The organism is Pseudarthrobacter sp. 10T415, assembly GCF_056394175.1.
In genome coordinates this window covers 224564-339906 of sequence record NZ_JBFTHJ010000003.1, presented here as the reverse complement: position 1 = coordinate 339906, position 115343 = coordinate 224564, and the positions used below count along the sequence as shown (strand labels likewise).

96 protein-coding genes (2 of these 96 running past the window's edge) are annotated in these 115343 nt (G+C 64.4%); 33 read left to right on the top strand and 63 right to left on the bottom strand.

Annotated features, from left to right (window positions below):
- Together AC1DBN_RS07190 and AC1DBN_RS07185 are read right to left on the bottom strand one after the other, a co-directional pair.
- On the bottom strand, window positions 1–560 hold the beginning of the coding sequence (locus AC1DBN_RS07190; RefSeq protein WP_477722894.1) for an MFS transporter. 658 nt of this gene lie to the left of the window's left edge; 560 of the gene's 1218 nt are visible here — the first part of the coding sequence; the start codon lies at window positions 558–560; its stop codon lies off the left edge, out of view.
- 65 nt (window positions 561–625) lie between these two features.
- Window positions 626–1051, bottom strand: coding sequence for a hypothetical protein (locus tag AC1DBN_RS07185; protein ID WP_314214182.1), 426 nt, complete (start codon window positions 1049–1051; stop codon window positions 626–628).
- A gap of 184 nt (window positions 1052–1235) precedes the next feature.
- On the opposite strand from AC1DBN_RS07185, the gene AC1DBN_RS07180 reads away from it, so the two are divergent.
- Together AC1DBN_RS07180 and AC1DBN_RS07175 are read left to right on the top strand one after the other, a co-directional pair.
- A complete protein-coding gene (locus AC1DBN_RS07180; protein WP_091722332.1) occupies window positions 1236–1601 on the top strand; it encodes a hypothetical protein in 366 nt (121 codons plus the stop codon).
- 154 nt (window positions 1602–1755) lie between these two features.
- Window positions 1756–2079 carry a hypothetical protein gene (locus AC1DBN_RS07175; RefSeq protein ID WP_314214185.1) on the top strand — a complete coding sequence of 108 codons (324 nt, stop codon included), beginning with the start codon at window positions 1756–1758 and terminating at the stop codon, window positions 2077–2079.
- A gap of 147 nt (window positions 2080–2226) precedes the next feature.
- Here AC1DBN_RS07175 and AC1DBN_RS07170 read toward each other — a convergent pair whose 3' ends face one another.
- The 6 genes from AC1DBN_RS07170 to aztB form a co-directional block, all read right to left on the bottom strand.
- Window positions 2227–3996, bottom strand: coding sequence for an EAL domain-containing protein (locus tag AC1DBN_RS07170; protein WP_477722893.1), 1770 nt, complete (start codon window positions 3994–3996; stop codon window positions 2227–2229).
- Window positions 3993–4823: an alpha/beta fold hydrolase gene (locus tag AC1DBN_RS07165; protein WP_477722892.1), complete on the bottom strand. Its 831-nt coding sequence runs from the start codon at window positions 4821–4823 to the stop codon at window positions 3993–3995. Before AC1DBN_RS07165 ends, AC1DBN_RS07170 begins: the two co-directional genes overlap by 4 nt.
- Window positions 4824–4973: 150 nt before the next feature.
- Window positions 4974–6185 (bottom strand): zinc metallochaperone AztD, encoded by a 1212-nt coding sequence (aztD, locus tag AC1DBN_RS07160; protein WP_091722344.1) that lies wholly within the window; start codon window positions 6183–6185, stop codon window positions 4974–4976.
- Between the two features lie 68 nt (window positions 6186–6253).
- On the bottom strand, window positions 6254–7219 hold the full coding sequence (gene aztC / locus AC1DBN_RS07155) for a zinc ABC transporter substrate-binding protein AztC (RefSeq protein WP_231994320.1): 966 nt from the start codon (window positions 7217–7219) through the stop codon (window positions 6254–6256).
- A gap of 8 nt (window positions 7220–7227) precedes the next feature.
- A complete protein-coding gene (locus AC1DBN_RS07150; RefSeq protein WP_091722349.1) occupies window positions 7228–8445 on the bottom strand; it encodes a hypothetical protein in 1218 nt (405 codons plus the stop codon).
- Window positions 8423–9340 (bottom strand): zinc ABC transporter permease AztB, encoded by a 918-nt coding sequence (gene aztB / locus AC1DBN_RS07145; protein WP_091722352.1) that lies wholly within the window; start codon window positions 9338–9340, stop codon window positions 8423–8425. Before aztB ends, AC1DBN_RS07150 begins: the two co-directional genes overlap by 23 nt.
- Window positions 9341–9387: 47 nt before the next feature.
- On the opposite strand from aztB, the gene aztA reads away from it, so the two are divergent.
- The 3 genes from aztA (at window position 9388) to AC1DBN_RS07130 (ending at window position 13334) form a co-directional block, all read left to right on the top strand.
- Window positions 9388–10020: a zinc ABC transporter ATP-binding protein AztA gene (gene aztA, locus AC1DBN_RS07140; RefSeq protein ID WP_091722355.1), complete on the top strand. Its 633-nt coding sequence runs from the start codon at window positions 9388–9390 to the stop codon at window positions 10018–10020.
- A gap of 173 nt (window positions 10021–10193) precedes the next feature.
- Window positions 10194–10817 carry a hypothetical protein gene (locus tag AC1DBN_RS07135; protein ID WP_091722358.1) on the top strand — a complete coding sequence of 208 codons (624 nt, stop codon included), beginning with the start codon at window positions 10194–10196 and terminating at the stop codon, window positions 10815–10817.
- A gap of 75 nt (window positions 10818–10892) precedes the next feature.
- Complete coding sequence (locus AC1DBN_RS07130) at window positions 10893–13334, top strand: Ig-like domain-containing protein (protein ID WP_477722891.1); 2442 nt, start codon at window positions 10893–10895, stop codon at window positions 13332–13334.
- A 13-nt stretch (window positions 13335–13347) separates the two neighbouring features.
- On the opposite strand, the gene AC1DBN_RS07125 is transcribed toward AC1DBN_RS07130, so the two are convergent.
- Complete coding sequence (locus AC1DBN_RS07125) at window positions 13348–13752, bottom strand: Hpt domain-containing protein (RefSeq protein WP_314214196.1); 405 nt, start codon at window positions 13750–13752, stop codon at window positions 13348–13350.
- 234 nt (window positions 13753–13986) lie between these two features.
- On the opposite strand from AC1DBN_RS07125, the gene AC1DBN_RS07120 reads away from it, so the two are divergent.
- A complete protein-coding gene (locus AC1DBN_RS07120) occupies window positions 13987–15972 on the top strand; it encodes a hypothetical protein (protein ID WP_091722366.1) in 1986 nt (661 codons plus the stop codon).
- A gap of 108 nt (window positions 15973–16080) precedes the next feature.
- Here the strand turns inward: AC1DBN_RS07120 and lepB are convergent, their stop codons facing one another.
- From lepB to AC1DBN_RS07105, 3 genes are all read right to left on the bottom strand, one after another.
- Complete coding sequence (gene lepB / locus AC1DBN_RS07115) at window positions 16081–16641, bottom strand: signal peptidase I (RefSeq protein WP_231994322.1); 561 nt, start codon at window positions 16639–16641, stop codon at window positions 16081–16083.
- Window positions 16638–18248, bottom strand: coding sequence for a multicopper oxidase family protein (locus AC1DBN_RS07110; protein ID WP_091722372.1), 1611 nt, complete (start codon window positions 18246–18248; stop codon window positions 16638–16640). The genes lepB and AC1DBN_RS07110 overlap by 4 nt, the downstream gene beginning before the upstream one ends.
- A gap of 114 nt (window positions 18249–18362) precedes the next feature.
- Window positions 18363–18875: a hypothetical protein gene (locus tag AC1DBN_RS07105; protein ID WP_091722375.1), complete on the bottom strand. Its 513-nt coding sequence runs from the start codon at window positions 18873–18875 to the stop codon at window positions 18363–18365.
- A gap of 189 nt (window positions 18876–19064) precedes the next feature.
- Between AC1DBN_RS07105 and AC1DBN_RS07100 the strand changes: the two genes are divergently transcribed.
- Window positions 19065–21347: a fibronectin type III domain-containing protein gene (locus tag AC1DBN_RS07100; RefSeq protein ID WP_091722377.1), complete on the top strand. Its 2283-nt coding sequence runs from the start codon at window positions 19065–19067 to the stop codon at window positions 21345–21347.
- A 158-nt stretch (window positions 21348–21505) separates the two neighbouring features.
- Here AC1DBN_RS07100 and AC1DBN_RS07095 read toward each other — a convergent pair whose 3' ends face one another.
- Together AC1DBN_RS07095 and AC1DBN_RS07090 are read right to left on the bottom strand one after the other, a co-directional pair.
- A complete protein-coding gene (locus tag AC1DBN_RS07095) occupies window positions 21506–22912 on the bottom strand; it encodes a sensor histidine kinase (protein ID WP_091722379.1) in 1407 nt (468 codons plus the stop codon).
- A 16-nt stretch (window positions 22913–22928) separates the two neighbouring features.
- The gene (locus AC1DBN_RS07090; RefSeq protein ID WP_231994323.1) at window positions 22929–24269 is read right to left on the bottom strand and encodes a BTAD domain-containing putative transcriptional regulator; all 1341 of its coding nucleotides are present in this window, start codon (window positions 24267–24269) and stop codon (window positions 22929–22931) included.
- Window positions 24270–24660: 391 nt separating this feature from the next.
- On the opposite strand from AC1DBN_RS07090, the gene AC1DBN_RS07085 reads away from it, so the two are divergent.
- The 4 genes from AC1DBN_RS07085 to AC1DBN_RS07070 all read left to right on the top strand — a co-directional run bounded on the left by AC1DBN_RS07085 (window position 24661) and on the right by AC1DBN_RS07070 (window position 32862).
- Complete coding sequence (locus AC1DBN_RS07085; RefSeq protein WP_477722890.1) at window positions 24661–26214, top strand: sensor histidine kinase; 1554 nt, start codon at window positions 24661–24663, stop codon at window positions 26212–26214.
- Window positions 26199–26897 carry a response regulator transcription factor gene (locus tag AC1DBN_RS07080; RefSeq protein ID WP_426763876.1) on the top strand — a complete coding sequence of 233 codons (699 nt, stop codon included), beginning with the start codon at window positions 26199–26201 and terminating at the stop codon, window positions 26895–26897. The genes AC1DBN_RS07085 and AC1DBN_RS07080 overlap by 16 nt, the downstream gene beginning before the upstream one ends.
- A gap of 112 nt (window positions 26898–27009) precedes the next feature.
- Window positions 27010–27534, top strand: a complete 525-nt coding sequence (locus AC1DBN_RS07075; protein ID WP_477722889.1) for a hypothetical protein — start codon at window positions 27010–27012, stop codon at window positions 27532–27534.
- Between the two features lie 102 nt (window positions 27535–27636).
- Window positions 27637–32862 carry a peroxidase family protein gene (locus tag AC1DBN_RS07070; RefSeq protein ID WP_477722888.1) on the top strand — a complete coding sequence of 1742 codons (5226 nt, stop codon included), beginning with the start codon at window positions 27637–27639 and terminating at the stop codon, window positions 32860–32862.
- 8 nt (window positions 32863–32870) lie between these two features.
- Here the strand turns inward: AC1DBN_RS07070 and AC1DBN_RS07065 are convergent, their stop codons facing one another.
- From AC1DBN_RS07065 to AC1DBN_RS07055, 3 genes are all read right to left on the bottom strand, one after another.
- Window positions 32871–34241: an MFS transporter gene (locus AC1DBN_RS07065; RefSeq protein ID WP_091722392.1), complete on the bottom strand. Its 1371-nt coding sequence runs from the start codon at window positions 34239–34241 to the stop codon at window positions 32871–32873.
- A 78-nt stretch (window positions 34242–34319) separates the two neighbouring features.
- Window positions 34320–35510, bottom strand: a complete 1191-nt coding sequence (locus AC1DBN_RS07060; protein ID WP_477722887.1) for a type II toxin-antitoxin system HipA family toxin — start codon at window positions 35508–35510, stop codon at window positions 34320–34322.
- Window positions 35503–35706 (bottom strand): helix-turn-helix transcriptional regulator, encoded by a 204-nt coding sequence (locus AC1DBN_RS07055; protein WP_314214233.1) that lies wholly within the window; start codon window positions 35704–35706, stop codon window positions 35503–35505. Before AC1DBN_RS07055 ends, AC1DBN_RS07060 begins: the two co-directional genes overlap by 8 nt.
- Window positions 35707–35890: 184 nt before the next feature.
- On the opposite strand from AC1DBN_RS07055, the gene AC1DBN_RS07050 reads away from it, so the two are divergent.
- Entirely contained in the window at window positions 35891–36637 is a 747-nt protein-coding gene (locus AC1DBN_RS07050; RefSeq protein ID WP_477722886.1) for an SDR family oxidoreductase, read from the top strand.
- A gap of 6 nt (window positions 36638–36643) precedes the next feature.
- Here the strand turns inward: AC1DBN_RS07050 and AC1DBN_RS07045 are convergent, their stop codons facing one another.
- Both AC1DBN_RS07045 and AC1DBN_RS07040 read right to left on the bottom strand, forming a co-directional pair.
- Window positions 36644–37366: a hypothetical protein gene (locus AC1DBN_RS07045; RefSeq protein WP_477722885.1), complete on the bottom strand. Its 723-nt coding sequence runs from the start codon at window positions 37364–37366 to the stop codon at window positions 36644–36646.
- A gap of 112 nt (window positions 37367–37478) precedes the next feature.
- Window positions 37479–38747 carry a glycoside hydrolase family 26 protein gene (locus AC1DBN_RS07040; protein WP_477722884.1) on the bottom strand — a complete coding sequence of 423 codons (1269 nt, stop codon included), beginning with the start codon at window positions 38745–38747 and terminating at the stop codon, window positions 37479–37481.
- 236 nt (window positions 38748–38983) lie between these two features.
- On the opposite strand from AC1DBN_RS07040, the gene AC1DBN_RS07035 reads away from it, so the two are divergent.
- A complete protein-coding gene (locus tag AC1DBN_RS07035) occupies window positions 38984–39712 on the top strand; it encodes an ANTAR domain-containing protein (RefSeq protein WP_477722883.1) in 729 nt (242 codons plus the stop codon).
- 344 nt (window positions 39713–40056) lie between these two features.
- Here AC1DBN_RS07035 and AC1DBN_RS07030 read toward each other — a convergent pair whose 3' ends face one another.
- Complete coding sequence (locus AC1DBN_RS07030) at window positions 40057–40194, bottom strand: hypothetical protein (RefSeq protein WP_157672498.1); 138 nt, start codon at window positions 40192–40194, stop codon at window positions 40057–40059.
- 179 nt (window positions 40195–40373) lie between these two features.
- Between AC1DBN_RS07030 and AC1DBN_RS07025 the strand changes: the two genes are divergently transcribed.
- Window positions 40374–42050: a sensor histidine kinase gene (locus AC1DBN_RS07025; RefSeq protein WP_231994325.1), complete on the top strand. Its 1677-nt coding sequence runs from the start codon at window positions 40374–40376 to the stop codon at window positions 42048–42050.
- 79 nt (window positions 42051–42129) lie between these two features.
- Here AC1DBN_RS07025 and AC1DBN_RS07020 read toward each other — a convergent pair whose 3' ends face one another.
- The 4 genes from AC1DBN_RS07020 to AC1DBN_RS07005 all read right to left on the bottom strand — a co-directional run bounded on the left by AC1DBN_RS07020 (window position 42130) and on the right by AC1DBN_RS07005 (window position 47287).
- Window positions 42130–42675 carry a YceI family protein gene (locus tag AC1DBN_RS07020; RefSeq protein ID WP_091722411.1) on the bottom strand — a complete coding sequence of 182 codons (546 nt, stop codon included), beginning with the start codon at window positions 42673–42675 and terminating at the stop codon, window positions 42130–42132.
- A 127-nt stretch (window positions 42676–42802) separates the two neighbouring features.
- Entirely contained in the window at window positions 42803–44038 is a 1236-nt protein-coding gene (locus AC1DBN_RS07015) for an acyltransferase family protein (RefSeq protein ID WP_269457135.1), read from the bottom strand.
- A gap of 64 nt (window positions 44039–44102) precedes the next feature.
- Window positions 44103–46928 carry a S8 family peptidase gene (locus tag AC1DBN_RS07010; protein ID WP_091722415.1) on the bottom strand — a complete coding sequence of 942 codons (2826 nt, stop codon included), beginning with the start codon at window positions 46926–46928 and terminating at the stop codon, window positions 44103–44105.
- A 158-nt stretch (window positions 46929–47086) separates the two neighbouring features.
- The gene (locus AC1DBN_RS07005) at window positions 47087–47287 is read right to left on the bottom strand and encodes a three-helix bundle dimerization domain-containing protein (RefSeq protein ID WP_091724094.1); all 201 of its coding nucleotides are present in this window, start codon (window positions 47285–47287) and stop codon (window positions 47087–47089) included.
- A 121-nt stretch (window positions 47288–47408) separates the two neighbouring features.
- Here AC1DBN_RS07005 and AC1DBN_RS07000 point away from each other — a divergent pair, with 121 nt between their 5' ends.
- Entirely contained in the window at window positions 47409–48650 is a 1242-nt protein-coding gene (locus AC1DBN_RS07000) for an amidohydrolase (RefSeq protein WP_477722882.1), read from the top strand.
- A gap of 342 nt (window positions 48651–48992) precedes the next feature.
- On the opposite strand, the gene AC1DBN_RS06995 is transcribed toward AC1DBN_RS07000, so the two are convergent.
- The 4 genes from AC1DBN_RS06995 to AC1DBN_RS06980 all read right to left on the bottom strand — a co-directional run bounded on the left by AC1DBN_RS06995 (window position 48993) and on the right by AC1DBN_RS06980 (window position 52104).
- Window positions 48993–49847: an SGNH/GDSL hydrolase family protein gene (locus AC1DBN_RS06995; protein WP_477722881.1), complete on the bottom strand. Its 855-nt coding sequence runs from the start codon at window positions 49845–49847 to the stop codon at window positions 48993–48995.
- 133 nt (window positions 49848–49980) lie between these two features.
- The gene (locus tag AC1DBN_RS06990; RefSeq protein WP_314214251.1) at window positions 49981–50721 is read right to left on the bottom strand and encodes a hypothetical protein; all 741 of its coding nucleotides are present in this window, start codon (window positions 50719–50721) and stop codon (window positions 49981–49983) included.
- Window positions 50718–51707, bottom strand: coding sequence for an ABC transporter ATP-binding protein (locus AC1DBN_RS06985; protein ID WP_477722880.1), 990 nt, complete (start codon window positions 51705–51707; stop codon window positions 50718–50720). Before AC1DBN_RS06985 ends, AC1DBN_RS06990 begins: the two co-directional genes overlap by 4 nt.
- Window positions 51708–51729: 22 nt before the next feature.
- Window positions 51730–52104, bottom strand: coding sequence for a GntR family transcriptional regulator (locus tag AC1DBN_RS06980; RefSeq protein WP_091722428.1), 375 nt, complete (start codon window positions 52102–52104; stop codon window positions 51730–51732).
- 193 nt (window positions 52105–52297) lie between these two features.
- Between AC1DBN_RS06980 and AC1DBN_RS06975 the strand changes: the two genes are divergently transcribed.
- Entirely contained in the window at window positions 52298–52582 is a 285-nt protein-coding gene (locus tag AC1DBN_RS06975; protein ID WP_091722430.1) for a hypothetical protein, read from the top strand.
- A gap of 83 nt (window positions 52583–52665) precedes the next feature.
- Here AC1DBN_RS06975 and AC1DBN_RS06970 read toward each other — a convergent pair whose 3' ends face one another.
- The 10 genes from AC1DBN_RS06970 to AC1DBN_RS06925 all read right to left on the bottom strand — a co-directional run bounded on the left by AC1DBN_RS06970 (window position 52666) and on the right by AC1DBN_RS06925 (window position 64480).
- Entirely contained in the window at window positions 52666–53598 is a 933-nt protein-coding gene (locus tag AC1DBN_RS06970) for a lipid kinase (protein ID WP_477722879.1), read from the bottom strand.
- Window positions 53599–53802: 204 nt separating this feature from the next.
- The gene (locus tag AC1DBN_RS06965; RefSeq protein WP_477722878.1) at window positions 53803–54618 is read right to left on the bottom strand and encodes an MBL fold metallo-hydrolase; all 816 of its coding nucleotides are present in this window, start codon (window positions 54616–54618) and stop codon (window positions 53803–53805) included.
- Between the two features lie 404 nt (window positions 54619–55022).
- Window positions 55023–56567, bottom strand: a complete 1545-nt coding sequence (locus tag AC1DBN_RS06960; RefSeq protein ID WP_477722877.1) for a dihydrolipoamide acetyltransferase family protein — start codon at window positions 56565–56567, stop codon at window positions 55023–55025.
- 5 nt (window positions 56568–56572) lie between these two features.
- Window positions 56573–57694, bottom strand: coding sequence for an alpha-ketoacid dehydrogenase subunit beta (locus tag AC1DBN_RS06955; protein ID WP_477722876.1), 1122 nt, complete (start codon window positions 57692–57694; stop codon window positions 56573–56575).
- A complete protein-coding gene (locus AC1DBN_RS06950; RefSeq protein ID WP_477722875.1) occupies window positions 57691–58920 on the bottom strand; it encodes a thiamine pyrophosphate-dependent dehydrogenase E1 component subunit alpha in 1230 nt (409 codons plus the stop codon). Before AC1DBN_RS06950 ends, AC1DBN_RS06955 begins: the two co-directional genes overlap by 4 nt.
- Before the next feature lie 190 nt (window positions 58921–59110).
- Entirely contained in the window at window positions 59111–60895 is a 1785-nt protein-coding gene (locus AC1DBN_RS06945) for a DUF2334 domain-containing protein (RefSeq protein WP_477722874.1), read from the bottom strand.
- 64 nt (window positions 60896–60959) lie between these two features.
- Window positions 60960–62150 (bottom strand): non-hydrolyzing UDP-N-acetylglucosamine 2-epimerase, encoded by a 1191-nt coding sequence (gene wecB / locus AC1DBN_RS06940; RefSeq protein WP_477722873.1) that lies wholly within the window; start codon window positions 62148–62150, stop codon window positions 60960–60962.
- Window positions 62151–62201: 51 nt separating this feature from the next.
- Window positions 62202–62849, bottom strand: coding sequence for a calcium-binding protein (locus AC1DBN_RS06935; RefSeq protein WP_477722872.1), 648 nt, complete (start codon window positions 62847–62849; stop codon window positions 62202–62204).
- The gene (locus AC1DBN_RS06930; protein WP_477722871.1) at window positions 62846–64183 is read right to left on the bottom strand and encodes a glycosyltransferase family 2 protein; all 1338 of its coding nucleotides are present in this window, start codon (window positions 64181–64183) and stop codon (window positions 62846–62848) included. The genes AC1DBN_RS06935 and AC1DBN_RS06930 overlap by 4 nt, the downstream gene beginning before the upstream one ends.
- A gap of 12 nt (window positions 64184–64195) precedes the next feature.
- A complete protein-coding gene (locus AC1DBN_RS06925; RefSeq protein ID WP_477722870.1) occupies window positions 64196–64480 on the bottom strand; it encodes a hypothetical protein in 285 nt (94 codons plus the stop codon).
- A 1096-nt stretch (window positions 64481–65576) separates the two neighbouring features.
- Here AC1DBN_RS06925 and AC1DBN_RS06920 point away from each other — a divergent pair.
- Complete coding sequence (locus AC1DBN_RS06920) at window positions 65577–66296, top strand: AfsR/SARP family transcriptional regulator (RefSeq protein WP_477722869.1); 720 nt, start codon at window positions 65577–65579, stop codon at window positions 66294–66296.
- Between the two features lie 95 nt (window positions 66297–66391).
- On the opposite strand, the gene AC1DBN_RS06915 is transcribed toward AC1DBN_RS06920, so the two are convergent.
- Together AC1DBN_RS06915 and galU (AC1DBN_RS06910) are read right to left on the bottom strand one after the other, a co-directional pair.
- Complete coding sequence (locus AC1DBN_RS06915) at window positions 66392–67216, bottom strand: response regulator transcription factor (protein ID WP_477722868.1); 825 nt, start codon at window positions 67214–67216, stop codon at window positions 66392–66394.
- A gap of 174 nt (window positions 67217–67390) precedes the next feature.
- Window positions 67391–68281 carry a UTP--glucose-1-phosphate uridylyltransferase GalU gene (gene galU, locus AC1DBN_RS06910; protein ID WP_477722867.1) on the bottom strand — a complete coding sequence of 297 codons (891 nt, stop codon included), beginning with the start codon at window positions 68279–68281 and terminating at the stop codon, window positions 67391–67393.
- Window positions 68282–69204: 923 nt separating this feature from the next.
- On the opposite strand from galU (AC1DBN_RS06910), the gene AC1DBN_RS06905 reads away from it, so the two are divergent.
- From AC1DBN_RS06905 to galE, 4 genes are all read left to right on the top strand, one after another.
- Entirely contained in the window at window positions 69205–70620 is a 1416-nt protein-coding gene (locus AC1DBN_RS06905; protein ID WP_477722866.1) for a hypothetical protein, read from the top strand.
- Window positions 70621–70702: 82 nt separating this feature from the next.
- Window positions 70703–72394: a GT4 family glycosyltransferase PelF gene (gene pelF, locus AC1DBN_RS06900; protein WP_477722865.1), complete on the top strand. Its 1692-nt coding sequence runs from the start codon at window positions 70703–70705 to the stop codon at window positions 72392–72394.
- The gene (locus tag AC1DBN_RS06895) at window positions 72391–73473 is read left to right on the top strand and encodes a putative glycoside hydrolase (protein WP_477722864.1); all 1083 of its coding nucleotides are present in this window, start codon (window positions 72391–72393) and stop codon (window positions 73471–73473) included. Before pelF ends, AC1DBN_RS06895 begins: the two co-directional genes overlap by 4 nt.
- Entirely contained in the window at window positions 73469–74497 is a 1029-nt protein-coding gene (gene galE, locus AC1DBN_RS06890) for a UDP-glucose 4-epimerase GalE (protein ID WP_477722926.1), read from the top strand. Before AC1DBN_RS06895 ends, galE begins: the two co-directional genes overlap by 5 nt.
- 40 nt (window positions 74498–74537) lie before the next feature.
- Here the strand turns inward: galE and AC1DBN_RS06885 are convergent, their stop codons facing one another.
- Window positions 74538–75758, bottom strand: coding sequence for a DUF4832 domain-containing protein (locus AC1DBN_RS06885; protein ID WP_477722863.1), 1221 nt, complete (start codon window positions 75756–75758; stop codon window positions 74538–74540).
- Between the two features lie 453 nt (window positions 75759–76211).
- Here AC1DBN_RS06885 and AC1DBN_RS06880 point away from each other — a divergent pair, with 453 nt between their 5' ends.
- The 6 genes from AC1DBN_RS06880 (at window position 76212) to AC1DBN_RS06855 (ending at window position 81884) form a co-directional block, all read left to right on the top strand.
- Window positions 76212–76679, top strand: a complete 468-nt coding sequence (locus tag AC1DBN_RS06880) for an Hpt domain-containing protein (RefSeq protein WP_477722862.1) — start codon at window positions 76212–76214, stop codon at window positions 76677–76679.
- A 160-nt stretch (window positions 76680–76839) separates the two neighbouring features.
- Window positions 76840–77304 (top strand): Lrp/AsnC family transcriptional regulator, encoded by a 465-nt coding sequence (locus AC1DBN_RS06875; RefSeq protein WP_091722458.1) that lies wholly within the window; start codon window positions 76840–76842, stop codon window positions 77302–77304.
- 290 nt (window positions 77305–77594) lie between these two features.
- Entirely contained in the window at window positions 77595–78050 is a 456-nt protein-coding gene (locus AC1DBN_RS06870) for a hypothetical protein (protein ID WP_477722861.1), read from the top strand.
- 78 nt (window positions 78051–78128) lie between these two features.
- Window positions 78129–79265: a COG1470 family protein gene (locus tag AC1DBN_RS06865; protein ID WP_477722860.1), complete on the top strand. Its 1137-nt coding sequence runs from the start codon at window positions 78129–78131 to the stop codon at window positions 79263–79265.
- A gap of 1 nt (window position 79266) precedes the next feature.
- On the top strand, window positions 79267–79752 hold the full coding sequence (locus tag AC1DBN_RS06860; RefSeq protein WP_477722859.1) for a hypothetical protein: 486 nt from the start codon (window positions 79267–79269) through the stop codon (window positions 79750–79752).
- The gene (locus tag AC1DBN_RS06855; protein WP_477722858.1) at window positions 79749–81884 is read left to right on the top strand and encodes a beta strand repeat-containing protein; all 2136 of its coding nucleotides are present in this window, start codon (window positions 79749–79751) and stop codon (window positions 81882–81884) included. Before AC1DBN_RS06860 ends, AC1DBN_RS06855 begins: the two co-directional genes overlap by 4 nt.
- 163 nt (window positions 81885–82047) lie before the next feature.
- Here AC1DBN_RS06855 and AC1DBN_RS06850 read toward each other — a convergent pair whose 3' ends face one another.
- From AC1DBN_RS06850 to AC1DBN_RS06795, 12 genes are all read right to left on the bottom strand, one after another.
- Window positions 82048–84504 carry a zinc metalloprotease gene (locus AC1DBN_RS06850; protein WP_477722857.1) on the bottom strand — a complete coding sequence of 819 codons (2457 nt, stop codon included), beginning with the start codon at window positions 84502–84504 and terminating at the stop codon, window positions 82048–82050.
- Between the two features lie 6 nt (window positions 84505–84510).
- A complete protein-coding gene (locus AC1DBN_RS06845; RefSeq protein WP_477722856.1) occupies window positions 84511–85194 on the bottom strand; it encodes a peptidoglycan-binding protein in 684 nt (227 codons plus the stop codon).
- Between the two features lie 710 nt (window positions 85195–85904).
- Window positions 85905–86960: a transposase gene (locus AC1DBN_RS06840; RefSeq protein WP_477722855.1), complete on the bottom strand. Its 1056-nt coding sequence runs from the start codon at window positions 86958–86960 to the stop codon at window positions 85905–85907.
- 1055 nt (window positions 86961–88015) lie between these two features.
- Window positions 88016–88972, bottom strand: coding sequence for a MinD/ParA family ATP-binding protein (locus AC1DBN_RS06835; RefSeq protein WP_477722854.1), 957 nt, complete (start codon window positions 88970–88972; stop codon window positions 88016–88018).
- A 1565-nt stretch (window positions 88973–90537) separates the two neighbouring features.
- Window positions 90538–91686, bottom strand: coding sequence for an acyltransferase family protein (locus tag AC1DBN_RS06830; protein ID WP_477722853.1), 1149 nt, complete (start codon window positions 91684–91686; stop codon window positions 90538–90540).
- Between the two features lie 207 nt (window positions 91687–91893).
- Complete coding sequence (locus tag AC1DBN_RS06825) at window positions 91894–92817, bottom strand: acyltransferase family protein (RefSeq protein ID WP_477722852.1); 924 nt, start codon at window positions 92815–92817, stop codon at window positions 91894–91896.
- A gap of 155 nt (window positions 92818–92972) precedes the next feature.
- The gene (locus tag AC1DBN_RS06820; RefSeq protein ID WP_477722851.1) at window positions 92973–94139 is read right to left on the bottom strand and encodes a glycosyltransferase family 4 protein; all 1167 of its coding nucleotides are present in this window, start codon (window positions 94137–94139) and stop codon (window positions 92973–92975) included.
- A 70-nt stretch (window positions 94140–94209) separates the two neighbouring features.
- The gene (locus AC1DBN_RS06815; RefSeq protein ID WP_477722925.1) at window positions 94210–94911 is read right to left on the bottom strand and encodes a glycosyltransferase; all 702 of its coding nucleotides are present in this window, start codon (window positions 94909–94911) and stop codon (window positions 94210–94212) included.
- Window positions 94912–95365: 454 nt separating this feature from the next.
- Complete coding sequence (locus AC1DBN_RS06810) at window positions 95366–96280, bottom strand: hypothetical protein (RefSeq protein WP_477722850.1); 915 nt, start codon at window positions 96278–96280, stop codon at window positions 95366–95368.
- A 448-nt stretch (window positions 96281–96728) separates the two neighbouring features.
- On the bottom strand, window positions 96729–97364 hold the full coding sequence (locus tag AC1DBN_RS06805; protein WP_477722849.1) for an acyltransferase: 636 nt from the start codon (window positions 97362–97364) through the stop codon (window positions 96729–96731).
- A 65-nt stretch (window positions 97365–97429) separates the two neighbouring features.
- Complete coding sequence (locus tag AC1DBN_RS06800; RefSeq protein WP_477722848.1) at window positions 97430–98599, bottom strand: MATE family efflux transporter; 1170 nt, start codon at window positions 98597–98599, stop codon at window positions 97430–97432.
- Between the two features lie 80 nt (window positions 98600–98679).
- Complete coding sequence (locus AC1DBN_RS06795) at window positions 98680–99663, bottom strand: glycosyltransferase (RefSeq protein ID WP_477722847.1); 984 nt, start codon at window positions 99661–99663, stop codon at window positions 98680–98682.
- Window positions 99664–100052: 389 nt separating this feature from the next.
- On the opposite strand from AC1DBN_RS06795, the gene AC1DBN_RS06790 reads away from it, so the two are divergent.
- From AC1DBN_RS06790 to AC1DBN_RS06770, 5 genes are all read left to right on the top strand, one after another.
- Window positions 100053–101513, top strand: a complete 1461-nt coding sequence (locus AC1DBN_RS06790; RefSeq protein ID WP_477722924.1) for a tyrosine-protein kinase domain-containing protein — start codon at window positions 100053–100055, stop codon at window positions 101511–101513.
- A gap of 92 nt (window positions 101514–101605) precedes the next feature.
- Window positions 101606–103042: a sugar transferase gene (locus tag AC1DBN_RS06785; protein WP_477722846.1), complete on the top strand. Its 1437-nt coding sequence runs from the start codon at window positions 101606–101608 to the stop codon at window positions 103040–103042.
- 53 nt (window positions 103043–103095) lie between these two features.
- Window positions 103096–104940 (top strand): DUF4012 domain-containing protein, encoded by a 1845-nt coding sequence (locus AC1DBN_RS06780; protein ID WP_477722845.1) that lies wholly within the window; start codon window positions 103096–103098, stop codon window positions 104938–104940.
- Window positions 104941–105109: 169 nt separating this feature from the next.
- Window positions 105110–105703, top strand: a complete 594-nt coding sequence (locus AC1DBN_RS06775) for an LPXTG cell wall anchor domain-containing protein (protein ID WP_477722844.1) — start codon at window positions 105110–105112, stop codon at window positions 105701–105703.
- 215 nt (window positions 105704–105918) lie between these two features.
- Complete coding sequence (locus tag AC1DBN_RS06770; RefSeq protein ID WP_477722843.1) at window positions 105919–106326, top strand: VanZ family protein; 408 nt, start codon at window positions 105919–105921, stop codon at window positions 106324–106326.
- Between the two features lie 9 nt (window positions 106327–106335).
- On the opposite strand, the gene galU (AC1DBN_RS06765) is transcribed toward AC1DBN_RS06770, so the two are convergent.
- Both galU (AC1DBN_RS06765) and AC1DBN_RS06760 read right to left on the bottom strand, forming a co-directional pair.
- Entirely contained in the window at window positions 106336–107226 is an 891-nt protein-coding gene (galU, locus tag AC1DBN_RS06765; protein ID WP_477722923.1) for a UTP--glucose-1-phosphate uridylyltransferase GalU, read from the bottom strand.
- A 446-nt stretch (window positions 107227–107672) separates the two neighbouring features.
- Window positions 107673–108086 carry an Hpt domain-containing protein gene (locus AC1DBN_RS06760; RefSeq protein WP_477722842.1) on the bottom strand — a complete coding sequence of 138 codons (414 nt, stop codon included), beginning with the start codon at window positions 108084–108086 and terminating at the stop codon, window positions 107673–107675.
- Window positions 108087–108304: 218 nt separating this feature from the next.
- On the opposite strand from AC1DBN_RS06760, the gene AC1DBN_RS06755 reads away from it, so the two are divergent.
- Complete coding sequence (locus AC1DBN_RS06755) at window positions 108305–109546, top strand: glycoside hydrolase family 26 protein (protein ID WP_477722841.1); 1242 nt, start codon at window positions 108305–108307, stop codon at window positions 109544–109546.
- Window positions 109547–109611: 65 nt separating this feature from the next.
- Here AC1DBN_RS06755 and AC1DBN_RS06750 read toward each other — a convergent pair whose 3' ends face one another.
- The 8 genes from AC1DBN_RS06750 to paaA all read right to left on the bottom strand — a co-directional run.
- On the bottom strand, window positions 109612–109761 hold the full coding sequence (locus AC1DBN_RS06750) for an LPXTG cell wall anchor domain-containing protein (RefSeq protein WP_477722840.1): 150 nt from the start codon (window positions 109759–109761) through the stop codon (window positions 109612–109614).
- Window positions 109762–109775: 14 nt separating this feature from the next.
- Window positions 109776–110996, bottom strand: a complete 1221-nt coding sequence (locus AC1DBN_RS06745) for a glycosyltransferase family 2 protein (RefSeq protein ID WP_477722839.1) — start codon at window positions 110994–110996, stop codon at window positions 109776–109778.
- A gap of 234 nt (window positions 110997–111230) precedes the next feature.
- Complete coding sequence (locus tag AC1DBN_RS06740) at window positions 111231–112013, bottom strand: enoyl-CoA hydratase/isomerase family protein (protein WP_477722838.1); 783 nt, start codon at window positions 112011–112013, stop codon at window positions 111231–111233.
- A 29-nt stretch (window positions 112014–112042) separates the two neighbouring features.
- Window positions 112043–113281: a 1,2-phenylacetyl-CoA epoxidase subunit PaaE gene (gene paaE / locus AC1DBN_RS06735; RefSeq protein WP_477722837.1), complete on the bottom strand. Its 1239-nt coding sequence runs from the start codon at window positions 113279–113281 to the stop codon at window positions 112043–112045.
- A 9-nt stretch (window positions 113282–113290) separates the two neighbouring features.
- Window positions 113291–113812, bottom strand: coding sequence for a 1,2-phenylacetyl-CoA epoxidase subunit PaaD (gene paaD / locus AC1DBN_RS06730; protein ID WP_477722922.1), 522 nt, complete (start codon window positions 113810–113812; stop codon window positions 113291–113293).
- A 2-nt stretch (window positions 113813–113814) separates the two neighbouring features.
- Window positions 113815–114750 (bottom strand): 1,2-phenylacetyl-CoA epoxidase subunit PaaC, encoded by a 936-nt coding sequence (gene paaC, locus AC1DBN_RS06725; RefSeq protein ID WP_477722836.1) that lies wholly within the window; start codon window positions 114748–114750, stop codon window positions 113815–113817.
- Window positions 114747–115127, bottom strand: a complete 381-nt coding sequence (gene paaB / locus AC1DBN_RS06720) for a 1,2-phenylacetyl-CoA epoxidase subunit PaaB (protein ID WP_477722835.1) — start codon at window positions 115125–115127, stop codon at window positions 114747–114749. Before paaB ends, paaC begins: the two co-directional genes overlap by 4 nt.
- Window positions 115124–115343 carry the final stretch of a 1,2-phenylacetyl-CoA epoxidase subunit PaaA gene (gene paaA / locus AC1DBN_RS06715; protein ID WP_477722834.1) on the bottom strand. Its footprint extends 800 nt past the window's final position, so the window shows 220 of its 1020 coding nt (coding positions 801–1020); its start codon lies off the right edge, out of view; it ends in the stop codon at window positions 115124–115126. Before paaA ends, paaB begins: the two co-directional genes overlap by 4 nt.

The following is a 115343-nucleotide window of genomic DNA, read 5'->3' as shown; positions in this document are numbered from 1 at the left end:
AGCGCGGCCGCCGCCATGGCCACCACACCCACCCAGTAGGCGCCGTTGATGCCGCCAAACTGCATCACCCCAGCACCCAGGAACGGCCCGATGAACACGCCGATCCTGTTTACTCCGCCCAGCGTGGACAGCGCGCGGGCCCGGAATTCCACCGGCACCGCCTCGGTGAGGTACTTCTGCCGTGCCAGGCCAAAGACGCTTCCGGACATCCCGACGACGGTCATGGCCACGGCGAGCAGCACCAGGCCGTTGGGGGCAAGGGAGGACAACCCGGCAGCGGCGAGAGCCAGGCCGGCGGCGACGGACGCGCCCACGATGGACCAGCGCTCACCGAACTTCAGCGTGACGAGCGAGGCCGGCAGGTTGAAGAACCAGGATCCGAGTCCCATCAGGGTGACAATGAGGGCCGCCACGGCGACTGTGGCGCCCAGGTCGCGGGCGGTCAGGGCCACCACGGGAAGGATGGCCCCCTGCCCCAGGCCAAACAGCAGGGTGGGTCCAAAGGCGGCCACCGCAATGCTGCGCAGGTTGAAGGGCTGGGAGCCACCGGGGGAAGTCATCAGATTTATCCTAGGGCTGCACCCTCCTTCACCCGGGCGCGCAACGTCGCCCCGCGCAACAGAAGCTACTGCCGGGTCCGCGGTGCCAGCCCTGCCAGTGCCCGGATCAAGGCCACCACCTCCACCACGGCACCGATAACCGAGCCCACCATTCCCAGCGCAAGGAACACCCGCACCACCACGGGCCACCCGGACCAGCCATCGCCGAAGTCGAACGGGAAAACATCCCAGAGCCGGAGCAGTGCCGCCATTCCGAAGCCGAGTGCCACCAGGTTTCCGAGGGCCTGCAGGCCCCTCGACCGGACCACCACGAAGGCCAGGTTCACGATGATGCCGGCAATGAGGGCGGCATTGAGGGCGTCGAGGACGCGCGTCATGTCCGGAGCCAGGAACGGGACCGTGCTCCAGCCTGGCCACACATTGATGGCCCACAGCAGGACAGCATTGACGAGGACGGAGCCAACGCCGCCGCTGCGGCTGGTCGAAGCCATGCCATCAGCGTCGCGCCGGGCCGCCCTGGCCCGGAAGTGCCGAAAGTCCCGCGGGGCCGGGTGCCCGCAGCGCTGACCCGCCTTAGCCAGGCAATAAATTCGGGGGTCACAAACGCCCTGCGGAGGAGTAGATTTCGCCTTAGGGGTGCTGTTCCGTGCCCCTAGCCAAGGGGAGGTCAATGCAATGGGTGAAGTGTGGATCCGCACGCTCGGCAACGGGCTGGTCCGGGCAGACAGAGTCACGGAAATTTCCTCCACCCGCGGATCCCTCCACGAGGACCAGGGATATTCGTTGAAGGTCATCGTGGACGCCAAGGGCCATGTGCTCATTGACGATGCGGATCTGCAGGGCTCCCTTGGTGACCGGCTGGAGTATGCCAGGCACATGGAGGACGCCCTGCTGCTTGCCATGGATGAGGCCCGCGAAAACGATGCGTCAGTTGTGGTGTCCTTCGAGCCCGAGCGTCAGCGCTGGTCAGCGGCTCCCGTGGCGGTGCTGACAGGTAGGCTTCCGGACCTGGCCGGCAGGGTTCCCGAAGCAGTGGGCTGACCAGCAGTCACAGGATCAGCATCAACCCGGCCGGTAATAAATTCGTCAAAGTGTTGCGTGGATCACATTCAACCCCTACTCTGTATGAGGCTGATGAAAACGGCCACGCAAAAAGCTGCAGCGTCGCAGCCAATGCCGGGGAAGGCTTTACATCTTGAACTCTAAGCTCCACATTGTTGTCCGTGTTGATCTCGACCACGCACGTGCGAAGGTGACTGCAAAGGGGCATATCACCGTCCACAGCGTCAACGCCCTTTACGTAGTAGCTAAACGGGCCAACTCCTTGAAGGAAGGGCTGGACCTGGAACTGGATATCTCGCAGGCCTTCGTGGATGAAGCCGCACTGGAGATGCTCCGGACCGCGTCGGAAACCCGACATCTGCCCACCAGGATCGATCCGCTCCAGGCACCCTGCACCATCAGTGTCCTGGCACCGCGCCGCAAGGTTCCCGCCGCCGCCACCCGCCTGGCCGCATAGCGAAGACCCTGGCACCACAGAGCCCACGATTCGGGCCCGCGTGCCAGCCATTCCTGAAAGTTCCGCCCCTCGCCCTGTCCCCTTGCCGCTGAACCCACACATACGGGTGGCGGCTCCGGACGGGGCGACGTGCGTTAAGGGCCGTACTCAGGTGTGCGATGCCAGCCATTCCCTGAGCCGCGGCTCAGGAAGCGGACGGGCGAAAAGGTAACCCTGGGCAAGGTCGCAGCCCATGTCCTGCAGCGTCTGCGCCTGGCCGGAGGTTTCCACCCCTTCGGCCACGGCCCGGATCCCCACGGCGTGTGCCAGGTCGATGCAGCTGCCCACGATCGCGGCGTCCCCGGTGTCCAGTCCCAGCCCCATGATGAAGGACCGGTCAATCTTCAGTTCGTTGATGGGGAATTTCTTCAGGTAGGTGAGGCTTGAGTAGCCCGTGCCAAAGTCGTCGACGGCGAGCCCCACGCCCAGGTCCTTGAGGGCGGTCAGTGATTCGACGGCCGCGCCGGGATCGGACATCAGGGCCGTTTCGGTGATTTCGAGCAGCAGCAGCGCCGGGTCCATGTTGCGCCGCTCCAGCGCGCTTTCCACCATGTCCACCAGGCCGGGATCGTTGAGTTGCCGGGCGGAAAGGTTGACGGCGAATTCCAGTCCGGCACCGTGGTGGTCATCCCGGCGCAGGCTTTCGGCCAGTTTCAGGGTCTCGTCCAGCACCCACGCACCCAGCGGACGCACCAGCCCGGATTCCTCGGCCATGGCAATGAATTCCGCCGGCGGGAGCAGTCCACGGGTGGGATGCTGCCAGCGCACCAGGGCCTCCACACCGCTGGCCCGCCCCGTATGCAGGTCAATCCGGGGCTGGTAGTGGACACGCAGGGCGCCTTCGCCGATCCCCCGGCGCAGTTCGCCGAGGGCACGGAGCCGGTCCACTGCCGGGTCCGATGGTGCGGGCCGGTGCAGTTCCCAGCGGTTCCGGCCGCGTTCCTTGGCCCGGTACATGGCGATGTCCGCACGGCGGATGAGGTCTTCAACGGTGTCGTCCCCGCCCCGGGCAACCGCGATGCCGATGCTGGCCGAGGTGACGATTTCGATGCCCTCGAGATGGATCGGTGCCGCGAGCACGTCCAGCAGCCGGGCGGCCAGGGCGGCCGCTTCCTCTGTCCCGGCCACCGCGTCCAGCACCACGAACTCATCCCCGGACAGCCGCCCCACCGCACCGGGCGCCTGGACAGCTGCGGCCAGCCGTCCCGCGACGGACACCAGCAGGTTGTCCCCGGCGCCGTGGCCCAGGCTGTCGTTGACTGCCTTGAAGTGGTCCAGGTCGATAAAGAGGGCCGCCAGTGGATTCCCCTCACCCATGCTGTCCGTTGCTGCCCCGACAGCCGGCACTGCGCCAAACCGGGCCTTCAGGCCGGCCCGGTTTGGCAGGCCTGTCAGGGCGTCGTGCAGGGCCAGCCGCTGCAGTTCCTGCTCCGCGAGGGCACGCCTGGTATCCGATTCCTCGGCGGCGCGCAGGGCGGAGACCAGTTCCTTCTCGTACAGCCTGCGCTCGTGGGCGCTGAAGATGATCACGCGGACGCTGTCCGGTTCCTGCCCCGTCGCCGCGAACCGCGAAGCCGAGAGCAGCGCCGGGCGCCGGACGCCGTCGGAGCCGATGATGTCCACGGCAATCTCGGACACCGAGCCCGTGATGCCCAACTGCGGAATGCAGTGGGTGGCGTAGAGGATCTGGTCCCCCACCGGCATCAGCGATTGCAGCTTCGTTCCGAACAGCTTCGCCCGGCTGTAACCGGTCCACCGCACGAAGGTGTCGTTGACCGCAGCGATGTGGCCGGCGTCGTCCGTGATGAGGTAGCCGCACGGAGCCTGGTGGAAGAGCGTCTCGAAGTTGGCCACGGGCTGGCCGGCGGTGTCCGTCACGGGCGTGGATGGAGGTAATGCAGGATGGCTGCGGCTGTGGCTTCGGGAGCGCTCACATGGGGGCAGTGGCCGGTTGCGGTCAGCTGGACCAGGGAGCTGTGGCCGAGCTGCTGGTGGACGTAGGAACCCACCGCTGCCGGTGCCAGCAGGTCATCGGTGCATTGCAGGATCAGGCTGTCGCACTGGACCTGCGGCAGGACGTGGCGGGTGTCGGAGAGGAAGGTGACCCGGGCAAAGTGCCGGGCGATGGAAGGGTTGGTCCGGCAGATGCTGCTGCGGAGCTCCTCCGCGTACTCCGGGGTGCCGGCGTTGCCCATGGCCATCGGCGCCAGCGCCTCCGCCCAGGCGAAGTAATTACTGTCCAGGGAATCCAGCAGCCCTTCGATGTCCTCGTGCGAGAACCCGCCCACGTAGCCGTCGTCGGCGTCGTCCGTATATCTGGGCGACGGGGCCACCAGGATCAGCCTGGCAAAACGCTCCGGTTCGCGGGCCGCCGCGATCAGGGCGATCATGGCGCTGACGCTGTGGCCCACCAGGATCACGTCGTCCAGGTCCAGTGCCTCACAGATTTCCAGGACGTCGGTGGCGTAGCCGTCCAGGGTTCCGTACTTTTCCCGGTCGTACGCCTCCAGGTCGGAGTGGCCGGCGCCCACGTGGTCGAAGAGCACCACCCGGTAGTCGGCGGCGAAGTAGGGCACCAGCCGCCGCCACATGTCCTGGTTGCAGCCGTAGCCGTGGGCGAACATCATCACCGGCCCGTCCGCGCGGCCCAGCACGGTGACGTTGTTGCGATTGGCAACGGTCTCTGCGGTGAGTTCTCCGAGCATGATCCGGCCCCTAGGTAGTCAGCAGGGTGGCTTCTTCCTCAGATAGTAGTAGCGGCAGGCCTGAAACCAACCACAAATTTCGCGCAAGAGCCCTGGGAGCCGCGGACGCACCAGCCCGCGGCTCCCAGGACACAGCCATCGGACAAGCGCCTAGCCGGTAACCCCGGTCAGCTCGTTGGACACTGCCTCCAGCGTACCGGTGCCGGTAATCTTTCCCGTTTCGATGTCGACGGCGTGGATGGTCTTCGACGCCGGATCGGTCACGTAGGCGGTGTGCCCGTTGACGAACAGGGTGGGCCGGGGCTGCTGCCAGTCCAGCGGTTCCTCCCACGGCGCGGTCACCGGGAAGACGTTTTTGACAGCCGCTGTTGCGGGGTCGATGACGTGGAGGGCGCCGTCGGTGCCGAGCACCAGGGCTTCGCCGTGCGGTCCGCGGCCCAGGGAACGGAAGCTGTAGCTGGTGCCCAGGTCCACGAAAGCCAGGGATTTCGTTTCGGTGTTGATCAGGGAGACGGTCTCCGGCCGTTCCAGTTCGGCGTCCTTGTCCTGTTTGTAGTCGCCCAGGGTCACCGGGGATTCGTCCGAGCCGGCCTGGTTGCCGATCCGGCCGTATTCAGTGGGGCTCGCCAGCTTGGTGATGGCACCGTCGGCGTAGATCAGGACGCCGGTCTGGCATCCGATGACCACTGCCTCTCCGGCCGCCGTGGCCTCACCGTGGACGCCCGGGCAGTCCTCGTTCCTGGCTATTTCCTTGCCGTCGGCGTCCGTCACCACAATGCCGGGCCGTTCCTTGTCGTTCCCCAGGGTGAGGACCAGCTCGCCGTTGGCAAGTTCGACGGCGACACCATGGTGGGCTTCTTCGGTGCGGTGGGTTTCCACCCGGGGCTGTCCGGCGGCCAGGTCCGCAGAGTTGAAGACGGTCACCTCGCCGGTGCCGTCGCTGAAGAGGATGGTCTTTCCATGGTGGCGGACCACGTGGCCGGGCTTGGTGGTGGGGAAGACGATGTCCGTCATGGCCGGGTCCTGGGCGTAGTGCCTGCCGCCGTCGGTCCACGCCCCGGTGTCCAGGACCTCGAATCCCTTGGCGGTGGAGATGACCACATGGCGGCCGTCGCCGGCGGGGTTGATGCGGTTGAATCCCTCCATGGGAAAGTCGGCCAGCACCTTGAAGGTCTCCGGGTCGAGGACCTGGATGCCGCCGTCGTAGGTGGTGACAAGGCGCGGAGCTGCGGAGTCCACGGTGGCGGCCTGGGTTGGTGCAGGGCTGGCGGGGCTTGAGGCGGCAGTGCCGCAGCCGGACAGCAGCAGGCCGGCGGCGGCCAGCACTGTCATCAGGCGGACGGGTGCGGTGCGGTGATACATGGGTGGTTCCTTCTGTATGGGTGGGGAGCTCCGGGAGCGGAGCCCAGGGTCTGTCTGGTGGCGACGGGTCAGGCCAGGGCCCGGGTGATGCGCTCGGCGTTTGCGCGCATCATGCCCAGGTAGGTGCCGGCGTCGGACCCTTCAGGGCCCAAGGATTCGGTGAAGAGCGGGACCACGGTGATGTCTTCGCCGGCCTCGGCGGCCAGCACCTCGGCCAGCCGGGCGGGTTGCGACGAGTCGGCGAAGACGGCCCGCACCCCGGCGGACCGGATCTTGCCGGTGAGGTCGGCCAGGTCCGTGGGGCTGGGTGAGGCGAGCGTCGTGCCGCTTGGGATCACGGCACCCACCACCTCGAAACCGAACCGGTCGGCCAGGTAGCCGAACACGTGGTGGTTGGTGATGAGCTTGCGCCGGCCGGGATCGATGCCGGCGAATCCGGCCTCCATGGCTGCCTCCAGTTCCTGCAGTTGTCCCTTGTATTTGGTGGTCTGCGAGCGCACGGCACCGGCGTCAGCGCCTGCCACGTGCTCACTGACTGCCGCGGCGATGGCATCCGCGGCCCTGGCCACGCGGGAGGGGTCGGTCCAGAAGTGCGGGTCCGGAGCGCCCCGTCCGGACTGGGTGAAGGAGAGGGGCCCGACGGCGTCAAGCACCGGCAACGCCGGCACACCTTCGGCCTCGGCTGCTTTCACATGGTTGAGGACGTTCTCTTCGAGGCCGCCGCCGTTGTGGATGATGAGGGCCGCGTTTTCGATGCCGGCCGCCTGCCGTGCGGAGATGCCGAAGGAGTGCGGGTCCGCGTTGGCAGCCATGAGGACCACCACCTCGGCCTGCTCCCCCACCACGTTGCGGGTGATGTCGCCCAGGATGTTGGTGGTGACCACCACCGTGGGGCGGTCCGCGGCGGCGGCCGAACATCCGCCCAGCGCAAGCCCCAGGCCGAGGCCCAGCACCAGCAGGGCGCCCAGCCGGGCCGGCCAGCCTGCTTTCCGGGCAGGGTTCCGGCCTGCAGCCGGGGCGTGCCGCGTGCCCATGCCCCGCCTCACAGCCCGGTCTCCAGCACGATGTCCGCGGCAGGAACGTCGAAGCTCCGTGCCACCCGCAGCCCGTCCGCGTAGTCGATCTCGTGCACAGCGGAGCGGGCGGGGTCGCTCACATAGGCCCGGGAAGTGTCCACCAGGATCCGCGGAGCAGCGCCTCCCGGGACGGCAGGCGCAAGCAGCGGAACCTGCGCATCAACGGCACCGGTGGCCGGGTTCAGGGTCAGCAGTGATCCATCGGCGGCAACAGCCAGTACCCGGCGTCCGTCGCCCACCGCGGAAGCGGCAACCACCGGAGCCGGCGCGGGCAGGAACGTCCACTTCCGTTTGGCGGCATCGAGGTGCCACACCCCGGCATCGCCGGCCGGCCCGGCCAGTTCGTTGGACCCGGGGCGGTGGTCCAGGTGCGTGGCCGGCGGACGGCCCGCCCCGCCGTCGGGATACAGAATCTTCTCCGCGCTGAAGGTGCCCCCGTCCCCGCTGACCAGCAGCGCCCCGTCCGAGCACCCAAACACGATGCCCGCCCGGGTGGCAGCGTGCCCGGCCAGGCCCTGGCAATCCTGCCGGCCGAGCACCACCAAACCGCCGGCGTCGCGCACTTCAACCCCGTCCGCGGCACCGGAACCGGCGGCCAAGGACGCAACGAAGTGGCCCTCGTAAGGCACCACCACGCCGGTGTGCGGCGAGGTGGTGATCCGGGCCGACTCCGCCAGGTTGCCGGCGTCGAGATCCTTGTGGCGGTACACGGACGCGTACCCGCCGGACTCCGAAAACACCGCAATGGAGGTGCCGTCACCGGCCACTGCGCCCGCGTCCGGAACCTGAAGCGGGCCCACGGACCCTGGCTCGGCGCTGTAGTAATGCTTGTGCTCGCCGTGGTCAACGGTCCAGGCGCCGGTATCGAAGACCTCCACCCCCGCTCCCGTGGCCATCAGGGCGTACCGGCCGTCGCGGTAGGCGGCGGTGACGGGACCGCCAACGCCGGCGTCGGACGTGTCACCGGTGAGGAGCGAAAGCAGCTGCCCCTCCCCTGTGGCTGCGTTGACGGTGAGCAGGCCGGTCTGCGGTTCCGAATTCTCCTGCGCACCGGCAATAAAGCCGTGCGGTTCAGCGGTTTCCGGCGCGGATGCCGTGTCCGGGCCCGGTTCGGCGCAGGCGGACAGCAGCAGGGGCAAACCGAACAGGAGGGCGGCGGTTCTAGGCGTAGTGGTGCGGGGCACGGGTTTCCTTTTCCGGGAGTGGGGCTGGGGAGGGGACGACGACGACGGCGGCGGCGGCCAGCGCGCCAGGGCGCGGCTTGGTGCCGCGGGTGGCGGAGTGGCAGAGGGCGGAGGCGAAGTAGGACAGGGCGGCGACCAGGGCGATGGTGGCCCCGGCGGCAGTGGACGCGTACCAGGAGATCCACAGCCCGGCCACCACGCTGAAGACGCCAATGACGGCACCGAGTGCCATGACCGCCCTTATGGACCGGGCCCACACGAGCGCCGCCGCGGGAGGGGCGATCAGCAGCCCGAACACCAGGAGCGTTCCCACCACCTGGAAGGAGGCAGCCACGGCAACGGTGACCATGCCCAGGAGCACGGCATGCGCCAGGCGGGGCCGCAGCCCCAGGCTTGCCGCCTTCTGCGGGTGGAACGTGGCCGCCGCCAGGGCGCGGTGGAAGAGTGCGGCCACCCCCAGCACCAGGCAGCCGACGACGGCGAGCAGCGCCACGTCCTCCATGCCCACCGCCAGCACGTCCCCAAAGAGCGTGCCGGTGAGGTCCACGGCGAACGAGCCGGAGGCGGACACGATGATCACACCCAGCGAGAGCATCGCCACGAACAGCAGGCCGATGGCGGTGTCCTGGGAGACCCGCCGGTTCCGGGTAATCGCGGAGACGCCGGCCGCTGTGGCCGCAGCGCTGAGCGCGGCCCCCAGGAGGAGGTTGCCGCCCAGCAGGGATGCAACGGCGATTCCGGGGAGCAGCCCGTGGGACATGGCGTCGCCGAGGAAGGCCATGCCCCGCACCACCACCCACGTGCCCACCACGGCGCAGACCACAGCCACCAGGCTGCCGGCCAGGACGGCGCGCTGCACGAAAGTGGCGCCCAGGGGTTCAAGTATCCATTCCATCGCCGCCACTGTATCTTAATAAGAATCATTATCAATAAAGGAGCAGAATGGATGCCGTCAGGTTCAGCAATGTGGGGTACGCCTATCCGGACCGGCAGGTGTTGTCGGGCGTCAGCCTGGCGTTCGCGCCGGGGACGCATACCGTCCTGACCGGGCGGAATGGCTCCGGAAAGTCCACCCTCCTGGCCATGGCCGCCAGAGTCCTGACTCCGGATAGCGGCACCGTCGCCACCCAGGCACGCCCGGCATATGTCATCCAGCACATTGAAGCGCCTGACTCCATGCCGTGCACGGTGCGCCAGGCTGTGGAAATGGGGCGCTGGCCGCACCGCCGGGGGCGTCCACTCCGGGCCGCCGATCGCCAGGCGGTGACGGACAGCATGGAGCGGATGGGGATCACGGAGCTTGCCGGACGGCAGCTTCGCGAGCTGTCCGGCGGCCAGCGGCAGCGCACGCTGATTGCCCAGGGGCTGGCGCAGGAATCCCCCATCCTCCTGCTCGACGAACCCACCGCCGGACTGGACGCGGAGGCCCACCATTTGATCCGCGCCGCCGTCGCGGCAGAGCTGCGACGGGGCACCACGGTCCTGGAGGCCAGCCATGACGCGGCGGACATTGGCCGGGCCGGCCGCGTGATCACCCTGTCCGGCGGACAAGCGACCGAAACCAGCATCCTGTGAATATTTTGTCATACTGATGACAAACTGTGATGCGTTGATGTCATACCCGCGTAGATTTATCCGTAGGCCCTTTGTAGTCTGGACGTGTCAGTGCTTGGGGGGCCGGCAAAATCAGGGATGAATTTGCCGGGCAGACCGGGCAGGAAACTCGGTCAAAGGCAAGGTCTCAGCGCATGAAAACTCCGTCCGCACGCGTCCGCAAACTCGCAATGTTCGCTTCCGCCCCCGTTGCCATCCTCATCGCAGGCGGCATGGTGTGGCAGGGTTCCCAGGCGGCGTTCAACGCCACTACCCGCAACGCCGGCAGCTCCTGGAGCACCGGCAGCGTCACCCTCACCGACGATGACAACGGCGCCGCCGCTTTCCACGTCGAAAACATGGTCCCCGGCCAATCCGGCCAAAAGTGCATCGTGGTGACTTCCCAGTCCAACGTCCCCGGCGAGGTCCGCGCCTACACGCAGAACCTGGTCACCTCCAAGGGCTTGGAGAACCGTATCTACTTCGACCTTGAGCAGGGCACCGGCGGCTCGTTCAACGACTGCACCGGTTTCACGCCCACCGCCAACGAGGTGCCGGAACTTCCGCTGTCCCAGCTGGCCACGGTGAACCGGGACTTCGCCACCGGCGGCGCGGCCTGGGACACGGCCGGAACGCCCGGCGAGACGCAAAGCTACCGCGGCACCTGGCGCTTCGACACCACCGGCATGTCCCAGGATGAGGTCAACGCCCTGCAGGGTGCCCGGGTCAGCATCGACCTGGTGTGGGAGCTGCAATCTGACAACGCGCCCACCCCGTAGTCCGGGCCCGGCAACAGCATCGCGGTGAAGCGGGAGAGGCCCGGGTCTTCCCCGGGTCCCTCCCGGGCAAGTGCAGTGTTTTCGGCGGATGGCTGGGGGATCTTCCTTGCCTCCCTGGCATCCCGGCTGTATCTGGGTATCCTGCTGAGCCTTGCTCTTTTTGCGGTGCTGCCGGCCCTCCTCGGCTGGCACGGCGCCGTGGTGCAAAGCGGTTCGATGGAACCGCACATCTCCCCCGGCGACGTAGTGCTCGCCTCGGACCTTGACCCCGCACAGCCGGTGCCGCTGGGCCGCGTGGTGCAGTTCCGCAGCCCGGCCTCGGCCGAACCGAGCGGCGTTGAGAAGACCCGGCTGCACCGCATCGTCACGGCCAACGACGACGGAACCTACGTCACGGCCGGCGACGCCAATGCGGATGTGGACAGCACTCCCCTGACCCGCGGGCAAATCACCGGGCAGGCGCGCCTGCTGGTTCCCGGCGTCGGCCTCCCTGGCTTGTGGCTGGGCAGCGGCAACTTCCCGCCGCTGGCGCTCTGGTCCGTCATCACCCTCGCTGCCGTGGTTGCCGCGGTCTTCGGCGGCAGCAACCACGGACGGGACCGCAGCCCTGGCGCGGGCGGACCCGCGGAACCGGACGGGGACGGGGACGGCGGCGGTGGCGGAGACGAGAGCGGGCAGCCGGACGGGGACGACGGCGGCCCCTCCCCCGCGGCGAAGGCCGGCACCGCCGTCGGGATCATTGCAGCCCTTTCCGTAGTTGTGGTGCTGGGCGCCAGCGTCTTCTCGTCAGCGGCGTTCACCGCCAAAACGGCCAACGCCGCCAACTCGTTCGGCACTGCCGCGGACTGGTCGCCGCCCTCGGTCACCCTCGCGAACCCCGGCCCCACCGTCCGGGGCGCCGTGGTGCTCACCGCCGACGCCGGGGACCCCGAATCCGGCATCCGCACCGTCGCCATCCAGTACTCCGCCGCCGGGAGCAGCACATGGACCACCCTCTGCACCCCGGTCTCGGCACCCTTCTCCTGTGCCTGGAACACCGCCGCGCTGCCGGACGGCCAGTACAACCTGCGGGCCGTGGCCACGGACAACTCCGGCCTGAGCGCCACCACGCAGCCCATCAGCACCGCCGTGGCCAACGCCTTCTCGGTGGTCCTCAACGATCCGGGCGAGGTGGTTCGTGGAACCACCACCCTCACCGCCGGGCTCAACAACCCCGGCGCCGGCCTGTACACCGTCCGACTCGAGTACTCCGCAGCGGGGGCCAACAAGTGGAGCACGCTCTGCCTGAACCTGCTCTCCCCGTACAACTGCGCCTGGACCACCACCCTGTTCGCCAACGGCTCGTACGATCTCCGCGCCGTGGCCGTCTCCGGCCTGACCACCACGTATTCCGCTACGGTGGCGGACGTCCTGGTGGACAACACGGCACCGTCCGTCACCCTGACGGACCCCGGCGCCACCATCCGCGGCACCGGCACCTTCGCGGCGACGGCGTCGGACACTGACTCGGGAGTGGCGCAGGTGCAGTGGCAGTACCAGCGCACGGGTACCAGCACATGGCTGGCGATGTGCGCGGTGACGGACATCCCCTTCTCCTGCCGGTTTGATACCACCGCCCTGGCCAATGGCACCTACAACTTCAGGGCGGTAGCTACCGACGCGGCCGGCAACAGCTCCATTTCCACTGTCGCCTCCAACCGGACCGTGGACAACACCGTCGCCTCGGCATCCATGGAGGACCCGGGCGAATACCTCACCGGCACCGTCCCGCTGACGGCCGCGGCCAACTCACCGGCCGGCATCACCAGCGTCCGGATCCAGTCGGCGCCGGCCGGTACTAACACCTGGACCACCCGGTGCACGGCCATCACCAGCCCCTACTCCTGCGGGTGGAACACCACGGCGGTAGCGGACGGGCTGTACGATTTCCGCGCCATCCTGCTCGAGCCGTCCGGCAGGGAAACCACCTCCGCGACCATGGCCTCCCGCCGGGTGGACAACAGCCCGCTCCGCGGCGCCGACGTGCAGGCCGTCAACGGCACTGGTACCGCCGGGCGCCTTGATGCCGGCGACGTGCTCACCTTTACCTACAGCCAACAGGTCAGCCTGGGCTCCGTCACTTCCGGCTGGAACGGCTCCGCCCTCCCCGTGACCCTCCGCCTTCGCGACGGCAACCTGCTGGGCCTGGGCAACGGCGCCGACGCTGTGGACATCCAACGCACCGGCGGCACCGTGAACCTCGGGACACTGAACACCAAGGGCAACTTCATCAAGAACCGCAAGACCGCCACGTTCAACGCCACCATGTCCGCCACAACGGTCACCGCGGGCGGCGTCCCCAGGACTGTGGTCACCGTGACGCTTGGTACGGCGGCCAGCGGCGCATCCTCGCTGCGCACCTACGCCAACCCGGCGGCCATGGTGTGGAGCCCGACGGCGGCGGTCACCTCACTGACCGGCGTCGTGTCCTCCACGGCGCCGGCAACAGAGACGGGCATGCTGGACCGGGACTTCTAGAGCTTTGAGGGACTTACCCTAAGGCGCCGATGTACTGTCCGTTCAGGTGGTCGATGGTCCGCATTGCACACCGGTTGACCGGCGTGTGGAAGGCCACGGCCAGCTTTGGCAGCCTGATGGTTTCAGCCTCGTAGGCAGGTCCCCGGAGTTCCTCCTCCAGGTCCAGCATCAGGCCTGCCAAACGCTCCGCGCCCACCATCTGGCTGGCGACCTTCAGCGCCCTGGCCGCATCAAGGGCGCCCGCCGGGTCAGCCGTGGACAGTGCGAGCCGCAGCCGGTCCATCCGGCGCGGCAGGCCCGCAATAAAGTCGTCCACGAAGACCTGCCTGCACCCGTCGCCCTGCTCACGCTCGAGCCCCAGTTCAAGGAGGAATGCCTTGTCCACTACAGGACGCTCAGGGGTTGCGGGGATCTTCATGTCCGTCCTTCCGGGCTGCTTTGCCACCAATTTCCAGCAGGTTAGCCACGGCTGATTGGGGTTAACTTGGCGGCGGAACGACCCGTCCGGAGAATCAAAGGTTCCTCCAAGGTGGCGGCCGGCGTGCAGGCGATGACCACTGCCGCCGGCGGCCAGCGACGGACCGGTACAACAAAACTCCAAGGCCCGCCGCCGAGAGTGGAGCGCATCAGCCCCATTTCTTAGGAGAGAAGAATGGTTCAACAACCAGCTGAGGGCCCGGGCAAGCGCCTTGAGCCAAGAACTGCAACCCGGCGGGGGGTTGCCGCGGCGGCCGCACTGATCCTCACCGCCACCGGCATCGGGTCCGCCGTTGCCGCCACCCAGGTGACGGTCAAGAATCCCGGGAAGCTGGTGGCCGTTGGTCCGGTCAACACCGAGTACGGCTTCCCGGCCTGGTACGAGGACAGCAACAAGACCCGCGTCGAATTGTGCCTGGATGGCGAGAACCCCCTGTGCGGCTTCCTGCCGGGCGATATACCCAACGAAGCTGCCCCCATCTCATTCCCGGGCAACTTCCCTGACGAAGCCTTCTATATGCTGGCCGGCTCTGACCTGGATCTTCCCGGAGGAGGCAAGGCTGTCCTGGTCCTCGGGCTGGAAGCGGCCTTTGCCAATTCGGTGACGGAAGGTGACCAGGTGGTCTTCGGCCGTCAGCGGATAGTGGTTAAGGGCGGCCCGGCAAACACCACCCTGGAGTTCAAGCACCCCTACGGCACCATCACCATCGATACCGACGGGACCGGCAGCGGGAAGCTGGTGGAAGACATCTCCCCCGCTATCGGCAACTTCGGTACTGCCTTGAAGAGCAATATCGGCCCCTTCCTGAAGTGGGATCCGGCCGTGGCCCCGGCAGCGCCCGAGGGCTACCTGGGTGACCCGAACCAGGACCACGCCGTCACGGGCAGTCCCTTCAACTACAACAAGTTCTCCGTCAGCGGCGGCGGCCTTGCCCTCGAAACAAGCCAGTTTGGCCTCCAGGGCAAGATCGCCACGAACCGCGGCGTCAGCGCGGACGGCGCCTTCCTCAATGGGGACATGATCGACGTCTTCGCCACCAGCGGGCCCGAGTCACAACTGCAGGTGGACGGACAGGCTGGCCTCTTCGAGACGACACCCATGGCCAGCGACCCCGGCAGCGGCCGCTACTACGCCAGGATCAAGGTCACCGGAACCGCTCCGGAGGGCATCAAAATCACCAACATCGGCGACAAGCCCGCCAGCAGCAGCACCGTGAAGGTGGCAAAGCCCAGCAGCATAGCCGTCACCAAGGCAACCTTCGATGGCACCGCCCTCACTGTCGCCGCGGTATCAAGCGAGGCCGGCGCCCTGACGGTGGCAGACCTTGGCACCCTGGACAACCCTGCACCCGGCACTTCAGCCGAGAAGTCCTTCCCGGTCAAGGCCCCACCGGCCACCGTGACCGTCAGGACAGCATCCGGCAGTTCCGCCTCCCTGCAGGTGACTGTCAGCGGAGGTGCGGCAACCCCCTCGGGCCTGGATCCCGTCACGCCGCAGCCTGATCCGGGTCCAGTGGTGGATACCGGTGGTGGCACAGGTACGGTTACCCCTCCGCCCACAGGGCCTGCACCCGTGACGGCAGCAGCCACCGCGGCCACGCCCACACTGGCCCGGGGCGGCAGCGTCCAACTCGATGGCAGCGCGTCCACGGGAGCAGTCAGCTACAAGTGGCGCCAGGTCAGCGGACCCACTGTCACGCTGTCCAGTGACACAGCCGCCAAGCCTGTGGCGTCCATCCCGTTCTACGCCAAGACCACCGACACGGCGCCGCTGGCAGCCGCGACGGCTGGCCCCGCAACCATCGAGCTCGTGGTGACAGACAAGAACGGAACCACCAGCACCCCGGCCACCGTCCAACTGGCCATCCAAACGGACACGGTGGTCCTCGATCCCAGTTCACGCCACCGGCTGGGAACGGAAATGCGGATCCAGGGTACGTCCACCATCGGCGGCACCGCTGCCCTCCTGGTCCCCGCAACAGCCGTGGTCATCTACGACACCACGCCCGGCAGGCCCGTCTCCAAGCTGGGAACGGCCACCGTGGACACGCTGGGCGCGTGGTCGCTGAAGGTCAAGCCGGGCCCCGGACGGCAGGTCACCAGCGTGCTGGTCCAGTCAAGCCGTGGCGGCACCGCCGCGGGATCAATTTCCCTCCGGTAAGCACCGAAAGAAGAGTCCGGGGTCCTGGCCGCTAAGCGGCCGGGACCCCGGACTTTTGCCCGCGCGCAGACGGGTCACATGCACATATATGGTGGCAGAGCCGGGGTGCTATTTCCCGCCGGTCAGCAGGGTGCCATGGATGGCGGTGAGCGGCACGGCACCGTAGTCCCGGGAATCAATGGACACACCCCTGTTGTCGCCCAGCACAAAAATGCTGCCGGCAGGAACGGTCACGGGGCCGAAGTACGTGGCGTCGATGCGGCTGTGGTCGGTGAACGGCTCGTCAACGTGCACGCCGTCCACATAGAGTTCGGCGTCCCGGATGGCTACGCTTTGCCCCGCCACGGCAATGACCCGCTTGATGGCCACGTGGCCGTCTTCCGGGCTGGTGAAAGCCACCACCACGCCGCGGCCCACAGTGCCTGACGCCGCAGCCGGTTTGTACATCAGTACCACCGAGCCCTGGGCGATGGTGGGTTCCATGCTGTCCGATGAAACCGTAAAGGGCTCCACCAGCCAGGCCCGGGCGCCGAGCAATGCCAGCGCCGGGACCAAAGCCAGCGCCAGGCGGCGCGGGACGCGCCGGCCTGACCCCCGCTGTGGCGACGACGGATGGCGGCCGGGGCTTTCACCCCGGCCGCCGCCCGTCGTCGTACGTTCTGTGGTCAATCCTCTTCGTCGTCCCACTCGGCTTTTGCGGCGGTCATGGGATCGTTGACGTCCAGGTCCGACTCCTTAAGGCCAACCCGGAACTGGACCATCATGTCGTGGTCCTCGTGGGGCAGGTTGTGGCAGTGCATCATGTAGACGCCCTGCTGGGGCGTGAACTTCATGAGCAGCCGGACCGTTTCGCCTTCGCCCACATAGACCACGTCCTTGGGGCCGCGTTCGTGCAGCATAGGTGCCTGGCCGTTGCGGCTGATGATCTGGAAGTCCACCAGGTGGATGTGGACCGGGTGGAACCAGCCACCCGATTTGTTCTCGATTTCCCAGATCTCCACCGAGTTCAGCGCCGGATCCGCGGCCACCTTCTTGTAGCCGCTGGCAATGACGTCCTGCCAGCTGTCCTCGTTGATGGTCCACAGGTTGGTGGCATCGTTCCGCTTGACCCGGAACGAGCGGGTCTTCACCGACTGGCTCGCCTTCAGCGACATCGTCTCGCTGCCCGCCAGGGTGGTGGGGATCCGGTTCCAGGTGGGATCAGTGGTGTCCACTGGCTCGTCGGTGACATCGAAGGCCATGATCTTGTTGGTGTAGTCGTAGTCCACGTTGTTCTTGTTGGACAGGTTCCGGAGCTCGATCCGCTGCCCGGTCTTGTACTTCCGGAAGTCGATCAGCACCTCGTAGCGCTCCGCCCCGCCGTGCCGGTAGCTGCTCACGCTTTGCGCCGTGGGCACCAGGCCTCCGTCGGTTCCAACCACCACCAGCGGATCGCCGGTGCTGAGGGTGGGACGGAGGGAACGGGAGATGGAGGCGTTGAGGATCCTGAACCGGTAGACGCGCTTCTGGACCTTCATCACCGGCCAGGGCTTCCCGTTAACCAGGATCACGTCCCCCCACAGGCCCGAATGGGTGTTGTCGTCGTAGCCCAGGGCCCCGTTGGAGGCGAACATTACATCGTTGACGGTCAGCGCCACATCGTAGCGGCCCTGCGGGAGCAGCTGGCGCTCGAGCGGATCATGCATGTGGTACTGCGCCGCGAGGCCGGAGTAGGCGTTCAGCGCCGTGAAGTGGACGCCGTGGTCGTGGTACCAGAGGGTGCGTGCCGGCTGGAAGTTGGGGTAGTGGTAATCCTTAAAGAAGCCCGGGTGGGTGATATCTGACGCGTAGCCGTCATACTGCGGCAGCGACGCCGAGCCATGCAGGTGGGTGGACGTGGACAGGGCATGCCCGTCGATCGCGTGCTGGGCGGGGAGCTGGTTGCGGACCCGCAGCACGGCCTTCGTCCCCTGATCCAGGCTGATGGTGGGCCCGGGAAAGATCCCGTTGTAGCCCAGGATCGGCGTGGTGAGGCGCGGCAGGATGTTGGCCGTGGCGGCCTTCTCCGTCACCCGGTAGTAGTTGACCGGCAGGCCGTCAGCGGGATCGATGCCGGTGGCGTAGGGGGCCAGGAACGGGGCCTGGACAAAGGCGGACTGGAACGGACGGGGCATCTCCTTGTCGCTGAGCCGGCTGGCCGACTTCGCTTCAACCGAACCCGTAGGCAGCATGGCGGCTCCCGCCCCAAGGACTCCCAGTCCTCCGATCAACAGGACCTGGCGGCGTGAAATGGACATTGGGTGTCTCCTTTGCTCAATAACCAGACTGTGCAGGGGCCAGCTTGGGGATTCCCTGCCCGGGTTACCTGGTTCTTGGAATATTCATGGAAGTCCCGGAACTGACGGGACGGTTCACTTGGCGCCCCGGTGGTGCCCTGCACCCAGGGACAGTCCCGGGCCGCCGGGCAACTCCAGGGTCAGGTCTATGGCGCGGTCCGGGAGCTCGAACACCAGGGTGGCGTTCATGCTCTCTCCCTGCGGGACAAGGGCCGGGGCCGGCGTGGCCCAGATCGGCTTCCAGCTACCCGAACCCAGGGCAGAGACGGCGTACTGCGACGGGTCGAAGGAAATACCGTCCTTCTCCATGGCTGTCAGTTCCACGAGGATGCGGACGCGGTGCATTTCCGCGTCCGGCGGGCTGGCGAGAGATGCCGGGGCTGATGGGGGCGTCCAGCCGTCGGCTTCGAGGGGTATGACCCCGTTGATTCGTCCCAGCCCGCCGTCGAGGCTTCCTGAGGCACCCAGCATTGCCGGCGGTGTCCGCGGCGCAGCAGTCACGATGCCCGCCACGAGGCTCCCCACCAGTGTGAGGAGGAGGAGCGGGACAAGGACCCTGATGCGCCTGATGGTTGCTGTTGATGCCATGCCGGACAGTGTTGCCCGGGCTTCTAGGGAAAGCCTTGGGATCCGGTGGGGGCCAGCGGACGGCCACCGTTTCCCTGCCGGTTTCCTCCACTCCGGGGTTGCTTGACCAGCGTTTCCGCAAGGTCACGTTCCTACCGTCAGGGCATGCGCGAACACCTTGCGCAAGCACCCAGGATCAGTGAGGTTCTCATGAAATCACCACAGCACGAACCGGGAGGGCAACGGTTCCGCGTCAGGTACGGCAGGGCCGGCACCATTGCCGGCGTCTCCGCCGTACTCTGCGCCACATCCCTGATGGCCATCCCCTCCGCCAACGCAGCCGTCCCCAACTTCCCGGACAACCTTGTGGTTTTCCCGGACCGGGACTTCGTTACCATCGAGGGCTACCAGGACCGCGTGGGCCAGACCGCCCTGGTGGAAGTCACCCGGAAGGGGGCCGGAGTGATCGGCTCCGCCCAGGGCGTGGTCACCGCCGGGGACGTGGCCTTCGAGATCAACCACCCTGGAGGATACTGCTGGGGCGCCGGTACGGGGCTGAACGTGACCCCCGATATCCGGCCCGGCGACGTCGTCTCCATCAAGTTCAACGGCGCTGAGGCAGGGGCCACCACGGTCCAGGATGCCTACGTCACCGAGCATTCTTCCCTGTCCGGCACCACGCTGACCGTTAAAGGCCATGCAGGGGCCGGCGTGAACCCCGCCCAGATGGAGCAGCGGATCGTAGAGCCGGCCCTCAAGGACACCAGTGTGGGCCGCCGGGACGTCCGGGCAGTTCCCGGGCCGCTGACCGCCGAGGACGGTTACAGCTCCAGCCTGGTCTTCGGCACCGACGGCACGTTCACGGCCACCTACGAGTTCAACGACGCCGCCACCGCCGAAATCGCGGCCGCCGCTTCCGGCGAGCGCGCCATGGCGTGGGAAGTCGAGGACGCCGACGCGAACCGCCAGGGCCTCACCATCGCCGAATTCGGTGAACTGGGCGGCCCCGGAATGGGCGGTTGCCCCAACGGCCCGCTGCAGTCCGGCCCCGCCGGGCCCACCAACGTCAAGGTGGCCAAGGTAGGCGGCGACCTGAAAGTCAACTGGACCCCGGCCCAAGCAGTCCCGGGCACACCCGCTATCACCGGGTACCGTGCCATCGCCGTCGGCCGCACCGTCAACGGAAGTGAACAGGCCGAGACGGGCGTGCGCATCAGCGATCCGAAGGCCGCCAGCACCACCATCAAGGGGCTCACCTCCGGCGAAGAGTATGACGTCTATGTGGTCTCCGTGAGCAGCGCAGGTGAGACGTTCCCCGCCATTCCCTTCATCCCGGAGACAGACACCACGCAGCCGACGGTGGCCGCTTCACCGAACGGCGGCACCTTCCCGACGGCGCAGGAGCTGACGCTCACCGCCAGCGAACAGGGCAGCGACATCTACTACACCCTGGACGGATTGGACCCCGTCGGCAGCGGCGGCGTCGCCGCCGAGGGAGCCATCCTGTACAAGGACCCGGTTCCAGTGACGGCAACCAGCAAGTTCACCTTCGCGGCCATCGACCCCTCCGGGAACGTCTCGGACAAGGGCACGGTCGAGTTCACCATCACCAACGACCCCGTACCGGCCGCACCCGCCTTCACCGGAGCCCCGGTAGCAGGCAAGGGCACGGCCACGGTGTCCTGGACGGCACCCGATTCCGGTGCTGCAGGACTGACCATCACTGGCTATTCCGTCCAGGCCTACACAGCAGACGGCACACCATTCGGCTCAGCGAAGAAGGTGGCCGGTGACGTGACCAGCCTCGTCTACGACGGCCTCGCCGGGGACACCCAGTACCGCTTCACGGTGCGGGCAGGCAACAGCAACGGTGAGAGCCCTGAATCCGCCATGAGTGATCCCGTGACTGTCCAGGGCGACGTGGTGGCCAACGCCGGACCCGACCAGAACGTAGCCCGCCGCACCACGGCAACCGCCGTAACCCTGGACGGCACAGGTTCCACCGCCACCGGCGCCACCTACCAGTGGCGGCAGGTGCTGAGCAGCCCCACGGATCCTGACGGGGTCACGCTCAGCGGCAGCACCACCCTGCAGCCCACGTTCAGCCTTCCCGTCTACCGGTACCCCATGACCAACAAGCCGCTCACCTTCGAACTGGCGGTCACGGCAGGCGGAGTCACAAAGACGGACGTGGTCACTGTGACTCCGGTTCCGGACCGGGTTACCGCGAGCCAGGGGCAGTGGAAGAGCCGCGACTTCCGGGTCAACGGCACCAGCAGCGCCGTGGGCGGGACGGTCACCGTCCGGGTGGGCGGCCCCGGTGGCACCATCATCGGCACGGCACCGGTAACGGCTGCGGCAGCACCGGAAACCGGAGGGGTCTTCACCCTCCGCCTCCGGGACGGCAACGCACCGGCAACCAACCCCGGCAACATCTGGATCGAATCCACGCTGGGTGGCACGGCAGGACCCATCACGGTGGTGAATAAGTAGCACCGGCCAAGCCAAACGAAGGTCCGGCGGCTCCCGCTTAGTGCGGGGGCCGCCGGACCTTTGTGATGGCACCCGTGGTCTGCGGTGTTCCAGGATCCGGGCGGCCCGGGGTGGGTGGCGGCCTGGCGCCTCCCCTGATGCTGGCAAGGGCGAAAGTACTAGATGGTTTCCGGTTCCATGGTGCGGTTGCCGTGGCGCCTGGAAGGGTACCGGCCGGCCCACCGGACCGTTGGAGTGGCAGCCCGGAACGTCGCCGTGACGAACGTTCCCCGGCCCGGGGCCGAACGGATATGGAGGGTACCCCCGGCCTGCTGGACCGTGTCCTTGAGGATTCGGAGGCCAAAGTGGCCCTCCCGGTGCGCGGTGCGGGGGTTGAAGCCGTGGCCGTCATCCGAGACCGTGATCTGGGTGAGCTCGCCGGATTGCCGGATCTGGATGTCCACCGCCGAGGCCCCTGAATGCTTGGTGGCGTTGACCAGCGCTTCACGTGCCACCCGGTAGGCCAGGACCGCACGGTCCCGGTCCAGGGACACCTGTTCCGGGATGCTGGCGGTGAAGGCGATGCCGCGTTCCACCAGGGGTGCCTCCAACCTCATGATGGACGCCTTCAGCCCCAGTTCTTCGAGGTCCGGCGGATAGAGTTCGCTGGTCATGGCACGCAGGGCCCTGATGTCGCGCTGGAGCATGGTCCGTGCGTCGGCGAACACCTGCCGCTGGCCGGCCTGGCCGCGGCGCTCTTCCGACTCGAGGGCATAGGCCAGTCCGGACAGGTTCTGGATGACGTCGTCGTGCAGTTCGCTGGCGATCTGGCGCCGTTCCTGGTCGGAGGCTTCGATGGCGCAGCGAAGCAGGGCGTTGCGCTGAGCCTGGTGGAACTGGATCCGCTTGGCCAGGCGGACGGCCGGAATCAGCAGGACCAGCTGCAGCACTGCCAGGGACAACAGCACCGGCGGGATCATGCTGAGCAGGACCGCCTGCTGTTCCGCGCGCACCGCCGCGCCCGAGGAATACGTTTCGAAGATCATCGGCGCCCCGTCCTTGGCGGCGGAACGGACGTAGACCTCCACCAGTTCCCCGGACGAGGACTCAAACTCGTTTTCTGCACCGGTCTGGGACTCGAGTGTGGCCGTGGCCGGCCCGCCGGCCAGGAGGAGGTGCGCCCACTCCTCCTGTTCGAATTCCTGCCCGATCAGTGACGGGACGTCCGAGTAGACCACCCTGCCGTTGCCATCCCACACCTTGATCCTGGTGACGCCTCCGTTGGCCAGCCACGGTGCCACCCGCTGGTCCAGTTCCTCCAGGGCTGCGGGCTCCTGGGCCAGCAGTCCTGGGGTGATCAGCGGGCCAACAACGTTATCTGCCAGGCGCTGGGTGAAGTCCCGGGCGTTTGTCAGCGCATGCTGTTCGGCAGCGTCGCGGATCCAGAAAGTCACCGGGGTGGCCACCAGCACCAGCGCTGCGAAACCTGCCGCCAGGAACCGCGCCACGGCCATCCGCACTTCGCGCCGCTGGATGACCTCCGGTGTGGCAGTCGCGCTGCCACGGACGCGGCTAAGGCTTTTCACTGTCAGCTGCCTGCGGTCAGGCGGCAGGTTCCGGCGCTATGCCCATCCGTGCCACCAGGGACGGATGCACAATCATGTTGCCCGGGCAGGCGTGCCGCAGCGCATCGAGGATGACACCCAGGGCGCCGTCCTTCGGCAGGAACCCGCAGATCCCCATGCGTGCTGCCTCCCGCAGTGCTTCCTGGGAGGGGTTGCCGGTCAGCATGACCACACGGGTTTGCGGCGCTTCGGACAGGATGCGCTCGGCCGCGTGCAGCCCGGAACCGTCGGCCAGGTGCAGATCCATGATCACGACGTCGGGACGCAGTTCCCGGAACATTGTCACCGCAGATTCCACGGACTTGGCGGCGCCAAGGCTCCTGAGGTCCGGTTCCCGGTCCAGCGCACCGGCCAGCAGGTCGGAGAAGACGGTGTGGTCGTCCACGATCAGGATGCGCAACCGGTCAGCCACCGCCGTTTCCATCCCGGCCATGGGTGCAGCCACCGCATGCACATCCCGCACCTGGCGGACAGCGGCGCTGGTCCTTGGAGCTATGGCAGGCGCGGCCGTCCGCTCCAGGAGCCGGGCCTGCGCCTGCTTCAGTGCAGGAGACGGCGTGCACCCCAGCTCGGCGTCCATGATCCGGCGGCAGCGTTCGAAGGCCCGCAGGGCTTCGTTGTCCTGCCCGTTCCGTTCAAGCCCCAGGATCAGCGCGTTCCATCCCCGTTCGTTGAGGGGATCTTCGTTGGTGGCGGCAAGGCCCCACGCAACGGCCTTGCCTGCTTCCCCCACCGCCAGGGCGCACTCCGCGGCCTGGACCCGGGCAAGCGCAACGCGCGCCGTGTGCAGCGCCCGCTCCTCCTCCGCCCAGGCCGGGAGGAGTTCATCCCCCAGGAGCGGGGCGGAACCGAGCTCAAGGGCCTCACTGAGCAGCGCGAGGGCAGCTGCCGGGGCGGCGTGGCTGGCCTGCTTGGTCAGCGAATCGAAACGGTCCAGGTCCAGTTCCACCAGGGAACGGTCTATCGCATACCCCCCGGTGACGGTCCGCAGGGGTCCCGTCCGGCCCGAGCCGGGCTGCAGGTTCCGCCGCAGGACGCTGACATAGCTTTCCAGCGTGGGAAGGGCAACAGCCGGATGGTTGCCGCCCCACAGCAGGTCCATGATGCGGGTCTTGGACACCGCCGAGCCCAGATTCAGGAGCAGGATCTCAAGGACCTGGCGGGGTTTGGGACCGCCCAGGTCATTGGCGCGGAGCTCCACATTCCCGCGCCTGATGGTCAGGGGGCCAAGAACCGAGATGCGGAGCGCCGGCGTCGTCGACGGCGCTCCAGATCCCGAACCCAGCAGTCCTGCACTTATTTCCAATGTAGCCACCATGAATTCCCCCAATAAGTGATCGAACCTTCCGGGTTAAGTTCAGTTCCCAGGCAAACGTCAGACAACAGTAGTAAGTACTCACATCAGTTTTCGGGTTTCCCTCCCGACTACTTGGGCCGCCGGAAGCAGGTACTTGGCATTTCCGCCCCGCCAATCAGCCCTGGACGGACGCCCGGGCGCGGTCCGGACCGGATTACCGCAGGTCAAGGCGATGCACTCCCGCCTGTGTGAATGTTGGGAAAACCCTAGGTGGTGGCCCGGACCTACGTGCGGCCGCTGTCAAAGGAATCCCCAAGCGGGTCCCCCTAATTTGGCCAGAAGACGGCATCACAGCGCGGTATGACGACCCCGCCCTCCTCATACGCCGGCCGGAAAAGGATTGGAGACGCCCATGAACCTGCGCAGAACCCCCGCCTCTGCCCCTTCCGACAGGTGGGGGGCAGGTCTCCTGGTCCGCTGGTGGCGGGCAATCCCGGCAGCACTTCGGAGCGTCCGGGCAGGCCTGCGGACCGTCCGGGTCCGGGTCCTCGCCACGGTCCTGGCCTTCCTCGCGGTGGGACTGTTCGTTGCCGGCACCACCACACTGGCGTTGAACCTGCGGGACCTGAACAGCCGGGTCAGCGAGGACCTCCTGCATCAGTCGGCGCGCCTCCAGGACATCGTGGACCAGGGCCTTCCCGACGGCGCGCCCTACCCGTCGCTCGATGACCTGTTCACTGTGTTCCTGCGCGGCGGCACCCTGGGCCGGTACGAGTCCGTGATGGCCAGCATTGCCGGTGGGGACACGTTCCTTCCCGCCGGATCGCAGGCCCGCAACCTCGGCCAGCCGCAAGTGCTCGAAACAGCCCTCGCCGTGCCCTTGGACGGCAACACCGCACTGCGGGACGTCGTCCTGGACGGCCACATGGTGCGCCTGGCCATTACCCCTGTTTCGCTGGGCGGCGACTCCCCGAACGGTGTGCTGGTGGCGGGGAACGAGATCGGGCAGCAGCGGGAACAGATGGTGGCATCCTTCGGGACCTTTGCCACGGTTTCGCTGGCCACCCTGCTGCTGGCCGGCGCGGTGGGGTACGCCGTGACCGGACGCCTCTTCGTCCCCATCCGCCGGTTGCGCCAGGCCACCGAAACCACCACCTTCGAGGACGTGAGCAGCCGCGTCTCGGTGCCGCCCGGAGACGATGACGTCTCGCAGCTGGCAACCGACTTCAACCGCATGCTGGACCGGCTCGAAGTGGGCATCGAGGACCAGCGGCAGTTCGTGGATGACGCCAGCCACGAACTGAGGACACCACTGACCATCATCGGCGGCCACCTGCAGCTGCTGCAGCCGGCCGATGCCACGGACGTCGCCGAAACCCGCGTGCTGCTCCTGGAGGAAGTGGACCGGATGCAGTCCCTGGTGAACGAGCTCCTGGTGCTGGCCAGGAGCGGCCGGCCCGACTTTGTCCGGCCGGACTGGATCGATACCGATTCCTTCCTCGAAGCAGCCATGGAGCGGATCCACGTCCTGGGAGACCGCCAGTGGCAGATTGAACAGCTGCCCGGCGGCTGGTTCCGTGCAGACCGCAACCGCCTCACCCAGGCCATTGAACAGCTGGCGGCCAACGCCGCACACGCCACGGAGCCCGGCGACATCATCTCCATCGGCGCAGCATGGGTCGCGGCCGAGGACAGCGCTTCCTCCGAAAAGCCCCACGAACCCACGATTGATATCTGGGTCGCCGACACAGGGTGCGGCATCAGCGCCGCGGACCAGGAACGGATCTTCGACCGGTTTGCCCGGGCCGGCGTATCCAGGGGTGCCGAGGGCTCCGGACTGGGCCTGCCCATCGTCAAAGCGATCGCCGAAGCGCATGGCGGCTCCGTCCGGCTGTCCTCACGGGTCAACGTGGGCAGCAGGTTTGTCCTCTCCCTTCCGTCAGGAACATCGTGGCTCGCATTCTGATCGCCGACGACGAACCACGGATCGCCGCCTTCATCGCCAAGGGCCTCACGGCGGCCGGGTACACCACGTCTTCCGTGGAGGATGGCATCCGGGCGCTGGACTACGGCAGTTCCGGTGAGTTCGACCTGCTGATCCTGGACATCGGGATGCCGCGGATGGACGGCTTCGGCGTGCTTTCGGCCCTCCGTGCCATGAACTGCACCGTTCCGGTCATCGTGCTGACGGCACGGGATTCCCTTCCGGACACGCTGGCAGCGCTCGACGGCGGCGCGGACGACTACATGAGCAAGCCCTTCCGTTTCGAGGAGCTGCTTTCGCGCATCCGGCTCAGGCTGCGGGACACTCCGGCAGCACCGGCGGCCACGGCCCCCGCAAGCGGAGACGTGAGCCTGGACGTAGACCTCCGCTGCGCCAACGTCCGTGGCCGGACAGTCTCCCTGTCCGCCCGCGAGTTCGCCATGGCACGCGTGTTCGTGGAGAACGCAGGCAAGCTGCTCAGCCGGGAACAGCTGCTCAGCCGGGTCTGGGGCTACGACTTCGACGGGTCCTCGAACGTGGTGGACGTCTACGTCGGGTACCTCCGCACCAAGCTGGGGCCGGAGCACTTCCAGTCCGTCCGGGGAGCCGGCTACCGCTTCACCCCGGTCCCTGCCGGCCCAACGAGCCCCGAGCCGGCACCGTGAACACCCTGAGTCACAACCCTGAACCATGGATGAGAGGTCTCTCATGGAAGATTCATTTCCCTTTCACAGCGGCGAGGAAGAGTGGTGGAACCAGCAAATGAAAGGAAGACCAATGTCCAAGCTGTGGTACCTCCCCCTCGCCGCCGTCCTCGGCGCTGCCAGCCTCACCGTCTGGGCCCAGGCGAATGCCGGGCCTCCTCCCGCCGTCTCCCCCGGCGTCGTGGTTTCCAATGTTGATTCCGGCAGCAAGCCGGCTGTCTTCGAAGACTCGCCCAAGCCCGACGATTCGCCGTCGGCACTGGCCACTCCCGCGCCGACCGCCAGCATCACGGCGGTGCCTGAGCACACGCCGGAGACCCAGATTGTTCCGGCCGAACCGGTGACCCTGCCTCCGGTCCAGGTCACGCACGCCCCCGGTCCCGTGGACGACAAGGGCGGGCTCCGCGCACCCGGCGTCTCCGACGACGGGCCCACCCACGACCTCAACGATGACAAGGGCGGGCTCCGCGCACCCGGCGTTTCCGACGACGGCGCCGCGCACGACGCCAACGATGACAAGGGCGGCCTCCGGGATCGGAACTCCTCGGACGACGGCAAGGGCCACGATTCCACGGACGATAAAGGCGGCCTCCGCTAGTGTTCCTTGGAGTTACAAGCTTTTCCCTAGAAGGCTCCTCCACGATGGCCTTGCGTAGCCGGCTCAACTGGGAAGCCGGCGCTACTGGGGAGCAGTCACGGCATGGGGAAAGTACCTCGCGTTTCAGCGCGCAAAAGAAACCGCACAACCGCGGGTGCAGGCCTGCGGGCCTTTGCAGCATCAGGCGCCCTGGCGCTGGTGGCGTCCATGGGCCTGCCTCCGCTGGCAGCCCAGGCCGTACAGGCACCGGTCGGCTCGGGGTTCACCGTCACCCCGGCCGACCTGTCCTACATCCTCAAGCAAATCAAGATCGCCGAGGCGCACGTGGCGAACACGACGTCCGCCACAGGCCCGTGCGGGGCACTGATCGGCACCGGCCCCAACCAGCTCGCCAGCCCGCTGCTGTCCCACGGCCTGCGGACCGTGGACGGCAGCTGCAACAACCTGCAGCCGGGCCAGGACACCTACGGCGCCTCGGACCAGGTGTTCCCGCGGCTGGCGCCGAAATCGTTCGGACCCGCCGAGAGCGGCTCGTTCGGCGGACCGCCGGTGGCCACAAGCTACACGCAGAAATCGGGAAGCGTCTTCGATTCCCGGCCCCGGACCATCAGCAACCTGATCGCGGACCAGACGTCCGCCAACCCGGCCGCGGTGGCTGCCGCCGGCTTCCCCGCCCGCTCCCAGGGCAACACCGGCGTGGTGCCGTGCACCACTGACCCTGTCCCCGATGCCGTCCCCCCGGTCGCAGCAGCGCCCGAAGGCTGCGTCCCCTCGCACAACACCCTGGATATCCCCAACGTCACTACCGACGTCGGCCTGTCACCGCCCTACAACTCGCTCTTCACCCTGTTCGGCCAGTTCTTTGACCACGGCATCGACCAGACCGTCAAGGGCGGCGGAACGGTCTACGTGCCGCTCAAGGCCGACGATCCGCTCATTGCAGGGCCGGACCACCTCTTCGGCACCGCGGACGACCTCGATCCCCACATGCGCTTCATGGTCCTCACCCGGGCGCAGAACCAGCCCGGCCCGGACGGCGTCCTGGGCACCACCGACGATCTCCAGGACGCTCTGAACACCGACTCTCCGTGGGTGGACCAGAGCCAGACCTACGCGTCCCACTCCTCCCACCAGGTCTTCCTGCGCGAATACACCAACAACTCCGAGGGCCGGCCGGTCTCCACCGGCGGCCTGCTGGGCGGCCCGGCGGGTACGGCGGCGGCCGGCGGCATGGCCACTTGGGCCGACACCAAGAAGCAGGCCCGGGAAATGCTCGGCATCCAGCTCCTGGACAAGGACGTCCTCAACGTTCCGCTGCTGGCGGCCGACGCCTACGGCAAGTTCATCCCGGGCCCCAAAGACGGGCTTCCGCAGTTCGTCACCCGGTCCGGGCTGGTGGAGGCGGACCGGACCGCGAACGGCGGCAACGGAACGCTGGTACCGCAGGATGCGCTGTACTTCAACACACCGTTCCTGACGGACATCGCCCACAACGCCGACCCGTCGCCCCAGGACACCGACCACAACCCGGCAACCCCGCCGGCGGCACCGGCCCCCGACGCGGACAAGACGGCGTCCGCAGACTTTGCGGCCCAGGCTCCCGGGACGTATGACGACGAGATGCTGAATGCGCACTTCATCGCCGGCGACGGACGGGTCAACGAGAACATCGGGCTGACGGCAATCCATCAGGTCTTCCACTCCGAGCACGACCGCCTGGTGGGGGACATCAAGAACGTCCTCAGCACGGACAAGTCCACCCGCGGTGCTGCTGCCCTCACAGAGTGGCAGGCGTCCGCCGGCGCTGACGGCTGGAACGGCGAGCGCCTCTTCCAGGCAGCGCGCTTCATCACGGAAATGGAGTACCAGCACCTTGTCTTCGAGGAGTTTGCCCGCAAGATCCAGCCGGCTGTGAACATCTTCGAACCCTTCGCGTTCTCCCAGACCGACCTCAATCCGGCCATCAACGCGGAGTTTGCCCACTCGGTCTACCGTTTTGGGCATTCGATGCTCACCGAAACCATCTCGCGGCGCAACGAGGACAGCCCAGGACCCGACGGCGTCTGGGGCAACCAGGACGACGTGCGGGGTTCGCAGAACGATCTGCCGCTCCTGGGAGGATTCCTGAACCCGCCCGCGTACACCGACGGCGGCCCGGCAGGTCCGCTGACCTCCGAGGAAGCTGCCGGAAGCATCGTCATGGGCATGTCGGACCAGGTGGGCGCGGAACTTGATGAGTTCGTCACGGACACCCTGCGCAGCAAGCTGCTGGGCCTGCCGATGGACCTGGCTGCCATCAACCTTGCCCGCGGCCGGTCCGAGGGGATCCCTTCGCTGAACGTCTTCCGCCGGCACCTCCACGGCGCCACCAACGACAGCCAGCTCAGGCCGTACGCCAACTGGATCGATTTCGGCGAGAACATCAAGCACCCCGCTTCCCTGATCAACTTCATCGCCGCCTACGGCACCCACCCCTCCATCGTTTCCGCCACCACCCTGGAGGCGAAGCGGAAAGCCGCCCGGCTGATTGTCAGCCCGGACGCCCTGGCCGGTGAGGTGGCCCCGGATGACGCCGTGGCCTTCATGAACAGCACCGATGCATGGGCCAACAACGGCACCGCATCCACCACCGGCCTGGACGACATCGACCTCTGGATGGGTGGCCTGGCCGAACGGACCAATATGTTCGGCGGCCTGCTGGGCAGCACCTTCAACTACGTGTTCGAAAGCCAGATGACGGATCTGCAGAACGGTGACCGGCTGTACTACCTCGCGCGCACCCCCGGGATGAACCTGATGGCGCAGCTTGAAGGGAACTCTTTCGCGGAGATGATCATGCGCAACACGAACGCGAAGGCCCTGAAGGCTGACGCGTTCGCCACCGCCGACTGCAAGTTTGAGCTGAAGAACCTGGCCGGAACTGTCGAGGGCTTCGCTGCCTCCGGCAACAGGGTGGCGGACGATGCCGGAACGGAGTGCAGCGAGACCGCACTGCTGCTCCGGATGCCGGACGGGACCATCAAGTACCGGGCCACGAACTCCGTAGACCCGGTGGGAATTAACGGCCAGGCCGTGTACAACGGCACGGACCGCGCCGACCGCGTCCACGGCGGCGTGGACAACGACACCTTCTGGGGCGGCAAGGGCAACGACGTCATTGAAGGCGGTGACGGCGCCGATACGGTCCTCGGCGGCGAGGGCAACGACATCGTTACCGATCTTGCCGGCGACGACATCCTCAAGGGCGGCCCAGGCAACGACGCGCTCGACGGCGGCCCGGGCCTGGATCTGATGCTCGGCGGGGACGGCAAGGACTTCATCAACGGCGGGGCGAATTCGAACGAAACCTTCGCCGGCGAAGGCGACGACTTCGTGATCGCCGGTGAAGGCCTGGACGGCGTCTTCGGCGGCGGCGGGGACGACTGGGCCGAGGGCGGCGACAGCCCCGACCTGCTGATCGGCGACTCCAGCAACCTGTTCTTCCTCGACGATTCGCAGAAGCCCGGCCACGACATCCTCATCGGCCAGGGCGGCGATGACGACTACGACATGGAGGGCGGCGACGACATCGGCCTGGCTGGGCCGGGCATCGAGAAGGTGGCCGGGGCGTCAGGCTTCGACTGGGAAATCGGCGCGTACGATCCCCAGCCGCAGGACGCCGACCTCAACCTGCCGATCGCACCGCTGGACATCCTGCAGGTGGGCGTCCGGGACCGGTACAACGAGGTGGAGGCACTCTCCGGCGGTCCGTTCGCCGACACCCTCCGCGGCGACGACCTCACCCCCCGGACGGTGGGAGGCGGCGGCTTCATCGGCTGTGACGTCCTGGACCAGGCCGGCGTCGACCGGATCGTGGGACTCGACCAGCTGATTACTTCCCTGCCCACGCCGGTGGAGGACGTTATCAACGCGTCGGCTTCGAAGGAATGCCCTGTCCTCACCGGATCCCAGGTGTGGGGCGAGGGCAACATCCTCCTCGGCGGCGGCGGTGACGACACCATCGAGGGCCGCGGCGGGAATGACATCATCGACGGCGACCGTTACCTCAGCGTCCGGCTCAGCGTCCGCACGGACCCCGCAGATCCGGCCACCGAAGTGGGCAGCGCCACGTCCATGACGGCCCAGTTCCAGCGGGCCGCTGACGGCACGCTGACCGGTCCGACGCTCCAGCAGGCAGTTTTCGCCGGCAGCGTCGACCCGGGGGACGTCGTGGCGGTGCGGGAGATCCTCAGCTCGGCCGAGGGCACCGACACCGCAGTGTTCTCGGACCTCGAGTTCAACTACACCATCACCACCACCGGCGGCGACGGCACGCTTGGCTCCCCCGGCTCCGTCACCACCGTCCAGCACAACGGCGGCCGGGACGGCACGGACACCCTGCGCAACGTGGAACTGCTCGTCTTTGGAAATGGGACCGGCACCGGTAACGGCAACGGCAACGGCGGAAACGGGAATGGCGGGAACGGCGCCGACGACGGCATCGGCGGGGTCATCCCGGGCGACGGCGAGGTGGTGGTCATCATCGATCCCGTTCCCGACCCCGCGACGGATCCCGGCACTCCGCCCGTTGACCCCGCACCGGTAGACCCGGCACCCGCGGACCCGCCGGCCAACCCGGCACCCGCGGACCCTCCCGCTAACCCGGCACCGGTAGACCCGCCCGCCAACCCGGCACCCGTAGACCCGCCCGCCAACCCGGCACCCGCGGACCCGCCCGCCAACCCGGCACCCGTGGACCCACCCGCCAACCCGGCACCGGCGGACCCGCCCGCCAACCCGGCACCCGTGGACCCCCCGGCTAACCCGGCACCCGCGTCAGGCGGCGTCGCCGTCAGGACTGTCGATGCCACGGGCACCCAGGTGGGCGAGATCATCATGGCCGAGCCCGGCACGTCCCGCGTGGTGGTCCGCGGCCTGGAGAACGGTGAGGCCTACCGGTTCCAGGTAGCCCCCACCACAGGGGACGACAGCGAGCCGACGTTCTCGGCGCTGAGCGAACCTGTTGTCCCCAGCCCGGAAGCTGGACTCCGCAGCCAGGCCGGCGGCAGCGCCGTGGCACCGGTCCCCGCGGAGCCTGTGACGGAGCAGCAGCCCGCAGTCACCGGTACCCTGCCCCTCGGAGGCCTGGCCGCCGTCGCGCCTGTCCTCCTTATCGCCCTGGGGCACTATCTGGCCACGGGCGAAGGGGCCACAACCCTGGGCCTGGCCATAGGGGGCCTGCTGGCAGCAGCAGCCTTGCTGGCTTTCCGGTTCTACTCCGCCCGTTCCAAGAGCAGGACAGCAGGCACCGGAACAGCCAGCAATGCGAAGGCCGGCGACAGGGCGTGAGCCGGACCTCAGGCCCCGGCCGTCTCCTCGGCCGGGGCCTGGGCGTAGGACGCGGACACCCGCCGGTATACGGGGGTGAGGAAGGCCAGCACCGCGGCCACGATCATGACGATCCCGGCTACCAGGAACACCAGGGCGATGCCCCGGGACGTCCCTTCACCCAGCAGCGGCGCCAGCTGTGCCGCCCCTTCACTGGACCGGGCGTAGGGGATGATCCAGAACTGGGCGAGCGGTGCGATCAGGAACGCCGTGATGGGTGCCGCCGCGGATTCGAAGGCCATGGCGAACCCGAATACCCGGCCCTGCTTGTTGAGCGGAACAACCCGTTGGATCACGGTCTGCTCGGCGGCCTCGACGCATGGCACCAGCGCCAGGTACAGCCAGATTCCCGCCACGTACAGCCAGGCCCATTCCCGGATGGCGAACAGGGCCCCGAGCGCACCCATGATGGCGACGGCGATCAGCAGGGTCCGCAGCGGGTTGGCGCCCAGGCCGAACTTGCCAATCAGGGCACCGCCCACAATGAACCCGGTGGAGCCCAGGGCCAAAAATAGGCCCCACAGCTCCACGGGGAACATCTCGAGCCCATAGGGGTCCATCAGGGCCATGTAGACGCCGCCGATGAAGTTGTTGAACGTGGAGAAGATGATCAGTGCGAACAACCCGGCAACGGCAAGCACGGCGGCGATGGAGCCGCGGAGGTCGAAGCCGCCCTGGGCGTCGCTGGCCGCCACGTGGGTTTCCTCCGGCAGGCGCAGGGTCAGCAGGTGCAGGAACGCAAGGGCGGTGAGGACCACGGCGATGGCGATGGTCCAGCCCATGCCCAGGAGTCCCACGGACAGCCCGGAGAATACCGACGTCACGATGAAGGCAAGTCCCTGGACCATCCCCACCATGCCGTTGGCGTTGGCGCGCCGGTCCGGCTCGATGAGGATGGTGACGGTGGTGGACAGGGCCACGTTGCGCAGGTTCTCCACCACCGCGCCCACCAGGATGATCAGGGTGAAGATCCAGAACCAGGGCTGCCCGAGGTCCAGCAGGCCGGCACCGGGTGTCAGCAGGAACATCACGCCGGACAGCACGAACATCACCAGGGTGAAGGCGGCGGCGAACCGCATGATGGCCAGCTTGCGGTAGCGGTCCACAAAGGTGCCAAAGCTGATGCTTGAGAGGGCGATCAGCAGCATGTAGGCGCCACCCACCACGCCCGTGGCGATCACGTTGCGGGTTTCCAGGTAGACCCAGAACGTCAGGGCGAACCAGAGGTAACTGGTGGTGACGTTGGCCAGTGCCGTGTTGATGAGGATGCCCGCGAACGTGCGCGAACGCTCCTCAGGGGTTCGTAGGGACGTGTCGACTGCAGCTTCCTGCCCGGACATGGGTCCCAGTCTACTGAGAACCCGCTGCCGCGGACATGGCTGCCACTCCCCTGCCTGGGCATGTACCCCGCGCCCGGATCAGGCCGCCAGTTCGCCGCGGCGGAACCGCAGCTCACGCAGTGCCCCGTTCAGTGGTGATCCGGAAAAGGACAGTGCCTCCAGGTTGACTCCTGCAGCCGCCCGGAGGGCCACCTGGTTCGCGGACGCCGCAGCGCGGGCAGGGAGCCCGATATCGGAGGCGAACTGTTCCCAGTGCCGGGCTTTGAGGTTCTTGACCCGGCCGCCGATGGTCACGGCCAGGGTATCGTCGCCGTACACCAGGGTGCAGGGAATGTCGTACAGGGGCGACACAGCCCAGGCTCCGTTTTCGCCTTGGAGGACTGACATGTTTTTCGCATGCAGGTCGCCGTTGCCGGTCACCCAGGCGAAGACGCATTGCATGTAGAGGTTCCGGAGGGCAACAGCCCTGGCCTTGCACACGTCGGTCAGTGCCAGGATGGCGTCTTCGGCGCTGACGGCATACTTGGACGACGGCGGCAGGTTGAGGACCTGGGCAGCGTCCTCGAGTGCGAGGCGGGCCAGGCCGTCCTTCCCCGTCCGGTCGAAGCGCTCCACCAGCAGGCCCTGCAATCCGTTCCGGTCTGTGACGACGGTGCCCTTTGCCACGGGGATCCGCAGGGCTTTCGCCGCGGCAAGGTGTGCGGCCTCATTGGCCACGAGGTGACGGTGGCGGGGCGGGTCCAGCTTGAGCAGGTAGCGGCGGCCCGCGAGGGAAAGAGGGGTGGTCAGCATCGATGCGCTGGCCTTGGCCTGGACCCCTGGAAGGCCGTGCGGATCGATGGCGTCCGCGAGCGCGGCAAAGTCGAGTGTTTCCGGATGCGACGCTTCGGCCAGTGCCGGAGGTTCCACAGGGTCCTGGCCGGAGGCGACCACCTGGACGTCGCCCGGGGTGTCGGAACCAACCGCCAGGAGCAGGCTGAGTTCGTCCCCAAGGCTGGTTTTGATGGCGTCCTTGAGCACGGTCAGGCGGTGGCCCTCGGGCAGCAGGCCGGCGAAGAACGCGGGAACGGCGCCGCTCGGCGCTTCAACGGGTGCGTCCGTCAGCGGCAGTGAGTGGGATACGGGAGCCCCGGCCGCGGCCAGATACGCGGCGGTGTAGGTAAAGACGATCCCGCCGTTGTCCCCGCGGTTCAGGTGTCCCGCCGGTACCCCGGCTTTGTAGACGTCCGCCCGGGTAACGAATTTGAGGCGCGCCAGGTCCTCAATCATCGGCGGTCCGGAGGTGCAGCCCCACAGCGTTGGCGGCCGCCACGACGGTGGTCAGGGACGGATTGCCGGTCCCCGTTTCGATGGCGTGGATGGTGCGGGGTGACGTTCCGATCAGGTCCGCCAGCGTGCCCTGGGTGATCCCCGCTTCCTTCCGGGCGCGCCGGATGCCGGCACCTATGGCTGCCACATCCTCCATACGCCACCTTTTCGGAAATATATTGCAGATTACGGGGTTCTTCCGTACACATCCTGACTTAATAAGCCGGATTCCGCAAGATATTGCAGATTACGGCGCGCTTTCGCCCTCGAATAGCTCAACCACCATCAACCAGCAATATCTTTCCGATTCTTCACCACGGATTCAGACATAGGATGCTGCCATGAGGATTGCCGTTGCCGGTGGGACCGGAACCGTGGGCCGCCACGTAATGGATGTTGCCGTGCAGCGCGGGCATGAGGTGGTGGGCTTGAGCCGTTCCAGCGGCGTGGACCTGGCAACCGGCGGGGGCCTTGACCAGGCGCTGGCCGGGGTTGAGACGGTGATCGACGTTGCCGGCATCAACAGTACGGCCACCAAGAAGGCAGTGGACTACTTCACGAACGCTTCGCAGAACCTGCTGGCCGCGGAAGAGAAAGCCGGTGTAAAGCACCACGTGGTGCTGTCGATCGCAGGCATCGACAATGCACGCTCCGGCCTCTACGCCGGGAAGCTGGTGCAGGAGGACACCGTCCGGCATGGGGACATACCGTGGACCATCCTGCGCTCCACCCAGTTCCACGAGTTCGTGCCGCTGGTGGTGAAGGTCGCCTCGGCAGGGCCGGTCGTCGTGGTGCCCAAAATGTTCACCGCGCCAGTGGCCGCCCGCGAGGTGGCGGAGGCCCTGGTGGACGCAGCCGAGGCCGGTCCGCGCGGACGGATCCCCGATCTCGGTGGCCCGCGCACAGAGCAGCTGGCCGGCCTGGTACGGACCTACCTGCAGAAGACCGGCCAGCGCAAAAAGGTCGTGGAGGCTCCCTTCCCGGGCGCCATGGGCAAGGCAATGCGCAGCGGTGCCCTGATCCCGGCGGCGGGTGCCGCCGTCGGGCGCCAAACGTTCCAGGACTGGCTGGGCGGGCTGCCCCGCTGATCCGGATCAGCCGTGGGCCAGGATGGTGTCAATCAGCTGGACCAGCTCGGCCGCATCGGCCGGAGTGACATCAGGTCCGGCTTTCACTGCCGTGGCAGCCAGGTTCCCCTTGATGCCGGTCATGGTCAGTGAGGTCTGAGCCTCCCCCGTGGACAGGCTCTCCTTGGCCAGCGCGGCGAACGACTGGTCCCCGCCCGTCGCAGCGTCTATTTCCTGGACTTCCGTGGTGACCTTCTGCCCTGCGAGCTCAGCTGTGAATTTTCCGCATGCCGCCACGGCCTTCCGGGAGGCTTCCAGGTGGCCGGTGAGCTCCTTGGCGTCTTGAAGGGCGATGGCCGTCACCACAATCGCCGTCTTGTCCGCCGCCGAAATGGTGGTTCCTGCCGCATAGGTGCTGTCTTCCGGGATCTGGGAATTGCTGTCCGTGAAGACGTTGCACTCCGGCGGCGTGAAGACCGCTCCCTTCAGGATTTCCTTGGCTTTGATGATGCCCTGGTCGATCTGGGCCGCGGGAACAACTGTCAGCGCGCGCCCTTGCGAGTCCTTCAGGGTGCCCACAATGGAACTGAGGTCCGCATCGGTGTAGGTCTTTGCCGGGCTCGGAGTGGGGCTGGGCGCCGGGGGCGAGGACGTTGCGGTTCCAGTTCCGGTTCCCGTGCCTGATCCGCAACCCGCAAGGGCCAGGAACACGGTCATCAGAAGGGCTGCTTGGGTTGGGCGCCTGCGCATGGACTGAGCCTCGTTTCACTCGAGCGTCGTACGTGAAGGGCCCACCCTAGGAAACACGGCAACCACCCAACAGAGTGGCCACTACCTGTTTCGTAAGCCTGCTGACTAATCCTCAGCCCGGCTGGCAGGACCCGGCCGGGCCGAAGCGGAACCAGTCCGGAAGCGCGGCGGTAAAGGCCTCCCGCACGGCAGGCGTGTTGGTGACGGTCCAGTCCACGCGGCCCTTGACCTCCACCTCGTTCTTATCCCACTCGAACCAGTTGATCATCTTCAGCTGCGGGAACTCGGTGGCCAGGTCCGGGCTGAACAGCTGCTCCCACCAGGCACGCTTGATGTCCAGCTCGGCCGCACCGCCCGCGCCGGGAGCGAACAGTGCGGCGGATTCAGGGATGGCCACGGGTTTGCCGTGCTCCTGCCCATAAACGTGGTAGAAATCCGTCAGCAGGCTGTCGTCACCGTTGGCGCCCACGTAGTTGCCGGTGAGCTGGTCCGTGAACTTGTTGGCCTCGGGCAGTTCGTTCTCGCCCCACGGGTACTTTGCGCCCCAGTGGTAAAGGGACATGCCCACCCAGTCCACCGCGTCATCGCCCGGGTAATACGGCGCGTAGGAATCGTCGGCCATGGTGACGGTGCCGTCGCCGTCAGTGTCCAGGGCGGCGAAGTCCGCGGTGTCCCGCTTGGCCTCGTACTGGCCGCCGGCGAACGGGTAGCCGCCGCCGTAGTTGGGTGCCCACATCATCGAAGAGCCTGGCGCCGTCGCGTGGACCGCCTTTGCCATCCGGCTGAAGGCGTCCACATACGCTGCGGGCTGCTGGGACCACGGGTACCAGGATCCGTTCATCTCGTGGGCGAACCGGACGATCACGGGGACGCCGTCGTCGTTGAACGCTGCCAGGTCTGCCGCAAGCGCGGCGACTGCCTCATCCGTGACGGCACCCAGGCCCTGCATGGGTTCGAGCGTGAGGAGCATTGTCTGGCCGTCGGCGCGGATCTGGGTGACCGCCTGGTCCAGGTGCGCCTTCTCCTCCGCCGTGTAGGGGAATCCGGCGAAGGACACGCTGACGGCGGGTTTGTGGCCCAGGTCCGCGGCGTACTGGGACAGGGGTTTGGCGTGCAGGTCCAGGTTCACGCCAAAGAGCGCGCCCGACGCCGGCACCTGGCTCCTGCGGTCCGGCACCTCGCAGCGCGGCAGGGTGGGGGCGGCCTGGGCAGCGTTGTCCTGGCCCGCCTGGTCGCGTGAAGCGAGCCCGTTGGCGATGCTGGCAATGCCGATGCCGGCCGCTGCCACGGCGATCACCACGGGCAGGGCGAAGTCCTTGAGCGATGCGCGGGTGAACCGGCGCCGGGCGGGGTCCTTGGATGTGGTGTCTTCACCGGACATGAAGGGGTGGGCTGCCTTTCTGACCTGCGGTTTTACCCCCATCCTAGGGGGTGGCCCGGGAACCTGCCCGGCAAACAGGTGGTGCGGAACGGTGGCGCGGCGAAAGTAGAGTACCCACTACTCGTGTCCCCTCCACTGGCGCCGCCTACATTCGAGGAAAGCCGCACATCGCCGCGCGGCACGGAGCGTATCGGGGGAAACAGGTGACAGTACAACCGGCAGTTGGCAGCAGACGCATGGACCGGCCGGGGTTCCTGCTGGACCTGATCACCGGCGCGGACACTGACCTGGATTCCGTCCAGCGGCTGGCGGACAGCGCGGCTGTGGCACTCGCAGCGTCGGCAGGGGTGCCGGTGGACGCCGCCGCAACCCTCACGCGGGCGGGAAACCTGCCTGCAACGGCCGGCAGCGCCACCCTTGCCTACAACGTTGCCTCGTCCGAGGACAGGTACAGCGACGGACCCATGGCGCAGGCCGCCGCCTCCGCCACACCGGTCCAGGTCACCGGGGACAACTCATCGCAGCGGTGGGAACCGTACCGCCGCCGGCTGGTGGGCGCCGGCTATGGAACTGCACTGGCCGTGCCGCTCACTTTGGACCCGCGGTCATCCTGCGCATTGGTGTTCCTGGGTCCCGCAGGGTTCGAATTCACTCCGGAGCTGGTGGGCGAGGCCACCTGGTTTGCCGCGGTCGCGTCACAAAGCATGAAGCTGGCCATCGAGGTGCGCAGCGTGAGGTCCGCCGGTGACAACCTCAAGGCGGTCTTGGAGAGCCGGACCTCCATCGACGTTGCGTGCGGCGTGATCATGGCGCAGAACCGCTGCTCCTACACGGAGGCGTTCGGCAAGCTGGCCGGCGTCTCCCGGCAGCGGAACCTCAAGGTGCGCAGCGTGGCGGAGAACGTCCTCAAGGCACTGCCCAGCGGATCGCCGGCCACCCGGTTCGAGCCGCCCGCGCTGGCGTAAGGAGGGCAGAACCTCAGATCAGTGGCGGGCTTTGGCCCGAATGACGCCGGCGGCCAGCAGCCCCACGGCGCCGAGTGAGGCCAGCATGCCGCCAAGTGCTGCAACGTATTCGGTAATGCTCATCGCGTCCACTCCCTTTCAGAACTGCCTGATGAGCCCAACGTACGCGTCAACAGTCAAGGTTCCCCGAAGGATCGCCCGCGGGTTGGGTCAAGATTGGTGCAGACCAGAAGGCCTGGCTGCCCGCTGACGCACTGCATGCCTCACAACGCCCCACGAACTGATGGGGGCAATCCAGGTCCTGGCCGTCGGATGACGGCAGCCTCACACGCATGGCGGACCGCCTAACCCGCAACCGCGAACATGGCGATCCCCACAGCCACCAACAGGGCGATACCGAGGAACACGAACCCTTGGGCGCTTCCCTTGGCGGCTCCGGGCATCCGGCGGCGCCCACGCTTCCTAACAATTACTTCAGCCATGCACCGAATGTACGGTGCAGTAATCCCCCGCACACGAGAACTGCGTACTTGTCTTGGTTAATTCCACTACTCGATTTAGCACCTGCCTGCCGCCGCCAATCCGGGTGCCCTCGGCTGAAACATCCAGCCGGCGGTGCGGATCAGGCAGTATGCTTCAAAAACGTTGACGAAACCGGGGCATGGCTGGGGGCACGATGCTATACGACTGGGGAGCCCGTTACTTCCGCACGCTCGGGAGGAGGGGCCGCACCGTCCTGTTCCAGCTGCCGCTGACCGGCACCATGCTGCTGGTCATGCTCCTGGCATCGGTCTTGCACCCGGACCTGAAGTGGTCCGCGGCGTTCGTTTCGTCCCTGGTTTTCCACGCCGTCCTGCTGGCCGCGTGCGCGGCCATCCCCTGGGACCGGCTCCCGGAGCGGGCGGTTCTCGCCATCCCGGTGCTGGACTGCCTGGCCATCGGACTGTCCCGGGAAGCCGGCGACCAGTATCTGTCAGTGCTGAGCTTCCTGCTGGTCTTCCCGGTGGTCTGGCTGTCCCATGGCCCGCGCCGCGGCGGCGTGGCATTGGCGGTGATTGCCGCCATCCTCAGTGTGGCCCTCCCGCCCATCATTCTCGGTTCGGGCTTCACCAGCGCCTCCTTTATCCGGGCGGTGCTGCTGCCGGTCATCCTGGGCGCCATCGCCTTCACCACGTTTGGCATGGCCAACGCCCTGCGCCTGCAACGGCTCCGGCTGGAAGAACGGGAGGCGGAGGTCCGGGAACTCCTCGCGGCCAGTGAGGACCGGGAACAGCTGCTGGGCACGGTGATGGACACCGTCAGCGTGGATGTGTGGGCGCTTGACCGGGAGGGGCGGACCATCCTCACCAACCGCCACCGCGGTAGCCTGTCCGGCGGGACCGTCCAGCAGGAGCCCGCCCCCGTGGAGGCGGACAGGCCCGTCTTCGGGATCGACCGGAAGGACGCCCTGCCGCCCGAACAGCACCCCCGCGCACGCGCGGCGCAGGGGCAGTCCTTCACCGACGAGCTCGTATGGATTGGCACGGGCAACAGCCAGCGTGCCTACTCCGCCACCTGCCGCCTCATTCCCAGTTCCACCGGAAGACAGGCTGGCGCTGTCCTGGCCCTCACGGACGTCACCGCCCTGGTGGAGGCCCTTTCGGCCAAGGACCAATTCGTGGCCAGCGTCTCCCACGAACTGCGCACGCCCCTGACCTCGATCCTGGGCTACCTCTCCATCGCCATGGACGAGGAGGGGCTGGATCCGGAACTGGAGCACTGCCTGGAGGTGGCCAAGCGCAATGCTGAGCGCCTGCTGAACCTGGTGGCGGACCTGCTGACCATCGCCTCCGGTACGCTCGCCGTCCGGCCGCGGCAGGCGGACCTGGCGGAGGTTGCCGCGCAGAGCGTGGACGCCGCACAGCCGCGGGCCACCTCCGGCGGAGTGACGCTCAGCCTGGAATCCGAGGGCCCGGCACCGGGCCGCTTCGACCCGGACCGCCTGGGCCAGGCCATCGACAACCTGGTCTCGAACGCCATCAAATACACGCCGAAGGGTGGCACGGTCACCGTCCGGGTTCGCACGGAGGACGGGAACCTGGTGTGCGAGGTGGCGGACACCGGTGTGGGCATGACGGACGAGGACGTGGCGAACGCCTTCACGCGATTCTTCCGGACAGCCACCGCACACTCGTCAGCCATTCCGGGCGCGGGCCTGGGCCTTGCTATTACCCGGTCCATCGTGGAGAACCACCGCGGCAGCGTCACACTGGCCAGCAGTCACGGTGAGGGCACCACAGCGAAGCTGACACTGCCCGAATCGCATGCGGTGGAAGGCTCCCTCGCCGGCGCGAAGTAGCAGAGAGCAAGGAACGGGGCAGGCCGGGCACCCGGATGAAACCCGGTGCCCGGCCTGTAGCCGAAACAATGGTGCAGCGTCAGCCCTGCTTAACGAGGGCAGCCTCCAGGTTGATCTTTACCTTGTCGCTGACCAGCACTCCCCCGGCTTCCAGCGCGGCGTTCCAGGTCAGGCCGAAGGCTTTGCGGCTGATCTCGGTTTCGGCGGAGAAACCGGCCCGTGTGGCGCCGAACGGGTCCACGGCCACGCCGGTGAATTCGACTTCCAGTTCCACGGGCTGGGTGACGCCCTTGATGGTGAGGTCACCGGTGAGGGTGTAGTCCTCGCCGTCGCCCGTGATGGACGTGCCGCGGAAGGTCATCTCCGGGTACTTTTCGACGTCGAAGAAGTCCGGGCCGCGGACGTGGCCGTCACGGTTGGCGTCGCCCGAGTCGAAGCTGGCGGTGGCCACTGTGGCGTGCAGGCTGGAGTCCTGCAGGGAGTCGCCCACGCGGGCTTCGGCCTCGGCCTGGGTGAAGCGGCCGCGGACCTTGCTGATGCCTGCGTGCCGGACACTGAACCCGATCTCGCTGTGGGACATGTCCAGCGTCCACGTTCCGGGGGTCAGTTCCTGGGGAAGAGTCATGGTCTATCTCCTCTTGCTCGAAGGTCTGCGGGCACGGGCAGCCCGCCGCCGGCGTGTGCCGTCGTGGCCAGCCTATTCCCCGGAGCGTCGCCTGGGCAGGGCCGATGGGCCATAGTTCATCTGCCGGCTACCGGGCAGTCACCAGTTCACGCGCCTTCCCGGCGGCAGGCTTGGGCACAGGACGTACGACGGCGGGCTCCAGCCTTTGGTTCGCCCACCGGCGGATGGGTGCCTCCACCAGCCGCGAGGACGCGAACGCCACCGCCACGGTGAGGACGGCCGCGAGGGCGACGCGAATGGACAGCGACGGGACGAGGGGCAGCAGCAGGAGGTAGACGGGAATGTGCCAGAGGTACATGCCGTAAGAGAGTTCGCGGCCCGGCCAGGCGAGCCAGGGGTGGCTGAGGACCCGGCCCAGGAAGCCGGCCGGCTGCAGGACCAGTGAGCCGATCAGCACCGCTGCCAGCATCGACAGGGTGGTGGGCCCCGCGGTCCAGAACACGGTGAACCAGGTGCCGGGTGTGTCCGGTTCCTTGAGCAGGAACAGCGCTGCCACCAGCACGGTGCCCGCCACCGGGGCACCCCAGCGTGCCACGGATACCAGGGAGGCGTGCACACGGGAGCCGTTGCGGACGGCGGTGAACAGCAGCGCGAGGGCGCAGCCGATCAACAGTTCGTCAGCCCGGGTGTCCGGACCGTTGTAGAGGCGGTTCAGCGGCGCGCCGGACATCACCAGGGCGAAGCGCTCCAGCATGAAGGCAACGGCCAGTCCGGCCGTGGCCCATGCGGCGGTCCGCAGTTTGCAGTACCGCAACATGACCAGCAGGAGGACCGGCCACACCAGGTAGAACTGCTCCTCGACCGCCAGCGTCCAAGTGGGGCCGAGCGTCTCGCCGGCAATCGAGTTTCCGAAGGCGCCCACGTGCGCGAAGTTCATCACGTAGGCGACGGCGGGGAGGATGAATCCCGCCTGGCCGCCCCAGCCCGAGGCCGGGAAAACGAAGCCCACGACGGCGATCACCGCACACAGCGCCAGCAGCGCCGGCCACAGCCGGGCCAGCCGCTTGGCGTAGAAAATGCCCATGCGGACACGGCCCGTCGCGAGCCGTTCCTTCATGATCAGCAGCGTGATGACGAAGCCGCTGAGGGTGAAGAAAACGTCCACGCCGATGAAGCCGCCCGGCATCTGGGCGGTGAGGGTATGGAAGAAGAACACCCCCACAACGGCCACCGTACGCAGGCCGTCCAGGGAGTGCTTCCGCCCTGAGATGATGCCTGTTTGGTGCCCTGCTTGGCGCCCAGTTTTGTGCGCTGAGGGGCGCTCCGGAACCGACAAATTTCCACTGCTTGACCTAAGAACCACTAAGCAAGCATATATAACGTTTCGGTAACTAGGCTAAACGGAGGCTGGGAAAAGCCTCCATGGATCACCCCGGAAGGAAGTATCCGGAGACGTCCGCGATCAGGTGCGTGATCCCCGCCGAGCGGTTGAACAGTGCCACGCCTCCGTGCTGGAAGATCGGGGTGGTTACCGAGTTCGCAACGATCTGGCCCCTATCGAAGTTGACGCTGGAGATGTCCGGACGGGTTGCCCCCACCGGGAAGGCGGTGACGAAACCATTTGACGTCGCCTGGGCCACGGTGAGGTTCATTACGATCGCGGTGGCACCTGCGGGAATGCCGTGTTCCCGGGCAGCCTGGAAGGACGTTGTGTCATCCGGCGCGAGCGGGTAAAACAAGCGGGTGTCCAGGAAGCGCGTCGGGGCGGCCAGCGGCTGGAAGGTACCGCCCGCCGTCGGGGTTCCGGATAGGTAATAGCCGGAGACGTCCGCGATCAGGTGGGTGGCACCGTTGGAGCGGTTGTAGAGCATCACCTTCCCATCCGGTCCCACCGGAACGGTCACGGAGTTGGGGATGATCTGCCCGGCGGCAAAGTTTATGTTGGAGGCGTCCGGCCTGTTGACCCCCGTGGGATACGCGGTGACGAAGCCGTTGGACTTTGCTTCCGCGACTGTCAGGTTCAGTACGACGGCCGAGACAGTTTCCGGCAAGCCGTTGGCTCCTGCCACCTGGAAGGCCCGGGCGGTATCGGGTGCGACGGCGGTGCCGCTGCGGGTATCCAGGAACCGCTTGGGTTCTATCGACTTGAAGGCTCCCGGCGCTGTCACCTCGCCCTCACGGTAGTAGCCAGAGATATCAGCCAGGAGGTGCGTGGCTCCGGCGGACCTGTTGAAGAGCGTCACCTTTCCGTCGGCGCCCACGGGCACGGTGACGGAGTTGGCCACGATCTGGCCCTTGTCGAAGTTCAGGTTGGATGCGTCCGGACGCGCGGTCCCGGAGGCATAGGCGGTTACGAAGCCGAAGGACCGGGCTTCAGCCACCGTCAGGTTGAAGACCACTGCGGAAACCTTGGCAGGAATACTGTTACGTCCTGCCACCTGGAAGGAGACGGTGGAATCCTTGGCCACTATGGAGCTGGTCCGGGTATCCAGAGCCCGGAACGGGGTGACGGTGATCAGCGATCCGGCAACCGGTGCAGAGGTGGTGGCGTAGGTGTGGGACCACTGGATATTGGCACCGGCCATCAGCGTATAGCCAGGGATCGACCGGGCGAACACGTTAACAGTTCCTGACCCTGTGTGGATGCCGGCGGGGAAGACTGACCCGGCGAAACCGACATACTCTACGCCCTGCACTTCCGGCACCGTCAAGGTGTCATCGGCAGTGCCATCCTTGTCAGAGAATGTCACCGCGGCCGGGATGACCGTATTCGCCGGCAGGTCTTGGTTCGTCAAGGCCAGGGCCTTGGCGGCATCAACCAGGCCGGCACCGCAGCCTTCGGGGCAGGCGACCGGTAGCGGCCGGGCCGTGGCTTTGAGTCGGGCTTCCACCATGTCCGGGGTGTAGGTGCTGCCCACTTCAGATATGAGCATGGCCGCGATGGCGGAGACGTGCGGGGCGGCCATGGAGGTGCCCTGCAGGAGTTCGTAGGCTTCTCCCTCGGGCACGGTGGAGCCGAAGTTTGAGGTGGAGACGATACCGGTCCAGGGGTTCTCGTTGGTCATGTTGCTGCCGCCGGGAGCGGTGATGTCCACGGCGGACCCGTAGTTGGAGTAGTCCGCGCGGGCGCCGTCGAGTCCGGAAGCAGCCACTGTGATGACATTCTGGCAGTTGGCCGGGCTGATTTCCGATGCCGGGTGGCCGGAGTTCCCGGCTGCTACCACCACTGCGGTGCCGGCATTTTGAGCGAAATTGATGGCGTTCTGTTCGGTAACGGAACAGTCCGAGACTCCGCCGAGGCTGAGGTTGACTACGTGGGCGCGTCTCGGGTTGGCGGGTACTCCGGACACGGTGCCGCCGGCGGCCCAGATGATGGAGTCCGCCACGTCCGAGATATAGCCTCCGCAGGGACCGATGGCGCGGATGGGGAGGATCTTGGCGGCGGGTGCAGCACCGATGATGCCGTTGCTGTTATTGCCGACGGCGGCGATGGTTCCTGCCACGTGGGTGCCATGCCAGGATGAGCGCGACGCCGGGAGGCCCGGTTCGCACTGGTTGTCCGTGGACCAGTCGCCCTGGTCCTGAGGGTTGGGGTCACGCCCGTCGCCGTCCCGGGCCCAGTCCGGGTTGGACAGCATGTCGTAGCCGGCAAGGACGTTCGCAGTCAGGTCCGAGTGATAGGTGATGCCACTGTCCACCACGGCGACTACGGCGCCTTCGCCGCGGTTGTAGTCCCAGGCGCCGGGTATGCGAATGCCGGCGGTCTCGTCCCACAGGCTCCACTGGGATACATAGCCGGGGTCGTTGGGGGCAGTAGCGGTTGCCTGAACGATAGTGTCAGGTTCCGCGTAGGCCACGTCGGGGCTGGAGCGCAGTGCCGCAAGGAAGGTATCAGCGTCGGCACCCTGGAGTGACTTGCCAGTTTTCACCACCTGCGCGCCGGTCGCAGTGGCCCGGACGTACTGGGCGGCGGTGCCCACTCGGCCTGCGGCTGACCGTGCGGCCTGGGCCGTCACAGCTGCTTCGGAGGCAATGTTGCCGCGGCTCTTGAGCCCCACGATGAACTGGTCCGTGGGGACCTGGGCTGAAGCGGACTGGGGGCTCGCGTCCCGGAGTGGCAGCTCGGCAGCCGCGGCTGGCTTGGAGGGCTGTGGTGGCTCGGTGGCCTGGGCGGGAAGGGCCGTCAGGGCAGCACCGGCAAGTACGGTGACCAGCGTGAGGGCAGCGGCAGCGAAGGGCCGGGGGTTGAACATGGGCGGGCATCCTTGAGACGGGCGCGGGCCACGAACAAGGGGCCTGGCGCGGACAGCCGGGAATCACCAGCTGACCCCCGCCCTGATTATAGCCATCGAGTTGACTATTCGGAGGACATTACGGAACGGACCCTTGGGATTTCCCGGACTGTCGCCGGCTACCGGCTCACGGTGTGCAGGCGGTCCCGCGCCGCGTGCTCCACCAGGATGGGCACGAAGTCCCGCACCCTTCCCCGGTCCAGTGACCGGTGCTCCTCCTGGACCACGTCCTCGATCACGTGCCGGGACACGTCCGGGTGCCGTTCGGCAAGCCGGTCCACTACCGCGGACAGTGCCCGCGCCTCTTCGCTGACGCCCATCGGCACAGGATCCGGCATCGGCAGCGGCGGTTCAAGACTTGACTTATTCCGGCGCCTCCAACCAAAAAAGGTTCGACGGCAGCCCATATCTGACAGGCCAAATGGACGGCATACTGGCCTGATGACCAACGCGGCGAAAGTACTGGCAGGCCTTGAGGCAGAGCTTGGCTGGGTCCGGGACACGTACCGGGACCTGCACCGCCAGCCCGAGTTGAGCCTTGAGGAGCACCGGACCGCCCGGCTGGTGGAGGACAAACTGGCCGGGTTCGGTTACCGCGTGGTCCGCCTCGGAGGCACCGGCGTCGTGGGTGTCCTGGCGAACGGCGACGGGCCCACCGTTCTGGCGCGGGCGGACATGGATGCGCTTCCGGTCACCGAGGCCACCGGACTTTCCTACGCGTCCGAGGTCACGGGCGTCATGCATGCCTGCGGACACGACGTGCATGTCAGTACGCTTCTGGGTGCCGCCAAACTGATGGCGGACGGCCGCGGCGCGTGGTCCGGCACCTACATCGCGCTCTTCCAGCCGGCCGAGGAGGTCGGCGCCGGGTCCAAGGCAATGGTCGACGACGGCCTGGCCGCCAAGGTGCCGCGGCCCGACGTCGCGCTTGCCCAGCATGTGATGCCCGCCCCGGCGGGGACCGTCTCAACCACAGCCGGGCCGGTGCTCTCCGCCGGCGACTCCCTCAGGATCACTGTGTACGGCAAAGGCGCCCACGGGTCCATGCCGCACATGGCCGTTGACCCCGTGGTGCTGGCGGCATCCATCGTGCTGCGGCTGCAGACTGTGGTGTCGCGGGAGATCCGGCCTGGCGAGTTCGCCGTCCTGACCATCGGGGCGCTGAACGCCGGAACCAAGTCCAACATCATCCCGGACCGGGCCGAACTGCTCCTCAACATCCGCACCTACGATCCCCAGGTGCGGTCCACAATGCTGGCGGCCATTGAGCGGATCGTCAAAGGGGAATGCCTCTCAGCGGAGTCCCCGCGCGAGCCGGACTTCGAGTTTTACGACCAGTTCCCGCTGACGGCCAACGATGCCGCCGTGACGGAACAGGTGACCGCCGCCTTCACATCCCATTTTGGCCCCGCTGCGGTGGGCCACGCGCAGCCCCAGACCGCGTCCGAGGACTTCAGCCACATCCCGGATGCATTCGGGGTGCCCTACACGTTCTGGCTGTTGGGCGGCGTGGACCCGGCAACGTACAGGGCCGCCGAGAGCCAGGGAACCGTCAGCCGCGACATCCCGGGCAACCACTCCCCGTTCTTCGCCCCGGTGCTGGACCCCACCCTGTCGATGGGAGTCCAGGCCCAGGTGGTTGCAGCCCTGTCGTGGCTTGCCCCGGACACCACCCGCCCGTGACCGCCCGCCCCCGGCACATTCGCAGGCTGACCACTCAAATGACCGTCCCCGGCAAAGTTCCCGGCCCAACCAGTCTTGAGGAATTCTTGACCCTAATTGGCGCAGATGTTGAGCCGGTTCCCGCACAGTTTTGAGTGAAGGATGGGAAAGCATGGGGGTGCACCTGGGAACTGAGGCCCAGTCAGCCCATTCCTGCAGTCGGCGTAGAACCCGATGGTCTCGATCGCTTGGCGGCGTCGTCACGGCGCCGCCAGGCGGTCCACAAATTCACAAAGACCGGGGCCGACGGCGGAGGCGGCGGATCAGCGTCGATCCGCAAATAGCTGTCGGCCCCCACACTTCTTAATCCACCAGCGCTGCCCAGGACTCCAGGAACTTGTCCGCAATGTAGGCGTGCCCGGCGGTGTTCGGGTGCGCACCGTCGGCATCGAATCCCGGGCTGTTCGCGGTGGTGAACCAGCGGCCCTCCACGGCGTCGATGAACGGGGCGTTCGTTGCCTCAGCACCGGCACGGACGGCGTTGTTCACGTCCCGCAGGTCCTCCCCCAGCGGCTGCGGCGCCGACGGCCCAAGCACCACCACCTGCACCCCGGGCCAGAACCGGCGTGCCGCCTCGATGGTCTGGCGGGTTGCGGCCGTGATCTCACCGGCGTCGGTGATCTGGGCATCGTTCTGCCCACCCTGGAGAATCAGCAGGTTGGGGACGAAGGCCGGGTTATTGGCCGCGGTCTGCCGCAGCCGGACTTCGTATTCGCCGCCCTGGTCATCCCGGGCTCCGCCGCCCCAGGCGAACCCGGTCCCGCCGCGGCCGTCGATGTTGGTGGGGTATCCCAGCGACCCCGCAACGAGGTTCGCCCAGCTCTCGTCCGGCTGGTCGGCGCCGTCGCCGGCCGTGTAGGAGTCCCCCATGATCAGGAGAACAGGCTTCTCGGGCAGCTCGATCTTCGCCGGCCGGCCCGTTGAGGTGGCCGAAGGTGTGGGAGCAGCCGAAGCCGGGGCCGGGGAGGCAGCCGGCGTACCGGTGGCCGATGCCGCAGGGGTGCTCGCCGCCGCCACGGGGGCGGTCCCGCCCGGGTCCCGCGGGCCCATGAGGGCGAGCGCGGCCACCCCGAAAGCCGCAACCGCCAGCACCAAAAGTGCCGCGTACTTGATCCACTCCCCCGCAGGCGCGCCCGGGCGCCGACCGTTTCCCCTCACCCGCAAAATCTTACTTGCCGGCACGCGCCGCAATAGCGCTTAAGACGACGCCCCGCACAGGAAAGACGTACGACGGCGGCGCGCGGCCGCCGTCGTACGTCCTGCTCTTGCGGTGGTCCAAGGCGCTCCGGACTCAGGCGGGCATCCTGCGCAGGGTGAGGTAGGAACCGACGGCGAGCAGCCCGGTGACCGGGATGGCCCACAGCGTCAGGCCCAGGGCTCCGGTGTCCGTGAACCACTGGCCCACTGCCGGCCAGGCCTGCTGGAACGTCACCAGCGCGATGGACCCGACCAGTGTGAGGCCCAGCGCCAGCAGGACGATGGTGAGCCCCAGGGCGCCGAACCGCTTGAAGATGGTGGCGAACCAGAAGCCGATAGTGAAGAAGAACATGGTGGCCGTGAAGTAGGTCAGTGCGGCGGCGAACGGCCCTGACGCCCATACCCAGTCCAGGTAGGCGAAGTATCCGTTGATGCCGTAGCCGCCGGTGGCCTGCTCGAACAGGCCCAGCAGCACGAACACCAGGGACATGCCCAGCCCGCTGACCGCCGCCGCCGCGAGGGAGCCCAGGAAGAACTCGCGCCGCGTGAGGCTCATGGCCTGCGAGAACGGGAAGGTCATGGTCATGGCCTGGATGCCGATGGCGAGGAAGTACCACAGGGGTGCCTGCGAACCGCCGCCGGCCTTGACCTCGGTGACGCCGGCGCCGCCGATGATCCAGAAGATCATCATGGACAGGACCCACGAGCCGCCCAGCACCAGCGCCGGCACCCAGATGAACGTCTGGGTGTTGACGAACTGCAGCCGGACAACGTTGAGCATGCGGTTGCGCGGCACCTGGTGTTGCAGGGCTGCGCCGGAATCGAGGGTTGTCATCGCAGGCTTCCTTCCTGGGTATCCGCGTCTGAGGTGTTCGTGGTGGGGCTCTTCGTGCCGGAGTTGTTCGTGCCGGAGTCCTTGGAACCGAAGCCGTCCGCACCCGGGCGCCCGGCTGACCGGTGCTGGGTCAGGCGCACAATGAGTTGCTGCAGTGAGACCGGCGCCAGTTCGAGGCCGTCGGCAACAACCGCGGCGCGTTCGGCGCCGTCCAGGCGGCCCAGGAAGGTCACGGATGCCACGCGGCCCAGGCCTTCGCGGTGGATGACTTCCCGGCCGTTCACCACCCGCTCCACAGCGGCGGCGTCGCCCACCACGTTGGTGGCGAGGGCGCGGGCGTCATCGGCCGATTCGTCCATGATGATGCGGCCGTCGTCGATCAGGAGCACCCGTTCGATCAGGTTGGAGACCTCGTCGATGAGGTGGCTGGAGAGCAGGATGGTCCGCGGGACTTCGGCGTAATCGGCCAGCAGCCGGTCGTAGAAGATCTGCCGGGCCACGGCGTCGAGACCCAGGTACGGCTCGTCGAAGAAGGTGACCTCCGCCCGGGACGCCAGGCCGATGATGACCCCCACGGCCGAGAGCTGCCCGCGGGAGAGCTTCTTGATGGTCCGTTTCAGCGGGAGCTGGAAATCGTCAATGAGTTCGTCCGCCAGGCCCTGGTCCCACCGGGGAAAGAACAGCCGGGCGGCCGCGAAGGCGTGGCGCGGGGTGGCGTCGTCCGGGTATTTCTGGCTTTCCCGGACGAAGCACATGCGGCTGAGGACCCGGGCGTTCTCATACGGGTTTTCGCCGAACACGCGCACCTCGCCGCTGGTGGGCAGGTTCTGGGCCGTGAGGATGGACATGGCGGTGGTCTTGCCGGCGCCGTTGCGTCCCAGCAGGCCGTAGATGGCGTCCTGCTCGATGTCGAAGCTGACACCGTCCAGGGCGAGCGCGTCTTTGTATCGCTTGGTGAGGTTCCTGACCTGTATTACGGAGTTCATCGCGTCCTTCGATCTGGCAGGTTTATGGCTTTGCCGGTTCAGCGCCGGCACCGGTGCGGACCAGGTCCGCGACGTCTTCGGGCCCGAGCCCGATCCTGCGGGCTTCGGCCAGCAGGGGTTGCACATACCGCTCCGCAAAATCGCTGCGACGCTCCTTGAGCAGGAGTTCGCGGGCACCCGGGGCAACGAACATGCCGATGCCCCGGCGCTTGTACAGCACGCCTTTGTCCACGAGCATGTTCACGCCCTTGGCCGCAGTTGCCGGGTTGATGCGGTGGAACACGGCGAGCTCGTTTGTTGACGGCGCCTGTGACTCCTCGGCGATGCTTCCGTCCAGGATCGAGGCTTCGACCTGTTCGGCGATCTGCACGAAGAGTGGTTTGCCTTCGTCCATCAGGCGACCTCCCGGCCAGTTGGTTACTTACTTGACTAACTAACCATGGAAGTAGGCCGTCGTCAAGACGCAACGTTCCTGTTCAGCCTCCCGGCGCCCGGGCGTTAGGCAACCGTGACCTCCGGGCAGTTCCTAAGCCGGGAAACAGCCACTACTGTCAACAGCACCATCCGGCTATTACGGAAAAGAGGCGACGATGAGCATCGACATCGGAATTGGTAGCAGCCTCAGCAGCGAGGACGCGGCACACTTTGTGGCCACAACGGAAGCAATCACGTCCGCACTGCAGCAGGTCAGGGAAATCCACTCCGCGTACAGCTGGGTGTGGACGCACGAGATCCGCTGCCGCGGCTGCCACACCCGCCTCGAGATACCGGTGCTTGCCAGCACCAAGGCCAACGCGGACAAGGCTTTCGCCGCCCACCAGTCGGCGGAGCTGGACGCGTTCCTGGCCGCGGACGGCGGACCCACCTTCACGTGAGAAGACGTACGACGGCGGCGCGCGGCCGCCGTCGTACGTTTCCGTTTGACGCTGGCCGCCTCAAGAAAGCGGCGCGGGGCGGGCTACCCGTCCAGTACCGCGGCGGTGCTGCCCTGCGGCACGATGACGTGGACGGCGTTGCGCTCGATCGTGAAGTCCGCGGGCGTGACCGTGGCGATTTCGCCGTCGAGGTTGACCGGCATGGGCGGGTCGGTCACCAGCCGGACGCGCTGGGTGGTCGCGTGGTGCACGTCGCTGCGTTCCACGAAGCTGCCGTCCTTGAGGAGCCGGGCGATCCGCATGTGTTCGCGCAGCGGTGCGCCGGGGATGGCGTAGATGTCGAGGGTGTGGTCGTCGATGCCGGCGGTGGGTGAGACGGCGTTCCCGCCCCCGTAGTGCTTGCCGTTGCCCACGGCCACCTGCAGCAGGTTCTCGAGCTCGATGGCCTGGTGGTCGCCCTCGGGGAATTCGAGGCGTGCCCGGAACGGCTGGTGCCGGGCGTAGGCGCGGACGGCGGCGACGGCGTAGGCGAGCGGGCCGAGGCGGCGCTTCAGGCGGGGGCTGAGGGTTTCGGTGACGCCCACCGAGAGGCCCACGGAGGCGACGTTGAGGAAGGGCTGGCCGTTGACCCGGCCGAGGTCGATGTCCACCACTTTTCCGTCGGCGAGCGCGGCGCAGGCGGCGGGCAGGGTGCTGGGGATCTCCAGGGTGCGGGCGAGGTCGTTGGCTGTTCCCAGCGGCAGGACGCCGAGCACGGTGCCGGTCCCGGCGAGCCGTCCGGCAGCGAAAGACACAGTGCCGTCGCCGCCGCCCACCACCACCAGGTCGTGGTTCTCGGCCATCACCCGGTCAAGGGTCCCGGCCAGGTCCGTGCCGGACAGGATCCGGTGCACGGCATTGACGGGCAGGCCCGCGTTCCGCAGCATGTCCACCGCCTGGTCAGGAGCCGCGGCCCCGAGGCGCGCGCCGGCGTTGATCACCACGGCAACGGACCGGGCGTCTCGGGCAGCCTTCATGAGCTCCATCCTAGGGTGGCGGAGCTGGGAGGACCCTGCATGTCTCCTGTGCGCCCTGCCCCGGCATGCCGGTTGTTGGACCCGTTGAAACTCAAGGGCGACGGCCCGTTAGGGAAGCCGCCCGCTGGGTACGGAGGCTGCAGAGAGCCCCGCGGAAAGTGATATCCCCCGCGGGGTTTCTCGCGTCAACGGGTGCCCGCTTGGTCAGTACTCCCGGTGGGTTTCCTGGAGGCGCTTGATGAACCAGCGGGACTGTTCCGGCCCATAGGGCAGCACGGGGATCGCCTTGGTGGCGTCGTCCGGGGTGTCCCGGATGGACTGGCGGGCCTGGCGGACGGCGGTGGTCAGCGTGTTGGCCATGGTCTTGACGAACTGGTCGCTGCACGGCTTCCCGTGCCCGGGGATCAGGTACTCGTAGCGGTGGCGGAGGGCCGAGATGTGCCGGAGCGCGTCGGCCCACTCCTCGGGGAACGAGTCTTCGAAGGACGGATGGGCGCCCTGCTCCACGAGGTCGCCCACGTACAGGGTGGTGGGAGTGCCCACCAGCAGGTCGCCGTCGGTGTGGCCGCGGCCCAGGTAGAACAGTGTGGCGGTGACGCCGCCGAGGTCCACCAGCACCGGCTGGTCGCGGACGATGGCGTTGGGCACCACGAGCTCCACATTCTCGCCCTCGCCGGTGGACATCTCCGGTTCCAGCGTGCCGACGAAGCGCCGCTGCAGGTCACCGCGCTGGTCGATCTCGGAGGCGCAGTTCTCGTGGCCCCAGAATTCCGTGACGCCCGCTTCGGCGAACACGGCGTTGCCGAAGAAGTGGTCGTAGTGCGCGTGGGTGTTGACGACGACGAGGGGCAGCTGGGTCTTTTCCCTGACCGCGTCCAGGATTTCCTTGCCCTGGCGTGGGCCGCAGCCGGTGTCGATCACCATGGCCCGTTCGGTCCCGACGATCAGTCCGGTGTTCAGCAGCGATCCCTCGGTGACCAGCACGTAGTTGTCCGCGCCGACCTCAAGCCATTCCGACATTGTTTCTCCGTACCTCCGGCAAAGCAGTGTGCGTTCGTGTAGTCGTCGATTGTACCCATGGGTCCTTGGCTGTGCCCGGGGCCACGCCCGCAGGGTCCCAGCCTGCCGGGGGTGGCCCGGATCAGGAAGTCGCCGGACAAGGGGAAGGCCCCTCCTAGGAGGGGCCTTCAACGTAGTGATCATTTGTCTTCAGATTATGGTCAGCGGTGATGCACTCCCCCTTCCCGAACGCCTCTGGCGTCCATCCGGACTATGACAGAACCGACTCTAAAACGATTGCCGCCCGGGCGTAAAGGGGTCGGGAGGAAAAAGTTCATTCAGCGGATATGTGAGTCGGGAAGACCACCACGAGTGAGCGCGCGTTTGGAAAAACACCACCACAAGTGAGCGCGCGTCGGTGGGGGTTAGATGTCGGCGAGGAGGGTGGTGGGGTTTTCGATGGCGTCGGCCACGAAGCGGAGGAAGCCGGCCGCTGTGCCGCCGTCGCAGACCCGGTGGTCGAAGGTGAGGGTCAGCTCGGTGACCTTGCGGACCGCCAACTCGCCGTTGACTACCCACGGCTTGTCGATGATCCGGCCCACGCCCAGGATGGCCACCTCGGGGTGGTTAATGATCGCGGCCGAGCCGTCCACGCCAAACACACCGTAGTTGTTCAGCGTGAAGGTGCCACTGCCCAGTTCCGTGGGGGTCGCCTTGCCTTCGCGTGCGACGTCGGTCAGCCTGCGGATCTCCGCGTCCAGCTCCCGGGCGCTCAGCTTCTCGGCAGAACGGACCGACGGAACCACAAGTCCCCGGTCGGTCTGGGCGGCGATGCCCAGGTTGACGCCGTCGAACCCGACGATCTCCTGCGACCCGTCTTCAGCGGACTCAATCCGCGTGTTGAGCTCCGGGTACTTTTTTAGCCCGGCTGTGACAAAACGGGCGATGAACGCCAGCAGACCCGGAACCGCAGCTCCGCCTGCCTTCATGCCTTCCCGAAGTTCCATGAGTCCGGTGGCATCAACGTCCACCCACACCGTAGCTTCCGGGATCTCCGACCGGCTGCGGGACATGGTGGCGGCCACGACCTTGCGGACCCCGCGGACGGGGGTGCGGGAGGAGATCGCGAGTCCCGTGCGCGCGTCGCGGCCCTGGGTTTCTTTGGTTTCGGCAGGCTCAACCAACGCGGCGGGCTTGGTTTCGGCAGGCTCAACCAACGCGGCGGGCTTGGTTTCGGCAGGCTCAACCACCGGAGCACTGATGGCCTTCTCCACGTCGCGGCGCATGATCAGGCCGCTCTCCCCGGAACCGTGCAGCTCCCCCAGGTCCACGCCATGCTCGCGGGCCATCCGCCGGACCAGCGGGGAAATGACAGCCCCCAGCTTGCCGGGGACGCGGGTGCGCAGGAGCGTAAGGTCGTCGGCGGCCTTGTCCGCAGGCTGGGTTTCGGCCGGCTCAAGAACGGAGACGGAAGCTTTGGGCAGCCGCGTCCGCTTGGCAGCAGCGTGGCCGCCCGGGGTTCCGTAGCCGATCAGGACGTTCCCGGACCCAGCTTTTTCTTCTTCCCGATAAGTTTCGGCTGCCGCCTCAGACGCAGTCGACGCGGATGATGCCGCCCGGGGAGTGGCATCGGGCCTGTCGGAGCCGGACGGCATGCTGCTTGCAGCATGGCCGTCCGGCGAAGGGGCGGGGGCGGCATCATCCGCGGTGACCCCCGCACCAGAACCCACAGGTGTCACCGAGATCAGCGGCTTCCCCACGTCCAGGGTCTCCCCCGGCTTGCCATGCAGCTCGGCCACGATCCCGGCATAGGGGGACGGCACCTCAACAGCTGACTTTGCCGTCTCCACCTCGGCGATGGGCTGGTCCACCTCAATCGAATCGCCAACGGCAACGTGCCAGGAGACCAGTTCGGCCTCGGTCAGCCCTTCGCCCAGGTCCGGCAGCAGGAACACTCGCGTCTCGCTCATAGAAATCAGTTCTCCCACTGCAGGTCGTCAACGGCGTCGAGGATACGGTCCACGCCGGGCAGGTAGTACTTCTCAAGTTTCGGCGCCGGGTACGGCACGTCGAAGCCGGTGACGCGGCGGATGGGGGCCGCCAGGTGGTGGAAGCAGCGCTCCTGCACCCGGGCCACGATCTCGGACGCCACGGACGCGAACCCGTGCGCCTCGGCGATCACCACGGCCCGGCCGGTCTTCCGCACCGACTCGCACACAGTCGCATCATCGAACGGCACGATGGTCCGGACGTCGATCACCTCCAGCGAGCGCCCCTCCAGCGCAGCGGCCTCGGCCGCGGCCAGGGCGGTGGGCACGGACGGGCCGTACGCGATCAGCGTCGCGTCGGTGCCGGGACGCGCGACGGCGGCCCTCCCCTCCGAGCCACGTCCCGCCGTCGTGCCTTCCTGGGAAAGTTCGTGCTGGCGGCGGAGCTCGGCGAGGTCCACGGAGTCCTTGGTCCAGTACATCTTCTTGGGTTCCATAAAGACGACGGGATCGTCGGAGTCGATGGCTTCGCGGAGCATCCGGTAGCCGTCGGCCACGGTGGCGGGGGTGTAGACCTTCAGGCCGGCGGTGTGGGCGTAGTAGGCCTCGGAGGAATCGCAGTGGTGCTCCACGCCGCCGATGCCGCCGCCGTACGGGATGCGGATCACCAGGGGCAGCTTCACGGTGCCGCGGGTGCGGTTGTGCATCTTGGCCACGTGGCTGACGATCTGTTCGAACGCCGGGTACGCGAACGCGTCGAACTGCATCTCGATCACCGGGCGCATCCCGTTGATCGCCATGCCCACGGCCATGCCCACGATGCCGGACTCGGCCAGCGGGGTGTCGAAGCAGCGCTGCTCGCCGAACGTGGCGGTGAGGCCGTCCGTGATGCGGAAGACGCCGCCCAGGAGCCCTACGTCCTCGCCGAACATCAGGACGGAGGAATCGGCGTGCATGGCATCGGCCAGGGCGGTGTTCAGGGCCTTGGCCATGGTGACCGGCTGCGGGCCGGACGCATCGGCGGTTGCCGCGGCGGAGGCAGCAGCCCGGGCAGTGGCGGCGGAAACGTTGCCGTTGGCCTCGGACGAGGTGGTGACGGTGGGGCTCACTTGCCGGCCTCCTTCGAATCAGTGGTGGATGCAGCGTCGCGCGCGAGTTCGTCGGCGAGCATGTCGGACTGTTCCTTCAGCTGCGGGGTCTGCTGTGCGAAGACGTGGCGGAAGAGTTCCTGCGGGTCCACGGGCACGTCCTCGCTGAGGCCTTCGCGCAGCTGCGCGGCAACCGCCTCAGCCTTCGCACGGATCCGGGCCTCGCCGTCGTCGTCCAAAATCCCCTGGTCCGTGAGGTACGTCCGCATCCGGTTCACGGGATCCTTGGCCCGCCACTCGGCAACCTCGGCGCTTTCCCGGTAGCGGGTGTCATCGTCGGCGTTGGTGTGCGCCTGCATGCGGTAGGTGTTGGCCTCCACCAGCAGTGGGCCGGAACCGTCGCGGCACAGGGCGACGGCGCGGTCCAGGACGGCGAGGAGCGCCACCACGTCGTTGCCGTCCACGCGTTCGCCCGCCATGCCGTAGCCCACGGCTTTGTGCGCGAGCGACGGCGCCACGGACTGGTGCGCCAACGGCACCGAGATGGCGTACTTGTTGTTCTGGACGAAGAAGATGACGGGCAGGTGGAAGACGGCGGCGAAGTTGAGGGCTTCGTGGAAGTCGCCTTCGCTGGTGGCGCCGTCGCCGCACATGGCCAGCACCACGGTGTCCTCGCCGCGGAGCTTGGCGGCGTGCGCAACGCCGACGGCGTGCAGCAGCTGGGTGGTCAGCGGGGTGGACTGGATGCCCACCTTGTACTGGAGCGGATCGTAGCCGCCGTGCCAGTCGCCGCGGAAGATGGTCATCACCTGGACGGGGTCCACGCCGCGGGTCATCACGGCCACGGCGTCGCGGTAGGTGGGGAACATCCAGTCGCTGTCCGCGAGGCACAGGGCGGCGGCCACCTGGCACGCCTCCTGGCCGTGGCTGGATGGGTAGACGGCCATGCGGCCCTGCCGGACCAGGGCGGAGTTCTGGTCGTTGACGCGGCGGCCGACGACGAGCTTTTCGTATGCAGCGAGCAGTTCCGTATCGCCGGGCACGGGGTATTCGTGGCCGGGTTCGGCGCCCTGCTCACCCTTGTCCTTGAGCCGGCCTTCCGAGTCCACCATCTGGATCTGGTGCCGGGCGGGCAGCATGTAGTCCTCGGCGGTGATGCCGAACTTCTTGACCGCCTCGGTGAGTGCGTTGTCCGGCCCGGTGCTACGGGCGGTATCCGGGGCCGTGTGGTTCGCGGAGATCGTCATTGGTCCGTCCTTCTGTTGCCACTATTCCTTCCAAGTATTGACCCGGAGCCAGTTTCGTATCCAGCAGCTGCGGAAATCGTGGAGAAGTTGTATTAAGGGACCTAGACTGAGAGACGATTTGCAAATGTGAGCTGGGTTACGGCAGCGGTTGTGGACGAAATGGCGGGGCGGCACACCGGGCCGCCCTTCCTCATTTCAGGTCGCCGACCGGGACGAACGTGTAGCCGAGATCCTTGATGCCGGTAACTGTCTGCTTGAGCAAGTCGAGGTTCAGATAGGGATGGAAGAAGAAGCTGGCCGTGGACTCCCTGACGACCAGGTTCGCTTTGGCCCGGTTGATGATGTACTCCGGATCCCGGATGGCGTGGTTGTTCTGCTCCGTCTCGGTGATATTGCCGAGGTTTTCGGGATACACCGTGGTGCCGTAGATGTCGTGGACGGTGTACGGAAAGTATTGACTGTAGTCCGACGTGGGGGTGATCTCTTTGCCGGACACCATGCCGCCGTAGTAGTCGGACTGTTCGTACCGCGCCTTGTACACCGCGGCGATGGCAGCATGGCCGTTGACGGATGCGGAGTAGTGGGGAGTCTCAAAGATGGTGGGTTCGCCCAGACCGGCGTCGATCATCACTTGCCGGCCGTATTTGATCCGGGCGACGTGCTGTTCGATACTGTCCTCCTCCACAGGGCCGATCCTGGTGATGTAGGAGTCGGCCTTGCACTCACCGAATTCGTAGGGTGGCCGTTCTGTGTCCGTGCACCCGTACTGGTAGAACTCGTAATCCTCACCCGTTCTGCCGCTGTACGGGTTATGAAGCGTGCCGTATTGATGGGTGGTGCCGTGCTGTATGAGTGTTCCACCACGCGATTGCATGTACTTCAGCGCTTCGACCACCTTCGGCCTGTCGAGCAGGCTCAGCCCGTACCAGCTGGACTTGTGGGGGATGGGGGCCACTTGGACGGGAATGACTGCCACTTGGAAAGGCACTCCGGCATCGTGGAGGTAGTCGGCGACGCTCCGGAGCTCACCGGGATCGGATTCGGGGCCAACGTCCTCCAAGCGTAGAGCAGCCTGCCGCACCGGTTCCGTCCCTGGCGCGAGCAGGTCGTAGTAGAGATCCGAGAAGATCAGGTAAAGGTCGTTCTTATCGATGTCATTGAGAGGCACCTCGGTCACATAGGTGAGGTTGCCTGAGCTTACGGCCCAGGCCAGCCCGGCCATCGGTGGTTCGCCGACGACGTCACAAGCATGGGGGCTCTCTGGGTCACCGCACACGATGGTCGCAAGGGTCCGTGCCTTTCCGGGGTCCAGAATGCGCGGACTGTAGACGATGTCGGAGTTGAGCGTGTTGCGGCGCACGGAACGGTCCTTGTACGACACGGATTTCACTTGGTCGTTGCTCACCGCTAGAGGGGAAGTGGGATCCCAGCCGTACCGTGATACGAACGCCGCGATCGAGTCCTGCTCATACCCGACGAGGTCATCGATATTCTGCTCCACCCAGAGCACAGGCACGGTGCCCTTCAGGACGTCGGTGAGGAAGGCCTTTGGCGGTGTGGCGTTGGAGTCCTTCCCGAGGTAGACGACGGCGTCGAAGTCCCTCATCATGCCCGCGGTGTAGTCGCCCACGACCGCAACCCTGGCTTCGCCAAAGTGGGTTGCCAGATTCCCAGCGGCAATGCCGTACAGTTCGGCGTCTTCCGAGGCGGCACCGGTGCCGTCGTAGAGCACGAGCGTGCGCGCCCCGCCCGGTCGGCCGAACCGCGACGAGAACGTCGCGGTCTTCACGGCCGATCCGTCGGCGTCGGAGTTCGTCACCGCGGTGTATTGCTGAGCGAGGAGGGAGTTTTCTCCTTCGACGAGGCTGTCGTCGGTGAGGCCGAAGACCGCGCCAGCGGCGACCAGTGGCAGGGACACCAGGGCGATTACCCACGCCAAGCGCCCTCTTCCGGACAACTGGTACTGCTTCTCCATGGATTCTCCTCGAGGTGTGGGTGACGGCTCTGCTGGCAGGCATTATTTCCGCGTCCGGCGACTTTCAGGCGACAGGGACGGCTGCTGCCCAGTCCTGGAACTGCTGCACGGTGTCGTCGTGTCCGTAGTGGCGGGCCAGGGCCTGGACGGTCCGGGCGGCGGCGTGCCCATCGCCATAGGGATTGAGCGCCCTCGCCATGCGCCGGTAGGTCCGTTCGTCCTTGATAAGGATGGACACCGCGTCCACAATCGTCTCCTCGTCCGTGCCGACCAGTTGCACGGCGCCCGCGATCACGGCCTCCGGCCGTTCGGTCGTATCCCGCATGACCAGCACCGGTTTGCCCAGGGACGGCCCCTCCTCCTGCACTCCGCCGCTGTCGGTGAGGATGATGGAGGATCGCTCCAGCAGTGCGCAGAACTGTGCGTAGGGCAGTGGTTCCGTGACCAGGACGCTGGGGCAATGCTGCACAGCAGGCAGAATTGCCTCGCGCACCAAGGGATTGCGGTGCGCCGGGAAGACGAAGTCGTGGTCGGGGTGCGTTGCAGCCAGTCGGGCGATCGCGCGGCCGACCTGACGCAGCGGTTCTCCCCACGATTCACGGCGGTGTGCCGTCACGAGCACCACCGGACGCCCCGTTGCCAGCCGCGCGCCCAGTGCGGGGTCCTCGATCCTCGGCCGGGAGGCGACAGTGATAAGCAGGGCGTCGATGACCGAGTTGCCCGTCACCACGATCGAGTCGGAAGGGACGTTCTCGTGCAGCAGGTTGTCCCGGGCGGCCCACGTGGGAGCCAGGTGGAGGGCCGCCATCTGGCCGGTGAGGCGACGGTTGATCTCCTCCGGGTAGGGCGAGTATTTGTTGCCCGTTCTCAGTCCCGCCTCGGTGTGCACCACCGTGACGCCGGCGTAGAAGGCCGCGAGGGACGCGGCAAAGGTGGTCGTCGTATCGCCCTGCACCAGAACCGCATCCGGTCGGTCGGCGTCGAAGACCTGAGCCAATCCCTGCAGCGTCCGCGTCGTGATCTCGGTCAGCGTCTGACCGGCGGCATGGATGTTCAGGTCCCGGTCCGGGACGATGCCGAAGGCCTGGTTGACTTGGTCCAGCATCTCGCGGTGCTGGCCCGTGACTACGACGCGGACCTCGAAGCGGGGATCGTCGCGCAGTGCGATCACGAGTGGTGCCATCTTGACGGCCTCAGGCCGTGTGCCGTAGATCGCCATGACAGAGATGGGCGTCTTAGCGGATGAGTGAGACATGGGATTGCTCCTGGTGCGATGGGTGTCCGGTTGAGGGCCCGAAGGCCTTGGTCAGTCGGAGGGGGCGTTGAGTATGTCCAGGCCGGTGAAGCGAACTCTCGCGTCCTCGGTGTACAGCCCGATGCTTCCTCCGCGGTACGGTCTTTCGTCGTCGGTGATGGTCGCAAGCTCACGCCCGTCGACGCTCACCGTCATGCGGGGCCAGTCGTGCACCACTCGCACGCGGTAGTCTCGGCCGATGGGGAACTGTCGTTCCACACCGGTGGTGATGAAGCGTTGATTTCCCTCATACGCGGGGTCCTGTTTGGATATCTCCCACCCGTTGGGCTTGAGTGCCACAGCGTAGAAGTGTTCGTCGTCGCGGAGATTCCACAGCACCCAGCCCACTTCCCAGTCGTTCGGAGGACCGTTCCGCACCTGGGCCTCGGTGTGCACCGTCACCTCGAAGCTGGGGTCCATGTAGGAGCGGGTGGTGTGCACGAGACCGCCGTGGGTGATGTCCGCGGAGGTGGCCGCCTTAGGCTCGAGCACCACTTCCCGGTCGTTTCCCGAGGCCTCGCCGTACCCGGCGTACATCACGGTCCATCGTCCGTGGACCTCACCGTCTGACCATGGGCCGATGCGATGCTGGCTCAGGCCGACTCCGACAATGGAACCTACGAGCAGGATCGCGGCGCCCAGGAATAGTGCTTTCCTCATGCCGGTGCCGCCAGCGGGTGGTCCGGCTCCTGCGCGGCCGAGTCCTGGTCGTCAGTGGTCCGGTCCGTCTTTGCCCAGGAGTTCCGGCCCGAGAGGGAGCGGAAAGCAGCTTTCCAGCCAGCGACGTACCAGAGTCCGGCGTAGCCGACGTAGACGTGCAGGACCACGAGGGCGGTCAACAGCCCGAAGCCGTGATCGCGTTCGTGGCGCCAGTAGACGGCCCCGAACATCAGGGCGGGCCCAAAGGCCACGGCGTAGGCCGAGACCCACCACCACGAGAAGTCCAAGGTCCCTGCCAAGACGCCGATGCCGATGCTGGCGATCCACAGTAGGAAGGCGGCGCTGAGGAAGGAGGCGAGCAGGAGGAGGTAAGGGCTAGTCAGGTGGTAGAGCAGGTCCACGCGGCGCGCGCCGGTCAGGTCCCGCAGCACCCAGGGGACCAGCGTCCAGGACTGCAGGTGCCCCTGGAACCACCTGGTCCGTTGTTTGACCCAGCGCCGGGCGTCCACGAGACCCTGCTGGTGCACAGCCGAGGTGGAGCAGAATTCCATGTTCCACCCTCTGATCAGCAGCCGCACGCCGAGGTCGAGGTCCTCGGATAGGCTCCTGGACCAGGGCGCGGAGCCCAGGGTGTCGAGGGCTGAGAGCCTCACGAACTGCCCGTTGCCGCCCAGTCCCACGCTCCCCAGGTGCCGGCGGCCGCGTTGGAAAACCTCGGTGTAAAGCACGAACTCGATGTCCTGCATCCTGGCCAGCAGGTTCTGGTGGCGGTTATTGATCCGGACGCCGATCTGGACGGCGCCCAGCCGGGGATCGGCGAAGAGCGGCATCACCTCGTCCAGGGCCTGCGGTTCCATCCTCCCGTCGGCGTCCACAACGCAGACGACGACGTCCGAGGCGTCGGTGTAGGCGCCGAGCGCCCCGGACCGGATGTGCCGGATCGCCGCGTTCAGCGCTTCGCCCTTGCCCTGCCGGGCGGTCGGCAGCCGTCGTTGCAGCAGGCTGACCCTGGGATCGGGGTGGGATCGCGTGATGGCCGCTGTGCCGTCATCCGAGCCGTCGTCGATTACCAGGATCTGCATCCGCGGGTGGTCCATCTCCACGAGCCGATCGAGGCTTGCCGCGAGAACCCGTTCCTCGTTGAGACATGGCAACACGAAGATGACGGCTTTGTCGGCCGCGGTTGCGGGGAAGGTCACCGCTCGACGTCGGGCGTACGCCGGTTCGAAGCGGGACAGCACGAGCATCAGCACACCGTACAGAACCGACAGGAGCACTAGGCTCACGGCCAGGATCAGGACGAAGTCTATGCGCTGACCGGACAGGAGCATCATGGCCGTTGTTCCCTACGCCCGTGCTCCATGGCGGTCGGCCGTGGAGTCGACCTGCCACATCGGCGTCGCGGATTGCGGGGCGCCCGACGCGGCCGGCCCGTTGTGCGCGAGGCGCCGGCGGACGGAGCGCGTCGTACTCAGAAGGCCTGACACTACGACGGCGCTGATCACGAAGAGCACGTAGGACAGGAACAGCGTCATGGAGACCATGAGCAGGAATCGTTCCCCCAGGTGGAGTGCCGACTCTGCGGCCTCCGCCGACATGACGACGCTCATGGGCATGTCAGAGTTCGGCATGTGAGGTACTCCTTGGACCCGAAGTCGATCCGTCCCCGCGGCGGATCGGTGGGCCCCTCTCCCCCGGACCGACCAACGAATTCCCGGTCGGCATCCGGTTCACCCCTCCGCCACTGCTTCTCGAGTGGGGACGCGAGCCGGACTGTTTCAGATGGCCCTCGGCAAAGAAGAAAAGGGAACACGGTCTGCCTCCAATCACAACTAACTACTAGAGATGCCTAGCTAAGTTGTGGTCCATGATCAGGGCGTGACTGAGGCGTGACTGCTCTTTCTCAAATAGCCCCTTTGGACTGGGCTTCACCTATCATGACGGGCACGAGCTTCCAGTGCCCTGAAAGGTTGGGCTGGAGTACACCCCTGCAGAATGTGCAAACTCAAATACAGCCGTGCCGCAAACGGCGTAGCTTTATTGCCAAGCTCATCGGACGGGGAAAGCGAGCATACCCAGTGGTTTCATGGCCCTTCCGCAAGGCCCTGAAACCACTCGGTCACCTGGGCAAGGGCGGCTTCCAAGTCGGCGGCATATATTGTTTTCGTTTCGGAGCCGTCCGCTGACAGAGTGGAAAGACGGGCTCGCAACTGCTGCTCGTGCTCGGCTTCACGCCATACATTGATCACAAGCGTCCACAGGTTCCCTGGAATGCTGAAGCCTGCTAACCCTTCAGGATCTGGTCCATAACTCAAAGTGACTCCTGACAGGTGTTGGGACGGTGGCGCGGCTGGCCGTACATCGGTAGCCGACTCTTGCTTTCTACATCAGTCTTACCACCAGGAACACAGGTGCATCGTCTGCCAGCACGCCCCGGTAGAACTTTGCCAGCAGTTGATGTGGCATAACACTTCTTGTAACTCCCCTATTTGGATTTGAAATGTTGCATCCATTTTCTTGGGTGTGCTTGTGAGGTACTTTGTGAAAAGTTCAAGCAGAAGGACTTCAGGCGTTGCTTGACTGCCAATGGCGGCAGCACGAGTACGCAATGCTGATGAGCTGGAAACGCTCAAGGCACCGGCGTCCACTGGGGAGCCGCAGGTTACGCGAGCTCGCGCGATTGTGTTGTGATCGCGGCGACGTAATCAGCCCTTGTTGGGGGATAGCATGGCGCAGGACAATGACGACGAGTTGAAGCTCAAGCTTTTCGAACGTTGGCAATTGTGGCAAAACGGATCAGAAGTCCGCATGGCATGGCGGCAACAACGGCTCATAGCCGCGCTGGCGATCGCAGGACCGCGGCCCCGCCGCTACCTCAGTGGACTTCTGTGGCCGGAAAAACCAGAAGCCCGGGCAATGGAAAGTCTGCGCACATCCGTGTACATGGTTTCCAACCAGGTTCCCGGCCTCCTGACGAACGACGGGCAAGTGCTGGCCCTATCGGATCGCGTTGCTGTTGACCTGCACGAAGTCACCAACAGCATCAGACAGTATGGACAGCCGGGATTCAAATTGTCGGACGAGAATTGTTTGGCTTGCCTTCACTGCGGAGAGCTGCTGCCCGGATGGTACGACGACTGGGTAGTCCTAGAGCAGCAACGCCTTCGCAATCTCAGGTTACGTGCGTTCCTTGTCTTGGCCCGGCAATGGCTTGATGAGGGGGAGGCTCACAAGGCCGTCGAGGCCGCTGAGGGCGCCCTGGAACTCGAGACGCTCCACGAGAGCGCCGTCGCCCTGCTCATCCGCGCGGAGTTGAAGGCCGGCAACCGGGCCCGAGCGCTCCAAACATTCGAGGCCTTCAGGACCAACCTGGAGATTGAACTGGGCATAGAACCTTCAGAGCACCTTACGAAACTTGCTGCCGACATACATCCCACGATTGGATAGCGCAAACCCCCAATACACAACGGAAGTCCACGTGGCGGGGATCCCGGCTCTGGGGCATCACCATGTCGTCAGTACTGAACCGGTGGAGCTGGCGGCTAGGGGGTCATTCGGTACCCGACGCCGTGCACCGTCTCGATCCACCGGGGTCGCCTGGAGCTTTCCCCGAGCCGCTTGCGCAGGTTGCTGACCTGCACCTCCACGGCGCGCTCCTCCTTGGCGCTGACGAAGGACCCGGAGGTGTAGGGCTCGTTGCGGAGCCGCCGCACCAGATCGGACTTGGTCTGGACGGTCCGTCCGTTTTCCATGAGGACCAGCAGGATGTCGAACTGGCTCCTTGTCAGGCTGATGGGAATGCCATCAACCGTCACCTGCCTGGTGCCTTCATGGAGGGCCAGTCCCTGATGGGCGAAGTCGAAGCCGCCGGCAGGCTCAACGGGCAACCCCTGGACATCAGCCGCCCCCGGGAGGGCGCCCATCCTGTCTGATCCCGCGAGAACCAAAGCTCCTTGGCTGACCGGCACGGAATGAACGCCGGGGAGCTGGCGCATGATTCTGGGCCGGCGGAACATTGCCCGGACCCGGGCAATGAGTTCCCGTTTCCGGAAAGGCTTGATGAGGTAGTCATCCGCTCCCGCCTCAAACCCCATGAGCGCATCCGCTTCGTCTGCACGCCGGCTGATGATGATCACATAGGCGTCGCTGAAGGTCCTGATGCGCCGGGAGACTTCAATCCCGTCAAAGTCTGGCAGGCCGATATCGACAGTGACGATGTCGGGCCTGTGTTCGATCACCTTCGAAATGCCCTCGGACCCCGAGGACGTTGGGTGCACGGCAAAGCCTGACTGCCTGAGAATGTCAGTCAGTGCTGTTCGGATGACACCGTCGTCCTCGATGACTACGGCTACGCCGCGCTCCCCCAAAATCGTTCCCCCTTACGTCGTGGAGCCTCGGCGTGGGGTCTGATCCAAGTGTCTCCTGCCCTGATGCCGGCGGCTGCCGCCTGGCTTCAAGCAACCGCAGTGGAGCCGGCTGCCTGGTACTTCTCACCGCATTCGACGCCGCTCATGGCGCGGATGGTTGCGGCGGCAAATGTTTCAGCTGATGAAGTCCTTGATCCAGGTCTTCAGGTCCTCGCCGAATTCCACCCGCTCAGACGCCAGGGTGATGACAGCTTTCAGGTAGCCGAGCTTGTCACCGGTGTCGAAGCGGCGGCCCTTGAAGACGACGCCGTACACGCCGGGGCCTTCACCGCCGTCGGCAGCCATGGTCTGCAAAGCATCGGTCAGCTGGATTTCGTTGCCGCGGCCCGGTGCCGTGTTCTCAAGGACTCCGAAGACGGACGGGTGCAGCACGTACCGGCCGATCACGGCGAGGTTGGAAGGGGCTTCGGCTGCAGCCGGCTTTTCCACCAGGCGGTCTACCCGGACGTATTCCTCACCCTCCACAGCGGTGACGGCCGCGCAGCCGTAGGCACTGATTTGGGCCGGATCAACTTCAATCAAGGCGATGACTGAACCGCCCGTCTTCTGCTGCACATCGATCATGGTGCTCAGCAGGTCCTCGGCCTCATCAATGAGGTCGTCACCCAGGAGAACCGCGAAGGGCTCCTCCCCCACATGCTGCTTGGCGCAGAGCACGGCGTGCCCCAAGCCTTTGGCTTCGCCCTGGCGGACGTAGTGGATGGGCCCCAAATCCGACGCGTACTGGACCGACTCCAGCCTGGTGCTGTCGCCCTTTTCCTCCAGCACGCGTTCCAGGCCGGGTGCCCGGTCGAAGTGGTCTTCAAGGGCGCGCTTGCTGCGGCCCGTAATCATCAGGACGTCGTCCAGGCCGGATTTGATGGCTTCTTCCACCACGTACTGGATGGCCGGACGGTCCACCACCGGCAACATTTCCTTCGGCATCGCCTTGGTGGCGGGCAGGAAGCGAGTTCCCAATCCGGCAGCAGGAATGACGGCTTTAGTAACAGCTTTCCCCATAGTCATGGGAGAACCATATAAACGAAGTCAGCAAACTTACAATCCGGTTGATCATTCCAGAAATGACAATATTCACATGCGTAACAGCATTGGTCAGCAAGGCCTGGATCGCAGCCCGAGGATTTCCCACGGAATCCTTGAATTAGCGCGAGTCAATAGGTGATTACCACTACAATCCCAAGACGACGAGAGACGTTAATCACAAGGCAAGCTCCGGCTCTGGCGCACTTTCAGGGCGCCGGTGCGGTACCCTCAGGAAATTCAACCGCACTCACCACGTCAGCGCACCCTAGATATCGCTGACCTGCGGTGATACCAACCCAGTGGGCGATTTGCGCCGGCGCTGAGGAAATACTGAGAATTCGCTGCACATTTCAGAAACCTTGATCTTGAGTAAAGAAAATTCTGAGAAGTCCCTGATTAGCTGGAGACGCGGACCGCCGCCAGCAGAGGGTGATGGATGCGGGACCGCGTGAATTATTCCTACTTTCCGGAACTCGACGGACACCGAATAGATGCTGTTTTTCAGGCCTTCGAAACAACCAAGTATTGGGCCAAAATGAAACTGAGTACTCATTACTCGTGCATTCATCCGCTGGCCTTCATCTAATGAGGTTGATGAACTTCGGCTCCCGTAATGGGTGCCGGTTTGACCGGAGTCGGCGGCGGAAGCCAGCCTTCTGAGACCGGGCTGGCCCCCCAGTCCGCCGTCGGCTCCCTGCCTCTGTCCGCCCTCAGATGTTCTACGCAATTTCATTCGCGCCAACGCCTGCCGCGTCTCTTCATCGAAGAGAGACCGGCGGGCGTTTCCATGCCATCACACAACCCGATTTTTGAGGGGCTGCGGTTGCCACACCGCCGCCCGACTGCCTTAGAGGAAAGACACACATCCCTTGAAGTCCCTGCTGCAAGATTCGTATACCCGTCAGATGTCCATGCTCATTCTCGTAGGCCTGGTGTTGTCGGCTCTTGTACCCTTCGCCGTCCAGCTCTTCCCCGCCGGCGCGGACATGCCGGTCTTCGTGGCGGCAGTCCTGCCCATGCTCCTCGCATTGGCACTGATCCTCCGGCCGGGCGTTGCGGGGCGCGACCGCTATGGAAACCGCCGCGCCTCTGAGCGCCTCGGAGCGCAGCTCCTCCTGTACCTGTCGCCCGTACTCCTGCTGAACATTGTGTACCCGGTGGTGAGCCCTTCCATGGCGGCGGTGGACGTGGACGGGGTGCCGCTGACGCTGGTGGTCCTGGCATCCTCCATCACTGTCCCCTGGATGGCGCAGGCAGCCTGCCTTCCCATCTACCGGGTACTCGGCGACCTCATGGCTAACCGGGACCTGGAAGCCATCACCCAGCGGTTCTGCCAGTACTGGCCCACCATTTTCCTGCAGACCCTGCCCCTGATCGCCGCGTTCGCCGTGCCGATGTGGCTGGCAACCGGGTGGTCCGCGTCAGTGATGCTCCACTACGTAGTCCTGTGCGTCCTGCACCTGCTGTTCGTCCAGTCGCTCGTCCTGGCAAACGTGGCCAACCGCCGCGGCCTGTGGGCCATCGCCTGGTCCGGCTATGCTGCCGCACTCTTTGTCTCCCCCACCACCTGGTGGCTCCCGCCGGTGGTGGGCACCCTCACTCAGCTGGTGGCCATGCGCGCCGGGCTGCGCCACGTTGGCTTCGCCAAGCGCCTCAGCATGGGGGTGGTGGGGCTGGACCTGGTCCGCGGAATCCTCATGGGGGCAGTGCTGTGGGCCGATAAGTTCGCCCTGTTCGCTGTAACCAAAGGCGACTTCAACGTCGTGGCGGTGTTCGCCGCAATGCTCCCTGCAGTGGTTGCCTATAACTTCTACTTCGTCCAGCTGGCCCCCGGCGTGGACAAGGCCCTGGGCCGCCTCCACCAGGACATCGCCGAAGCGCCCATCAGCTCGCTGAAGGGCAGCTCCCGCCGGCTCACCCGTGTTGTTGACCGATCAGTGTTGCTCACGGGTGCAATCGCTGCGCTGCTGACGCTGACCGTCTCCCTGGTCATGGCGGGCGTTGATCCGGCGCAGACCGTGTTGGCGGTTGCTGCTGCGGCGGCTTCGTGGGGCTTCATGATCATGACACTGCTCAGTTACGAGCTGGACTTCATCGGCGAGAAGGTGACACCCCAGCTCCTTGGCGGCGTCCACCTGGCCGTGTGTGTTCTCGCCTTTGTGGCGGGTGGACTGTTCGGTCCACTGTCCGGTGCAGCGGGAAGCTACCTCATGCTCGGAGCCGTGGACTTCATCCTCATCGCCATTGCCTGGATGTTCTACAGGCACCATTGGAGCCAGCCGGAGTACACGCTCTTCTGGCGCCACGCGACCACCTGGTAACAGCCTGACCGGGCACTCCGGCAACCAACCCACTCCATCAACCACAACAAAACTGACTACGTGAATGCATAAGGGGAACATCTTGTACGCGACACTGAAAAGCCCGGACACGCTGCCAAAGGACATCCTGCCGCTGCGGTCCGCCCAGCCTGCGGCTACTTCGGTTCCTGAGTACGAGGACGTCGATGTTGCCATTGTCATGGAATCCACGTACCCGTTCCTCAAGGGCGGCGTATCGGCTGTTGTCCACGACATCGTCACCCACAACCCTGACCTGACCTACGGCATCATCCACATCACCTGGGACTCGACGTCGCCACAGACGGACCTCTACGGAATGCCCGCCAACGTCCGCTGGGTCCGCACGGTCTTCCTCAGTATGGAAGAGCACCGGAAGGACTTCCTTGCGGTGACCGCGAAGGACCTGGGCATGACTTCCCAGCAGCGCACTGACCTTTCGCACCGGCTCTTTGACGCGTTGTACGCGTTGTCTGAGTTCGGCGACGTTGAGGGCCTGTGGCAACTGATCGACGAGGGGCTCAACGAACGGACCCGGCAGTACCCCCTGTGGGCGCTTCTGGGTTCCAAGGAGTTCATGCAGGCGCTGCAGGAGCGGCTGCCCCAGCTGAACCTTTCCCTGGCCAACTCCTTCTGGACTTTGCGCAACTTCTTCTCCCTGGCTTTCGCGGTGCTTGGGGAAACCATGCCCCGTGCCAGCGTCTACCACGCGCACACCACCGGCTACGCCTCGCTGCTGGGAGCGGCCGCGGCAAGGGACCATGACACAGCATTCCTGCTGACCGAGCACAACCTGTACGTCCGGGACACCGTGAACACGCTGCTGGACCGCAACATGGCCCTGTCCATCACCTCGGAGGACTACCGGACCTTCGACGTGACTGCGGAACAGCGCGCCTGGATGGCGTGGTGGACCGAGATGGGCCGGTTCTGCTACCCCAGTGCACGGTTGATTACCTACCTGTACCCGAGCGCGATCACCGAAGCCGCCCGGCTGGGCACCGACATCGACAAGTCCGTGGTGGTGCCCAACGGCATGGTCATTGAAGAGTTCGATGAGAAGTACCGGGCCCGCCAGCGGGCTTTGGCGACCATGGAAAAAGAGGGCTCCGACTACGTCTGGCACCTGGTTTACATTGCCCGCGTGGTACCCATCAAGGGGCTCCTGGACCTGCTGTCCAGCCTGGAAATCCTCCGTGACCGCGGCTACCCCAACATCCACCTGGACGTCCTGGGCCCCACCGAGCACGTGCCGGAATACTACGAAGCCTGCCTGGCGAAAATCGAGGCCCTGGGCCTCACGGACCACGTCACCATCCACGGAACAGTCCACGTGCGGGACATGCTGGACCAGTTCGATCTCCTGGTCCTGCCCAGCTACAACGAAGGCCAGCCCATCGTCATCCTCGAAGCCATGGCAGCCGGCATCCCCACTGTCGGCTCGGACGTGGGAGGCGTAGCCCAGCAGATCGCGGACAACCTCATCACTCCGGACGGCCGCACCATCGGCCCCTGCGGGGAAACGGTGACCCCGGGCGACGTCCACCAGATGGCTGACGGCATCCAGGCTGTCATCGGGAACCTGGACGGGTACGCGGCCTACGCGGCCAACGCCCGCACCAGGGTCCAGGAGCTCTTCCAGATGCATGAGGTGATGTCCTCCTACAACCAGATCTACCGCGCCCTGGGGGACCTCCCCGCCAGCGGCGACCTGCTGGATCCCCTGGATGACGAACTGGTCCCGGCAGAGCTGTGAGCGGCGTTGGCGCCTGGATCCGGTACGGCGATCCCATCACCCCGGACCAGCTGGAGTTTGCGGCCAAGCACTACCGCTCAGCCATCCTCCAGCCCTGGGAGACGGCGGCGGCAGCCCAGCTGAAGCGTCTCCGCCCGGATATGACAGTCCTGTGCTACAAATGCCTGTCCTCCACCCGCGACTACGAACCCGGTCCGGTCTACAGCTCAGGGATTTCCTACCAGGAGGCCGAGCAGCAGGGCGGCAGCTGGTTTGCCACCCGGCTGGACGGATCGCGCATCCAGTGGAACGGCTACGGCGGGCACTGGCAGATGAACGTGCTGGATCCCGCGTACCGGGAACGCTGGGTTGAAAACGTCTCCGCCGAGCTGGCGGATTCGCCCTTCGACGGGGTGATGGCTGATAACGACGTCTTCGAGGACTACTACCAGCTGGACCTTCCCATCCGGGAGGCCGACTCCATGGAGGCCCTGCGGCACGGCCTCGACCTCCTGGTCCACGCCGCCGGCACGTCGCTGAACAGCGTCGGAAAGATACTGGTTCCCAACATTGCCGAGTCGCGCCGGATTCCGGGACGGTGGGCTTCCCACGCGGCCTACGGGGGCGGCTTCGAAGAAGTATGGCTGGGCTATGGTCCTGCCAACCTGTTCGATCCCGTGACCGCAGAAGCGCAGCTGGGGCAGGTGGAAGGGCCCGGCCTGTCGATTCTGCGCGTTCCCACCGACGGGGACGACACCCACCCCAACTTCACGTACGGGCTGGCGGCCTTCTGGATCTTCGGCGCAGGCCGCGGGTCCTACTCGGCGACGGCCCACGACGACTACAGCCGCACCCAGCACATCCCCGAATTGGACTGGTCCCTGGGCAGCCCGCAAGGGAAACCCGAGGGCCGCAACCACGTCTGGTCCCGGGAATTCAGCAACGGCTGGGCGGCTGTGAACTTCAACCAGGACGGCCGACGCCGGAAACGGGTCCGCGTGCCCGCGGGGCTGCAGGACGCGTCCGGGCGTCCGGCTCCGTCATCCGTGGTCCTGCCGGCACAGCGGGGCGTCATCTATCAGCGAGGACAGAACAATTAGGATTCTCATCACCGGCGGGTGCGGGTACATCGGGTCGCACACCATCCTTCGCCTGCTCGAAGCCGGACACGACATCACCGTCATCGACAACCTCAGCAACTCCCTCTCCGAGTCTCTGCTGCGCGTGGAGAAGCTCACGGGCCGCGAGATCTCCTTTGTGGAAGGGGACATTGCGGACAGCTCGTGCCTCAAGAGGATCTTTGACCAGGACGATATTGAGTCGGTGATCCACTTCGCCGGGCACAAAGCCGTGGGCGAATCCGTGAGCCAGCCCCTGCGCTACTACGGCAACAACGTCAGCGGAACGCTGACTCTCCTGGAGACCATGGACGCCTACGGCATCCGGAACCTGGTGTTCAGTTCATCGGCCACGGTGTACGGCGCGAATCCCGAGATGCCGCTGCGGGAGGACTTCCCGCTGAGGGCCACGAACCCGTACGGCCGGACCAAGCAGCACATTGAGGAGATCCTGGTTGATCTCCAGGCGGCTGATAGCCGGTGGCGGATAGCCCTGCTGCGCTACTTCAATCCCGTCGGCGCCCACCCCTCCGGGCTCATCGGCGAGGACCCTCAGGGCCCGCCCAACAACCTCTTCCCCTTCGTCACCCAGGTGGCGGTGGGCCGCAGGGACAAGGTCAGCGTCTTCGGGCATGACTACCCCACCCCTGACGGAACCGGGGTCCGCGACTACATCCACGTCATGGACCTGGCAGCCGGCCACGCTGCAGCGCTGGACTATCTGGCCGAACACCAGGGGCTGCATACGTGGAACCTCGGGACGGGCCAGGGTTACTCCGTGCTGGAAATCATCCATGCTTTCGAGGCCGCCTCCGGCACCACCGTGCCGTACGAAATAGTGGAACGGCGCCCGGGAGATGCACCCGTCAGCCTGGCCGATCCGTCCAGCGCCTTTCGCGACCTGGGATGGACGGCGTCGGAGACGCTGCAGACTATGTGCGCGGATGCGTGGCGCTGGCAGCAGCACAACCCGGACGGGTACCGGGCCAGCCCACTACCTGCATGACAGGGCACGACGGCGGCCGGCGAGTTCCGCCGTCGGGCGTTCAGGGAGCAGGGAGGTACTTGCGCCCCAGGGTCAGCCATCCCGGTTTGGTCTGGTCCTGGGATGCGTTGGCGAAGCGCAGGGGCACGCCGTTTGCGAGCGGGTTAGCCGCGCGCACCACGAGGGTGTAGGTGCCGGGGGCCAGCCCGCTGACGCTGACAGGGGACTTCCACTGGACCGACATCCCGGGCTTCACGGCGGTGAGCTTCCACGACGTTTCCCACGTCCGGACCATGTTTCCTGCGCTGTCCACGGCGGCAATCTGTATAGGCCAGTCGTAATAGAAAGGTGCCACCCCCACGTTGCTGACCATCACACTGACATCGCTCTGCCCGGCCACGGTTCCGCGGGTGACGGCGAAGGAGGTCGCGTGGAACCGGTAGCCCAGGGACTGGGCGGCCGCGGTGGCGTTGCTGAGCGCCTGTCCCGTGTATCCGGGGCTGAAGTTGTGCTGGTTCAGGAGCCAGGAGGCGTGGGTGGCTTGCACACTGTCCGTGAAATTGATGTCGGCACCGCTTTCCACCACGGGGCAGAGCATGGGAGCGTCGAAAATGCAGTGCTGGATTTCGGGCCGGAGTTCTCCGCCCACCGGCTGGGTGAGCCATTTCTGGGTGGCGCCGGCCTGCGCCATTTTGTCCATGAAATGCCACCCGGTCCCCGGCAATGTGCTCACGGCGAAGGAGTCGTCGTGGTAGCCCACGTTCAGGCTGCTGTTGGCGGCGTCCGGGTACCTGACCTGGAGCTTGGTTTTGGTGAAGGCCTTGGTGTAGGCCTGCAGCACGCGCTGCTGGGAGGCCGGCGATGCGAGCCAGTTCTCGGCGGAGGCCCACCCGTCGTGAGGGTAGGTGTGCCATTCGCCCCAGAAGCCCAGGAGGCCCATTTGGATGAACCCGATCCGCGGATCGCCGTTGTAGCGGGACCCCAGGGCGGCGATGAAACCGTCCATGGCGTCCAGAAGGCGGGGGTCGTCGTAGTTCGGGGAGACGCTGATCCCGCCGTTCCCGTGGTCCCAGTAGGCGTGGGTGGCGAGGCCGGAATTCAGGAGGTATGCGGGGACGCCGGAGGGCTTCCCCGGATAGTCCAGGTAGAACCTGAAGACCGACTGGTGGCCGCGCGCTGCGATGGCGTTCAGCTGTGCTTCGAAACCTGACCAGTTGTAGGTGCCCGGTCCCGTCACTACGGAGCTGACCGGCACGTAGAACCACTCCATGGAATGGGGCACCCCGTTATAACTGCCGGCGTACGGAACGAAACCTGCAAGGGGACTGCTCGCCGGGACAGGTCCGGCGGCCAGGGAAACCCACTCACCCGCCGGATCCGCTGCTTCGGCCGGAGAAACCGCTGATCTGGAAGGAACGATTAATAACACCGCAGCCACCAGGCATGACACAACAACAGCAAGCACAAGCCGCCAGTGGCTTGCTAATCCGCGCGAACGAAACCCCAAAGTATTCAATTGCATTTCCCCCTGAGACCCGGTGCAAGCACCAACTGAGACCAAGCAGTGAAAAACATCTATGAGACCAGGAACTGCTGACGCCACTCCCAATGGCGCTTCAAACTCAGTACTTCGCACTGATCCTAAGGCCAAAAGCACCAGCCCCCTCAGGGATTTCCATAACTCTTTTCAAAACTTTTGTGCTGAAAAAGCCACCCCTACCCCAAGGCAGTACGCATGACCCCCATGACATCCCCGTCCCACGAATTCACCACCCCGGCGGTAAAGACGTTTCCCGCGCAGACAGCCCAGGCCGAGCGCCCCTTGGTGGACCACCTGGTCCTCGAACGGCTGAGGGAGGAACTGGAGGACGACCGGGGCTATACCCGCGTCTTCGTCGCCGACTTCGTCCGCTGCCTCCCCGGACGGATAGAACGGCTGCGCCATGCCCTCACTACCGGGGACTGGGCGGGCTCCTTTGACACTGTGCTGAGCTTGAAGACCTCCAGCCAAATGGTGGGCGCGGAGCAACTGGCCTCCCTGGCCGCGGACCTCGAGGCAGAATTGCGCAGCGACGCCACCACGGCGAACCTGCCGGATGCACTGCCGCAGCTCGCAGCAGCATTTCTCGCCCCAATCCTCCGCTGCAGCACACGAACCAGGGACAGCCTCGCGTCCCGGTATCCGGTCCCGTTCCGCCGCTGAAATGCCGGGGAACTCCAGGTCATTCTTCTTCCGAGAGCGCGCCTGACACGAGGATTTGTATACCGCGGCCCGATTCACGGCATTGAAACTGCTTCCCGGTGCCTACACTGGGAGACGATTTGTAAATGTGAGCTGGCTTACGGCAGGGGTTGTGGAGGGCATGGCGGCGAAGGACGGCCGGGCAGAACCGGTGGAGCTGGACGACATCGACAGGAGCATCATCGCGGAGCTCACCCGGGACGGCCGGATGTCCGTGACGCAGGTGGCGGAGAACGTCCACATCTCCCGGGCGCACGCGTACACCCGCATCAACAGGCTCACCTCGGACGGGGTGCTGTCCCGGTTCACGGCCGTGGTGGATCCCATCAAGGCCGGGCTGAAGTCCTCCGCGTACGTGACGCTCAAGCTCAAGCAGGACTCGTGGCGGGAACTGCGAGACCAGCTCGGCGCCATCCCCGAGGTGCACCACATAGCCCTGGTGGGCGGCGACTTCGACGTCATCCTCCTGGTCCGCGCCGTGGACAACATCGACCTCCGCCGGGTCATCTTCGACCAGCTGCAGTCCATGCCCGGCGTGCTGGATACCCAGACGTTCCTGGTGTTTGAGGACGTGGACACCCGCTAGGCAAGCTCCTGCGGCCACGGCTCCGGGGTGCTACCTGCTCGCCCCCGGAGCCCAACAACGGCGGGACGCGGGAGCCGGCGGGCCGATTCGAGTACTGCAGAAAGCGCGAGTAGGCGGACCCAAAATCAAGTACCTCTGCTGGACCGCGCCCAAATAATCGCGTACCGGTACGTGTTGTTGAGCCCGTGGGCGCCCGGCAAATATTGGGTCATCGATCCACCGGAAGGCACCTGGATGGGAGCCACCAATGGGGGAACGGGTTCTCAATCACTTTTACAAGGAGTCTTTCCATGCGCCCTATGACCAAGAAGAACAAAGTCGCCGCTGTTGCCCTGTCCGCTGCCCTGCTGGCAGCCGGTGGCGGTGCCGCGTACGCCTACTGGAGCACCACCGGCTCGGGTAACGGATCCGCTGCCGCGTCATCCGGCACCTCCCCCGTCACCATCAACGTGACCGTTGACGCCGGTGTCGCCCCGGGCACCCCGAAGACCATCACCTACACGGCCACCAACCCCAACAGCAGCAGCACCCCGGTGACCCTGGCCAAGCCGGTTGTCACCACCAGCAACGCGGGCTGCCTCCCGGCATGGTTCGACGCCACCGCCCCAACCGGAACCAACACGGTCCTCGGCAACGCCAGCGGCACGGCCCTGGGCACCGGAACCCTGACTCTCAACGATGATCCGGCAGTCAACCAGGATGCCTGCAAGGGCGCCACCATCACGGTGACCGTCGCCAGCAACTAACAAGCGAGCGGGCCGGGGATGGGTGAAAACCCCGTCCCCGGCTTGCCGTCATTTGCACCAAATGGGAAGGGGCACGGGGTGCACAATCAGGATGGACGGCCACGGCGCCGCAAGCGGGCAGCGTTCAAGGGGGCGTTGATCGCGCTGGCGCTGCTGCTCGGCAGCGCGGGCGCGCTCATCGCAGCCTCCAACAACCCAAAGCCGGGCATCACCGTACAGGTCTCCCCCGCCAGCCAGTCCGTCCAACAGGGCCAGTCCGCCGCCTACACGGTGACTGTCACGTCCACCGGCGGTTTCAGCGGCGCGGTGAATCTGGCCGCGGCGGGGCTGCCGGCAGGCACAAGCGGCGCATTCACGCCGCAGTCCATAACGCTGGCCTCCGGTACCACGGCGACCGCCACCCTGAACGCCGCCACCGCCACCAGCACGCCGGCCGGCACCAGCCCGGTCACCATCACCGGCACCAGCGGCAAGGTCTCCGGCAATGTCGATGCCAGCCTCACCGTGAACTACAAGATGACCAGCGCCTTCTCCGTGGCAGCCACGCCGGATTCCGTGACCATCCCGCCCGGAGCCACCGCGGTATACAGCCTGCAATTGGCCCGCAACAACTTCAGCGGCCCGGTCAGCTTCAGCGTCCTCGGCGGCCTCCCGGCCGGCGCCACCGCCCAGTTCTCACCCAATCCCGCCACCGGCAGTTCCACTACCCTTCAAGTGGCCACCACCGCAGCTTCCCCCACGGGGACGTCCAGCCTCTACCTGGTGGGAACCGGCAAGGACTCCAGCGGGAAAGCGCAGTACGCGTACGCCAACGTCCAGCTGGTCCTGGACTCCACGGTCAAACAATTCATCATCTCCGGGAAGGTGCCCGGCACCCTCTCCCCCGGCACGTCAGCGGCCCTGGACCTACAGATCAGCAACCCCATCAACAAGTCGCTGTCGCTGACCAACCTGTCCGTCGCCGTCACGGGCGTCACCCGTAGCGCCGACGCCGTGGCGAGGAAGCTGCCCTGCACGGCGGCCGACTTCGCTGTCGCCCAGTTCAGCGGGCCCTATCCGCTGACCGTCCCGGCCGCCGGCGGAACCCTGTCCGGACTCCGCGTGGCGCAGTCCGCCTGGCCGCAGGTGGGAATGCTGGACACATCCGCCAACCAGGATGGCTGCAAAGGTGCACTCCTCCAGCTTGCTTACTCGGGATCAGGACAGGGGAACTGAAATGCCCACCACCGCAAAGCGCCTCAAAACGGCGGCTCTCGCCGGGCTCCTGATAACCGCCGGCGCAGGAACGGCCTACGCCTACTGGACCGCCACGGGAACCGGCGGCGGGTCCGCAGCGGCCGCCGCCATGCAAACCGTCGCCGTGGACGCCCTCGTGGCCGGCGACAACCCCAAGAATGCGCTCTATCCGGGCGGCAGCGCCGACGTCGTCCTCCGGCTCACCAACCCGAACCCGTATGGGGTGCAGGTCTACCGCGTCACCGGCACCGGCCCCGCGGCGGCCGACGCCGCCCATTCCGGCTGCACCACTACCGGCGTCACCTTCGCCGCGCCGGCCGCACCGCTCTCCCCAGCAACCTCCGTTGCCGCGAACTCGTCGGCACTCATTACCCTCCCCGGAGCGGCCGCCATGGACACCACCTCGTTCGCAGCCTGCCAGGGCGCAACCTTCAGCCTTCCCGTGACGGTGGAGGTGCGCAAATGAGCCTCGCAACGCTTATCCCGGCGCTGCTGCGGGGCCGTCCGTCACGGAAGCTGACGGTGGTCTGGGTTGCCACTGCGCTCCTGTTGCTGCTCGGCACTGGCTCAGCGGCCTACGCGTTCTGGGCTTCCACCACCGGCAGCAGCAACGCCGCCGCAGCCGCCGATGCCCTGACGCCGGGTTCCAAACCGGCGGTGTCCGCCAGCGGCTCGTCGCTGTCCGTCACGTGGGCAGGCGGGACCACCGTCAACGGGCGGGCCGCCACGGGCTACACCGTCACCCGCTACGCGGTGGCCTCGGGCGGCGCCGGCATCCCGGCCACCGGCGGATGCGCCGGTACGGTGACCACCCTCAGCTGCACAGAACAGAACGTCCAGGGCGGGATCTGGTACTACACGGTCACGCCGGCCATCGCCCTGTGGACCGGCGTCGAGAGCCCCCGCAGCAACGGCACCAGCAATGACGCGAGCGCGCCCGTGGCCACCGTTTCGGGCATCTCGCCCACGCCCAACACAGCCGGATGGAACAGCTCCAGCCCCGTCACGGTGAGCATCACGGCCGACGACGGCGCGTCCGGTTCCGGCGTCGCCTCCATCTCGTACGCGGTCGACGGCGGCGCGCAGCAGACGTTGGGCGCCGCCGTCGCCAGCATCCCGGTCAGCGGCGACGGGACGCACATCGTGTCCTACTTCGCGACGGACAAAGTGGGCAACGCCGGTTCCGTCCAGAGCCAGACCGTACGGATCGATACGCAGGCGCCGGCCGCACCCGGCCTGACGGTGCCGGCATTCGTGAACTCGGCCAACGCTGCCGCGGTGCCCGTTTCCGGCACAACGGAATCGGGGGCAAAGATCACGCTGACGGCCGCCGACACGGGGGCGGCCCATTCCGCGACCCCCGTGACGGCCACGGCAGACGGCGGCGGCAACTGGTCCGCCACGCTGAACCTCGGCGGCCTTGACCAGGGTGCCGTCGCCTACTCGGCCACGGCAACCGACGCGGCCGGGAATGTCAGCGCCGCAAAGACGGCCTCGAGTGTGAAGGACACAGTGGCCCCTGCGGCGGCGCAGTCCCTGGGCGTCCCGGCCTACATGAACATCTCCACCGCATCCTCGCTACAAATTTCGGGGACCGCGGAAACCGCGGCAACAGTGAAGATTTCCGCCGCCAGCCCGGGCTCGGCCCAGCCTGTAACGGGCACCGCCACGGCCAGCGGCGGCAACTGGTCCGCGAACCTCAACCTCAGTTCGCTCAGGGACGGCACCGTCACCTACACGGTCACCGTCACTGACGCCGCAGGCAACACCGGCACGGCTGCCACCGCCACTAATGCGAAGGACACCGTGGCGCCGGTCCTCAGGCTCGATACGCCGCCGAACATCCTTGCATCCACCGTCACGGGTTACGCAGTGAGTGGCACCAGCGACTCCGGTTCAGCGGTGAGTGTGACTGTAACGGACGCCGCCACCAGCATCCCCGCCACAGCGTCCGGCGCAACGTGGAATACCGGGCCACTAAACCTGTCGGCCCTCAAGGACACTTCCAGCACGGCGCCGGTCGTGGCACTCACCATCACGGCAACCACCACGGACGCCGCCGGCAACAGCACCACCGTGACGTCGGCGGTCACCAAGGACACCAAGGCGCCAACCGTCGATGTCACATTGCAGAACGCCGGAGGAACCCTGGGCAAAGCCGAACAGGGCGATACGCTGACAATCCAGTTCTCTGAAGCAATGGAGTCCAGCAAGATCTGCTCCACCTGGACCAACAGCGCGCAAACGTTGAGCGGCAACAACAACGTGGTTGTCAACATCAGCACATCCAATGTCCTGACGGTGACCAGCACAAGCTGCACGCTGAATCTCGGCTCAATCACCCTCGGAGCCAACGCCAAGTACGGTTCAGCCGGTGCCCTCAGCTTCAACGGCAACGGCAACGCAAGCAATATGAGCACCGTTACCTGGGACGGGTCCACCACCCTGACCATCAAGCTTGGCAAGTCCACCGGCGGAACCTCCGGGACCACCACCACGCCGGACGTGCCCGTCTACACCGCGGTTACGGGACTCACCGATGCGGCCGGAAATGCTCTCGGGACGGGTCCCTTCAACGGCACATCATCGAGGTTCTAACCTCGCTCACCCAAACAAGATGGCCCTGCAGCCCGGCGGACTGCAGGGCCATCTGGTTTAACCGGGGCGCGGTCTGCGTGTGGATGCGCCGCCCAACCCGGCGTTGACTGGGGGTCGTAACCAGATTCGACGCGCAGCGAAAACAGCCCAGCCAGCCGAAGGGTCAGCCGCCGGTCGTCGGTGCCGGCGCTACCGTTTCCCCAGCACCCGACCCCACAGTGGGTGCAGGCGTCGCGTTGTCCACGGACGACGTCGGCTGGCCACCACCCGCAGGCTGGCTGGCCGGGGCGGTGGGTACGGCAGTCGCGGCCGGGGCAGGGACGAACGTTTCGGCAGGTGCACCAGCCGGAGCTGTGGGCCGCCCGTCCGGGGCAGAAGAAGACGTCGGGACAGAGGACGGGCCGCCACTGGGACCGGCGGAGGGCGGAGTGGTGGCCACAGACGTGCCGTCCGCAGCCGGAGAGCCCTTCACAATGGCCGTGATCTGCTCCTTGAACCGGTTGAGGGTGGCCTGGATTTCGGAGAGCGGGACGTCGCGGATGTTCCGGCCGTACTCCGCAATCTGAGCCCACAGTGCCTCAAGCTGCTGCTTGCTGTCACCGTCCAGCGGCCCGTCGAGCGTCAGGACCAGCTGGCTGGCCAGGGCGTACGTGAGGCAGTCCAGGCAGTTGTAGTTGGCCGCTGCCGACAAGTTCTCCGGCACAATCACATCCGTCTGCCCCACCACCAGGACCACCTGGAACCCCACGGCCACGGCGGCGCAGCCCGAGCAGTTGGCGAACGCGTACGCCTCGTTGGCAGTGGTGACGGGAGCTCCGTCTTCCGCCCACACCAGCGCGAACGCCACACTGTAGGCAACGGAACCGTCCGTGGTGTTGACGGCGAGCGCCTGGTTCCCGTCCGCTTCGGGGGCGGCGGGCCGGTCGAAGGGGAACACCCAGGACGGCGCAGCGGGCGCGGCGGCCGCAGTGCCGCCAGCAGCGCCCGCAGCAGCAGGCTCACCCACCGGCACCAGCACCATGCTCAGCTGCGGGTTGTCCCGTGTGGGCTTCGTGGCACCGGCAGGCCACAACGCCACCGTCTGCCCGGTGCCGCCCTGCCGCAGGTCCCCGCGCTCACGGACGGGCAGGATGGCGCGCGTGGCGTCACCCAGCGTCCCGCGTTCGTACGCCTGCACCGGACGGTACGTCCCGCCGTCGGGCCACCAGGCCCAGGCGAGGCCGCCCAGCAAAACCACCACGGCGGTCATGGCCGCGGTGCGCTGCAGCGCCTTGCCGCGGGTCTTCTTCCACAAGCCGGTGACCAGCTGCCGCAGCAGCCGCACCACGATGTACAGCAGGCCCAGTACCGGGATGGCCACAATGACAATTGCCACTCCCCTGACGGCTGCTCCCAAAACGTCCCCATCGGCGAGCGAGGACGACAGCATCTCCTGCTGCTTGCCCACACTCGCCCAGCCCGTGGCCAGCAGCCGCGGCAGGGACAGCACCATCATCACCATGCTGAACAGCAGCACAGGTACGGTCACCAGCACCCATACGGTGACCACGGCCCGCGCCCACGGCTTGAGCACCTTGCTTTCGGGGTTCCCCCACCGCCAGGGCAGGATGCCCAGGAGGGTGGGTTTGATGCGCTGGAAGAGGTCCGGGACGCCGGTGGCGTCGGCCAGGATGTGGTAGCCGTCGTACTTCACCAGCGGGATCAGCTGGCGGACCATCTGCAGGATCTGCGTGACCACCACCAGCAGCAGCGCGTCGAAGCCGGTGGCCCACCACACCCCCATGATGGCCACGGCAACGATGGCGTTGAAGTACAGCCCGCCCAGGTCCGTGCGGATCCTGCCGCCGCGGCCCAGCCGGTAGGAATCGGTGACGTCGGTGAAGAACGCCGGCCACAGCAGGTACAGCCCGGCGCCCATGGCCCCCGGCGTTGCACCGCCCTTGCGGGTGGCAGCGGCATGGCCGAACTCGTGGAAACCCGCGGACAGGATGGTGACAGCCAGGATCAGCAGGAGGAGGGCGGGCTGTTCGAACGCCTCATGCGTGGCCGAGCCAAGCCCCTTGACCATCAGCACCCACCAGCACGCGGCCAGGAACGCAGCCGTCACGGCCACCACCAGCAGCGGGTGGAACAGCACGGCGAACGGGGCGGTGATTCTGCGGGTTCGCTCAGGATCGGACACGATGTAGCGGAACCGCAGGCCCAGCAGCGGGTTGGACTTCCTGACCTCCGGCTGGCTGCCGTCCGCGAGCCGGAGCACGCCCATCGGCAGCAGCTGCGAGTCCATCAGGGTCCGCACGTTGTCCGCGCTGACCAGCCGCCCGGAGCCTTCGCTGACGTGCCGGGCGATGCCCTCGAGGTCCTGCGTCCCATCGGCGGCCTCCAGCACCAGGTACAGGAGCCTGGTCAGCTGCAGGGTCTGGCCGTCGGCGCGGCGCACCAGGGCGGGCGGTTCGCGGTAGCCGGACCCCTCTGCGGTGCCCAGCAGCTGGACGCCGTCAGCGCGGGCGGGAAGGCGGGCTCCCGCCGTCGTTGTCTGGCCCGGCGGTTCCTGGGCAACGGTAACGCGCGACGGCGGCCGGCCCGCCTCGGGAGGCGGGCCGCCGTGGGTCTGGGTCATGTTGGCTTACTGCTGCAGGTCGGACGTCTGGCCGGCGTTCGCGTCGGCAGCGCCGTCAATGTGCTGCGAGATGGTGGCGCTCTGGTCCGAGATGGCGTACGCCTGGCTGTCGATGGAGCCGATGTTCGCGGCCACAGCGGCGTCGATGGGTGCGGCCACGTTGGCGTTCGCTGCCACGGCACCGTTGATGGGGGCGGCGATGGCGGCGTCGGCGTCCAGGTTGACGTCCACGTTCAGCAGGTTGCCGTTGAGGGCACCGGCGGCATCGGTCACGGCATCGGTGCCGGGCAGTGCGGAGACGGCATCTGCTGCGCCGTACGTGGTGCCGGCGTCGGTGGTGCCCGTGCCGGCGGCGGTGTCTGTTGCGCCGTCGCCCTGCCCGATCACGCTGTCCTGCTGGGATTCGGCGTTGGCGTCAGCGGTGATGCCCTGGTCAATGGCGGCGTCCTGGGTGGACAGTGCCTGCGCGTCCGAACCGTAGGAGAGGATGTTGGCCGAGGCTGCGGCGTCGATGGGTGCGGCCACGTTGGCGTTGGCGGCGACGGCCAGGTCGATGGGTGCGGCGGCGTTGATGCCCAGATCCAGGTCGGCGTTCAGGTCCAGGACCGATGCCACTTCCTTGTCCGGCAGTGCGGTGGCCTGCTCCTGCAGCAGTTCTTCGTCAGTGAGGGGACGCATCTGGTTGTCCATGCTTGAAAAACCTCCGGTGCAGCGCGGGTGCTCTGCCCCCAGCGGGCAGCCCGCGCTCCACAATACTAAGCATGATTAGCAGTTTTGCGAAGGGAAGCTCCTTTCGGCGCACAAAATCCAAACCGCGGCCCAGATAGCTTGCGCGTCAACGAGCATGAGCAGCGAAAACGAACCTGCAGTCCCACCGCAACAGGCCCGCGGACAGCCGCATTCCCGCGCGTGGAACCGCCGCTACGGCCTGTGCGCTGACGCATCGCCCCAGTACTGGTAGCTGTCGTAGCAGTCGCGGGAGCAGAACACCGCAGACGGCGTTGGGAGCAACGTCAGCCCGCAGTACCTGCAGGTCGGCTTGGGTCGCAGGATCTGCTTCACGATTCTCAGCATGGTTGAAGGCTAAGCGCTCAATCCGCGCCTGTGATGAGTGGACCGATACTTCACTTTTGCCTGCCGCTATACCTGCCCGGGAGCCTGCCGGCCGCCGTTCACAAGAGCAGGGACGTACGACGACGGCGCTGCGGGTTCCGGGCCCCGCACCACGGCTATCACTTGGCCCAGCGTCCCCCTGGCCCAGTGCCCGTCAAGCTCAAGCGGGACTCTTGGCGGGAACTGTACGACCGGCTGCCGTCCAGGCCCGGCGTGCTGGACACTCAGACGTTCCTGGCATTTGAGGACGTGGGTACCCGGTAGGGCCCGGCGCTGGCTCGGGTGCGCTACTGATTCAGCAAACCCCGGCTCTGCAGAAAAACACGTATCAGGTGGCCCGGGCTCTGGTCTTCTGCACCGAACACTTGCCACGCGATAGGTCCAAATGTGCTGCCGAATGCGACCACACCTTTGAGGAGCGGAGCAATGCGACGCCGCCACACCGAAATGGGCTCCGGATCCGGAACATTAGTAAACTCATGCAAGGTCCATTTGCGGAGAACGGTCTCATACGCGGCTATCTGCAAGATCTCGATAGCTTGCATGCGTCCAGGCCGGCCCTTGTCGTGTAACAGTTCCTCCGCTTTTGCCACAAATGCTGCAACCTTTCGGCGAGCTGTCCGTTCATTGAGCTTACTGGTCCGTGAGCCGTGATCGCGTCCGGCCCGCCTCGTCGCATCAAGGACGTGGGCTGCACTGCCGATGCGGGCCGTGATTTTAAGTCTTGTGAGCTTCTCCTGCTCATTCCGGGGCTGGGAAAAAATCGCCTCTTGACTCTGCTCCAGCAGCAGCCAGGATTGTTCAAGGTTGTACACGGCAAAAGAAAAAGGCGCGAAGGATCTGAAGATCAGACTTCTGAAGTACTGCGCCAGAACCCAGATGGCCGTCACCATCACAAGGGCAACTACTGCGATCAGCAACGACATGAGCACGGCATACCAGGCGTTCCGGGCTATCGCGAAGACCTCGAGGATAATCACTACACTGATTAGCCCGATCAAAATGTCAAGGACGACTGCAACGGCCAATAGTGGTCCGCCAATGACGTAGTCAAAGAAGACATGTGCCCGGTGCGCCCTTTTCAGGCCTTCGGAGATGTGACTGTCCTGGACCTCGTATTGGGCCCACTCGGTAGCAAGACGCCGCCGCCGTGCGTCTGCGGATTCTGGCACTCTGTTCTTTTTGATGTCCGCAAGCTGAGCCCTCCGCAGTCGCTCCTCAGTAAGCCATTTCCGCAGACGGTGAGGGGTGATGCCATATCGCTTGCAAACTGAAACCTGTGTCATGCCGTTATCAAGCACAGCCGAGACAGCTTTCCCGCGAACTTCTTCATCCCCTGGCACAAGCACTCCTAACTACTAGTGCCCCCGGCAAGACCCACTATGCACCCATGACTTCCATTGGAGCTAGATGCAGGAATAGGAAATTCGGCATTAGGGGATGCCGAGCAACGTCGCTTCGAAACCCGCAATTTAAGACCGGAGGTATTGGCAAGACGGCCATTCCTTGAATGTCGGGTCTATAATTCCGTTCGCATGTGTTCCGCAAGCCTGCGGCGGAGTCTCTTGATCCCACCCCAAGCTGTACCTGTCACGTCATCGCCCATTTATCGCGAACTTGCCGACTTGATGGCCAGCCCCTTTGCACAGCATTGCCACGACGCTTGGGTGTTCAGTTGTGCCTTACACCAGCGACACGATCTATCGTTTTCGACGATCACACCCTTTATCGACGCGGATATCTCCCATAAGCCATCAAATTTGCGAATCGAGACCGGCGGAGTGTCTCGACAACGAAAAGTTGCCCCGGCCACCAAATGAGGGCGGGCGTCGCGGAGCCGCGGGTGGGCAGACTCGCCCGGCGTCACCCTTGCGACTGGAGTTGCCGTCACAGCTTTTGCCGGGAAAAGGGGAAGAGTGCACTACTGCCGGACGTGAGCAGTTCACCGGCCTTCTGCCACCGGGGCGTTGAGGAGGTCCACTCCTGCCTCCATTACGACCGAAACGGAGGCGTCCAGCTCCCTCAACAGCGGTTCCGCGGCAGCGCAGTTGCCCGTGCACACCAGCCCCTACAGCACCTCGGCGTGCCGCCAGCCGGGCGGCGCCCGCAATGGTGGAGGAGACCTTCAGGCTGAGGACCCGGCCCGTAGCGGCATCGGCGTCTTCGAAGGGCTGCTGTCAAAAACCGGAGCAGGCTCCTGACGAACTGAGCCCTACTCCATGGACGCGGCGGATGACAACCGAGAACACCACGATAGGCGGGCGTTGCCAGATCTTGCCAGACTGGCTGGCCGTGGCAGAGTACTGCCCCGGTTTACAAGCTGAAGACTCCTGCCGAGGGGTGCATAAGTCGTCCGTACAGACGACCGACGTTTCCTGGCCGGAACATCGGACGGAAGCTATTGGTACCCGTCCACGATCGCTGCAGCAATCTCCTTGTACGCCCGCCGGGTTTCGGGCTTGAGCACGTCGAGGGTCACCAGGTCACCGTCTGCAACGCCTCGGTCGTGGGGAACCGCGATGAGCTGGCGGCAGATCCCGGACAGGTGTTCCTCGATGGCGCCCTTGTCCACGCGGGACGACACTTCGTCCTTGTCGGTAATCACGACGATGGCGTTCCGCGCCAGGTCCTCGTACCCGTGGCCGGCCAGCCATTGCAGGGTGCTGCGGGCACGCTTTGCGCCAGACACCGCATAGCCAGCGGCGATGACCAGATTGTCCGCAGACTGCAGGATTCCGCTCATGGCGTTGTGCGTCACGCCCGTACCGCAGTCGGTTAGAGCCACCGAGTAGTAGCCGGAGATGAGCTTGCGGATCCGCAAGTACTCTTCGGCGGTGAGAGAGTCCGAGACTTCCGGGTCCTGCTCCCCCGCGATGAGGTGCAGCCGGCCTGCATGGTGCATGTACCGGGCCAACGCGGTCAGGGAGTCGATGGACTCGATGTTCTCGAGCAGGTCTGTAATGGTCCGGGGACTGGCCTGCTGGTAAATGCCCTCGCCCAAAGCGCGCTCCACGAGGTCGCCAGAGTCCGGATTGGCATCAATGGCACAGGGCGCATCGCCACGGAATTCAGCGAGGGTAAGGCCCACTCCGACGGTGGTGGAAGTCTTGCCAATGCCGCCCTTGAGGCTCAGGATGGCGGTGTTGTAGCTGCCCTGGAGCTGCCGTGAAATGCGGCGGGCCAGTTCGTCCTCCTGGCGCTGCTTCGCCCCCGGTCCCATGTTCCAGGAGCCGCCGGTCAGCTTGTACATTGCGCCGCGGAAGCCACCGATGGGGCGCGGCTTCTGCTCCTTGACGAACAGTCCGGGCGAGCTGATGAAGTCCGGCGCAGGACTGTCTGCTATGGCGTCGGCCACTGCTGGGCGGCTACGTCGGAAGGCGGGCGTCTGAGGAACTACGTCGGATGGCGGCACAGAGTCTTCCTGAGGGGCGTCAGCAGCCGTGGCAGCACCGCTGGGAACAGCGGTAATGGGAGCTTTCGGCTGGGCATCGAGCTTCGCGGAAACCGGTTGGCGTGTCGGAGCGGCAGGCCCCGATACGGCGGGCTTGGCTGCATCGGCCGCGGCCGCCGCCTCCGCCCAGGACGAGCGGCGAGTCGCCGGCCCGGCGTCATTCTTGCGAGGCGTGTTGGGTGTTACGGCTGACATGGTTCCTGTCCAGGCATCCTCAAGCGAGCCATCGGCACGACGAATGTCGCGGCGTCGGCGCAGTTGCGGCTGCCCTGCATCTTCTGCTGGGGCGCCTGCATTCTGATCCGCCGGTTGTGGCATGTCTGTCCCCCCGGACGCTCGGCAAACTGTTATGCAGCACTAGTTCAAAGAGTAAGTCTAGGTGCTGTGACAACTGAACCGAGCCACGCAGCCTATTCAGTGGTGAAGGAGGGCTGTAGCAACCACGCAAATTGTTAGGACCAGAAGAATGACAAGGACACTGTACCCAACCCATTTGGGCCGGCCTCTGTGGGGATTGATGTCGACGTAAGGCATAATCAGCGCTGGTTACCTCGGTGTGCGTGTTGGACAGGGATCCGGAGTGCTCGGCGCTTGAGCCGCAGCATCTGATAAAGAACGAAAAAAGGAACGCACAGGGTGCTGAGCAGTGCGCAGAGCGAAAGGGCGTAGTCACTAAATGCCACAACAGCCTCCATTGGGTAAGCGAGCGTCCCCATAGACCCAACCACGCAACAAAGCTTTTGACAAATCGCGTCAAACCAAACGGCGACAAAGTCACGATAAGAACCTGCCCGTGACAAGCGCCCATCCTGCGTCCGAAAGAACGATATATCTGCGGCCAAGGCTGGGTCACTAGGCCCCCACACCAAAAATGCCCGGACCGAACCCCAGACTGGAGCCGACGATTCCATACGGAAAGTCAGAGAACTGATCTCTGCAGCTCACAGAGTCCATGCGCAAAGTTTGCACGTGTGCGGACGAGACAGAAATGGAGTCACGCTTATGGCTGCTGCAGAAGAAGTTCCGGTGCCGTCAGCGCTGACCGCCTAACAGAAGCTCAGACAAGGCATCTCACAATCTGGAGCACCGAATCTACCAACGCCACCGACGACAAAGGGCTTGGGTCAAATTCACACCCATCAGGTTTGAAAAGTCGTGCGGAACGCGCTCACAACAGAACTGGAGCGAAGTCAAAATAAGGCTCGACCGACCCCTTACGAATCAGTAGGGCCCTAGCGAACGAAACTGCCGACTGCAGGCCCCAAAGCCGTTTCTTGAGCGAGTCGGCACTTAGCTTCCAGGTAGCGTCGTCATAGGCAAGCAAGGCGAGCCATCCCCTACCGACGAAGCTACCCCGTCCGGAGGAACTACTTCTCTTTGGAGCGAATTGAATCGATGCCGCGTCCACGACGCCACTGACTTAGGGGACGGCTACCAACAACCACGAAGACCTCCACTCACGGAACTCACTAGGTTCGAGACGAAGAACCCACTGCAGTTTCGGAGTCCAACGACTTGCGCACTCGGCTCTTCCGAGCCCCGATGCGCTTTCGCCACGGCTCCTCCACGAATCTATAGGTCAGTGCCGCCAGAATGAAGGTCATAGCAAAGTAACTCGACAGGACCGCAACCCGAAGCATCCAGCCCGAATTCGCAAAGTTCTCCCATGGCAGAACCTTCCCTCCAACCATCAGGACAAGTACGTGAACCATATAGACGCTATAGGAAATGCGGCCCCCGTAATCCATGAAACGCATTGAAAGAAGCCACCTGACCGGCCCCCTGGCAGAAGCGCAAGAAAAAATGCACAGGGCTATAAGCGGTAGTGCGAGAAAGTTAGATACGTTCTCCGTAGGCGTAAGAAACAATATGCCCAATACCCCTAGGCACGCCGCCACAGCGAGGTAGTCATAAAGGTAACCACGGGCGCCACTTACAGACCAAGCTCGCCACAGAAAACAACCGGCGGTGAACTCGCCTGCAATACGTATCCACATACTGGGGTAACTGATAGCGGAAAAATCGGATGTGAAAGCCACAAAATATAGGGCAGAAATCGTCAGTATGATCGAAGCCCCTGCAATTAGAGCAGCAGACTTCCAAGTGCGAACGCGACAAACAGCCAGCGCCAACAACGGAAATGCTAGGTAGGCCCCCGCCTCAGCACTTATAGACCAAGCAGGACCATTCCAGGACCATGCCGGCGGGACACTCTGCAGTAGGGCCACGTTCATAATAAAACTAAGCAGGTCGTACTTTCCATCGGAGTTCAATGCCACGTGAGCAAGCGACGCAGTGAGAACCAAGAGCACAACCAGACTCAAAGTGAACAAATGGACAGGATAAAGTCGAGCCAAACGATTACGCAAAAAAGTCAGGTAAGTTTCTTTCGAGAATGACACGAATCGATGAGCATAATTGTGGCTAATTATGAATCCGCTAAGGATGAAGAACATCTCCACCCCTAGATACCCGCCCTGCACGATAGGAGCGGCAACCCTGCTTCCTGGAAACAACCCGTATAAAATCTTGTCGAAATGACCAACGACGACGCCAAGAGCCGCCAGTATACGTATGCCGGTTAATGCAGGAATTTGAAGCACGCGCTCCTGAGTCATCTCGTCCCCCTTCGAAGGTCCAGTAGCACAAATAATAATCGACGCAAGTCAAGGAACGAAATCGCCTTCAGGGAAGCAATGCGGCATCACAAGGCATTTGCCCCACTACTCGTCAAGTGCTATAAGCATCCGTTCCCACGAGCAGCCAAGCTGGCATTCGCATTCGGGGAAAGGCTGGTTCTTGGGGAGATGTCTAAGTCAGTGAAATTACGTGCGCCGCAAAAGCCCGAACGACAACGGACCAACGAACAAGAGCGATACCGGCGGTGCCTTTCGCAACGAAATGCACGACAGTCCGACGGCGGCTACGGCCACCACACCTGCAGCTGTCGCAGCCCAGCCCGGAAACCCTTCGAACCTAGAAAAGAAGCCAATAAGTAGGACCAGGACGGGAAAATGACTGGTATAAAAAATCATCGAATTCTCCCCCACGAAGCGCAGCGGGCGAAGGACTCTCGCCCCCGCACACTTCTTCGCCAAGTAGATTACGGAGATGATTCCTGCACAGCAGAATAATGCGTACTGTCCTTCCCAACGATAATTGCTAAGAATCGAGAATACTCCAAAACCAACCGCAATGACGGCCAACGGAATAACCCATTTCTTGGTCAACAGGATACTGTGATAGGCGGTATGCACTGATGCAGCATGGCCCGCAAAGAAGAAGGCGGCAAAATATAAGAAATACTTAACCAAACCCTCCGAAAAGGGAAGCGACGCGATCAATGCGATCAGAGCTATCCAATGAGATGAAACCCGTAGCAAAAGTGGGGCGAGGAAATAATAGCAACCGAGGAAAAATATATACCATAGATACCCTGTTGCAATCCATGACATAGGATTACCGATGGCTAGACCACTGCCACCCACGAGCAGGTATATGAGACACCATATGAGGTAAGGCCAAAAGATCATGTTGATCTTACCAAGGTAGTAAGCCGACCTAGGTTTAGCGAGCGATCGGGACAGCAGAAGACCGGACAGAAACATTAGCGTCGGCATCCTGAAAGGCGAAAAGAACCTATTAAAAACATCCAGCCATTCAGGCGGGCCCAGCTGGAAAGTTTTCGATATCTCAGTGGCGTGGAGTATTACAACAAGAACTATTGCGCAGCCACGGAGAAGATCCATCCAGTAGTGGCGATTCGAAACGTTATCGATCTTTTCCCCCTAAATATTCGTTCGTGCCCGCGAAACACTAGGCGGCTGTCCTGAAACGAGATTCACAGGACGCTCCCAGATCACCAGCGCTCGGTTACGAATTCACCCAAGTGGTTCAGTAGCGCTTAGCGTGCAACTGCTGAACGATATGCCGCCACCGTCTGAGCCGCAACCCTATTCCAGCTGTACGATTGCGCATGGAGCTGTCCTTCCGAAGCTAGTTTCGCTGACAGTTTTTCGTCCGCTAAGAGCCTGTCAATCTCCCGACTCATAGCTAGAGAGTCGCCGGTTGGCACTAGAATTCCACCCGGACCAACCACCTCAGGTATCGAAGAAGTGTCACACGCGATTACTGGGCACCCATAGGCAAGGGCTTCGAGTACTGGTATACCAAAACCCTCGTAAACGGAGGGATACGCAAATGCCTGTGCACCAGAGAGGAGCGCCGCTTTGAGACTTTCGGAAACATACCCTAGCGATCTGATGTCGGCAGTTCTCGACGCGCTGCCGATGGCTGCAACTGTATCTTGGGACAAGTAGGCTGGAGCGCCCGCCAGAATAAGGCTGTAGTCGTCCTTTGCACTTGAATTGAGCCAGGCGCGAAGAAGCGTTGGAACGTCTTTTCTAGGCTCTAAATTGCCAATGTAGAGAACGTAGGGTCGATCAATCCCCGCTTTCCTTCGCTCGTCTTCTGCAGACTCAGCAGAAAGAGGTCTAACCGACACGGCAAGTGGCGTGACTTTAATTCGGTCTTCCTCGACTTCAGAGTTAGACAAGAGCCGCTGCTTCGTAAACTCGCTTACACAGATAAGTACGTCCGAGTCTCGCACTTGCCGATCTAAAGCCCATCGAGAGGCAGACAGATTCCGAGAAGGAAACAGGTCAGGGCGATCCACAAAGATAATGTCATGAATAGTCGAGACGAGGCGCTGCCCGCTCTTCCGGTTTGGATATCCCTCAAAAAACGTAGAATGCCAAATGTCGAAGTCGCCGCCAAGCAAGCGTTCGGGAACAGCTGCCGGCGCATACCTTAGTGCGGCGTTGATGGCCTTCCGCGGTACCCAAGTGTTCATGTGGGATGACGACTTCCCCAGTACGGAAGTCAGACGATCGGCCTCAGCGTTCTTCTCGCGCAGACCACGAGCCATGAAAACCGACAAATCAATTTCTTCATCGGACAGTTCATGAATACCAGTGGATAAGTTGTATACGTACTGGCCAACACCGGCCAGCGGGTATCTCACGGGCCTTCCATCAATAGCTACACGCATCAAAACTTCCTCAGCTTTCAACACTAAAATGCTTCACGAAAATCGGAAACTACCTATGCTCCGACCGTATCCAACCATCGGAGCCAGGCCGTTATGCTTCATAGACGGTTGCAAGAGCACTTCCAGACTCGTCCCACGTTTGGCTGTAGAGCTCACCGCTTGGTGGAACGCCATCCTTCACAATTTGCGAGGCAACCAACAAGATCCTGTCCACGTCGTGCGTGTCCACACTAATGAGTCGTTCAACCATCCACTCCGCAGAATTTCCCCCACGACCAGTGACCACCCAACAGCCACTCCTCGCAGCTTCTATGTCAACCAGACTCTGTACCTCCACCCAAGAAGCGTTAACTAGCACCTTTGAGTCACCCAATAGATCCTGTACCTCGGAATGGGATCTCGGACCGAGCCAGGTTATGTGCGGCGAAGTGCCGACGTACTCAGAAAAGTCTGATGCGTAAGCCGGAGCTGAAGGACTTGCCGGCCCGACGAAAACACAATTGAGTCCCAACTTATGAGCTGCGGTGGCGACTTCCACCGACCGTTTTCGAGGCTCAATTCGACCGACTACACAGAGGTCAACGGTGCGACTCGCCCAATCGACTTTGACGGCCGACTCAGCGTGGTCAGGTATGCCGTTGGGAATTATAACGCCATTATGCCCCGACCATCCTGTGTCAGATTCAAGGGAAACCCCCTCCCCTTTTGCCAGGAGCGTGACAGCTGCTACGTCTTCAAGCGCTCGCCCAGTGAGACGCCACACTTGTCTTACTCGGCTGGTAGCCCTCAGCATTGCCAACATCCAGAGTGCGGCGGATCGCACTGAGGTCACCTGCCTCCGGGATCTCACTGCGTAGGCTAAAAATTCCCTCCCTGATTCGGATAGAACTCGACCCACGAAAGAACGGAGCCCCTGTCCCTTCTCTGCCATGCGCATCTCACGGACATTATCCAAGTCATGATGGATAGATGAAACGACAACTTTATGGCCTTTTGCAAGCCGGATAGCCGAAAGAAAGTCGTAGGGCCGGTCAACATTTACAATGTGGACGATGCTTCCACTCCGAAACTTTAGCGTTTCCCTATGTTCAAAAATCTCGACGTCATATCCCAATTTCCGTAAAACAACGGCATATCGTTCTACCTGATGCGTGTCACCCCCCGGTTTTACAAAAGCATCAGACCGGACAACGAAGTCCACGGTTCTGGAAACATGTGGCAAAACACTATCAGTCAAAGTCATCCTCTTAGCCGGGCGTTGACGCGGTGGGCAATACCTGAGCGACTTCTTGGCTAGAAGCATCATTTATGGCAAAGAAGGCCCACATCAGCACCATCAATTTCATAGAATAGAGAACATCAATAAACACTGCCCCAACAAGAAGGGCGACAAAGATCGAATTAGTGACTGGAGAAAGCCGGAGAGACCACTTGCGAAGACAAAATACCCATGCTATCAATCCAAGCAAGCCCGTCTCGGCAATCATTCGCACATACGAGCCGTCTACCGATGGACCTGCGAATGACGGGCCCAAGCCAAATAGGAATCTATCCACGGAATTCAAAGAATCAACCAAAATATGCCATCGGTAAAAGCGGACCATGTCACTGGTTTCGCCCCCACCCGCATCTACAAAATTCGCTTCACTGAGCAGCGTCCTAACGGCGCCATAGGCGACCCAGTTGTATTCTTCACTGCTGTTTGGCAGTGAAATTCCAGAAACGACTTCTCCGGCAAGATTCCAGGAGGTAAGGGCCGAGGTGCTGGCGATTCTGTCTGTTAGAGACTCTCCTTCACCCTGCGCGGATTGCCCCGGTGTCAAAGCCAGTATCAGGAGCCCGCACACCCCAGCACCCACAACGACTGACAACTTGCGTGACCGCGGAGCGGGGCTAGACCCTGGTGACTCGTCCTTCAGGAAAAGTACAACTGCCCCGATGACCAACGCTACTATGGAAATCCGCGAAGATGATTGCAGCAAACCGATGCACGCGATTCCAGCCAGCAAATAATTCCGCCGCGCAAGCCAAAACAAAGCTAACATGGAACACATCGCGCCCAGCTCGTATGGGCCAGCGGTAAGTCCTGCGCCTCGATCTGCAGAGAACTTTGAGAAGCCGATATCGAGGCCGAGAACGGACTGAGCTGCCGCGACGCTCACGTGAATTACGGTAATGAGCCCAATCATCTTCACAAAAAAGTCAAGACTCTTAAGCGACGTCGACTTAAATACGTAGTATAGCGCTGGAAATACTACCCAATACTCCAAGATTCGAAGGCTGTAGAGTGCTGATGGGCCGATGTCAACACGCGCCGCAGCTACGTTCACAACGAGAGCGACAAGACTTAACAGGGTGATAGGCACAACCGAGCGTGGGGGCAGGGTTACCCTTATAGAACGCCAATGTAGAGCGACAAATAGCCATAATGCGATCAAAATAAAGTCTTCTAATCGCACTGAAGAGCCGGCGATCGCAACTATGGATAATCTTGGTCCAACAAGTAACCAAATTACGGCCGCTAGAACGAGATAGGTTGACCAGGAAGTCTTCGACTGATCGTCCGTTATACCGAGAGCATTGGGTTGAGCACGAAGCACCATTCCGGACTCACGCACTCGCCACGGGACTATTAACCAATTTGGCAGGAACGCCTGCGATTTTCGAATTGGCAGGGAAACTGCGCGTCACTACCGCACCGGCTCCGACAACACAATGCTCCCCAAGGGTTACGCCGTCCAAAATCGTGACCCTATGACCTATCCAGCAGCTGTCGCCGATCCGGATTCCACGTCGTATAACCTCCGTGCTGCTTGCACCTTCGGGTCCTACCGCATGGTTCTCGGCCACAATGACGAACCCAGCGCCAATTTGACAGTCCGTCCCAATCACGACGGGGCCGCCGATTCCGAAAATGAAGCCGGGCCCAACGTAGGTGTTCGCTCCGATACGAAGACCTAGCCCAGGATTACCTGGACTGGATGAACACTGAATCCATCCATTTTCCCGGAGGGTGACTCCATCGCCAATTACGATGCCTTCTTGGGAGAAAGCATTTACGAGGCAATTGGCGCCAATGGAAACGCCCGTGCCTAAGTGGACTGACCGGGCATACGAGACTTTTACGCCACTCCCTTGAAAAAAGGGAGGTTTGACTGAGCCAAAGCGTGGACTGTGAATAAGACCACGAACAGCAGGTCCAGCACCCTTGCGGATGTACCATCCTAGAAGTGTTTGGATGGGCAAGCCCGATGAAAGACTAGTGTTAGGACGAATTCGCTTTACTACCCGAGAAAGAACTCTATCTATTATCAGTTTGATCCGCTCCTAAAAAATTGGACGGTAACTACCACGACGCCAATTAGCTGAGCAAAGACAAGCGCGAAAGTTAGGGAAACGACATCCGTCCCGACCATAAGCGGAACTAGAAAGCACCCCAGGGCCAAAGACGACAGCACGACGACACCCGGGTAGACGGAACTCACACCGTTTTGCGCCGTTGCTGCAGAAAGACAAGCAAAAACTAACGCTAACCCTCCTGCCGCAGCGAGTAGGGGGAAGGCATGCGCGGAGGGAATGAAGTCAGGACCGAAAATGATGGGAGTCAGGACCCAGCCGCTAAGACCACAGGCCGCGGCGAGCACAGCAGCACAGCAAACAACGTTGACTAGGCCTCTTATCCTTGTGTGGCGCCTGAAGCTGGCCAGGAAACGGCCCTCAAGAACGCCTCCCAGAATGACGAGTACGCTAAAGCCCAACTTCGCTACTGCGTAGTGCCCCAATACTGTTGTAGGAGCCCAGAGGGCGAACAGCAGCACGTCAAGGTTGCCACTTAGTAACGGGGTAACCACGGCAGGCGCATTCTTAAAACTTGAAACCATCAGCCTTCTTTCGAGGGCTTTGTCCGTTAGGTTAGACCGATCTTCTCGACGACTTTTGTCGCGGAAGTACCAAACGGCCGCCATAGTTGTGCGTATGGCCTCCGCACCAAGCGTGACCATCAGAGCAAGAAGCAGATTGAACTTCTGTACGATCACCAGTAGCAGAGTAATTAGGAATTCGAAAACGGGAGGCACCGATGAGACTGAAGCTATACGGTGGCGGCGCTGAAGGTAGTTAGCGTTGGCCGTTTCAATCTGCACAAGTGCGGCTCCGGGCGCCAGAACGAGAGTCGCCAAGATAGCGAATCCAACCGCTGGGCTAATTTCCCTGAAGGCAATCCAGGTGGTGGGTGCGATCACGACGCTGGCACCCAACATCGAGTAGATGACAAGACGTCGCATTCGGAAGCCGAAACGATTTTCGCTAAGAAAACTAATTTCGTAGCACGCGAATCTTAATCCAAGCGCCGCAAAAATGCCAACGGCAGTTACAGAGGATTGAAAGAATGCGAACTCGCCGCGTCCGGCCGGACCCAAAATCTGTGCACGAATGGGCGCCAGAAGAAATGGCAAAATAGCAGAAATGCCGACTATCGCCACCAACAGGACGTCACGCCGAGAGCTAGCTCCGCCTCTCGAGGCTGGCATTCGATTCGGGGGTTTATGTAACTTCTCTGTCATTACCCGGCCGTCGACCTTCGTGCACGGGCAGTCCTGCCTACAACCTCGCTACTTGCTAACAGTGCGCTGACCGCAAGTTTGCTCAGAAAACGGTCGACGGGACCGCGACTGAAGTTCTTCAGATAGTAGATATGCAGCGCGTCGTAAAACGCCTTGTTTGACTTGGAGCTTCGCGGCCAACCACTCGATACTCCCTTGATGTGAATAGAGGGCTCGCAGTCAGCCATGGCCACAACATAGCCTTCTTCGGCCGCATCTTTACAAAGTTGAAGATCTTCTCCGTACATCCAATATGACAAGTCAAAAATCGGACCTCGTGCGCTCCTAAAGTTAGGGCTAACCAGCATGAGGGCGCCCGTCGTCGCCTCAATTTCTGTATATGCCGTCTCAGATATCTGAGAACGCATCGGTGACTTAATGTCTTCCAGAGTGGCACCGTTATATCGCACCGATTTGGGGAGTAATTTGCCTAGGATCGCGTACAGAATTGACGGACCAAGTTTCGGCAAAGTCCGCACACAGGAAGGATCCATGGAGCCGTCAGTCATCAAGAGTGGGGCTGTTGCAATGCCAACGTTGCTGTTATTGCGGAGGATTCTAAGAAGAAGGTCGATAGTACCTTGAGCGAGAATCGCATCGGGGTTGAGACAGAGTGTAGGCAGACTCTGATCCTCAAGCTTTCGGGACCCCCCAAAAACTCCCCCACTGAACCCCACATTTGAGGCTTCAACGATCTTCAGTGGCAGCCCGGGGTTCTCCGTCTGCCAGCCCTTGGCTAGTCCGACCGTAGAGTCAGAACTTCCGTTGTCGTGTATGACGACCTCAGCGATTTGCTTTACCTCGACCAACAGGCTGTCGAGAAGCTGTATTACAGTCTCGCTGTTGTTGTAAGTTACGCAAACCACATTGACCTGCAGCCAGGATTCTCTTGGCAATGATGGCACGGGGACAGAGATTGGACGTGCCGAATCAGATTGCTTCATGGTGTGAAATTTCCCCCAGTGGATAACCCGCAAAATCATATTTGAACTATTCACGCTCGTAAAACGGCCTCCCCTAATCTGCATGAACAGGGAAGCCCAGGCCGACCCTCGGGCAGCGCGCACGCTCAATCCCGTCGAGCGTATTGCCAGCTCGGTATGACAACAGCGACTGGGTGAATCGTCCTCGATAGATGGTAACCCGAGGACGACTGGCGGCACCGCGTCTGGGCCTGCAATGTGACCCGGAACGTGTCATGCTGCTGACAGTTGGTTTCCTTTCCATCCCAGCGGGTAGCATACGACTACGAGCCTTGGGCGGGGAGCCTCGTGTCCGAACCTCTCTGCCATGGCCATGATCACATTACTGAGAGGTCACGACAGTGGAGCTTATGGACTACGTTCGGATTCTACGTAGGCATTGGCTTATTGTCGTCGCCGGCGCCTTGTTGGGGGTAATTGCCGGTGGCGCCATATCGCTGGCTATTACCCGTACTTACACGGCAAGCACTCAGYTCTTCGTAGCGATTCAGAACACCGGCACGATCACAGAACTCCAGCAGGGCAATTCGTTCGGCCAGGCTCGCGTCCAGTCATACATACGAACGGCTAAGACCCCTGCTGTTCTTCAGCCAACTATAGATAGTCTCGGACTGGATGTTCTTCCCAGCGACCTTGCGGAGCGCATCAAGGCGACGGCGGACCTCAACACCGTGCTGATAACCATTTCCGCCAGCGATTCGTCGCCGGCCACTGCTGCGGCGATCGCCCAGGCAGTCGGTGAAAGCCTCATACAAGTTGTTGACCGGCTCGAAAGTCCGACCAACGGACAGCCGTCTCCTGTGCGGTTGTCCGTGCTAACTCCAGCCGTCGCTCCGGTGGAACCCTCGGCGCCCGACACCAAGATGAACATCGCCATTGGCTTATTGGCAGGTCTTGCGCTTGGTCTTGGTATCGCAGTGCTCAGGTCAGCTCTGGACGTTAAAGTTCGTGGCGAGGCCGACGTCAAGAAGATCACTAATAGTGCAATATTGGGCGGAATTTCGTTCGATGAAGATGCGGCCAGAAAACCGTTGCTGACTCAGACGCCACCGCTTAGCCCTCGCGCCGAATCGTTTCGCCAGCTCCGGACAAATCTCCAGTTTTCTCATGTCAGCCATTCCTCAAAAACTGTCCTCATTACCTCATCCCTGCCAGGTGAAGGCAAAAGCACGACAGCGATTAACCTTGCCATTGCCCTTGCTCAGAGCGGGCAGACTGTTGCCCTTATCGATGCGGACCTGAGGCGACCCATGGTCGGAGAATATCTAGGGCTAGAACGTAATGCTGGCCTAACCACTGCCCTTGTCGGAAGTACTCCCCTCGAGGATCTCCTTCGTCCATGGGGCGAGGATCAACTATTTGTTCTCACTTCGGGTCAGATCCCGCCCAACCCCAGCGAACTATTGGGTTCCGAAGCCATGAAGCAGATAATCAAGCGGCTGGAAAACGACTTCGACGCTGTGATCATTGATGCGCCGCCTCTGCTGCCTGTCACGGACGCGGCAGTGCTTTCACAGTTGGTGGGCGGCGTCGTCCTAGTGGTGGGAAGCCAGCAGGTCAAGACTAACGACGTAGAAAAGTCCTTGGCAGCCCTCGAGATGGTGAAGGCCGAAGTTCTTGGGATCGTCCTAAATCTTGTGCCAGGCCGAGGTCCGGATGCATACGACTACTACAGTTATGAAACCAAACCGTCTTTGAGCAAGAAAAAGCAATCCTCCGCTTACAAGCGTGGAGCGAGCTCTGAATCGGCGAACCAATCAGAGTTTGATCAGATCCTGTTCCCGGACAACGATGCCAGCCGTCGTCGCTAAGGAAATTGAGTTACTAACATCAAGCGCCGAGCGGCGCATAGTTTTTCGGGTTCGAAGTCTGTATTTCGGGCTTGTACTTAGAAGGGCCTCCCTTGAAGCAGAAAGCTGATTGGCGCGCAAAATTTAGAAAACGCCTAACAATTCTTGATTTGTTCACGGTTGCATGGGCCACCAGCGGTGCCTATGTTGTGCGATTCCAGTTGGGAACTGAGGGCACTGCCGAACGCGATGCAGTTACCTACGCAGTCTTGACCGTCCTACTAACACTAGCTTGGTGGACATTCTTGGGGATCTGGGGAAGTCGTGATGCGAAAATTCTCGGCGACGGTGCAGAGGAGTATAAACGCGTTTTCACCGCATCTCTATGGTTATTTGGTATTGTTGCTATTCTTTCGTATCTGACCCAATTCGAAACAGCCAGAGGATACGTGGGCCTGGCACTTCCCGTGGGCCTTCTCTCCCTGTTTTTCGCACGATGGACCCTCCGGCAGTTCCTCCGCGTCGAGCGTTCGCAAGGATCTAGCACCTCGCGAGTCATGGTTCTAGGCGGCCCTCACGCCGCTGGCCACCTAATTCGTTCATTCATGCAGCACCCGCAGGCCGGCTATCAGCCCGTAGCCGCATACCTGGCAGGATATGAGGGGGCGGAGCTGGAGAAGGATCTGCAACCGCCGGTTGTCGGATACTCAAAGAACGTCCGTTCTATCTTGGAGAGCATCGACGGATGTGATGCTGACACTGTTGCAATTTCATCCGGGGCTCAGCTCAGTCCACAACAGCTGCGGGAGCTCGGGTGGGAGTTGGCTTCTCGCGGGACTGGGTTGATTCTGGCGCCTGCGCTGACCGATGTCGCCGGACCCCGCATTCATACTCAACCTGTTGCAGGCCTCCCACTCATTCACGTCTCAACCCCGAAGCTCACCGGGGGTAAGCGCCTTGCCAAACGTGTTTTTGATGTTTCAGTAGCGGGTCTCCTTATTCTGGCGAGTTCACCGCTACTTCTCTTGGTTGCCGCCCTGGTCAAGACGACAAGTTCTGGGCCTATCTTCTATACCCAAAGTCGGATTGGAAAAGGCGGAACTCCGTTCCAGATGATCAAATTCCGATCCATGCGAACCAATGCTGATGCCGAACTCCATTCTTTACTGGATGCGCAGGGAACTTCAGGACAACCCCTGTTCAAAGTGGATAATGACCCTAGAGTCACGTCAATAGGTAAAGTTTTGCGTAAGTACTCGATCGATGAGCTGCCGCAACTTTTCAACGTTCTAACCGGCACGATGAGCCTTGTCGGCCCACGCCCGCAACGAGAAGCCGAGGTCGCCCTTTATGACGATGCGGCACACAGACGTCTGTTTGTCAGCCCGGGCATGAGCGGTCTGTGGCAGGTTAGCGGGCGTTCATCCTTGACCTGGGAGCAATCGATCCGAATAGACCTCTATTATGTCGAGAACTGGTCATTGACCCAGGACATTGTGATCTTACTCAAGACATTTAAGGCTGTTTTCGGTGGTCACGGCGCGCACTGATCCTTGATCTGAATCATTCCTAGAATTAGCTCTCCACGAAAGATAGTGATGACATGCCGAAGTCCTTCGGAGCGCAAAAAGGCAAATCGGAAAACAAGAACACTCTGATGCGAAACTGCCTGCTGTTCTTGGGCTTTACGCTCGCAGCATGTGTTCTCGTAGGTGGCTGGCTATTCAGTCGCGGGATCATTATCAAGTCCTCCCTCGAAGAAGTCCGGAGTTCAATACCTTCGATAAAGGCGCAACTCATTGAAGGAGGCGCTGTAAGGGATGAAGACGGCATACGAAATCTTACCGAGGCCGTCAGTAAAGCTAAGAACGCTGCCGATGACCCTTTGTGGAATGCGGCATCGTCCGTCCCGTTCGTTGGTCGAAACTTCTCTGCAGTCACCGAGGGTGTGACGTCATTTCATGATGTAGTGACAGGCGCAGCAGTGCCGCTCCTCGTCGATCCAGAAATCACAAAGCTGGGCAACCTCATCATTTCCGATGGGGCCGTGAACACGAATCTCATCGAGGCAGGAGCGCCGAAACTTCGAGCCGCCGCTAATGTCGTTAAGTTGTCCCACGAGCGCATTGTCAAGATCAACACTGCAAGACTCCTAACGGAGGTGGCGCAACCTCTAGAGGAAGCCAGAGCTGAGTTGGCTTCTGCTAGGCAGATCTTGGAGACCGCTGCAGACGTCTCAACAGTGGTGCCACCCATGCTCGGCAGTCAGGAGCCACGTCGCTACCTACTCCTGGTCCAGAACAATGCCGAATCCCGCGCCTCCGGTGGTATTCCTGGAGCACTCGCTGTCTTGTCGTTGAATGAAGGCCATTTCTCCCTGTCGGATCAAATCAGCGCGAGTGAGTTCGGAACCCTAAGTCCTAGCCTGGGTGTCGACCCAGCCCAACAAGCCATCTTTTCAAGCAGGCTAGGAAAATTCATTCAAGACGTGAATCTCACCCCGGACTTTCCGACTGCAGCTGAAACCGCACAGGAGATGTGGGAAAGAAAGACGGGTCAAAAGGTGAACGGAGTGATTTCCGTAGACCCTCTAGCCCTCGGCTACATACTCGAAGGGACGGGTCCAGTAAAGGTCACTTCTCCCGAACTATCGGCATCTGAGGCTGCCGGGTTGCCAACTGAGCTGAGTGCTCAGAACATCGTCCGGACGCTGCTGTCCGACGTCTACGCCAAAATTGACGAACCTCGCATTCAAGACGCCTATTTCGCAGGCGTTGCTCAAGAAGTCTTTGCTGCCGTGACTAGCGGGCGCAGCGATCCTAAGAAGTTGCTTTCCGGCATAGCAAGAGGAACGTCCGAAGGCCGAGTTTCTGTGTGGTCAGCGCAGAGCGGTGAACAGTCGATCATCAATAAGTACAACGTAAGCGGCGCCATTGCAGGGCCGAGTATCGCTCCGGCACAGTTTGGGGTGTATTTCAATGACGGTACTGGGGCGAAGATGGATTACTACGTGAAGCGGACAGTGCAGATCGTCAAAAGATGTCCGAAAGACGGCTACGAGCAGACAACGATCCGCATCAGCAGCACGAACGCGGCGCCATCGGACGCTGCCAAGTCGTTGCCGTCCTATGTCACGGGCGGAGGTAACTTTGGAGTACCAGCGGGGTCTGTTCAAACCAACATCGTGGCTTACGGTCCTGTCCAGGCCAATGTGGAAATGGCGATGGTTGATGGTCAAAAGACCCAGTTCGCCCCCTACGTCCATAGCAGCCGCCCGGTTGGTGTGGTGTCGGTTCGGCTTGCCCCAGGTGAAAGCCGTGCCGTTGAGTTCACCTTCGGCAAGATCGTGCAGCACACAGAGCCCAACGTTGTTGTAACGCCGACTGTCCAGCTTTCGAAGGACGTTCTGCTCCCTGTGGAGCAAGCGACGTGCGCTCGCGAAGAGTGACTGCCGCGTTAACACTATGTAAACCGAATTGATTGAGCTTGGTCTGTGACGGGTTGAGATGATAAATTTTGTTCGGGATATCTATCCGTAGTTCTGCACTAGGTCTCGTGTGGAGGGGATTCTCCCCAAATCGGGTATCAAAAACTTAAACGTCTCCGGGGGGACACACATGAAGAAAACACTCGCAGCACTCGCGCTTGCAGGTTCGATCGCACTCGTCGGTTCGGCGCCCGCGATGGCCGGAAATTACCCTGCGCTTCCGCCGGCAGCCGCCGTCTCCGACGGAACTGTCGCACCGGGAGAAACCTTTACGTTTACTGGTCAGGGCTTCCTCGCCGGTGAAACCGTGACCATCACGGTCACGCTTGTTACCAGCGGTGCAACAAACGCTGGTGGTACTGCGGTTTCGGCCAAGATTCCTGTATTCCAGGCTCCGCAGACGCTCACCGCAATTGCGGACGAGCAGGGCAAGATTTCTGTCCCGTTGACTCTCAATGAAGCTGGCACGTACTCCATCACCGCGACGGGCAACACGTCGGGTGTCACCGTTGGTCCTGTGACGGTGGTCGTTGCTGCTTCCCTGGCCAACACTGGCGGAAACGCTGGCGGTGCCCCGTTGGCCAACACGGGCTCCGGCCTGGCAAGCACCGGTGCTGACTCCGGTCTGATCCTCTGGACCTTGGTAGGCGCTGGGGCATTGGCTGCGGGCGCAACCTCGGTAGTAGTGGTTCGCCGTCGCGCCAAGACAGAAGCTGCTGCATAAGCGCACTGCTTTCTAGCGCCAACGAAGGTGGGTGCTCCCCGGAAATGGAGGAGCACCCACCTTTTGCTTGTGTTCTATCAACTTGACCTTAGGCAGACATGGCGCAGTGCACCATGGGACGGCAGCGTTTTCGCCACATGCAATTCCACGAACTCTTTGAGGCCCGTTTGAGGTTGCTCAGCTGCGCCAGGCTTTGGCGGCTTATCCTCCTTGCCATGGCAGTACCCCTGGCCTTCATCGCTTTCTGGCCTACTCCTGTTGACCAGCTCGTCTCCGGGCAACTCGCAGCTGTCTTGGAGTTTCTCCATAACCAAGGCGTTCCTGGGTGGTTCAACTACAACTTCATTGAAGCATCCGCCAACTTAGCGCTCTTCTCGCCAGTGGGATTTGCTAGCGCTCTTGCATTTCCGGGAAGGCGGATCTGGAGTATCGCAGTGCTTGGGTTGCTGATTTCTGTCAGCATCGAGATTGGACAGCTCTTGTTTCTAGACGGCCGCTTTGCGAGCCTGTTGGACATCATGATGAATACTTCAGGAGCTGTCATAGGTGCCGTAATTGCATCTCAGACCACGAAAAGAGGGAGGTCCGGCGCCTTGCGACGAGGGACCTCCCCCTGGGAGTAAAACGAAGAACTACGCCACGAAGCCCTTCAACCAAGTCTTTAGATCCTCGCCGAACTCCACCCGTTCGGAAGCGAGCGTAATTACAGCTTTGAGGTAGCTAAGCTTGTCCCCGGTATCGAAGCGGCGGCCCTTGAACACCACCCCGTACACCCCCGAGCCTTCGCCCTCGCTGGTGGCCAGTGTCTGCAGAGCATCCGTCAGTTGGATTTCATTACCGCGGCCTGGCACCGTGTTTTCTAAGACACTGAACACAGACGGGTGCAGCACGTAACGCCCAATCACCGCTAGGTTCGATGGGGCGTCCTCCACGGCGGGCTTCTCCACCAGGCTGTTAACGCGAACGTAATCTTCGCCCTCGATAGTCGTGATGTCCGCACAGCCATAAGCGCTGATCTGAGACGGGTCAACTTCGATCAGTGCGATTACGGAACCGCCTGTTTTCCGCTGCACCTCGATCATCGTGCTCAACAGGTCCTCTGCTTCGTCGATGAGATCGTCACCTAGCAGGACGGCAAAAGGCTCATTCCCTACGTGCTGCTTGCCGCACAGCACCGCGTGGCCTAGCCCCTTGGCCTCCCCTTGGCGGACGTAGTGAATAGGGCCGAGCTCGGAGGCCGCCTGAATCGATGCCAGTCGGTCCTTATCGCCTTTTTGTTCAAGCAGTCGCTCCAAGCCCGGTGCGCGATCGAAGTGGTCCTCAAGGGCGCGCTTGCTGCGGCCCGTGATCATCAGAACGTCGTCGAGCCCTGATTTAATGGCTTCTTCCACGACATACTGGATAGCCGGTCGGTCAACGACCGGAAGCATTTCCTTCGGCATTGCCTTAGTGGCGGGCAGGAAGCGAGTTCCCAGTCCGGCAGCAGGAATGACGGCTTTTGTTACAGCTCTCCCCATAGTCATAGCTGCACCGTAACAAATTTGATGGACCGGCAGGCAATTGATTTTGGATTTCAACTTCTGATGACGCTGAGACATAGACAGGATCAATCAACGGCCGTGGACCGTCGGCTGCGGCTTCTCCTAGAACGCTCAGAACTACCTCGGCGAAGTCATCGGTGTCGAACAGACACGACAGCTCCTCGTTCTCCTCCTCTATGGACGCCAACAGACCGAAGCGGACTATGACCTACCGGCCCCACCTACCCTTTAACAGGGATGCCATGGCAGCCTTCACTACCGATCGACTCGGCTCGGCGAATTGTCTGACAGCGCGAACGAAAACCAGCAGCAAATTTACCTACAGCGGGCAGACCGGTGTCCGCTTCCTCTGAGGGCACATGGAATTCTTCCGCATCATCTTCCGAAGGTGCCCCAGCTTCATTGGTATGACAAGCCGAGCGCGTCTCCTAGAGGTTTCGCGCGACACTCTCGCCGAGAACCCGCCCTGTATGCGCCGCCAACACAGCTATGTCCTCGAACATCTCGAACAGATGCAGCCATTCAGTCGTCACCTGTTCCGGCCGGGCCAACTCGCCGAGAAACCCTTGCAGCTGCAGCGCAAGGCCAGCGAGCCGTTCGGCGCCTACCATCTGGCAGGAAATTTTGAGGCTGAGGACGGCGTCCATCGAAACCTCGTAGTCGGCATGGGCCAGCCCGCCCCGCAGCTTCTCAATCCTGCGGGGCAAGTGGGCCAGGAAGTTGCTGAGGAACAAACTCCAGCCCTCGTCGTCGTCGAGCTCGCTGCGCAACCGCTCCAGGACAGCCGGGTCCAGAACGCAGATGCCCGGGCCAGCAGACCCGTTGACGCAGTCCCCGCTCATGAACCACTCCTTCCTGTGTTGGTGCTGGTGAATGTCGCAGCAGGACATTGTCTCGCCGCTGGATGCTGCATCTTCCGGTCCTTGCTAAGTTTTTGGGCAGGATTAACGCAAGATCCGATCAATATGAGCGCAACGCCTTTACGATCAGCGTGTGCTATCCGGCACGTATGGACCGTCAGCAAGCGTTGCTGCCAAAACGATTCTGGGGATCGATCACCGTGTTCAATACCTTCAAGAAACCCCTTGCGGCAGTGGCCGCCGCCCTCGGCCTGGCCCTTGCACTCACCGTGGTGCAGCCCGCCGCAGCGCAGGCCGCCGCGGGCCAAATTTCCTTGAGCCCCGCCACCGGTCCGGCCGGCTCCTCCATTACAGTGACCGGGAGCGGCTTCAAAGCCTCCGCCACCGGAACCGTGATCATCGGATCCACCACGTTCCCCCTGAAAACCACGGCGGCCGGCGCATTCAGTGCAGCCGCCACCATCCCGGCAACCGCCACGGGCAAAGTCACGGTGACAGCCAAGACGTCCTCCGTGCAGGGCTCCGCCGCGTTCACAGTGACGGTCCCCGCACCCACGCCGCCGGCAGTACCGGCGGTCAGCACCGCAAAGCTCCGTTTCGGAACTGCCACCAACGGCGGACCGCTGGCCACCGCTGAACTCGACGAGGTGGCTTCCCTGGCCGGCGAAGCACCGTCCAGCGTGTTGTTCTACAAGGACTTCCTCCAGCCCGCCCCCATCACCGAAATGAACGCCGTCCGTGCGCGCGGCGCCGTGCCGCTGGTGACCTGGGAGCCGTGGGCCTGGGGTGGTGGCGTCAGCCAGCCGGCTTACAGCCTGGACAGGATCGCCGCCGGCGACTTCGACGCGCACATCGCCCAATGGGGGCAGGCACTTGCCGCGTGGGGTTACCCGGTCCAGCTGCGCTTCGCCCACGAAATGAACGGCGACTGGTACCCCTGGGCTGAAAGCATCAACGGCAATCAGCCCGGCGACTACGCCCAGGCCTGGCGGCACGTCCACGACGTCGTCGAGGCCCAGGGAGCCACCAACGTGTCTTGGGTATGGAGCCCCAACGTCCCCTACTGGGGATCCACCAGCCTCGCTGGGCTCTACCCGGGCGCCGGCTACGTGGACATCGTGGCTCTGGATGGCTACAACTGGGGCACGTCCGCGTCCTGGAGCGGCTGGGTCTCCCCGCAGGACCTGTTCGCACCCGGCATCGCCGAGCTTCGGGCCCTGGCTCCGGGCCTCCCCATCCTGATCGCCGAAACCGCGTCCAGCGAAGCCGGCGGAGACAAGGCCGCCTGGAACACGCAGCTGATCTCCTACCTGGCCGCTCAGCCGGACGTCATGGGGTTCGTCTGGTTCCACATTCAAAAAGAAGCTGACTGGAGGATCAACAGCAGCGCCGCGTCTGCAACAGCGTTCAAGAACGCACTGCTGGCACGCCGCACCTCCTGACGGATTGCCCGGGGTGCAGGCTGCCGGCCCGGCCGGTGCTTCCGGCCGGGCCGGCAGCCTGTGCATCAGGGCCTGGCTTTGCTGTTCTTGCGCAGCAGCGAGAGCATAGCCACCCCGATGAGCATGACGCCCAGGGCGGTGAGCAACGAGGAGCCAACGTTCAGGCCCGTGTAGGCCAGGGCGGCTGCTCCGGTGGCGGGGACTGCGGTGGTCATTCCATACATGGTTACTAGATATCCTCTGCTGTGTATTGGGCTTCCCAGCGGTCGATTCGCCGCCGGGTGATCTTGGTTTTCAGGACTGCGCACCAGGAGGCAAGGAACCAGCCTGAGCGCAGCCACATGAACAGTTCCTGGGGGAAGAAGGTGGCGGCCAGCAGGACGTCCTTCCAGTCACGGTGCGGGATCCGCAGGGCCCGTTTGATGTCCAGCGCGATGAACAGCACCGGCACCAGCCACCAGAACAGGATGAACTTGAAGACGCCCAGGGCGAGCGACAGGACCATCACGGCAATCCAGAGGGCCTTCAGGAACACGCCCAGCAAACCCATGGCCTGCTGGCCCCAGTCGCGCAGGGTCAGCCTGTTGATGCCGAGGTCCAGCAGGTCCTCCACGGTGCCCACCTGCCACTTCATCCGCTGGCCCCACAGCGCCTTGATGGTCTTCATCGAGTCCGTGTAGGCGCGGACGTCCGGGGAGACCTGGCAGATGTAGCCCAGTTCCCGGATGCGGTACGTCAGCTCGAAATCCTCCACCTGCGAGGTGTAGACCCAGGGGCCTTCGCGGTCATCCCGGGCGGCGATCTCCCGCAGGACGGCATTGTTGATGGCGCAGCCTGTTCCCGCCAGGACGCTCGTTTCCCGGCGCCGGAGCGCGGTGTCCGTCCAGGTGGCGAACTCAGCTTTCTGCAGCCGGCTCAGGAAACCGGGGTCCTGCATGGTGAATTTCGACGACGACCCGCCCAGCCGTGCCGACCGGCGCCCGGCGAATTCCCGTTCCCAGGCCTCGAGGGCGTTGGGCGGCAGCACCGTGTCAGCGTCCAGGCAGACCAGCACATCGGCGTCGTACGCGTACTGCGCCCACGCCCGGTTCAATGCCTCGGACTTGCGGTGCTCCAGCCGCGGCAGCTCCATGACGGTGACCGGATACTTCCGGGCCTCCTCCGCGGTGCCATCGGTGCACCCGTTGGGCACCACCAGGACCAGGTCCGCGGGGCGGGACTGCAGCATCAAGCCGTCCAGGGTGGCCCCGATGGAAGCGGCCTCGTTGTAGGCCGGGACCAGGACCACGACCCGCAGGAGCCCCTGGTGGGTGGGAGTACCGCGTGCCTCGCCGGGAGCCAGGATAGGTTCCCGGCTGGCGTCATTGCCGGAAATACCGGAGGTGTCTGTTGGGGCTGGGAGCAGGGCTGACTGCATGGAGGTCTCCTCGAATGTTGTGAGGCCCCCCATTGGGCCGCACCTTCATTCTTCAAACCGCTTCTCAGCTTTTGCCCCGCCGTACAGTCAAGGTTGCGCCAAGTTCTCCTCTGTTTCTTGAGCTTTCAACCAGCCTCTGACCTGCGGAAACATTCCCGAAGCCCAATTCTGTTGCCTGAATCACTCTTCCGCCCGCCATCCAGTCGGGCATGAAAATGGCCCCGCGGGAGCTACCCGCGAGGCCGTTCTTCAGCAGTTGCTGCTCAATCACCGGCCGGTGAACGTCGGCTCCCGCTTCTCCTGGAACGCCAGGAAGCCCTCCGCGTAGTCGTCGGTCTTGCAGAGGCGGGCCTGCTCTTCGTTTTCCTCCTGCATGGACGCCCACACCCCCAGCCGCTGGTCGCGGATGTGCGCCACCAGCTCCTTGGACGCCACGAAAGCGCCCGTTGCCCCGGTGGCCACCCGCTCCACAATTGCCCGCGTGGACTCCAACAAAGAATCAGCAGGCATGGCGCGGCTGAACATTCCCTGCGCCACCGCCTCCGCGCCGGAGATCAGGTCCGCGGTGTAGATCAGGTCCAACGTCCGGTGCATCCCCAGCCGCTCCGTGAAGTACCAGTGCCCGCCCGAATCCAGCGTGGCGCCCAGCTTGGCGAACGGCGAACCAAACTTCGCGTTCTCCGCCACGTACACCACGTCCGTGGCCAGCAGCAGGCCCAGCCCCACCCCCAGGCAGGCACCCTGTGAGGCGGCAAACGTCGGCGCCGGGAACGCGGCCATCTTCTTCAGCAGCGGCTCCACCAGCCCGCCCAGGTACGCGGCGGCGTCGTCGCTCTCCGGCGTGACCCCCGCGATGTCCCGGCCCGCGCAGAAGGCGCGGCCCTCTCCCCGCAGCAGCAGCGCCCGTACCTCACCGCGCGAGGCGGCGGCAGCAGCGTCGTCGTACGCCTGGGTTAAATCCCGCAGCGCCTGCTCGTCCAGTGAGTTCAGCTTGTGCGGGGCGTTGAGGACAACCTCGGCGGTGCCGTTGCTGATGGAAAGGGAAATCATGGAACTCCTCCGTTGAAGCTGCAAATTACCTACACGTCGAAGTCGACGGTGACTTCCTTGCTGGTGGGGTGGCTCTGGCAGGTCAGCACGTAGCCCCTGTCCAGCTCATCCTGCTCCAGGGCGTAGTTCTCGTCCATGGTCACGGTGCCGGTAACCACCTTGGCCCGGCACGTGCCGCACACTCCCCCGGCACACGCGAACGGCACATCCGGCCGCACCCGCAGCGCCGCGTTCAGGATCGATTCGCGCGCATGCGTGGGGCTGGCCACGTCACCCTGCAGGCCGTCCAGCTTGAACGTGATCTTGTACGTCTCCTGGCTCTCGTCCACGATGACGGGACGGCCGGCATGCCCCTCCGGGCGGTCCGGCTTGCCGGACGTGAACAGCTCGAACCGGACGTTCTCCGGCTTCACGCCGCGCTCGGCCAGGGTGTCCCGGCACAGCTGCACCAGCTCGAACGGCCCGCACAGGAACCACTCGTCCACATCGTCCGCGTGGATGGCGGTGCCCAGCAGCGCCTGGAGTTTCTCGGCGTCGATCCTTCCGGAGAGCAGCGGCGCGATCCGCTGCTCACGGCTCAGCACGTGGTGGATGGCCAGCCGCTGCGGGTACTTGTCCTTCAGGTCCGCCAGCTCCTCCAGGAACATCACGTCCATGGCGGCCTTGTTGGCGTAGATCAGGTCGAACCGGGTCTCCGGGTTGGCGGCCAGCAGCGTCCGGGCGATCGCGATCACCGGGGTGATGCCGGAGCCCGCGGCGATGGCCACGAAGCTGCCCGCCTCCCCCGCCAGCTCGGTTGCCATGTCCTGCGGACGGTTCATGGAGTTCATGACGTTCTGTTCCACGGCCACCCCGTCGCGGCCGTGCTTGGACACGAACGCTCCCATGGGGCTCATCACGTCCAGCGTGTCCCCGGCCTTCAGCTCGGCGTTGGCCCACGTGGAGAACAGCCCGCCCAGGTCCTTCTTCACGGCCACCCGGATCTCGCTGCTGCCATCCTCGAAGCTGCGCGGCTCCGCGCAGATGGAGTAGCTGCGGCGCACCTCGTGCGGCTCGCCGTCGGCGTCCGGCAGCGTGGTGCGCAGGGCCACGTACTGGCCGGGCAGGTAGTCGAACTTGCCGGCGAGCTCCGCGGGCACGTGGAAGGAGACCTCGATGGCGTCCTCGGTGAGCCGGCGCACCTCCTTCACCGCAAGGGTGTGGAAGGACGGACGACGGCGGCCGGTGGCCTGCGCCTCCTCGGCGGCGGTCTGGCGGACAACAGTCATGGCGGTTCCTTAGAGGACTTTGAAGTAGTCGAACGGTTCCTTGCAGTCCTGGCACACATACAGCGCCTTGCAGGACGTGGAACCGAAGCGGGTGAGTTCCTTAGTGTGCAGGCTGGAGCACTGCGGGCACTTCACGGCCATCTGCAGCCGGATGGGCCCCGCATGCCGCGCCGCATCGCTCTTGCCGGTGGGCGGGGCGATGCCGTACTCCCGCAGCTTGGCCTTGCCGGCCTCGGTCATCCAGTCGGTGGTCCAGGCCGGGGCGAGCACCAGGTCCACCCTGACGTCCGCGTAGCCTTCCTTGGCGAACGCGGTTTTCACGTCGTCCCGGATGGCGTCCATGGCCGGGCAGCCCGAGTACGTGGGCGTGATGGTGACGGTGGTGCGGCCACCGGCCACCTGCACGTCCCTAAGGATGCCCAGGTCCTCGATGGTGAGCACGGGGATCTCCGGATCGCACACCGTGGCGGCGATGTCCCACGCCTTTTGGCGCGGCGTCGCGGTCCGGGTCTCGAAGTCCGAAATGTACACGGTCACCAGCTCGCCCCGGGATGCTCCCGCGCCAGGACCTGCATCTCCGCGAGGAGGTAGCCCAGGTGCTCCGAGTGCAGGCCCTCGCGGCCGCCGCCGGGGGCCGCCGGAACGTCCGGCACCTCCAGCTCAGCTTCCTGGAGGACTTCGCCGGTGAGGCGGTCAAAGTCTTCCCTGAGCGAGGAAGGCGCGACGGCGGCGCCCGCCTCCGCGAGGCTGGCCGTCAGACGATCGTCGCGGAACAGTTCGGCAACGTACGGCCACATGGTGCGGAGGCCGTGGATCATCCTCTTGCGGGATTCCTCGGTGCCGCCGGCCAGGCGCAGCACCCACTGGGCGCTGTGGTCGCGGTGGTAATCCACTTCCTTGACCGCCTTGGCGGCGATGGCTGCCAGGGTGGCGTCCGTGGATTGGGTGAGGCGGCGGTACAGCTCGAACTGGTAGTAGCTCACCACGAACTGCCGGGCGATGGTGGCCGCGAAGTCCCCGTTGGGCTGCTCGAACAGCTGCACGGAGCGGAACTCGTGCTCGCGGCGGAAGTAGGCGAGGTCATCCTCGGTCTGCGGCGTGCCGTCTTCCTTGGGGATGCCGGCACCGGCGTAGGTGAGGAAGCTGCGGGCGTGGCCCAGCTGGTCCAGGGCGATGTTGCCCAGGGCGATGTCCTCTTCCAGTTCCGGGGCGCGGGAGATCCAGTGGCCCAGGCGCTGCGCCAGGATCAGGGCGTCGTCACCGATGCGCAGGGCGTACTCCGCCACGTCCTCGGTGGGCTTGGCCAGGCCGGTCTTGACCTCCAGGGCAATGTCCTCCGGGCGGAGGGCGTTGCCGGGGGTGATGCGGGTGGCGGAGGCGTTGCTTTCACCACCGACCATTGTCGCGGCCACGCCGGTGGAGATGTCGCCGTGGCCCGTGGTTTCGGTGTTCGTTGGGGGCGTGCTCACAGGTACTTCACCCCTTCGCTCTTGGTGTAGTACGTGGCGTGCCGGTAGTCCTTGCCCTGCGGGGACTCGAAGAAGCTGCCCTTGGAGTCCGGATCACTGGCGGCGATGGCGTCGGCCGGGACAACCCAGATGGAGACGCCCTCGTTGCGGCGGGTGTAGAGGTCGCGTGCGTTGCGGAGGGCCATGGCGGCGTCCGGGGCGTGCAGGGATCCGGCGTGCACGTGGCTCAGGCCGCGGCTGGACCGGACGAAGACCTCCCAGAGGCCCCAGGCGGAGCGGTCGTGGTGCTCGTTGGGTGCCGGGCTGACCTTGGGGGCTTCGCGGTTGATTTCTGCGGCGCCGCTTGCGGGGGCTTCCGGGTTGCCGTGGGGGCTCATGCTGCGTATTCCTTCTGCATCTTTGCTGACTGTTTTGCTGCGTAAGCGGCCGCTGCCTCGCGGACCCAGGCGCCGTCGTCGTGCGCTTCCCGCCTGCGTTCCAACCGCTGTGCGTTGCAGGGACCGCGGCCGGCGAGCACTTCCTGGAACTCGTTCCAGTCCAGCGGGCCGTGCTCCCACTTTTTGGTGTCCTCGTTGAAGCGGACCTGGTCATCC

Coding starts and splice junctions, on each gene's coding strand:
- AC1DBN_RS07185 (WP_314214182.1), bottom strand. CDS start 1,051: ATGGCTTCGACCAGCCGCAGCGGCGGCGTTGGCTCCGTCCTCGTCAAT.
- AC1DBN_RS07180 (WP_091722332.1), top strand. CDS start 1,236: ATGGGTGAAGTGTGGATCCGCACGCTCGGCAACGGGCTGGTCCGGGCA.
- AC1DBN_RS07165 (WP_477722892.1), bottom strand. CDS start 4,823: ATGCTCGGAGAACTCACCGCAGAGACCGTTGCCAATCGCAACAACGTC.
- aztD (WP_091722344.1), bottom strand. CDS start 6,185: ATGTATCACCGCACCGCACCCGTCCGCCTGATGACAGTGCTGGCCGCC.
- aztC (WP_231994320.1), bottom strand. CDS start 7,219: ATGGGCACGCGGCACGCCCCGGCTGCAGGCCGGAACCCTGCCCGGAAA.
- aztB (WP_091722352.1), bottom strand. CDS start 9,340: ATGGAATGGATACTTGAACCCCTGGGCGCCACTTTCGTGCAGCGCGCC.
- aztA (WP_091722355.1), top strand. CDS start 9,388: ATGGATGCCGTCAGGTTCAGCAATGTGGGGTACGCCTATCCGGACCGG.
- AC1DBN_RS07135 (WP_091722358.1), top strand. CDS start 10,194: ATGAAAACTCCGTCCGCACGCGTCCGCAAACTCGCAATGTTCGCTTCC.
- AC1DBN_RS07125 (WP_314214196.1), bottom strand. CDS start 13,752: ATGAAGATCCCCGCAACCCCTGAGCGTCCTGTAGTGGACAAGGCATTC.
- AC1DBN_RS07120 (WP_091722366.1), top strand. CDS start 13,987: ATGGTTCAACAACCAGCTGAGGGCCCGGGCAAGCGCCTTGAGCCAAGA.
- AC1DBN_RS07110 (WP_091722372.1), bottom strand. CDS start 18,248: ATGTCCATTTCACGCCGCCAGGTCCTGTTGATCGGAGGACTGGGAGTC.
- AC1DBN_RS07105 (WP_091722375.1), bottom strand. CDS start 18,875: ATGGCATCAACAGCAACCATCAGGCGCATCAGGGTCCTTGTCCCGCTC.
- AC1DBN_RS07100 (WP_091722377.1), top strand. CDS start 19,065: ATGAAATCACCACAGCACGAACCGGGAGGGCAACGGTTCCGCGTCAGG.
- AC1DBN_RS07090 (WP_231994323.1), bottom strand. CDS start 24,269: ATGGTGGCTACATTGGAAATAAGTGCAGGACTGCTGGGTTCGGGATCT.
- AC1DBN_RS07085 (WP_477722890.1), top strand. CDS start 24,661: ATGAACCTGCGCAGAACCCCCGCCTCTGCCCCTTCCGACAGGTGGGGG.
- AC1DBN_RS07075 (WP_477722889.1), top strand. CDS start 27,010: ATGTCCAAGCTGTGGTACCTCCCCCTCGCCGCCGTCCTCGGCGCTGCC.
- AC1DBN_RS07070 (WP_477722888.1), top strand. CDS start 27,637: ATGGGGAAAGTACCTCGCGTTTCAGCGCGCAAAAGAAACCGCACAACC.
- AC1DBN_RS07065 (WP_091722392.1), bottom strand. CDS start 34,241: ATGTCCGGGCAGGAAGCTGCAGTCGACACGTCCCTACGAACCCCTGAG.
- AC1DBN_RS07060 (WP_477722887.1), bottom strand. CDS start 35,510: ATGATTGAGGACCTGGCGCGCCTCAAATTCGTTACCCGGGCGGACGTC.
- AC1DBN_RS07055 (WP_314214233.1), bottom strand. CDS start 35,706: ATGGAGGATGTGGCAGCCATAGGTGCCGGCATCCGGCGCGCCCGGAAG.
- AC1DBN_RS07050 (WP_477722886.1), top strand. CDS start 35,891: ATGAGGATTGCCGTTGCCGGTGGGACCGGAACCGTGGGCCGCCACGTA.
- AC1DBN_RS07045 (WP_477722885.1), bottom strand. CDS start 37,366: ATGCGCAGGCGCCCAACCCAAGCAGCCCTTCTGATGACCGTGTTCCTG.
- AC1DBN_RS07040 (WP_477722884.1), bottom strand. CDS start 38,747: ATGTCCGGTGAAGACACCACATCCAAGGACCCCGCCCGGCGCCGGTTC.
- AC1DBN_RS07035 (WP_477722883.1), top strand. CDS start 38,984: ATGGACCGGCCGGGGTTCCTGCTGGACCTGATCACCGGCGCGGACACT.
- AC1DBN_RS07030 (WP_157672498.1), bottom strand. CDS start 40,194: ATGGCTGAAGTAATTGTTAGGAAGCGTGGGCGCCGCCGGATGCCCGGA.
- AC1DBN_RS07025 (WP_231994325.1), top strand. CDS start 40,374: ATGGCTGGGGGCACGATGCTATACGACTGGGGAGCCCGTTACTTCCGC.
- AC1DBN_RS07020 (WP_091722411.1), bottom strand. CDS start 42,675: ATGACTCTTCCCCAGGAACTGACCCCCGGAACGTGGACGCTGGACATG.
- AC1DBN_RS07010 (WP_091722415.1), bottom strand. CDS start 46,928: ATGTTCAACCCCCGGCCCTTCGCTGCCGCTGCCCTCACGCTGGTCACC.
- AC1DBN_RS07005 (WP_091724094.1), bottom strand. CDS start 47,287: ATGGGCGTCAGCGAAGAGGCGCGGGCACTGTCCGCGGTAGTGGACCGG.
- AC1DBN_RS07000 (WP_477722882.1), top strand. CDS start 47,409: ATGACCAACGCGGCGAAAGTACTGGCAGGCCTTGAGGCAGAGCTTGGC.
- AC1DBN_RS06990 (WP_314214251.1), bottom strand. CDS start 50,721: ATGACAACCCTCGATTCCGGCGCAGCCCTGCAACACCAGGTGCCGCGC.
- AC1DBN_RS06985 (WP_477722880.1), bottom strand. CDS start 51,707: ATGAACTCCGTAATACAGGTCAGGAACCTCACCAAGCGATACAAAGAC.
- AC1DBN_RS06975 (WP_091722430.1), top strand. CDS start 52,298: ATGAGCATCGACATCGGAATTGGTAGCAGCCTCAGCAGCGAGGACGCG.
- AC1DBN_RS06970 (WP_477722879.1), bottom strand. CDS start 53,598: ATGAAGGCTGCCCGAGACGCCCGGTCCGTTGCCGTGGTGATCAACGCC.
- AC1DBN_RS06965 (WP_477722878.1), bottom strand. CDS start 54,618: ATGTCGGAATGGCTTGAGGTCGGCGCGGACAACTACGTGCTGGTCACC.
- AC1DBN_RS06960 (WP_477722877.1), bottom strand. CDS start 56,567: ATGAGCGAGACGCGAGTGTTCCTGCTGCCGGACCTGGGCGAAGGGCTG.
- AC1DBN_RS06950 (WP_477722875.1), bottom strand. CDS start 58,920: ATGACGATCTCCGCGAACCACACGGCCCCGGATACCGCCCGTAGCACC.
- AC1DBN_RS06945 (WP_477722874.1), bottom strand. CDS start 60,895: ATGGAGAAGCAGTACCAGTTGTCCGGAAGAGGGCGCTTGGCGTGGGTA.
- wecB (WP_477722873.1), bottom strand. CDS start 62,150: ATGTCTCACTCATCCGCTAAGACGCCCATCTCTGTCATGGCGATCTAC.
- AC1DBN_RS06935 (WP_477722872.1), bottom strand. CDS start 62,849: ATGAGGAAAGCACTATTCCTGGGCGCCGCGATCCTGCTCGTAGGTTCC.
- AC1DBN_RS06930 (WP_477722871.1), bottom strand. CDS start 64,183: ATGATGCTCCTGTCCGGTCAGCGCATAGACTTCGTCCTGATCCTGGCC.
- AC1DBN_RS06925 (WP_477722870.1), bottom strand. CDS start 64,480: ATGCCGAACTCTGACATGCCCATGAGCGTCGTCATGTCGGCGGAGGCC.
- AC1DBN_RS06920 (WP_477722869.1), top strand. CDS start 65,577: ATGGCGCAGGACAATGACGACGAGTTGAAGCTCAAGCTTTTCGAACGT.
- galU (WP_477722867.1), bottom strand. CDS start 68,281: ATGACTATGGGGAAAGCTGTTACTAAAGCCGTCATTCCTGCTGCCGGA.
- AC1DBN_RS06905 (WP_477722866.1), top strand. CDS start 69,205: ATGTCCATGCTCATTCTCGTAGGCCTGGTGTTGTCGGCTCTTGTACCC.
- AC1DBN_RS06880 (WP_477722862.1), top strand. CDS start 76,212: ATGACCCCCATGACATCCCCGTCCCACGAATTCACCACCCCGGCGGTA.
- AC1DBN_RS06875 (WP_091722458.1), top strand. CDS start 76,840: ATGGCGGCGAAGGACGGCCGGGCAGAACCGGTGGAGCTGGACGACATC.
- AC1DBN_RS06870 (WP_477722861.1), top strand. CDS start 77,595: ATGCGCCCTATGACCAAGAAGAACAAAGTCGCCGCTGTTGCCCTGTCC.
- AC1DBN_RS06860 (WP_477722859.1), top strand. CDS start 79,267: ATGCCCACCACCGCAAAGCGCCTCAAAACGGCGGCTCTCGCCGGGCTC.
- AC1DBN_RS06855 (WP_477722858.1), top strand. CDS start 79,749: ATGAGCCTCGCAACGCTTATCCCGGCGCTGCTGCGGGGCCGTCCGTCA.
- AC1DBN_RS06850 (WP_477722857.1), bottom strand. CDS start 84,504: ATGACCCAGACCCACGGCGGCCCGCCTCCCGAGGCGGGCCGGCCGCCG.
- AC1DBN_RS06845 (WP_477722856.1), bottom strand. CDS start 85,194: ATGGACAACCAGATGCGTCCCCTCACTGACGAAGAACTGCTGCAGGAG.
- AC1DBN_RS06830 (WP_477722853.1), bottom strand. CDS start 91,686: ATGACTCAGGAGCGCGTGCTTCAAATTCCTGCATTAACCGGCATACGT.
- AC1DBN_RS06825 (WP_477722852.1), bottom strand. CDS start 92,817: ATGGATCTTCTCCGTGGCTGCGCAATAGTTCTTGTTGTAATACTCCAC.
- AC1DBN_RS06815 (WP_477722925.1), bottom strand. CDS start 94,911: ATGCTGAGGGCTACCAGCCGAGTAAGACAAGTGTGGCGTCTCACTGGG.
- AC1DBN_RS06795 (WP_477722847.1), bottom strand. CDS start 99,663: ATGAAGCAATCTGATTCGGCACGTCCAATCTCTGTCCCCGTGCCATCA.
- AC1DBN_RS06780 (WP_477722845.1), top strand. CDS start 103,096: ATGCCGAAGTCCTTCGGAGCGCAAAAAGGCAAATCGGAAAACAAGAAC.
- AC1DBN_RS06775 (WP_477722844.1), top strand. CDS start 105,110: ATGAAGAAAACACTCGCAGCACTCGCGCTTGCAGGTTCGATCGCACTC.
- AC1DBN_RS06770 (WP_477722843.1), top strand. CDS start 105,919: ATGGCAGTACCCCTGGCCTTCATCGCTTTCTGGCCTACTCCTGTTGAC.
- galU (WP_477722923.1), bottom strand. CDS start 107,226: ATGACTATGGGGAGAGCTGTAACAAAAGCCGTCATTCCTGCTGCCGGA.
- AC1DBN_RS06760 (WP_477722842.1), bottom strand. CDS start 108,086: ATGAGCGGGGACTGCGTCAACGGGTCTGCTGGCCCGGGCATCTGCGTT.
- AC1DBN_RS06750 (WP_477722840.1), bottom strand. CDS start 109,761: ATGACCACCGCAGTCCCCGCCACCGGAGCAGCCGCCCTGGCCTACACG.
- AC1DBN_RS06745 (WP_477722839.1), bottom strand. CDS start 110,996: ATGGGGGGCCTCACAACATTCGAGGAGACCTCCATGCAGTCAGCCCTG.
- AC1DBN_RS06740 (WP_477722838.1), bottom strand. CDS start 112,013: ATGATTTCCCTTTCCATCAGCAACGGCACCGCCGAGGTTGTCCTCAAC.
- paaE (WP_477722837.1), bottom strand. CDS start 113,281: ATGACTGTTGTCCGCCAGACCGCCGCCGAGGAGGCGCAGGCCACCGGC.
- paaB (WP_477722835.1), bottom strand. CDS start 115,127: ATGAGCCCCCACGGCAACCCGGAAGCCCCCGCAAGCGGCGCCGCAGAA.